Source organism: Blautia sp. JLR.GB0024 (genome assembly GCF_037000545.1).
Taxonomy (GTDB): Bacteria; Bacillota; Clostridia; order Lachnospirales; family Lachnospiraceae; genus Blautia; species Blautia celeris.
This window is the reverse complement of sequence record NZ_JBANBF010000003.1, coordinates 70001-185343: the sequence shown is the minus strand read 5'-3', so window position 1 is coordinate 185343 and position 115343 is coordinate 70001. Positions and strand designations below refer to the sequence as shown.

The 115343-nt window shown below is 48.8% G+C and carries 113 protein-coding genes and 1 riboswitch (1 of these 114 cut by a window edge); of the genes, 92 read left to right on the top strand and 21 right to left on the bottom strand.

All coding sequences use genetic code 11. The features are described 5' to 3' along the window. The 18 genes from V8Q34_RS09050 to V8Q34_RS08965 all read left to right on the top strand — a co-directional run. Positions 1–2147, top strand: partial view of a DNA gyrase/topoisomerase IV subunit A gene (locus V8Q34_RS09050; protein WP_148392316.1) — the 3' portion only. 100 nt of this gene lie to the left of the window's left edge; only the last 2147 of its 2247 coding nucleotides appear in the window; its start codon lies off the left edge, out of view; the stop codon is at positions 2145–2147. A gap of 45 nt (positions 2148–2192) precedes the next feature. Continuing rightward, positions 2193–3113, top strand: a complete 921-nt coding sequence (locus V8Q34_RS09045; RefSeq protein WP_054352795.1) for a magnesium transporter CorA family protein — start codon at positions 2193–2195, stop codon at positions 3111–3113. Between the two features lie 12 nt (positions 3114–3125). Further along, the gene (locus V8Q34_RS09040) at positions 3126–4349 is read left to right on the top strand and encodes a transglutaminase domain-containing protein (protein WP_054352796.1); all 1224 of its coding nucleotides are present in this window, start codon (positions 3126–3128) and stop codon (positions 4347–4349) included. A gap of 360 nt (positions 4350–4709) precedes the next feature. Further along, positions 4710–5174, top strand: a complete 465-nt coding sequence (gene rimP, locus V8Q34_RS09035) for a ribosome maturation factor RimP (protein ID WP_033143299.1) — start codon at positions 4710–4712, stop codon at positions 5172–5174. Between the two features lie 45 nt (positions 5175–5219). Then, on the top strand, positions 5220–6401 hold the full coding sequence (gene nusA, locus V8Q34_RS09030; RefSeq protein ID WP_033143298.1) for a transcription termination factor NusA: 1182 nt from the start codon (positions 5220–5222) through the stop codon (positions 6399–6401). An 8-nt stretch (positions 6402–6409) separates the two neighbouring features. Further along, positions 6410–6688 carry an RNase P modulator RnpM gene (rnpM, locus tag V8Q34_RS09025; protein WP_033143297.1) on the top strand — a complete coding sequence of 93 codons (279 nt, stop codon included), beginning with the start codon at positions 6410–6412 and terminating at the stop codon, positions 6686–6688. Further along, positions 6645–6989, top strand: a complete 345-nt coding sequence (locus tag V8Q34_RS09020; RefSeq protein WP_390424989.1) for a L7Ae/L30e/S12e/Gadd45 family ribosomal protein — start codon at positions 6645–6647, stop codon at positions 6987–6989. Before rnpM ends, V8Q34_RS09020 begins: the two co-directional genes overlap by 44 nt. A 15-nt stretch (positions 6990–7004) precedes the next feature. After that, positions 7005–10049 (top strand): translation initiation factor IF-2, encoded by a 3045-nt coding sequence (infB, locus tag V8Q34_RS09015; RefSeq protein WP_335835255.1) that lies wholly within the window; start codon positions 7005–7007, stop codon positions 10047–10049. A 10-nt stretch (positions 10050–10059) separates the two neighbouring features. Further along, entirely contained in the window at positions 10060–10455 is a 396-nt protein-coding gene (gene rbfA / locus V8Q34_RS09010) for a 30S ribosome-binding factor RbfA (protein WP_033143294.1), read from the top strand. Next, the gene (locus tag V8Q34_RS09005; RefSeq protein WP_033143293.1) at positions 10436–11401 is read left to right on the top strand and encodes a DHH family phosphoesterase; all 966 of its coding nucleotides are present in this window, start codon (positions 10436–10438) and stop codon (positions 11399–11401) included. Before rbfA ends, V8Q34_RS09005 begins: the two co-directional genes overlap by 20 nt. Then, positions 11394–12314, top strand: coding sequence for a tRNA pseudouridine(55) synthase TruB (gene truB, locus V8Q34_RS09000; protein ID WP_335835254.1), 921 nt, complete (start codon positions 11394–11396; stop codon positions 12312–12314). Before V8Q34_RS09005 ends, truB begins: the two co-directional genes overlap by 8 nt. Beyond that, positions 12311–13237, top strand: a complete 927-nt coding sequence (locus V8Q34_RS08995; RefSeq protein WP_335835253.1) for a bifunctional riboflavin kinase/FAD synthetase — start codon at positions 12311–12313, stop codon at positions 13235–13237. The genes truB and V8Q34_RS08995 overlap by 4 nt, the downstream gene beginning before the upstream one ends. Before the next feature lie 66 nt (positions 13238–13303). Next, positions 13304–14962, top strand: coding sequence for a Na/Pi cotransporter family protein (locus V8Q34_RS08990; protein WP_033143290.1), 1659 nt, complete (start codon positions 13304–13306; stop codon positions 14960–14962). Positions 14963–15128: 166 nt separating this feature from the next. Continuing rightward, positions 15129–15881, top strand: a complete 753-nt coding sequence (locus V8Q34_RS08985) for a C40 family peptidase (RefSeq protein ID WP_033143289.1) — start codon at positions 15129–15131, stop codon at positions 15879–15881. Between the two features lie 132 nt (positions 15882–16013). Beyond that, positions 16014–16280: a 30S ribosomal protein S15 gene (gene rpsO, locus V8Q34_RS08980; protein ID WP_033143288.1), complete on the top strand. Its 267-nt coding sequence runs from the start codon at positions 16014–16016 to the stop codon at positions 16278–16280. A gap of 153 nt (positions 16281–16433) precedes the next feature. After that, positions 16434–18530 carry a polyribonucleotide nucleotidyltransferase gene (locus V8Q34_RS08975; RefSeq protein ID WP_033143287.1) on the top strand — a complete coding sequence of 699 codons (2097 nt, stop codon included), beginning with the start codon at positions 16434–16436 and terminating at the stop codon, positions 18528–18530. 103 nt (positions 18531–18633) lie between these two features. Then, complete coding sequence (gene nrdG, locus V8Q34_RS08970; RefSeq protein WP_033143286.1) at positions 18634–19125, top strand: anaerobic ribonucleoside-triphosphate reductase activating protein; 492 nt, start codon at positions 18634–18636, stop codon at positions 19123–19125. A 25-nt stretch (positions 19126–19150) separates the two neighbouring features. Further along, complete coding sequence (locus V8Q34_RS08965) at positions 19151–19663, top strand: deoxyuridine 5'-triphosphate nucleotidohydrolase (RefSeq protein ID WP_033143311.1); 513 nt, start codon at positions 19151–19153, stop codon at positions 19661–19663. Between the two features lie 90 nt (positions 19664–19753). Here V8Q34_RS08965 and V8Q34_RS08960 read toward each other — a convergent pair whose 3' ends face one another. From V8Q34_RS08960 to V8Q34_RS08950, 3 genes are all read right to left on the bottom strand, one after another. Then, a complete protein-coding gene (locus V8Q34_RS08960) occupies positions 19754–21127 on the bottom strand; it encodes a sensor domain-containing diguanylate cyclase (protein WP_103731760.1) in 1374 nt (457 codons plus the stop codon). A gap of 243 nt (positions 21128–21370) precedes the next feature. Then, positions 21371–22135: a nucleoside phosphorylase gene (locus tag V8Q34_RS08955; RefSeq protein WP_103731761.1), complete on the bottom strand. Its 765-nt coding sequence runs from the start codon at positions 22133–22135 to the stop codon at positions 21371–21373. Further along, positions 22132–22725 (bottom strand): TetR/AcrR family transcriptional regulator, encoded by a 594-nt coding sequence (locus tag V8Q34_RS08950; RefSeq protein WP_103731762.1) that lies wholly within the window; start codon positions 22723–22725, stop codon positions 22132–22134. The genes V8Q34_RS08955 and V8Q34_RS08950 overlap by 4 nt, the downstream gene beginning before the upstream one ends. 206 nt (positions 22726–22931) lie before the next feature. On the opposite strand from V8Q34_RS08950, the gene fabV reads away from it, so the two are divergent. Then, on the top strand, positions 22932–24110 hold the full coding sequence (fabV, locus tag V8Q34_RS08945) for an enoyl-ACP reductase FabV (protein WP_033143282.1): 1179 nt from the start codon (positions 22932–22934) through the stop codon (positions 24108–24110). 486 nt (positions 24111–24596) lie between these two features. Next, a complete protein-coding gene (locus tag V8Q34_RS08940; protein WP_335835252.1) occupies positions 24597–25487 on the top strand; it encodes a hypothetical protein in 891 nt (296 codons plus the stop codon). 293 nt (positions 25488–25780) lie between these two features. On the opposite strand, the gene V8Q34_RS08935 is transcribed toward V8Q34_RS08940, so the two are convergent. Both V8Q34_RS08935 and V8Q34_RS08930 read right to left on the bottom strand, forming a co-directional pair. Continuing rightward, positions 25781–26674 (bottom strand): amidohydrolase family protein, encoded by an 894-nt coding sequence (locus V8Q34_RS08935; RefSeq protein ID WP_052099679.1) that lies wholly within the window; start codon positions 26672–26674, stop codon positions 25781–25783. Between the two features lie 43 nt (positions 26675–26717). Then, on the bottom strand, positions 26718–27113 hold the full coding sequence (locus V8Q34_RS08930) for a DUF1292 domain-containing protein (RefSeq protein WP_033143280.1): 396 nt from the start codon (positions 27111–27113) through the stop codon (positions 26718–26720). Between the two features lie 204 nt (positions 27114–27317). On the opposite strand from V8Q34_RS08930, the gene V8Q34_RS08925 reads away from it, so the two are divergent. The 7 genes from V8Q34_RS08925 to V8Q34_RS08895 all read left to right on the top strand — a co-directional run bounded on the left by V8Q34_RS08925 (position 27318) and on the right by V8Q34_RS08895 (position 35104). Next, positions 27318–28892: a ClC family H(+)/Cl(-) exchange transporter gene (locus V8Q34_RS08925; RefSeq protein ID WP_054352897.1), complete on the top strand. Its 1575-nt coding sequence runs from the start codon at positions 27318–27320 to the stop codon at positions 28890–28892. A 10-nt stretch (positions 28893–28902) separates the two neighbouring features. Next, positions 28903–30804, top strand: a complete 1902-nt coding sequence (locus tag V8Q34_RS08920; RefSeq protein ID WP_335835251.1) for a glycogen operon protein GlgX — start codon at positions 28903–28905, stop codon at positions 30802–30804. Beyond that, positions 30804–31358 carry a DUF5662 family protein gene (locus V8Q34_RS08915; protein WP_033143277.1) on the top strand — a complete coding sequence of 185 codons (555 nt, stop codon included), beginning with the start codon at positions 30804–30806 and terminating at the stop codon, positions 31356–31358. Before V8Q34_RS08920 ends, V8Q34_RS08915 begins: the two co-directional genes overlap by 1 nt. Positions 31359–31445: 87 nt before the next feature. Continuing rightward, complete coding sequence (locus V8Q34_RS08910; RefSeq protein ID WP_227211338.1) at positions 31446–32450, top strand: TMEM198/TM7SF3 family protein; 1005 nt, start codon at positions 31446–31448, stop codon at positions 32448–32450. Positions 32451–32653: 203 nt separating this feature from the next. Continuing rightward, entirely contained in the window at positions 32654–33616 is a 963-nt protein-coding gene (locus V8Q34_RS08905) for a beta-ketoacyl-ACP synthase III (RefSeq protein ID WP_335835250.1), read from the top strand. A 125-nt stretch (positions 33617–33741) separates the two neighbouring features. Beyond that, positions 33742–34221, top strand: coding sequence for an LURP-one-related/scramblase family protein (locus tag V8Q34_RS08900; RefSeq protein ID WP_033143274.1), 480 nt, complete (start codon positions 33742–33744; stop codon positions 34219–34221). A gap of 31 nt (positions 34222–34252) precedes the next feature. Next, positions 34253–35104: a class I SAM-dependent methyltransferase gene (locus V8Q34_RS08895; protein ID WP_335835249.1), complete on the top strand. Its 852-nt coding sequence runs from the start codon at positions 34253–34255 to the stop codon at positions 35102–35104. A 143-nt stretch (positions 35105–35247) separates the two neighbouring features. Here the strand turns inward: V8Q34_RS08895 and V8Q34_RS08890 are convergent, their stop codons facing one another. Together V8Q34_RS08890 and V8Q34_RS08885 are read right to left on the bottom strand one after the other, a co-directional pair. Continuing rightward, positions 35248–36747 (bottom strand): tagaturonate reductase, encoded by a 1500-nt coding sequence (locus V8Q34_RS08890; protein WP_335835248.1) that lies wholly within the window; start codon positions 36745–36747, stop codon positions 35248–35250. Positions 36748–36810: 63 nt separating this feature from the next. After that, entirely contained in the window at positions 36811–38292 is a 1482-nt protein-coding gene (locus V8Q34_RS08885) for a UxaA family hydrolase (protein ID WP_335835247.1), read from the bottom strand. Positions 38293–38570: 278 nt separating this feature from the next. Here V8Q34_RS08885 and V8Q34_RS08880 point away from each other — a divergent pair, with 278 nt between their 5' ends. The 6 genes from V8Q34_RS08880 (at position 38571) to uraA (ending at position 46358) form a co-directional block, all read left to right on the top strand. Next, the gene (locus V8Q34_RS08880; RefSeq protein WP_033143271.1) at positions 38571–39572 is read left to right on the top strand and encodes a LacI family DNA-binding transcriptional regulator; all 1002 of its coding nucleotides are present in this window, start codon (positions 38571–38573) and stop codon (positions 39570–39572) included. 76 nt (positions 39573–39648) lie between these two features. Further along, positions 39649–40671, top strand: coding sequence for a TRAP transporter substrate-binding protein (locus V8Q34_RS08875; RefSeq protein ID WP_033143270.1), 1023 nt, complete (start codon positions 39649–39651; stop codon positions 40669–40671). After that, positions 40672–41175 carry a TRAP transporter small permease gene (locus V8Q34_RS08870; RefSeq protein ID WP_148392341.1) on the top strand — a complete coding sequence of 168 codons (504 nt, stop codon included), beginning with the start codon at positions 40672–40674 and terminating at the stop codon, positions 41173–41175. It begins immediately after the preceding gene. Between the two features lie 23 nt (positions 41176–41198). Further along, on the top strand, positions 41199–42506 hold the full coding sequence (locus V8Q34_RS08865) for a TRAP transporter large permease (RefSeq protein ID WP_103732854.1): 1308 nt from the start codon (positions 41199–41201) through the stop codon (positions 42504–42506). Positions 42507–42527: 21 nt separating this feature from the next. After that, entirely contained in the window at positions 42528–43943 is a 1416-nt protein-coding gene (gene uxaC / locus V8Q34_RS08860) for a glucuronate isomerase (RefSeq protein WP_227244487.1), read from the top strand. A 1152-nt stretch (positions 43944–45095) separates the two neighbouring features. After that, the gene (uraA, locus tag V8Q34_RS08855) at positions 45096–46358 is read left to right on the top strand and encodes a uracil permease (RefSeq protein ID WP_148393772.1); all 1263 of its coding nucleotides are present in this window, start codon (positions 45096–45098) and stop codon (positions 46356–46358) included. Positions 46359–46421: 63 nt separating this feature from the next. Here uraA and V8Q34_RS08850 read toward each other — a convergent pair whose 3' ends face one another. Next, positions 46422–46880: a GNAT family N-acetyltransferase gene (locus tag V8Q34_RS08850; protein ID WP_227244492.1), complete on the bottom strand. Its 459-nt coding sequence runs from the start codon at positions 46878–46880 to the stop codon at positions 46422–46424. A 259-nt stretch (positions 46881–47139) separates the two neighbouring features. On the opposite strand from V8Q34_RS08850, the gene V8Q34_RS08845 reads away from it, so the two are divergent. After that, positions 47140–47589: a hypothetical protein gene (locus V8Q34_RS08845; RefSeq protein WP_335835246.1), complete on the top strand. Its 450-nt coding sequence runs from the start codon at positions 47140–47142 to the stop codon at positions 47587–47589. On the opposite strand, the gene V8Q34_RS08840 is transcribed toward V8Q34_RS08845, so the two are convergent. From V8Q34_RS08840 to V8Q34_RS08825, 4 genes are read right to left on the bottom strand one after another with little or no spacing between them, the layout of a single operon-like run. Further along, positions 47590–48345, bottom strand: a complete 756-nt coding sequence (locus V8Q34_RS08840; protein ID WP_244806105.1) for an ABC transporter permease — start codon at positions 48343–48345, stop codon at positions 47590–47592. Then, complete coding sequence (locus tag V8Q34_RS08835; RefSeq protein ID WP_335835245.1) at positions 48342–49310, bottom strand: ABC transporter ATP-binding protein; 969 nt, start codon at positions 49308–49310, stop codon at positions 48342–48344. The genes V8Q34_RS08840 and V8Q34_RS08835 overlap by 4 nt, the downstream gene beginning before the upstream one ends. Positions 49311–49316: 6 nt before the next feature. Then, positions 49317–49772: a GyrI-like domain-containing protein gene (locus V8Q34_RS08830; protein WP_335835244.1), complete on the bottom strand. Its 456-nt coding sequence runs from the start codon at positions 49770–49772 to the stop codon at positions 49317–49319. A 2-nt stretch (positions 49773–49774) separates the two neighbouring features. Then, the gene (locus V8Q34_RS08825) at positions 49775–50641 is read right to left on the bottom strand and encodes an AraC family transcriptional regulator (protein ID WP_335835243.1); all 867 of its coding nucleotides are present in this window, start codon (positions 50639–50641) and stop codon (positions 49775–49777) included. Between the two features lie 501 nt (positions 50642–51142). On the opposite strand from V8Q34_RS08825, the gene V8Q34_RS08820 reads away from it, so the two are divergent. The 11 genes from V8Q34_RS08820 to V8Q34_RS08770 all read left to right on the top strand — a co-directional run bounded on the left by V8Q34_RS08820 (position 51143) and on the right by V8Q34_RS08770 (position 62518). Beyond that, positions 51143–52183 carry a CapA family protein gene (locus V8Q34_RS08820; RefSeq protein WP_052099377.1) on the top strand — a complete coding sequence of 347 codons (1041 nt, stop codon included), beginning with the start codon at positions 51143–51145 and terminating at the stop codon, positions 52181–52183. A 37-nt stretch (positions 52184–52220) separates the two neighbouring features. After that, positions 52221–52907: a hypothetical protein gene (locus tag V8Q34_RS08815; protein ID WP_227211533.1), complete on the top strand. Its 687-nt coding sequence runs from the start codon at positions 52221–52223 to the stop codon at positions 52905–52907. A gap of 129 nt (positions 52908–53036) precedes the next feature. Beyond that, complete coding sequence (locus V8Q34_RS08810; RefSeq protein WP_335835242.1) at positions 53037–53711, top strand: response regulator transcription factor; 675 nt, start codon at positions 53037–53039, stop codon at positions 53709–53711. Between the two features lie 17 nt (positions 53712–53728). Then, positions 53729–55198, top strand: coding sequence for a sensor histidine kinase (locus V8Q34_RS08805; protein ID WP_335835241.1), 1470 nt, complete (start codon positions 53729–53731; stop codon positions 55196–55198). A 144-nt stretch (positions 55199–55342) separates the two neighbouring features. Next, positions 55343–56071, top strand: coding sequence for a polyphosphate polymerase domain-containing protein (locus V8Q34_RS08800; protein ID WP_335835240.1), 729 nt, complete (start codon positions 55343–55345; stop codon positions 56069–56071). Beyond that, positions 56064–56753: a DUF4956 domain-containing protein gene (locus V8Q34_RS08795; protein ID WP_103731276.1), complete on the top strand. Its 690-nt coding sequence runs from the start codon at positions 56064–56066 to the stop codon at positions 56751–56753. Before V8Q34_RS08800 ends, V8Q34_RS08795 begins: the two co-directional genes overlap by 8 nt. A 5-nt stretch (positions 56754–56758) precedes the next feature. Beyond that, positions 56759–58537 carry a carbohydrate-binding domain-containing protein gene (locus V8Q34_RS08790; RefSeq protein ID WP_335835239.1) on the top strand — a complete coding sequence of 593 codons (1779 nt, stop codon included), beginning with the start codon at positions 56759–56761 and terminating at the stop codon, positions 58535–58537. A 138-nt stretch (positions 58538–58675) separates the two neighbouring features. Beyond that, entirely contained in the window at positions 58676–59614 is a 939-nt protein-coding gene (gene cysK / locus V8Q34_RS08785) for a cysteine synthase A (protein ID WP_335835238.1), read from the top strand. Positions 59615–59642: 28 nt separating this feature from the next. Then, positions 59643–60950, top strand: a complete 1308-nt coding sequence (locus tag V8Q34_RS08780) for an O-acetylhomoserine aminocarboxypropyltransferase/cysteine synthase family protein (RefSeq protein ID WP_033140930.1) — start codon at positions 59643–59645, stop codon at positions 60948–60950. Positions 60951–61015: 65 nt separating this feature from the next. Beyond that, a complete protein-coding gene (locus V8Q34_RS08775; protein WP_033140931.1) occupies positions 61016–61450 on the top strand; it encodes an RrF2 family transcriptional regulator in 435 nt (144 codons plus the stop codon). Between the two features lie 189 nt (positions 61451–61639). Continuing rightward, entirely contained in the window at positions 61640–62518 is an 879-nt protein-coding gene (locus V8Q34_RS08770; RefSeq protein ID WP_033140932.1) for a helix-turn-helix domain-containing protein, read from the top strand. A 13-nt stretch (positions 62519–62531) separates the two neighbouring features. Here the strand turns inward: V8Q34_RS08770 and V8Q34_RS08765 are convergent, their stop codons facing one another. Together V8Q34_RS08765 and V8Q34_RS08760 are read right to left on the bottom strand one after the other, a co-directional pair. Then, positions 62532–63551, bottom strand: coding sequence for a WYL domain-containing protein (locus V8Q34_RS08765; RefSeq protein ID WP_335835237.1), 1020 nt, complete (start codon positions 63549–63551; stop codon positions 62532–62534). Positions 63552–63563: 12 nt separating this feature from the next. Then, entirely contained in the window at positions 63564–64823 is a 1260-nt protein-coding gene (locus V8Q34_RS08760) for a WYL domain-containing protein (protein WP_148393753.1), read from the bottom strand. Positions 64824–65337: 514 nt separating this feature from the next. Here V8Q34_RS08760 and V8Q34_RS08755 point away from each other — a divergent pair. The 4 genes from V8Q34_RS08755 (at position 65338) to V8Q34_RS08740 (ending at position 67710) form a co-directional block, all read left to right on the top strand. Further along, the gene (locus tag V8Q34_RS08755) at positions 65338–66432 is read left to right on the top strand and encodes a slipin family protein (RefSeq protein WP_335835236.1); all 1095 of its coding nucleotides are present in this window, start codon (positions 65338–65340) and stop codon (positions 66430–66432) included. A gap of 199 nt (positions 66433–66631) precedes the next feature. Further along, positions 66632–66988, top strand: coding sequence for a DUF2089 domain-containing protein (locus V8Q34_RS08750; RefSeq protein WP_335835235.1), 357 nt, complete (start codon positions 66632–66634; stop codon positions 66986–66988). Positions 66989–67025: 37 nt separating this feature from the next. Beyond that, positions 67026–67430: an SHOCT-like domain-containing protein gene (locus V8Q34_RS08745; protein WP_033140938.1), complete on the top strand. Its 405-nt coding sequence runs from the start codon at positions 67026–67028 to the stop codon at positions 67428–67430. Between the two features lie 16 nt (positions 67431–67446). After that, on the top strand, positions 67447–67710 hold the full coding sequence (locus V8Q34_RS08740; protein ID WP_227211518.1) for a hypothetical protein: 264 nt from the start codon (positions 67447–67449) through the stop codon (positions 67708–67710). A 41-nt stretch (positions 67711–67751) separates the two neighbouring features. On the opposite strand, the gene V8Q34_RS08735 is transcribed toward V8Q34_RS08740, so the two are convergent. Then, the gene (locus V8Q34_RS08735) at positions 67752–68348 is read right to left on the bottom strand and encodes a cytidylate kinase-like family protein (protein ID WP_033140940.1); all 597 of its coding nucleotides are present in this window, start codon (positions 68346–68348) and stop codon (positions 67752–67754) included. A gap of 678 nt (positions 68349–69026) precedes the next feature. Continuing rightward, positions 69027–69197: riboswitch (Lysine riboswitch) on the top strand. A gap of 136 nt (positions 69198–69333) precedes the next feature. Between V8Q34_RS08735 and V8Q34_RS08730 the strand changes: the two genes are divergently transcribed. Together V8Q34_RS08730 and gnpA are read left to right on the top strand one after the other, a co-directional pair. After that, positions 69334–70947 (top strand): Na+/H+ antiporter NhaC family protein, encoded by a 1614-nt coding sequence (locus V8Q34_RS08730; protein WP_118743542.1) that lies wholly within the window; start codon positions 69334–69336, stop codon positions 70945–70947. A 265-nt stretch (positions 70948–71212) separates the two neighbouring features. Beyond that, a complete protein-coding gene (gene gnpA / locus V8Q34_RS08725) occupies positions 71213–73381 on the top strand; it encodes a 1,3-beta-galactosyl-N-acetylhexosamine phosphorylase (RefSeq protein WP_033140943.1) in 2169 nt (722 codons plus the stop codon). 185 nt (positions 73382–73566) lie between these two features. Here gnpA and V8Q34_RS08720 read toward each other — a convergent pair whose 3' ends face one another. Next, positions 73567–74598 carry an ABC transporter substrate-binding protein gene (locus V8Q34_RS08720; protein WP_256129608.1) on the bottom strand — a complete coding sequence of 344 codons (1032 nt, stop codon included), beginning with the start codon at positions 74596–74598 and terminating at the stop codon, positions 73567–73569. 183 nt (positions 74599–74781) lie between these two features. On the opposite strand from V8Q34_RS08720, the gene V8Q34_RS08715 reads away from it, so the two are divergent. After that, on the top strand, positions 74782–75651 hold the full coding sequence (locus V8Q34_RS08715; protein WP_033140984.1) for a helix-turn-helix domain-containing protein: 870 nt from the start codon (positions 74782–74784) through the stop codon (positions 75649–75651). A 52-nt stretch (positions 75652–75703) separates the two neighbouring features. On the opposite strand, the gene V8Q34_RS08710 is transcribed toward V8Q34_RS08715, so the two are convergent. Next, positions 75704–76042 (bottom strand): helix-turn-helix domain-containing protein, encoded by a 339-nt coding sequence (locus V8Q34_RS08710; RefSeq protein WP_033140945.1) that lies wholly within the window; start codon positions 76040–76042, stop codon positions 75704–75706. A gap of 162 nt (positions 76043–76204) precedes the next feature. On the opposite strand from V8Q34_RS08710, the gene V8Q34_RS08705 reads away from it, so the two are divergent. After that, positions 76205–76417, top strand: a complete 213-nt coding sequence (locus V8Q34_RS08705) for a hypothetical protein (protein WP_033140946.1) — start codon at positions 76205–76207, stop codon at positions 76415–76417. Positions 76418–76492: 75 nt separating this feature from the next. Here the strand turns inward: V8Q34_RS08705 and V8Q34_RS08700 are convergent, their stop codons facing one another. Together V8Q34_RS08700 and V8Q34_RS08695 are read right to left on the bottom strand one after the other, a co-directional pair. Beyond that, complete coding sequence (locus tag V8Q34_RS08700) at positions 76493–76753, bottom strand: toxin PIN (RefSeq protein WP_227211304.1); 261 nt, start codon at positions 76751–76753, stop codon at positions 76493–76495. 101 nt (positions 76754–76854) lie between these two features. Continuing rightward, entirely contained in the window at positions 76855–77340 is a 486-nt protein-coding gene (locus V8Q34_RS08695; RefSeq protein ID WP_033140948.1) for a DUF6512 family protein, read from the bottom strand. 169 nt (positions 77341–77509) lie between these two features. Between V8Q34_RS08695 and proC the strand changes: the two genes are divergently transcribed. Together proC and V8Q34_RS08685 are read left to right on the top strand one after the other, a co-directional pair. Continuing rightward, positions 77510–78304, top strand: a complete 795-nt coding sequence (gene proC, locus V8Q34_RS08690) for a pyrroline-5-carboxylate reductase (protein ID WP_335835234.1) — start codon at positions 77510–77512, stop codon at positions 78302–78304. A gap of 126 nt (positions 78305–78430) precedes the next feature. Further along, positions 78431–78640, top strand: coding sequence for a hypothetical protein (locus V8Q34_RS08685; RefSeq protein WP_033140950.1), 210 nt, complete (start codon positions 78431–78433; stop codon positions 78638–78640). Between the two features lie 22 nt (positions 78641–78662). On the opposite strand, the gene V8Q34_RS08680 is transcribed toward V8Q34_RS08685, so the two are convergent. After that, a complete protein-coding gene (locus V8Q34_RS08680; RefSeq protein ID WP_148393958.1) occupies positions 78663–79121 on the bottom strand; it encodes a CYTH domain-containing protein in 459 nt (152 codons plus the stop codon). 156 nt (positions 79122–79277) lie between these two features. On the opposite strand from V8Q34_RS08680, the gene V8Q34_RS08675 reads away from it, so the two are divergent. The 17 genes from V8Q34_RS08675 (at position 79278) to V8Q34_RS08595 (ending at position 96255) form a co-directional block, all read left to right on the top strand. Beyond that, positions 79278–79823 (top strand): DJ-1 family glyoxalase III, encoded by a 546-nt coding sequence (locus tag V8Q34_RS08675; protein ID WP_148393730.1) that lies wholly within the window; start codon positions 79278–79280, stop codon positions 79821–79823. Positions 79824–79963: 140 nt separating this feature from the next. After that, positions 79964–81274, top strand: a complete 1311-nt coding sequence (gene tig / locus V8Q34_RS08670) for a trigger factor (RefSeq protein WP_227211302.1) — start codon at positions 79964–79966, stop codon at positions 81272–81274. A gap of 51 nt (positions 81275–81325) precedes the next feature. Beyond that, the gene (gene clpP / locus V8Q34_RS08665) at positions 81326–81907 is read left to right on the top strand and encodes an ATP-dependent Clp endopeptidase proteolytic subunit ClpP (protein WP_033140954.1); all 582 of its coding nucleotides are present in this window, start codon (positions 81326–81328) and stop codon (positions 81905–81907) included. 80 nt (positions 81908–81987) lie between these two features. Further along, positions 81988–83283, top strand: coding sequence for an ATP-dependent Clp protease ATP-binding subunit ClpX (clpX, locus tag V8Q34_RS08660; protein ID WP_033140955.1), 1296 nt, complete (start codon positions 81988–81990; stop codon positions 83281–83283). Positions 83284–83312: 29 nt separating this feature from the next. Further along, positions 83313–85628: an endopeptidase La gene (lon, locus tag V8Q34_RS08655; protein ID WP_227211301.1), complete on the top strand. Its 2316-nt coding sequence runs from the start codon at positions 83313–83315 to the stop codon at positions 85626–85628. Positions 85629–85650: 22 nt separating this feature from the next. Next, the gene (gene yihA / locus V8Q34_RS08650; protein ID WP_033140957.1) at positions 85651–86244 is read left to right on the top strand and encodes a ribosome biogenesis GTP-binding protein YihA/YsxC; all 594 of its coding nucleotides are present in this window, start codon (positions 85651–85653) and stop codon (positions 86242–86244) included. A 118-nt stretch (positions 86245–86362) separates the two neighbouring features. Further along, positions 86363–87547 (top strand): GNAT family N-acetyltransferase, encoded by a 1185-nt coding sequence (locus V8Q34_RS08645; RefSeq protein WP_335835233.1) that lies wholly within the window; start codon positions 86363–86365, stop codon positions 87545–87547. 67 nt (positions 87548–87614) lie between these two features. Beyond that, complete coding sequence (locus V8Q34_RS08640; RefSeq protein ID WP_033140959.1) at positions 87615–88460, top strand: energy-coupling factor transporter ATPase; 846 nt, start codon at positions 87615–87617, stop codon at positions 88458–88460. Further along, positions 88451–89308, top strand: coding sequence for an energy-coupling factor transporter ATPase (locus tag V8Q34_RS08635; protein ID WP_335835232.1), 858 nt, complete (start codon positions 88451–88453; stop codon positions 89306–89308). The genes V8Q34_RS08640 and V8Q34_RS08635 overlap by 10 nt, the downstream gene beginning before the upstream one ends. Next, positions 89305–90105 carry an energy-coupling factor transporter transmembrane component T family protein gene (locus V8Q34_RS08630; protein ID WP_033140961.1) on the top strand — a complete coding sequence of 267 codons (801 nt, stop codon included), beginning with the start codon at positions 89305–89307 and terminating at the stop codon, positions 90103–90105. Before V8Q34_RS08635 ends, V8Q34_RS08630 begins: the two co-directional genes overlap by 4 nt. Before the next feature lie 10 nt (positions 90106–90115). Beyond that, complete coding sequence (truA, locus tag V8Q34_RS08625) at positions 90116–90874, top strand: tRNA pseudouridine(38-40) synthase TruA (RefSeq protein WP_033140962.1); 759 nt, start codon at positions 90116–90118, stop codon at positions 90872–90874. Position 90875: 1 nt separating this feature from the next. Then, positions 90876–92357: a 4-alpha-glucanotransferase gene (gene malQ, locus V8Q34_RS08620; protein ID WP_335835231.1), complete on the top strand. Its 1482-nt coding sequence runs from the start codon at positions 90876–90878 to the stop codon at positions 92355–92357. Positions 92358–92417: 60 nt separating this feature from the next. Next, the gene (locus V8Q34_RS08615; protein ID WP_033140964.1) at positions 92418–92927 is read left to right on the top strand and encodes a flavin reductase family protein; all 510 of its coding nucleotides are present in this window, start codon (positions 92418–92420) and stop codon (positions 92925–92927) included. A 5-nt stretch (positions 92928–92932) separates the two neighbouring features. Next, positions 92933–93877 carry an AEC family transporter gene (locus V8Q34_RS08610; RefSeq protein ID WP_033140965.1) on the top strand — a complete coding sequence of 315 codons (945 nt, stop codon included), beginning with the start codon at positions 92933–92935 and terminating at the stop codon, positions 93875–93877. A 19-nt stretch (positions 93878–93896) separates the two neighbouring features. Further along, positions 93897–94118: a hypothetical protein gene (locus tag V8Q34_RS08605; protein WP_033140966.1), complete on the top strand. Its 222-nt coding sequence runs from the start codon at positions 93897–93899 to the stop codon at positions 94116–94118. A gap of 67 nt (positions 94119–94185) precedes the next feature. Continuing rightward, positions 94186–94446 carry a hypothetical protein gene (locus V8Q34_RS08600; protein ID WP_054352920.1) on the top strand — a complete coding sequence of 87 codons (261 nt, stop codon included), beginning with the start codon at positions 94186–94188 and terminating at the stop codon, positions 94444–94446. Positions 94447–94584: 138 nt separating this feature from the next. Further along, complete coding sequence (locus V8Q34_RS08595) at positions 94585–96255, top strand: sensor domain-containing diguanylate cyclase (protein WP_335835230.1); 1671 nt, start codon at positions 94585–94587, stop codon at positions 96253–96255. A 63-nt stretch (positions 96256–96318) separates the two neighbouring features. Here V8Q34_RS08595 and V8Q34_RS08590 read toward each other — a convergent pair whose 3' ends face one another. Then, positions 96319–96519, bottom strand: coding sequence for a cold-shock protein (locus V8Q34_RS08590; protein ID WP_018596689.1), 201 nt, complete (start codon positions 96517–96519; stop codon positions 96319–96321). Positions 96520–96854: 335 nt separating this feature from the next. Here V8Q34_RS08590 and V8Q34_RS08585 point away from each other — a divergent pair, with 335 nt between their 5' ends. The 20 genes from V8Q34_RS08585 (at position 96855) to V8Q34_RS08490 (ending at position 115323) form a co-directional block, all read left to right on the top strand. Further along, positions 96855–98153, top strand: coding sequence for a dihydroorotase (locus tag V8Q34_RS08585; protein ID WP_103732414.1), 1299 nt, complete (start codon positions 96855–96857; stop codon positions 98151–98153). A 27-nt stretch (positions 98154–98180) separates the two neighbouring features. Beyond that, on the top strand, positions 98181–99110 hold the full coding sequence (gene pyrF / locus V8Q34_RS08580) for an orotidine-5'-phosphate decarboxylase (protein WP_033140970.1): 930 nt from the start codon (positions 98181–98183) through the stop codon (positions 99108–99110). 10 nt (positions 99111–99120) lie between these two features. Then, a complete protein-coding gene (locus tag V8Q34_RS08575; RefSeq protein ID WP_033140971.1) occupies positions 99121–99897 on the top strand; it encodes a dihydroorotate dehydrogenase electron transfer subunit in 777 nt (258 codons plus the stop codon). Further along, complete coding sequence (locus tag V8Q34_RS08570) at positions 99897–100799, top strand: dihydroorotate dehydrogenase (protein ID WP_181014480.1); 903 nt, start codon at positions 99897–99899, stop codon at positions 100797–100799. Before V8Q34_RS08575 ends, V8Q34_RS08570 begins: the two co-directional genes overlap by 1 nt. A gap of 29 nt (positions 100800–100828) precedes the next feature. Continuing rightward, positions 100829–101506, top strand: coding sequence for an orotate phosphoribosyltransferase (gene pyrE / locus V8Q34_RS08565; protein WP_335835229.1), 678 nt, complete (start codon positions 100829–100831; stop codon positions 101504–101506). Positions 101507–101550: 44 nt separating this feature from the next. Further along, positions 101551–101703 (top strand): hypothetical protein, encoded by a 153-nt coding sequence (locus V8Q34_RS08560; RefSeq protein ID WP_033140974.1) that lies wholly within the window; start codon positions 101551–101553, stop codon positions 101701–101703. 93 nt (positions 101704–101796) lie between these two features. Beyond that, on the top strand, positions 101797–102285 hold the full coding sequence (locus V8Q34_RS08555; RefSeq protein ID WP_033140975.1) for a VanZ family protein: 489 nt from the start codon (positions 101797–101799) through the stop codon (positions 102283–102285). Further along, positions 102266–102586: a DUF6142 family protein gene (locus tag V8Q34_RS08550; RefSeq protein WP_033140976.1), complete on the top strand. Its 321-nt coding sequence runs from the start codon at positions 102266–102268 to the stop codon at positions 102584–102586. Before V8Q34_RS08555 ends, V8Q34_RS08550 begins: the two co-directional genes overlap by 20 nt. A 9-nt stretch (positions 102587–102595) precedes the next feature. After that, positions 102596–103186 (top strand): HD domain-containing protein, encoded by a 591-nt coding sequence (locus V8Q34_RS08545; RefSeq protein ID WP_335835228.1) that lies wholly within the window; start codon positions 102596–102598, stop codon positions 103184–103186. Then, positions 103179–105230 (top strand): aminopeptidase, encoded by a 2052-nt coding sequence (locus V8Q34_RS08540; protein ID WP_227211295.1) that lies wholly within the window; start codon positions 103179–103181, stop codon positions 105228–105230. The genes V8Q34_RS08545 and V8Q34_RS08540 overlap by 8 nt, the downstream gene beginning before the upstream one ends. Before the next feature lie 196 nt (positions 105231–105426). Further along, the gene (locus tag V8Q34_RS08535; protein WP_146051786.1) at positions 105427–106008 is read left to right on the top strand and encodes a hypothetical protein; all 582 of its coding nucleotides are present in this window, start codon (positions 105427–105429) and stop codon (positions 106006–106008) included. 290 nt (positions 106009–106298) lie between these two features. Beyond that, complete coding sequence (purE, locus tag V8Q34_RS08530) at positions 106299–106799, top strand: 5-(carboxyamino)imidazole ribonucleotide mutase (protein ID WP_033140980.1); 501 nt, start codon at positions 106299–106301, stop codon at positions 106797–106799. A 165-nt stretch (positions 106800–106964) separates the two neighbouring features. After that, positions 106965–107990, top strand: a complete 1026-nt coding sequence (purM, locus tag V8Q34_RS08525; protein ID WP_103732512.1) for a phosphoribosylformylglycinamidine cyclo-ligase — start codon at positions 106965–106967, stop codon at positions 107988–107990. Positions 107991–108068: 78 nt separating this feature from the next. Further along, positions 108069–108695 (top strand): phosphoribosylglycinamide formyltransferase, encoded by a 627-nt coding sequence (purN, locus tag V8Q34_RS08520; RefSeq protein ID WP_256139813.1) that lies wholly within the window; start codon positions 108069–108071, stop codon positions 108693–108695. A 20-nt stretch (positions 108696–108715) separates the two neighbouring features. After that, complete coding sequence (purD, locus tag V8Q34_RS08515; RefSeq protein WP_148393741.1) at positions 108716–109990, top strand: phosphoribosylamine--glycine ligase; 1275 nt, start codon at positions 108716–108718, stop codon at positions 109988–109990. Between the two features lie 139 nt (positions 109991–110129). Continuing rightward, positions 110130–110498, top strand: a complete 369-nt coding sequence (locus tag V8Q34_RS08510) for a GntR family transcriptional regulator (protein WP_033144213.1) — start codon at positions 110130–110132, stop codon at positions 110496–110498. A gap of 15 nt (positions 110499–110513) precedes the next feature. Next, on the top strand, positions 110514–112976 hold the full coding sequence (locus V8Q34_RS08505; RefSeq protein ID WP_103732514.1) for an ATP-dependent Clp protease ATP-binding subunit: 2463 nt from the start codon (positions 110514–110516) through the stop codon (positions 112974–112976). Between the two features lie 122 nt (positions 112977–113098). Next, on the top strand, positions 113099–113512 hold the full coding sequence (locus tag V8Q34_RS08500) for a hypothetical protein (RefSeq protein WP_033144211.1): 414 nt from the start codon (positions 113099–113101) through the stop codon (positions 113510–113512). A 118-nt stretch (positions 113513–113630) separates the two neighbouring features. Beyond that, positions 113631–115007, top strand: coding sequence for a DNA repair protein RadA (gene radA, locus V8Q34_RS08495; RefSeq protein ID WP_033144210.1), 1377 nt, complete (start codon positions 113631–113633; stop codon positions 115005–115007). A gap of 88 nt (positions 115008–115095) precedes the next feature. Further along, positions 115096–115323 (top strand): hypothetical protein, encoded by a 228-nt coding sequence (locus tag V8Q34_RS08490; protein ID WP_033144209.1) that lies wholly within the window; start codon positions 115096–115098, stop codon positions 115321–115323. The last annotated feature ends 20 nt before the right edge of the window (positions 115324–115343 follow it).

Sequence of the window (115343 nt, the reverse complement as noted above, 5' to 3'; positions counted from 1 at the left end):
TTCCGGATGTGCGGGACGGCTTAAAGCCGGTGCAGAGGAGAACCCTTTACGATATGTATGAGCTGGGGATCCGCTATGACAGGCCATACAGGAAATGTGCCCGTATCGTAGGCGATACCATGGGTAAATACCATCCCCACGGAGACAGTTCAATCTATGAATCCCTGGTGGTCATGGCCCAGGAGTTTAAAAAAGGCCAGACCCTGGTGGACGGCCACGGCAACTTCGGCTCCATAGAAGGGGACGGGGCGGCTGCCATGAGGTACACAGAGGCCCGTCTGGAGAAAATAACCCAGGAGGTATATCTGGCAGACCTTGACAAGAATGTGGTGGATTTTGTTCCCAACTTTGATGAGACGGAAAAAGAGCCTGCAGTGCTTCCCGTGAAGGTCCCGAACCTGTTGTTAAACGGAGCGGACGGCATCGCCGTAGGTATGGCGACCAGTATTCCTCCCCACAACTTAAACGAAGTCATTGACGGTGTCATCGCCTATATGAAGGATAACACCATCACCACGCAGGGGCTGATGAAATACATCAAAGGCCCTGATTTCCCCACAGGCGGAATCGTGGTCAACAAGGATGACCTTCCCGCCATCTATGAGAGCGGGAGCGGCAAGATCAAGCTCCGCGGCAAGGTGGAGGTGGAGAAGGGAAAAGCAGGAAGAACCCTTCTGGTCATCACAGAGATCCCATACACCATGATCGGCGCCAACATCGGCAAATTCCTGAACGATGTGGCAACCCTTGTGGAGACAAAAAAGACCACGGATATTGTGGATATCTCCAACCAGTCTTCAAAAGAGGGAATCCGCATTGTGCTGGAACTGAAAAAGGGCGCGGATGTGGAGAACCTGACCAACATGCTGTACAAGAAGACAAGGCTGGAGGACACTTTCGGCGTAAATATGCTTGCCGTTGCGGACGGAAGGCCTGAGATCTTAAGTCTGAAACAGGTCATTGAGTACCATGTGGATTTCCAGTTCGAGGTGGCTACCAGAAAGTATCAGACACTCCTTGCAAAAGAGCGGGAAAAACAGGAGATACAGGAAGGTCTCATAAAGGCCTGTGATGTCATAGACCTGATCATTGAGATCCTCAGGGGAAGCAAGAACAGAGAACAGGTGAAAAACTGCCTGGTCAGCGGTATCACAGAGGGGATACGCTTTAAGACAAAGACAAGCGAGCGGCAGGCAGGAAAGCTGCGGTTTACGGAAAGACAGGCGGCTGCTATTCTGGATATGCGTCTCTATAAGCTTATCGGCCTGGAAGTGGAGGCACTTATGGCAGAGCATGAGACCACGCTGAAAAATATTGCCCGCTACGAGGATATCTTAAACAACTATGACTCCATGGCAGCCGTTATCATCGACGAGCTCAGAGCCGTGAAAAAAGAATTCGGAAAGAAGCGTCTCACTGCCATTGAAAACGCAGCGGAAGCTGTGTACGAGGAAAAGAAAATAGAAGAGATGGAAGTTGTCTTTCTCATGGATCGTTTCGGGTATGCCAGGACCATCGACAAGGCAGCCTATGAGCGGAATAAGGAGACTGCGGACAGTGAGAATAAATATATTTTCTCCTGTATGAACACGGACAAGATCTGTGTGTTTACAGATTCCGGCAGAATGCATACCATCAAGGTGCTGGACCTGCCCTACGGAAAATTCAGAGATAAAGGCACACCCATTGACAATGTGAGCAACTATGACAGCTCTGCGGAGCAGATGGTATTTGTATCCAGCCTCTCCGGAATTAAAGATTCCATGCTGTTCTTTGCCACGAAGACAGGTATGCTGAAACAGGTGGCAGGAACAGAATTTGATGTGTCCAAGCGGACCATAGCAGCCACAAAGCTGGCAGAAGGCGACCAGTTGGTACTGGTACAGATCGCCGACCCCATGGAATATGTGGTGCTGCAGACAAAGAACGGCATTTTTCTGCGCTTTCTGAAGGAAGAGGTTCCGGATAAGAAGAAGACAGCCATCGGCGTGCGCGGTATCCGCCTTGCCGGGGACGATGAGGTGGAGCACGCTTACCTGCTGGAAGGCCGCACAGAGTATACCGTTACCTACAAGGAGAAGAGTGTGGCACTGAACCGGCTGAAGCTGGCAAAACGTGATACAAAAGGTACAAAGGTAAGGCTGTAGCAGGCCGGTATGGCCGCAGGGAACAGCGTCGATACGGGAGGGCCTATGAGATATCGTTTGAATAAGAAAATGTCAGGCCTCGGGGAAAAGGAAATTCTGGCTCCCGGAGACTGCCTTATTGAGATACTGACAGTGGAATCCTACAAAAGAAAATACGGGGACAGCAGTCCGGGGCGCCTGCTTTTAAGAAGCCTGGAGCACGTGCATTTCTGCAAGGCGGAGCTGCAGAAGGACTGCGTGGTGGGAACTTTTTCCGTGCCCCAGAAAGAAAAACTTCTGGAAAAACCCATCTCCTTCGGGTATTATATGGATAGGGAGAAGCTGTTGTTTGTGGACGAATCCGGATTTGTGGCCCATATAGTAAAAGAGATGGAGGAAATCCGGTTCCAGGAGCAGAGTTATGTGGCGCATTTTCTCTTTGAATTTATGGAGCGCCTGTTAGAAGATGATGTCCGTTTTCTCCAGGCGTATGAACTCAGGATGACAGACTTGGAGGACGGGCTGTTCCGTCGGGAGATCAAGGACTGTCCGGCAAGGATGCTGACTGTGCGCAGGGAGCTTCTGCGCATGAACACCTACTATGACCAGCTTGCGGACTTCTGTGAAATGCTGGAGGAAAATTATACGGGATTTCTCGGGGAGGAGGACTGCCGCCTTTTCCGAGTAATGGCAAAAAGAATAGAGCGCCTTGCGGACAACACCAGAAACCTGCGGGAATATACCCTTCAGATCCGGGAAATGTATCAGGCCAGAACTGCGGAGCGGCAGAACAAGATCATGCAGTTCCTCACCGTCGTCACCACTATTTTCATGCCCCTGACGCTGATCACCGGCTGGTATGGCATGAACTTTGTGAATATGCCGGAGCTTTACTATAAAGGCAGCTATTTTATCATTATCGGTGTGGTGCTTCTGATCGTTATCATAGAGATTTTGTATTTTAAACATAAGAATTGGTTTGACTAGGAGAAGATGCCTATGAGAAAAAGAGTATACAGCCTGCTTCTGTGCGGGACGCTCCTGGTCTCCTTTCTGTTTTCCGGCTGCGGCAGGGGGATAGAGACGGAGGCGGAGACAAAAGAAAGTGTGACCGAATCCGTACAAAAGAAGATCTATCAGGTCTTTGAGCCGGAGAAGGAGAAAATTGCGGAGGCGGATGCCCTTCAGTATATAAACGGCGAATACATACCCTATGGTTATGAGAGCCTGACAGAGGACCAGCAGAAGTTATACCGACAGCTTTTGAACGGGATTCTGGAATATAAGGATATCGTCACTGTGGATGCCTGTACGGAGGCAGATATCAACCGGGTCAACAATATGGTGTTTGTGGACCATCCGGAATTTTTCTGGCTGGACCAGCAGTCTTACACCTTTCAGGGAGACGGCAGCGCGGAGGCGGCCGGCAGTGTGGATCTGCAGCTTGTGTACAATATAGATAAGGCAGAGATAGAATCCACAAAAGCCGGCATTGAGGCGGCAGCAGACCAGTGGATCGCACAGGTACCGGCAGATGCGGATACATATGGGAAAATCAAGTATATTTACGAATTTTTGAGCCAGAATACAGCATATGACCAGTCCTGCCCAAACAACCAGAATATTCAGAGCGTCTTCTTAAACCAGGTCACGGTATGTGCCGGATTTTCCAAAGCGACCCAGTACCTTTTGGGAAAGATGGGAATTTTCTGTACGCTGGTCACCGGAAAAGCAGCGCCAAATGATGAGGAACATGCATGGAATCTGGTGAAGATAGGAGAGAATTATTACTATGTGGATACCACCTGGGCAAATCCGGGATTTTCGGAGAAACAGGAAGGGGCCGTGCAGGAGATCTCCTACACTTATCTGTGCTGTGATGCCGCCACACTCCTTGCTACACATACACCGGACGACCTTCTGCCGCTGCCGGAATGCACAGATGACAGCTATAACTATTACAAAATGAACGGCACCTGGTACTCATACTATGAGGAGAATGAATTCTACAATATACTCACTGCATCCATATCGGAAGGAAGGGAGCGGGAAGATTTCAAGTTTGCCGATCCGGACAGTTACCGGCAGGCTGTAGCCGCCATGGTGGACGGTGATCTGATCGAGCGGGCCGTGCGGGATGCCTATCCGTTCCAGGAGGGGGAAACCTATCAGTGGAACATCGGATACAGCGATGAGGACATGCTCCTCACGGTCTATTGGTAAAAAACACGTAACTATTCACAGCCCTGCAAAAAGCGCAGTTCTGTGAACAGTAACACGCTTCGCGATGCACACAAAATGCAATAAATTGCATTTTGGCGCTGGCCAACTCGGGATTTTGCTTCGCAAAACACCTCGCGGAATAGTGGTTGTGGGAGGAATAGTTATAAAAACACTTGCAACTTTACTGCTTTAGTGGTATTCTGGTATAGAACTTGATAATCACGATAACATAAGAGTGGGCCTTCGGTCCACTCTTATTATGTAGTGGGAAACTAAGTACCCATAAAGTTGCCACGAATATAAATGTTCCGTTATAACTTTATCGAATAGCGGACAGAAAATGCGGAAGAAGGTGAAAGAATGAGTCAGAGAGAAAAATACGAGCAGAAAGCAGAAGCCCTGATAACACCCATACTGGAGAGCAATGGGTTTGAGCTTGTGGATATGGAATATGTGAAGGAAGGCAGTAACTGGTATCTGCGTGCCTACATTGACAAAGAAGGCGGCATTACTGTAGATGACTGTGAGGTTGTCAGCAGAGCATTTTCTGAAAAGCTGGATGAAGAAGACTTTATCGACACTGCTTATATTATGGAAGTGAGTTCCCCGGGTCTTGGAAGACCACTGAAAAAAGAAAAGGACTACTTAAGAAACATGGGCAAAGAGCTGGAGATCAGAACTTACCGTGCCATTGACCGGGAGAAGGAATTCTACGGTATACTGAAAGCCTACGATGCGGACAGCGTGACCATTGAGAATGAAGATGGGGAGCGCACCTTTTTGAAGGCTGACATTGCACTGATCAGGCAGGCATTTGACTTTTAACAGCAGTGGATATTATATAGAAGAAATTCAGGAGGATGTAAAAAAATGAATACAGAGTTATTAGAGGCGCTGGATATTCTGGAAAAAGAGAAATCCATCAGCAAAGATACGCTTTTGGAAGCCATTGAGCAGTCCCTGATCCAGGCGTGCAAGAACCATTTCGGCAAGGCTGACAATGTGCACGTAAATATCAACCCCGAGACCTGTGATTTCGGCGTGTACGCGGAGAAGACTGTGGTGGAGGAAGTGATGGACCCGGTCATGGAGATCAGCCTGGCAAATGCCAAGATGATGAATTCCCAGTATGAGCTGGGAGATGTGGTGAATGTGGAGATCAAGTCCAAGGAGTTCGGAAGGATCGCCACCCAGAATGCCAAGAACGTAATTCTGCAGAAAATCCGTGAAGAAGAGAGAAAAGTGATCTTCAACCAGTATTACGGAAAGGAAAAAGATGTTGTGACAGGTATCGTACAGAGAAGCCTGGGCAGAAACTACAGCATCAACCTGGGCAAGGCAGATGCCATCCTGACAGAGAACGAACAGGTGAAGACAGAGGTGTTCCGCCCCACAGAGAGGATCAAACTGTATATCCTGGAGGTAAAAGATACCCCCAAGGGACCGAAGATCCTTGTGTCCAGGACACATCCGGAACTGGTGAAACGTCTTTTCGAGGCGGAGGTCACAGAGGTGAAGGACGGCACGGTGGAGATCAAGAGCATTGCCAGAGAAGCGGGCTCCCGTACGAAGATCGCTGTGTGGAGCAATGACCCGGATGTAGATCCCGTGGGTGCCTGTGTTGGTATGAACGGCGCCAGAGTCAATGCTATTGTGGAAGAGTTAAGGGGCGAGAAGATTGATATTATCAACTGGAGCGACAACCCGGCACTTCTCATTGAGAATGCGTTAAGTCCCGCAAAAGTCATCTCTGTTATGGCTGACCCGGATGAGAAGACAGCTATGGTCATTGTTCCGGATTACCAGCTCTCCCTGGCGATCGGCAAAGAGGGACAGAATGCCAGACTTGCAGCCAGGCTGACAGGATTCAAAATCGATATAAAGAGCGAGACACAGGCCAGAGAGTCCGGTGATTTCGATTTCTATGAGGAAGAGTTTGAAGAGGAAGAGTTTACAGAAGAAGGCTACGACGAGGAAGCATACGGGGAAGAGGACATAATAGAGAACTATGAAGAACCTTCCGATCTGCCGCTTCCCGGTGAAGAAGAGTAGGTGAGAGTATGGGTACGGTCAGGAAAGTCCCTATGCGGAAATGTACCGGCTGCGGTGAGATGAAGAGCAAGAAGGAAATGCTCCGTGTTCTGAAGACACCGGAGGATGAGATCATTCTGGATGCCACAGGCAGAAAGAACGGCAGAGGGGCATATCTGTGTTTTGACAAGGAATGCCTGCAGAAGGCCATCAAAAACAGAGGACTGGAGCGCTCTTTAAAGACAGCGATTCCGGTATCTGTATATGAGAGCCTGGAAAAGGAGTTTGATAAGCTTGAGCATCAGTAAAGAACTGTCCCTTCTGGGACTGGCGGCTAAAGCCGGAAGAGTGGTAAGCGGCGAGTTTGCCACGGAAAAAGCAGTGAAGGCAGGAAAAGCGCGCCTTGTCCTTGTGGCAGGCGATGCATCAGATAATTCAAAAAAAAAGTTTTCCGACATGTGTACTTACTATAAGGTGCCGCTGTATGTTGTCGGAACAAAGGAGGAGTTGGGAGGTGCCATTGGAAAGGATTACCGCGCGTCTCTGGGTGTGACGGATGATAATTTCGCAGTGGCGATGAAGAAAAAGCTGGAACAGATGGGAAAATAAAAAGGAGGGCAATATATGTCAAAACTGAGAGTGCATGAAATTGCAAGGGAATTAGATAAAACCAACAAGGAGGTCATGGATTTTTTGAAATCCAAAAATATAGATGTAAAAAGCCACATGAGCAGCCTTGAGGATGACCACGTGAGCATGATACGAGCAAACTTGAGAAAGGGAAATATGGCAGCAGCCAGCACAGATTCTGCAAAGCCGGCGGCGTCAGCAGAAGAGAAACCAAAGAAAAAGCTGATCCAGGTCTTCAGACCGCAGAACGCCAGTCATATGCCTGAGAGAAAACAAAAAACACAGAATCGTCCTGCAGAAGCAGGCAGTGTGCACAGCAGCAGCCAGCCGGGGAATAATCGTCCGGCACAGGGAGGAATGAAAACGGAAAGTACAGCAAATACTCAGAACAGGACAGATAATCGTCCGAACAGCGACAACAGAAACGGAGACCGTCCGAATCGTTACAATAACGATAACAGAAACAGTGATAACCGCCCAAGAACCAGCAGCGGAGACGGCCAGAACCGTTATAATAATGACAACAGAAACGGTGACAGCCGCCCGAGAACAAACACAGGCGACCGTCCGCGCTACAATAGCGACAACAGAAACGGTGACAGCCGCCCGAGAACAAACACAGGCGACCGTCCGCGCTATAACAGCGACAACAGAAACGGTGACAGCCGCCCGAGAACAGGCACAGGCGATCGTCCGCGCTATAACAGCGACAACAGAAACGGTGACAGCCGTCCGAGAACAGGTACAGGCGACCGTCCGCGTTACAGCAGCGACAACAGAAACGGTGACAACCGTCCGAGAACAAACACAGGTGATCGTCCGCGTTACAACAGCGACAACAGAAACGGTGACAACCGTCCGAGAACAGGTACGAGCGACCGTCCGCGCTACAGCAGCGACAACAGAAACGGTGACAACCGTCCGAGAACAGGTACAGGTGACCGTCCGCGCTACAGCAGCGACAACAGAGGCGGTGATAATCGTCCGAGAACAGGCACCGGTCCGAACCGCTTCGGTGATAACCGTCAGAGAGGTACGGATAACCGTCAGGGCGGCGGATTTAACAGAGACAAAGGCGGCAAAGCAGATGCTCCCAAACTGGAATTTGTGGAGAAGGACAGCCGCAAATTAAACCGTGAGAATAAGAAGAAGGATGTCAAGAAAGACGATTTAAAGGCAGCCGGAAAACGCCCGAACCAGGGAGGCGGAAGACGTCCGAACCAGAGACTGCCGAAAGCGCTGCAGAGACCGAGCACCCAGCCTAAGGTGGAGGAGAAGAAGGAAGTTGTAAAAGAGATCACGCTTCCGGAGAAAATGACCATCCGCGAGCTGGCTGAGAAGATGAAAATGCAGCCCTCAGTTATCGTCAAGAAGCTTTTCATGGACGGTATCATGGTCACTGTGAACCATGAGATTGATTTTGAGAAGGCACAGGAGATCGCTCTGGAGTACGATATCATCGCAGAACCGGAAGAGAAGGTAGATGTGATCGCGGAACTTCTGAAAGAGGATGAAGAAGATGCCTCCTTACTGGTTCCGAGACCTCCGGTAGTCTGCGTTATGGGCCACGTTGACCATGGTAAAACATCTCTTCTGGACTGTATCAGAAACACCCATGTGACAGACAGAGAGGCAGGCGGTATCACACAGCACATCGGTGCTTACGTGGTTACCATCAATGATCAGAAGATCACCTTCCTTGACACACCGGGCCATGAGGCGTTTACTGCCATGCGTATGCGCGGTGCCAATGCTACAGATATTGCGATCCTGGTAGTTGCCGCTGATGACGGTGTGATGCCTCAGACAGTGGAAGCGATCAACCATGCCAAGGCTGCAGGCGTTGAGATCATTGTTGCCATCAACAAGATTGATAAGCCGAGTGCCAATATTGAGAGAGTAAAACAGGAATTATCCGAGTATGAGCTGATTCCGGAAGACTGGGGCGGAAGCACCATCTTTGTACCGGTATCCGCACATTCCGGGGAGGGTATCGAGACCCTTCTGGAGATGATCCTTCTGACTGCGGAAGTTTCAGAGCTGAAAGCCAATCCGAAGAGAATGGCAAGAGGTCTCGTGATCGAGGCAGAGCTTGACAAAGGAAAAGGCCCTGTTGCCACGATCCTGGTACAGAAAGGAACCCTGCGTGTAGGTGACTTCATTGCCGCCGGCGCATGCTCCGGTAAAGTCCGTGCCATGATGGATGACAAGGGAAGAAGAGTAAAAGAGGCAGGTCCGTCCACTCCGGTAGAGATCCTGGGTCTTAGTGACGTGCCAAACGCAGGAGAGATCCTGGTTGCAACAGAAAATGACAAAGAGGCAAAACACTTTGCTGCTACCTTTGTTTCCGAAAATAAAAACCGTCTTCTGGAAGAGACAAAAGCCAAGATGTCCCTGGATGATCTGTTCACACAGATTCAGGCAGGTAATCTGAAAGAACTTCCTCTGATCGTAAAAGCCGACGTACAGGGTTCTGTGGAAGCAGTGAAACAGAGTCTTGTGAAGCTTTCAAACGAGGAGGTTGTGGTGAAAGTCATCCACGGCGGTGTGGGTGCCATCAACGAATCTGATGTTACCCTTGCAAGCGCATCCAATGCCATTATCATCGGCTTCAATGTACGCCCGGATGTTACGGCTAAGGCCATTGCAGAGCAGGAGGGTGTTGACTTAAGACTGTACCGTGTCATCTATCAGGCCATCGAGGATGTGGAAGCTGCCATGAAGGGTATGCTGGACCCGGTATTCGAGGAGAAAGTCATCGGCCATGCGGAAGTACGTCAGACATTCAAGGCATCCGGAGTGGGTACCATTGCCGGCGGCTATGTTCTGGACGGTATGTTCCAGAGAAACTGCAAGGTCCGCATCACCAGGGGCGAAGAACAGATTTACGAAGGTGTTCTGGCATCTCTGAAGCGCTTCAAAGATGATGTAAAAGAAGTAAAAGCAGGTTATGAATGCGGTCTCGTATTCGAGGACTTCAACGACGTTTTGGAAGAAGACAGGGTAGAAGCTTACATTATGGTGGAAGTGCCGAGATAGGAGAGCTTTTATGAGAAAAAACAGTATTAAAAATACACGGGTGAATGCTGAGGTTCACAAAGAACTGGCAGAGATCATCCGCAACGGTATCAAGGACCCGCGCATCCAGCCTATGACAAGCGTCACGGCAGTGGAAGTTGCGCCGGACCTTAAAACCTGCAAGGCATATATCAGTGTGCTTGGCGATGCAGAAGCGAAAAAGGACACCTTAGCAGGGCTTCGCAGTGCGGAAAGCTATATCCGCAGGCAGCTTGCCAAGACGGTGAACCTGAGAAATACGCCTGAGATCCGGTTTATTCTGGACGAATCCATTGAATATGGCGTAACCATGTCTAAGCTGATTGATGAGGTCAGCAGAAAAGACACAGCATCGGAGGTGCATGAGGATGGAGAAGATAGCGAGTGAACTGAAGGGAATCAAGAGGGCAGCCATCGCCGGACACGTTCGTCCGGACGGTGACTGTGTAGGCTCCTGCATGGGGCTTTACCTCTATCTGCGCGAAAATTATCCGGAGATTGAGACAGATGTCTATCTGGAACAGCCCAGGGATGCCTTTTCCCTGATCTCACATCTGGATGAGATCAGGACCGTGTGCGGCGGGGATGAGGTGTATGATGTGTTCTTTCTCATTGACACCAGCACGTCGGACCGCATCGGTGTGGCATCTGAAGCGTATCAGAAAGCGCGGAAACGAATCTGCATTGACCATCATGTGAGCAATAAGGGCTTTGGTGATATCAATGTGGTGAAGCCGGATGTAAGCTCCGCGTCAGAGGTGCTGTTTGGTCTTCTGGATGAGGAAAAAGTGTCAAAGCAGGCGGCAGAGGCCATCTATATGGGGATGGCCCATGACACCGGTGTGTTCAAATTTTCCTCTGCCACTCCGGAGACCATGCGCATTGCCGCAAAGCTCATGGAAAAAGGGATTGATTTTACAAGGATCATTGATGAGACCTTTTACCGGAAAAGCTATGTGCAGAACCAGATCCTGGGCAGATGCCTGATGGAGAGCATTATGCTGCTGAACGGAAAATGCATCATCGGGTGTATCAGAAAGCGCGATATGGAATTCTACGGTGTGGAACCAAAGGATTTAGACGGTATTGTTGACCAGCTCCGCATCACAAAAGGTGTGGAAGTTGCAGTCTTTTTGTATGAAGTAAAGACACAGGAATTTAAAGTGAGCATGCGCTCCAACGGTCCTGTGGATGTCAATATGGTAGCCAGCTATTTTTCAGGCGGCGGCCATGTGAAGGCAGCGGGCTGCACCATGCAGGGCTCTGTCTATGACGTGATCAACAATCTGACCGGACATATAGAAAAACAGATAAAGGAAAAATGCTGTGATTAACGGAGTTATTAACATATACAAGGAAAAGGGGTATACATCCCACGACGTTGTGGCAAAGCTTCGGGGCATTTTAAGACAAAAGAAGATTGGCCATACAGGTACGCTGGACCCGGACGCGGAGGGTGTTCTCCCGGTATGTCTGGGAAAGGCCACAAAGCTGTGTGACCTTCTGACAGATAAGCAGAAGACATATGAGGCGGTGCTGCATCTGGGGATCACCACAGATACCCAGGACATGACAGGCACTGTGCTGGAGGAAAAAGAGGTCTGTGCCGACCCTTCGGGCGTGCGCGCCTGTATCGAGAGCTTTCTCGGAGAGCAGCAGCAGATCCCTCCCATGTATTCTGCTTTAAAGGTAAACGGCAGGAAGCTTTACGAGCTTGCCCGTGAGGGAAAAGAAGTGGAGAGAAAGCCGCGCCGCGTGGTATTTTACGGGATTGATATTCTCGAGATGAATCTTCCGCTTGTGCGGTTTTCGGTTACCTGCTCCAAGGGTACTTATATCAGGACCCTGTGTCATGACATCGGTCAGAAGCTGGGCTGCGGCGGCTGTATGGAAAGTTTGCTGCGCACCCGTGTGGAGCGCTTTGACGTGAAGGATGCCCTGAAGCTTTCAGAGGTGGAGAAGGCGGCAGAAGCAGGCACGGTCCTGTCCCATGTTGTCACAATTGAGCAGATGTTTTCCCAATACGGAGAGATACAGGCACCGGCGTGTTTTGACAAAATGCTCCGCAACGGAAATGCGGTTCCCGCCAAATGCGTCATGGAGGACGGCACCAGAGTCCGCATGTACGACAGCAGCCGGCGTTTTATCGGCCTGTATGAATTTGAAGAGAAGAAAAAACAGTTTCGGCTGATTACCATGTTCTGCACCCTGGAGGATTTTGCGGAGAGCAGAAAGGAGACACCATGATATATACAACAGATGTGCCACGGCTTGGCGAGGGGGAGACAAGTGCAGTCACCCTCGGAAAATTCGACGGGCTGCACAGAGGACATCAGAAGCTTATGAACTGCATACGGGAGAAAAAAGAAGATAACTGTAAGGCGGTTATCTTTACTTTTGACGTGTCGCCTGTGGTGAGGCTTCTACATACCCCTGCAAAGGGACTTCTGACCAACGAGGAACGGGAGGAGCTGGCCTGTGAGCGGGGAATGGATATTCTGGTGGAGTGTCCTTTTACCGATACGCTCATGCACATGGAAGCAGAGGAATTTGTAAAAGAGTTCCTGGTGAACCGCATGCATGTGAGGTATCTGGCTGTGGGCCCTGATTTCAGATTCGGGCACGACAGGGCAGGTTCCCCCGAACTTTTGCGAAAAATGGGAGAAACTTACGGATTTACCGTTGACGTAGTGAAAAAATTAAAAGACGGCAGCCGGGAGATCAGCAGCACCTATGTGCGGGAAGAACTGGAAAAGGGAAATATGGAAAAGGTCAATGAGCTTCTGGGATATGTGTATTTTACCAGAGGTGAGATCGTGCACGGGCGGCAGCTTGGGCGTACCATAGGCGTCCCCACTGCCAACCTGATCCCTCCGGTCTGTAAGAAACTGCCGCCCAACGGTGTCTATATCACCCGTTCCCGCATTAGTGACAAAATATACCAGGGAATTACCAACGTAGGGTATAAGCCCACAGTTGCGGAACATTTTCTGGGTGTGGAGACATACCTTTTTGACTGTGACGAGGACTTGTACGGACAGGACGCAGAGGTGCGTTTTTACCGCTATTTGAGGCCGGAGAGAAAATTCGCCTCCCTTCAGGAATTAAAGGGACAATTGGATGTGGATGTCCAAAAAGGTCGAGATTTTTTCAAAGCGTTTGACAAATAATGATGGACAAACCTCAGATTTTCTATTATAGTTTATAACGAAATCTTTTTTACCAAGGAGATAAGAATGAACGTAGGAAACATTTTGACGCTGATAGGCGGTTTAGGGTTGTTCCTGTACGGCATGCGGGTGATGAGTGACAGCATTGAGAAGGCCGCGGGAGCAAAGATGCGTAGTTTTCTGGCTTTCTTTACAAAAAACAAGGTTGTGGGAATGCTGTTCGGTATGATTTTCTGTGCCATCATCCAGTCATCCAGTGCAACCACAGTAATGGTAGTCAGCTTTGTAAATGCAGGGCTTATGAATCTTTACCAGGCGGCAGGCGTGATCATGGGTGCCAATATCGGTACCACCATCACATCACAGCTTGTAGCTTTTAACCTTTCCCAGATTGCCCCGGTATTTTTGATGCTGGGCGTGATTATTGTCATGTTCTGCAAGAAGGAGAAGGTGAAAAAGGTCGGTGAGGTCATTTTGGGCTTTGGCGTGCTGTTCATGGGACTTTCACTCATGTCGGGAAGCATGGCGGGCCTGAAGGAATCACCATTTATCATCAGCCTGCTCTCCAATCTGAAAAATCCGTTTTTGGGTATTTTCATCGGATTTCTCATCACTGCCATTATCCAGAGCTCATCGGTAACGGTCAGCATACTGCTTTTGATGGCGCAGCAGGGTCTGCTTCCGCTGGGAATCTGCTTCTACATCATTTTGGGATGTAATATCGGTGCGTGTACTTCCGCACTGCTGGCAAGCCTCAATGGAAACAAAGATGCAAAACGCGCGGCGCTGATCCATTTTCTGTTCAACGTGATCGGTACAGTGATCATGGCGGTAATGCTTCTGCTGGGAGAGAGCTGGGTAGAGAATATGATCACCACACTTTCCGGAGGCAACATAGGACGGAGCGTGGCAAATGCCCACACCCTGTTCAAAGTTTTCCAGGTGTTGATTTTACTGCCGTTCTCCGGTGCCATTGTAAAGATGACCTATCTCTTCGTTCCCGGAAAGGACGAAGAGGCCACAGACGGCGGCTTCAAGCTGGAATACATAGGTCCCACCAATGTATTCTCACCCAGTACGGCTGTAGTGGAAGCTACAAAAGAGCTGGAGAGAATGGGTAATATGGCTATCACCAATTTAAACAGAGCGATGAATGCGCTGATCACAATGGATGAGGAGGAGATCGCAGAGGTCTACCGGGTGGAAAAACATATTGATTATATGAACCACGCCATCACGGATTATCTGATCGCCATCAACCAGAGCACGCTGCCCATTGATGATATCAAGAGCATCGGCGGCCTTTTCCATGTGGTGAACGATATTGAGAGAATCGGAGACCATGCGGAGAATGTGGCAGACGCAGCCATTGAGCGCAGGGAGAAAAATATCGAGTTCAGTCCGGCGGCCCAGAAGGAGCTGGCTGAAATGATGGACAAGGTTATAAGGATCATGACTTACTCCATGGACATGTTCTCCCATAATAGCCAGAAGCATCTCCAGGAGATCCTGGAGCTGGAGGACAGCATTGATGAGATGGAGAGACATCTCCAGGAGACCCATATACAGCGTCTTACCAGAAATGAATGTACACCCGACGCCAGCATGATCTATTCAGACCTGATTTCCGGTCTGGAGCGTGTGGCTGACCATGCAACAAACATTGCATTCTCCATTCTGGACGAAGAACCGGAAGAAGATAAGAGAATTGTAATGAAATCGTAATAAAATCGTAAAATACAGGCAATACTCTATAATACAATAAAAGATATGCTTTTATTGTCCTGAATACCAAAGAAAAAGCCTGCGGCAGAAGCGCCGCGGGCTTTTTGCGTCCGGCCCGGCAAAGTACGGCCGGAAGGAATGATGGTTTTTTGAAAAGGAGTATTTTATGCAGAATTTTATGAAAAAAATCAGTTATACACTGGCAGGTACCGGTATGCTTCTGGCAGCAGTGCCAGTCATGGCAGAACCGGCAGAGAACGTTCCCACAGAGCAGTGTTGTGCCGTGGCAGATGTGGATAGCTGTCTGAATATCAGGGAGGGGGCAGGTACGGATGCTGCCATCATCGGCAAACTCCCCAAGGACGGGCTCTGTTATGTGGAGAGCACAGAGGGAGAATGGTCTTATATCAGCTCCGGGGAGATGACAGGGTATGTGTGCAACCTGTATCTGGATATGCTGGGCACCAATGAGGCGGATTATCTGGAGATGACGGGGCTTACAGAGCCGGTGCTGGCATATCCGGTGGATGACCCGGAGCCGGTGCCTGTTATCAACCCCTCGGACGTGCGCACGTCTTTGGTCAATTATGCCCTTCAGTTTGTGGGGAATCCCTATGTCTGGGGTGGGACAAGCCTGACAAACGGCGCGGACTGCTCCGGTTTTGTGCAGACCCTTTACAATGATTTTGGCGTGGATATCCCCAGGGTGGCAGCAGACCAGGCAAACGCGGGACAGAGAATATCCGTGGAGGAAGCACTTCCCGGGGACCTGATCTTTTACTCGGAAAACGGGTATATTTATCATGTGGTCATGTACATCGGCGATGGACAGGTGGTCCATGCCAGCAGTTCCGCCACAGGTATAAAAGTGTCTGATCTGTACAGGGAACAGGCTGTCTGGGGCGTGCGTTTTTTCTGAAAATGCATCTTTACAACTACGGACTGTTATGCTATACTAAACCAGTATGAGCACAGCCCTGATTCAGGAATTGGAAACTCCGACCGTTTCTTAATCAGAGGCGATTATAAAAAGAATATGGAGGAACATACAATGATTTCTAAAGAAAAGAAACAGGCTATCATGGCAGAATATGCAAGAACACCGGGCGACACAGGTTCACCGGAAGTGCAGGTTGCAGTTTTAACAGCAAGGATTGAGGAACTGACAGAGCACTTAAAGACAAACCACAAAGATCATCACTCCAGAAGAGGTCTTCTGAAAATGGTAGGTCAGAGACGTGGTTTACTTGCTTATCTGAAGAAAACTGATATTGAGAGATACCGTACTTTGATCGAGAAGTTAGGTCTTAGAAAATAATCAGTCAAACCTAGGGGCGGAGTATTCCGCCCCATTTTATCACGGCGAAGATACTGGAACCGAGACCACTGAAAAGGGTATTTCCTTACAGGGAAATGCATTTTTCAGTTGTTTCGGACAGCGCATCGCCGAAGAATGTAAAGGAGAAATAATATGTACAAGAGTTTTACCATGGAACTTGCAGGCAGAACCCTGACGGTTGACATTGACCGTGTGGCTAAGCAGGCAAACGGCGCAGCATTCATGCATTACGGAGACACCACCGTATTATCTACGGCGACAGCTTCTGACAAACCGAGAGAGGGAATTGATTTCTTCCCGCTGAGCGTTGAGTACGAAGAGAAATTATATGCAGTCGGAAAAATTCCGGGAGGATTTAACAAGAGAGAAGGAAAGGCCAGTGAGCATGCCATCCTGACTTCACGTGTCATTGACCGTCCTATGCGTCCTCTGTTCCCAAAGGATTACAGAAATGACGTTACCCTGAACAACATGGTAATGTCCGTAGACCCTGAGTGCAACCCTGAGGTCGTTGCTATGCTGGGTTCTTCTATCGCTACCTGTATTTCCGATATTCCTTTTGATGGTCCCTGTGCGGCAACCATGATCGGAATGATCGGCGGGGAACTGATCGTGAACCCCACACTGGCACAGAAAGATATCTCAGACCTGCAGCTTACCGTTGCATCCACAAGAGAAAAAGTGATCATGATCGAAGCCGGAGCCAACGAGATTCCGGAAGACAAGATGATCGAGGCAATTTTCCTGGCTCATGAAGTGAACCGTGAGATCATTGCATTTATAGATAAGATCGTGGCAGAATGCGGAAAAGAAAAACACACGTATGAGAGCTGTGCAGTTCCGGAAGAACTGTTTGCGGCGATCAAAGAGGTGGTGACACCGGAAGCCATGGAAGAAGCTGTGTTTACAGATGACAAGCAGACAAGAGAAGGCAACATCCGCGCGATCACAGAAAAGCTGGAAGAGGCTTTTGCTGAGAACGAAGAGTGGCTGGCACTGATTCCGGATGCTGTTTACCAGTACCAGAAAAAGACAGTCCGCAAGATGATCCTCAGAGACCATAAGCGTCCGGACGGCCGTGAGATCAGACAGATTCGTCCTCTGGCAGCAGAGACAGACCTGATTCCGCGCGTTCACGGTTCCGCTATGTTCACCCGCGGACAGACGCAGATTTGTACCATCACCACTCTGGCTCCTCTTTCCGAGGCACAGAGACTGGACGGACTGGATGAGTTTGAGACAAGCAAACGCTATATGCACCACTATAATTTCCCGTCCTATTCTGTAGGTGAGACAAAACCATCCAGAGGTCCGGGACGCCGTGAGATCGGTCATGGTGCTCTTGCTGAACGTGCGCTGGTACCGGTGCTTCCAGCAACAGAGGAGTTCCCGTATGCGATCCGTACCGTATCTGAGACTTTTGAGTCCAACGGTTCCACATCACAGGCAAGTATCTGTGCATCCACCATGTCCCTGATGGCAGCAGGTGTTCCCATTAAGAAACCGGTAGCCGGTATCTCCTGCGGTCTGGTGACAGGCGACACAGATGATGATTATATTGTTCTGACAGATATCCAGGGTCTTGAAGATTTCTTCGGAGATATGGACTTTAAGGTAGCCGGTACACATGACGGCATCACAGCGATCCAGATGGATATTAAGATCCACGGACTGACAAGACCAATCATTGAGGAGGCTATTGCCAGAACAAAAGAAGCCAGAGAGTACATCCTGACAGAAGTTATGGAAAAATGTATTCCGGCTCCGAGAGACCACGTGAATGAGTACGCACCGAAGATCATCCAGATCCAGATCGATCCGGAGAAGATTGGTGACGTGGTAGGCCAGAGAGGAAAAACGATCAACGCGATCATCGACGAGACAGGCGTTAAAATTGACATTGATGATACAGGTGCAGTTTCTGTCTGCGGCACAGACCAGAAGATGATGGATAAAGCACTTCACTATGTGAAGGTCATCACCACAGACTTCGTGGAAGGCCAGATCTATTCAGGCAAGGTGGTAAGCATCAAAGACTTTGGTGCATTCCTGGAATTTGCTCCGGGCAAAGAGGGTATGGTTCACATTTCCAAAATTGCCAAAGAGAGAATCAACCGCGTAGAGGATGTCCTGACACTTGGAGACAAGGTAAAGGTAATCTGCATGGGCAAGGACAAGATGGGAAGAATCAGCTTCAGCATCAAGGACGTGCCGAAGGACGCACAGTAATTCGTAAAAATATTGAGGGGAGAGCCAGGCAGCCTGTATCCGGACTGCCGGTCCTCTCCTTTTTTCATGAGAATAGAAACGGTTACGGCAGGAGGGAAGTTTCATGAGATATCATAACATCACGAAAGATGACATGCTGAACGGGGATGGCCTGCGGGTAGTCTTATGGGTATCCGGCTGTTCCCACTGCTGCAAGGACTGCCAGAATCCCATCACCTGGGACCCGGAAAGCGGTCTTGCATTTGATGAGGCAGCGAAAGAAGAGATTTTCGAGCAATTGGGTAAAAGCTACATATCCGGAATCACATTTTCCGGCGGGGACCCGCTGTATTTTCAGAACGAGCCGGAAGTGACGGCATTTGCAAAAGAGATCAGGGAAAAATATCCGGCCAAGACTATATGGCTTTACACCGGATACCTGTGGGAAGAACTACAGGGAAAAGAGATTCTGAGATACCTGGACGTGCTGGTGGACGGCAGGTTTGTGGCGGAGAAGAAGGATATTGCCCTGAAATGGAAAGGCAGTTCCAACCAGAGGGTGATTGATGTGCAGAGATCCCTGGAAGAGGGAAATGTGGTACTGCATGCAGATTAAAATAAAAAACATACAGGAGATGACTATGAGAAGAATTGCAAAATTTCATAAAGTGAGCAGAGAACAGTTTGCAGAGGGATGGAAAGACACCTTTGGTGAGGTGACAGAAGAGGAGATCAATACCGTATACGACAGCATAAAACTCCCAAAAAGAGCAACCGCAGGAAGTGCGGGCTATGATTTTTACAGCCCCCTCTCCTTTGAGCTGAAACCCGGTGAGACGGTGAAGATCCCTACCGGCGTGCGCGCGGAGATGGATGAGGGATGGGTCCTTAAATTGTATCCGAGAAGCGGACTGGGATTTAAATATCGTCTGCAGCTAAACAATACAGTTGGTATCATAGACAGCGATTATTTTCATTCAGACAATGAGGGTCATATTTTTGTGAAAATAACAAATGATTCCAATGAGGGAAAAACCGTATGCGTGGAAGCAGGTACCGGATTTGCGCAGGGAATCTTTGTGGAATACGGGATTACCGTGGATGACGACGTGTGTGAGATTCGAAACGGAGGATTTGGTAGTACAACCAAATAAATAGACTGAGTAGTTTACTCTATACCCCCTTAAGCAGACAAGATAAAGAACCAAAATCTGTTTAAGGGGGAGTTTTTATATATTGTATTATCAGAAAAATGTGATTTGGTTTTTGCCGTTTTGCTTTGCGCGGTACAGGGCATCGTCTGCATTTTTATAGATTTCCTCAATACTCCTCTTATCGTCACAGAACGTCACGCCGATACTGCAGGTCACATTTGACGGAGCCTTATTGCACTGTTTTACGCTTTTGACCTGTTCCAGTACCTGTTCCAGCCTTGCGGTAAGTGCATCCTGTGTATGAGTACCCGGAAGGAAAACCGCGAACTCGTCGCCTCCCAGACGTCCAACAATACCATCAGCGGCAAAAATATCCTTCAAAATACCGGCAATAGCCATCAGCACCAGGTCCCCTGCCGGATGGCCTTTGGTGTCATTGATGGATTTAAAATTGTCGATGTCCAGCATGACAAAAGCAGGAGTTCCTGTACTTAAGAGAAGAGAATCTGTGACAGAACGGATAAATGCGGCCTTGTTGAGAACGCCTGTCATCTCATCCCTGTCTGCTTTTTCAATCATCTCCAGCTCTCTTCGTTTACCGGCGTCAATGTCCTTTACGTACATGATGCCTTTTTTGTCGCCGGTCACTACATCTGTGATAAGCCGTACAGTGGTGACCATCCAGAGCACAGAGCTGTCAGGACACAGAAAGCGGTATTCGCAGCTCAGTTCTTTTTTTTCGGCTTCAAAAGCAGCCTTTATACTTGCCAGCGACAGGGTTTCCAGAAAATATGCCCGGTCTTCCGAGGCCACATACTGCGGCAGTTTATCACATATAAACTGCTCATAGGGAGTCTGCGGCTCCACAAAAGCGCATAAATCACCATTTAATTGGCATTTTTCAAAGACGTCCTTGGAAAAATTGATGATGTAGAAAGCTACAGTATCAGCCAGCACAGCCTGCCGGTACTGCTCCTCAGCCAGATATGCCTCCTCACCGATTTTTTCTTTCAGGCTCTGCAGGGTTTTTTCGGCAAATTTCAAGGGATATGCCTCTACACTCTCCTCTGTTACGATGGGAGAGGAGGCATGGAGGGCACAGATTTTCCAGTCTTTTCCTCTGCGGACTAAAGTCAGTGACTGCAGGAACTGACTGATGGACACGTTATTTTCCTTTTCAGCCCTGACAATGACCTTTGCACAGAGGTTGGCAAAACCCTCCTCGTGTATCAGAACATGAATCTGTTCAAAGGACAGAGAATGCTTTGTATCGGTATTATTTTTCAGGCCGGTGGTAAAGACCTGACGAACATCCTCTTTGGAAGTGACAAATCCCTGTTCTCCGATTCCGATGCCTATCAGAGTTTCATCCAGGCAGTTCAAGATTTTGTTCAGATCCAGGGAAACAAGACCTCCATCCTCATAATCATAGAACACCTGTATTATCTTTTCTCTATCCGTCATTGCATTCCCTTTCTTTTCAGGCCGGACAGGTAAGAATCCTGTGCAGCCTGCCCGGTTTTTATCGGGTCATACATAACATTTTCTTTTATTCTAATAGTTAAGATGGCATATGTCAAATAGGAAAGGGAAAGATTTAGTACAGCAGCGGCAGGAAACGGATTGCTGCTGTACATTCATGCGGTCATCCCCATGGATGTGCCGAATTTTTTAGACGGCTGCGGCATCAGAACAGATATCCGTTCATTACATAGCCAGTCCGCATGCAAAGGCAAGGGTCATGTATGTTTCTGCGCCTGAAAGCCCCCAGTCGGTCAGGTCCCGGGGCTGCCATGTGGGATTATCCAGGCTGTCTGCTCCATAGAAGAACTGGATGAGCGGCAGATTCCGGTATGCTGCGGCTGCCAGCAGGGCGGAATACTCCATCTCCACACCGATGCACCCGGCTTCTTTCCAGGCGGCTATCTCCTGGGGCGTCTCCCGGTATATAGCATCTGTTGTCCAGATTTTGCCGCAGGCGTAGGGAAATCCGTATTTTTCCATGCAGCTTTTTAAGACTTCCGTGGAATGGCTGTCAGGCTGCAGTTCCTCTGTGGGAGGAAGGTAGTGGTAGCTGGTCCCCTCATCGCGTATGACTCCTGTTGGTATGATAAGCCTGTTTTTTACGGCCTCATCATTCAGAATGCCGCAGCATCCGAAGAAAACAAATTTTTCAGCACCCATGGCTGCTGCCTCCTCAAAGCAGCTCACACATGCAGGTGCGCCTACCGGCGACATATAAAATGCGATTTCACTGCCGCCGTAAGGGATTTTATAGATGGGTATGGCTCCATTGGCTGTATACAGATGCGAAATGACTTCCACACCTTCCAGGGCAGCAAATTTTTCAATGATTATCCGGGAGTATGTGGATACGCAGATGTTCGGAAAACCGGATACGGGGGCAACGGTATCTGTCGGGTTGATAAATGCCCGGCCGGGGCGTTCTTTTCTGTAAAAGACTGTTTTCATTTCTTTTCCCTTTCTTTTAATAACAGAGATTTGATCTGGCTGGTAATGTTCTTCGGTATGGTCTCCTCTATTTCCATGAGCCTGCTGTACATGCGGACACCCTGGTAAGAAAAAACGATCAGGTCATAGACTGCTTCCGGGCTGACCGGAGAGAACTCACCTGTCTGTATCCCGTAACGGATGAGGGCAGTCCACATCTCCTTAGAGGCCTCATACTGCTGCTGTATGGAATTGCTGCTTTTCGATACAGAAGGGCCGCTGAAAAACTCGTAGATCGCAATGCTGAGAGAATGTTCCCGGTCAAGCATTTCCGTTTCATAGCGGTCCAGCACATGGAGCAGGATTTCCCGCGCAGGGACCTTTGCTTTTATTTTCTCTTCAAATTCGTTCTGCTGGTCTGCCATCAGTGTGTGGATGAGTTCCAGAAATATCTGGCTGGTGCTGTCATAGTGGCGGTACAGGCCCCCGCGGCTGAGCCCGGTTTTCTCGCAGATATCTTTCATAGTTACATCTTTGAAACCCTTTTCCGCAAAAAGCCGGAATGCGGCTTCACAGATAAAATGTTTTGTTTTTTCACCTTTTGTTCCCATTGGATATTACCTCATTTGCGACACGTGTGTTGCTTTTATTATGCGACATCTATGTCGCTTTGTCAATAAGGAAACAGAATATAATTACCGGGTTGCATTTCATGTGTATTTATGATAATATACTTTGGTAATCAAACTATTAGAAGATAAAAGTAAGTAGAAAGAAATTTCAGCTTTCAGATAATAAAAAGTCGGAGGATAGGATAATGATCGTTGAACCTAAGGTAAGAGAATTTATCTGTACAACAGCACATCCGGAAGGATGCCGGGAAAATGTGAAAAGGCAGATTGCATATGTGAAGGAAAAGGGCCAGGTATGCGGACCGAAAAAGGTACTGGTAATCGGTGCTTCCACAGGATATGGACTGGCAAGCAGAATTACGGCGGCTTTTGCATGTCAGGCAGCCACCATTGGAATCATGTTTGAAAAGCCGTCCAATGGCAAACGGACAGCAACGCCGGGCTGGTACAACACGGCAGCCTTTGAGGAGCTTGCACAGGAGGAAGGACTCTATGCAAAATCCATCAATGGAGACGCCTTCTCAGCGGAAGTAAAACAGCAGGCAATTGACATGATCCGGGCGGACCTGGGACAGGTTGACATGGTGATCTACAGCTTGGCGGCACCGAGAAGGACGACTGCGGACAACAAAACATGGTCCTCCACTCTGAAGACGACAACAGGTGCTTTCACGGAGAAGAGCCTGGATCTGAGAAACAATACAATTGTGACCAAGACAGTAGAGCCTGCAAATGAGGAGGAGCTGGAGGGAACCATCAAAGTTATGGGCGGTGAGGACTGGATGGACTGGATGGATGCCCTGACAGATGCCGGCGTGCTGGCTGACCATGCTGTGACAGTGGCGTACTCCTACATCGGACCGGAACTTACTTATCCCATCTATACAGAGGGAACCATCGGACAGGCCAAAAAGCATCTGACAGAGACAGCAGGCAGGATACACGAGAAACATCCGGGTATTCAGGCATATATTTCTGTGAACAAAGCCCTTGTGACACAGGCCAGTGCAGCTATTCCTATCGTGCCTCTTTATTTTGCCATTCTGTATAAGGTGATGAAGGAACAGGGCACACATGAGGGATGTATTGAACAGATTTCACGCCTGTTCCATGACAAACTTTTTGCTGCGGAGATTCCCACAGACCCACAGGGCCGCATCCGCATGGATGACTGGGAGCTGGCACCTCAGGTACAGGGTGCTGTCATGGACTGCTGGAAAGAAGTGAATACGGAGAATGTGGAGAAACTTTCTGATATCGAAGGATACTGGGAAGACTTCTACCATATGTTCGGTTTCCATTTGGACAATGTGGATTACAGCAGAGATGTGGAGATACAGGTGGAAATTCCGAGCTTGGTATAGGCTGGGCGTTCCCTTGGCACCCGGCAGCACGTTTCGTGCTGCACAGATATGGAGCAAGCTGCTCCATATCGCGCTGGCTGCCGCGGGAGTTACATGCCTATGGCCTGAAAAGGCCTTGTGGAAAATAACACTTGCTTTTTTCCGGATAATTTCATATACTTTATAACTAACAGCACCTGCAGTATGCAGCTCATGGACAACTCCTTTTCTATGGTGATTCAGCATTTGGGGACAGTGGTACTCTCTGTAAAGAGGATCCGCTTTGACCTGTTTTTTATTTCCTTATCTTATAAAAAAGTCTTATATGTCCTATTCAGGACGAAATTTCCCAAAATATAAAAAAATCATGGTAAAACCATTGCCTGCAAAATGATAATTTGCTATAGTATAAAAAAGAGATGCAGTCTGTCTGTGTATATTTACAAATGCAGTGAATGCAGTGCTATATAAGCGGATGTTTTTTCAGAGTGCCTGTAAGGAGGTACAGTGAAAAAATCCAGGCCCCCTGCTGTGCGTGAGAAGTTCCCGGCACATTCAGAACATGAGGACAAGGCCATGAAGACCGCCGTGTCCTTCTTCGCCAGGGAACTGCTGCCCATGGCGGGTGTGAAACAGAAGGTCAGAAGGATAGCTCCTACAGAGAGTATCCATCTGGAACTGAAAAAATTTTATGAGGATTTAAACCTCATTATGGAGGATGATACCTGCGGTCATCTGGAGTTTCAGAGCAGGGATGGGGGAATCGAGGATATGAGACGGTTCCGGCTATATGAGAGTATTATCAGCTATCAGTATGGGATTGACGTTGTGACCTATGTTATATACAGCGGCAGTGTAAAACATCCTGTTACCAGCATGAAATGCGGTAAAAATACTTACAAAGTGGTTCCTGTGATGCTGTCTGACAGAGACGGAGACAAACTTCTGAAAAAGCTGGAGAAGAAACAGGGAGAGGGCAGGAAACTCTCAAGAAAAGATCTGGCAAAGCTTTCCCTGCTTCCATTACTGGGAGGCGAGACATCCCAGAAAGACAGGATGGAACGGGCCTTTCGCCTAACGGTCAGCCAGGAGGTCACGCAGGAGGTTAAGAAGACAGAATCTATTTTGTACACACTGGCGGAAAAATTTCTGGAAAAAGAGGAATTGGAAGAAATTAAGGAGGTGTTGAGTATGACGTGGCTGTACAGTATGCTGACGGAAGATGCAGAAAGGGAAGGAGAACGAAAAGGTGAGAAAAGAGGTGAAAAAAGAGGTGAAAGGCGAGGAAAACAGATGGGACTGGAAAAAGCGGCGGTCAGTTTTCTTGATGTTCTGCCCCCGGAGGTAATAGCAGAAAAGCTGGATATCCCACTGGAGAGGATCAAAGAACTGAAATAGAAATCCATGCTGCGAATACCTGCCGCCACTACTCTTTTGCACGGTCAGCGCAGTAAATGCGCAGACCTGACTGAACAGTTACCAAAAACAACATAAAAAAGCCAGCCGGATTCTTCATGCGCTTTGCCGCAGTTATTTTTATCCAACTGCGCAAATTTCATGAAGTCCCGGCTGGCTATACCATATCCCTGCTTCCGTACAATGAAAGCCTCATTTCTTTAAAAATCAGATTTATGCAAGGAACCCACAGGATTCATCACATCATTAACCTATCCTATCATTGACCATCCGCATCATTCCAGAAAACGAATCAGATTACCGCCCATCACATCATGCCACTCTTCCTCCGTAAGCCCGGCGTTTGACCGGATATCCTCCACAAACATGGAAAAATCCATCTCCCTGCATTTGGAGGGATAGAGCAGCAGCGGAAAATCACTTCCAAACAGCAGCCTTTTACTGCCGATCATGGAGATGACGGAGCGAAAACTGCGGATGTGGTACAGCAGGGGATTGGCGGCTGTGTCATAGCAGACATTTTGGAATTTGCCCTGATATTTTGGGTTCATTTCATAGAAGGGAAGTCCGCCGCCCATGTGGGCCAGAATGAGCTTCAAATCAGGATATTTCTTCACCAGTCCGGGTATAGGGGCCAGACTGGTAAAGTCCCTGCCCGGATAGGCATGTCCCACCGGTTCCCCGCAGTGGATGCATACAGCAAGACCATAGTGCTGTGCGCATTCCAGAACATCTATAAAATCAGAATCCTCAAAATCATATCCATTTCCCCCGGGGCCAAGTTCGCCTATGCCGGTAAAGCCCAGCTTGGCACACCGTTCAATTTCGGCGATGGCTTTTTCCCGGAATTTGGGATTAATGGAAAGAAAGCCTTTCAGCCTCTTGGGATGGCGTTTCATCATATCAGCCATATAATCATTGTGCAGGGTCATGAGTCCCTCATCATTCCAATACCATCCCTGCATGACAAGGCCGTAAATACCGGCTTTGTCTGCGCATTCCAGAGCTTCCTCGGCGTTGGCCCAGGCCTCCTCGGTCCCCTTGCCGTTTTCCGGCTTCTTTGTGAGAAGGGCAAACCAGTTGTCCCTGGCAGCGTATTTCTCCCAGTTCTCATAGACCTCAGGGGGAAAGAGATGGACATGGCTGTCCCAGATCTTAAAATCATGCATGGCAGATCCTCCCCATGAAAAATATTTAATTACAGAACCCTGATCATTTTTCTTCCATATCCTGCTCGCTTGGAAGATTGGCGATAAATTCATGGAAGCTCTCAGCAGCAGCCATGTATTCATCCTCCCGCTCGATATTGGTCACCACAGGGTTGCCTTCCTCGTCCTCCGCATAGCGGAACAGATAAGTCTCCCCGGATGTACTTTTGCCATCCTTGTCAAGGGGAACAAGAGCAATGAACTCACCGAAGTCCTCCACCGGGAAAGTGGTGAGAACGGCACACTCCAGGACTGTGTTATCCTCCAGAGTCAGTTTGATGGTTGGGTTCGGAACCCTGGGAATAGAACCTTTGCCGGCGCTGGAGCAGTTGGAGCTGCAGGTAGCGCAGTCGCTGGGGTCGCAGCCGCCGATATTTGCTGTGAATGTTTCTTCACTCATATGTGTTACCTCTCTTCTTTTCTATCAGTATTCAAAATACGGCCAAGAACCGCATTTTGACTGCTTTCATACTATCAGATTAGGGAAAAGATTGCAACAGTTACGAATTGGCGATTGCAATTTTATGGGGTCACACGTATAATGAGAGTAGTCTTCAGAAGAAGACCAGTGTAACAGTAAGGTACCAAAGAGGGAGGAATCATTGTGAAGCGGGACACTTCCTATGTGATCAAGAGAGCAGAGCATTTTAAGTCCATTCTGACAGCAGAGGGATTCCTGGTGGGAATCGTAGCCGGACTTGTGGTCCTTTTATACCGGGTACTTCTGGAGTACGCGGGCAGGGGCATGAACGTTGTCCTTGCATATGGAAGAAAATATCCACTGGCTGCGGGAGGCTGGTTTGTTGTTTTATTCATTCTCGCCTGTGTTGTAGGGCGTCTTGTAAAATATGAGTCATTTATCTCCGGGAGCGGTATTCCCCAGGTGGAAGGAGAGATGGCAGGTAAATTAAATCAGGTCTGGTGGAGAGTGCTGCCTGCAAAATTTCTGGGCGGCTTTTTGTCACTCTTTGCGGGGCTGTCTCTGGGAAGAGAGGGTCCGTCCATCCAGATTGGGGCCATGGCAGGAAAGGCAGTATCAAAGGTACTGGACAGGAGCAAGACAGAAGAAAAATTCCTGCTCACCTGTGGCGCAAGTGCCGGACTTTCGGCTGCGTTCCATGCACCTCTGGCAGGTGTGATGTTTTCACTGGAGGAGATCCACAAGAACTTTTCTGTATCCGTGCTGGTGTCTGTCATGACAGCGTCCATCACGGCAGATTACATATCCTCCAGATTTTTGGGATTCCGTTCTGTATTTCAGTTTGAGATAACAGGCTCTATTCCGGCAAAGTATTACGGACATATTATTGTGCTGGGGATCATTTTGGGACTGATGGGCGCCTTTTATAATAAGCTGACCTTGTTTGTGCAGTCCCTGTTTGGGAAAATCCGGGGGAAGAGGGCTGAGACGACCAGGCTTCTTATTCCCTTTCTGCTGGCCGGGGCGCTGGGCCTTATCATGCCTGAAATCCTGGGCAGCGGGCATAATATTATTGATATTATCACAGAGGGCAATGTGATGCTGAAGACCATCCTTCTGCTTTTTGTGATGAAGCTTTTATTTTCTGTCATTTCCTTTGGTTCCGGCGCGCCGGGAGGGATTTTCTTTCCGCTGCTGGTACTGGGGGCTTTGATCGGCGGGGCATACGGAACCTTTGCCGTGCAGTTTCTGGGACTTGATGCCCATTATCTGAACAATCTGATCATGTTGGCCATGGCCGGGTATTTTACTGCGATCGTGCGGGCACCCATTACAGGTATTATCCTGATCTTTGAGATGACAGGCAGTGTCAGCCAGATGCTGTCCCTGTCCCTGGTGTCCATCGTGGCCTTTCTGGTGGCAACTGCGGTGAAATCGCAGCCTATTTATGAGAGCCTTCTGGAAAATCTGCTGAGAAAGCGGGGCGAGCCGGTGCCGGAGAAAACAGGTGAGAAGATTTTACAGGAATTTGTGGTCCGCCATAACTGTGAGCTGCAGAATAAAATGGTGCAGCAGATCGAATGGCCGAAAAACTGCCTTCTGGTGGCAGTGCAGAGAAACGGTGCAGAGCTGATTCCAAAGGGGCGCACCATATTGATGGCAAGTGATACCATTATCACCATGACAGATGAACAGGACGCGCCGGGAGTACATGACAGGATGGAGGCACTGTGTTCGGAACAAGAGAGATTGAAATGAGGTGAACAGCTTGACGAAGAGAATGGACGAGGCATCAAAGGAGATACAAGCTTTGCCAGTATATCCGGGCAAACCGGGAGTCATAAGGATGGAAAAGGGATATCAGTTTACTGTTTCTGTCCCGGATGGGGATGAGGCATTTCTTCTTCTGTACCATGCAGGGGAGAAAAAGCCGGTAAAGGAAATCCCTTTGTCAGAAGAAAAGAAGACGGGGAATTTGGTTTCTGTCTGCGTGACAGGCATTTCCCCTGACAGGTATGAGTATAATTACCGTATCGGAAATGAAGTGATACAGGATCCCTACGCGGTCTATCTTTCCGGTGCAGAAAAATTCGGACAGCCGCAGACAGAAGATACGGACATCATCCGGTGCGGATTCCGGAATGAAAAATACAGATGGCAGGATGATTCCTTTCAGCCCTGTTCCCTGTCGGATTCTATTATCTATAAGCTGCAGGTACGGGAATATACCATGCAGAAAAATTCCGGGGTCCGTTTAAAAGGAACCTTTAAAGGGCTGGAGCAGAAGATCGCATATCTGAAAGATATGGGTGTCACGGCAGTGCTTTTGATGCCGGCCTATGATTACAGGGAGATTGAGAGGAAGCGCAGCGCCGGAAGGCGGCCGGAACCTGCCTATGCTTATAAGGAAAGTGTGCCCGGTAAGATAAACTGCTGGGGGTATACAGGCGAGGCCTGCTATTTCGCTCCAAAGGCATCCTTCTGTGCCACAGACCGTCCGGTGCGGGAATTTTCACATCTGGTGGATACTTTGCACCAGGCAGGGATGGAGTGTCTGATGGAATTCTATTTTGACGGTTCTGTAAGTCCTTCGGTTATGCTGGATATTCTGCGTTACTGGAAGCTTAAGTACCATGTGGATGGATTTCATCTGATGGGGAGCGGCATCTGCCAGGAAGTCCTGGTAAGGGATGCGCTGCTTTCCAGAACAAAGCTCTTCTTTCACGATGTGGACGGCGGATATCTCTATCAGGGAAAAATACCGGCATTTAAAAATGTGGCGGAGTACAACGAAGGGTTTCTCTACTGTATGCGCCATCTGTTGAAAAGCGATGAGAACATGCTGGAGGATTTCATTTACCGGAACCGGAGAAATCCCAAAGAGACGGGAATCATCAATTACCTGGCGGACCAGGACGGCTTTACCATGATGGATATGGTGTCCTATGATGAGAAACACAATGAGGACAACGGTGAGGACAACAGGGACGGCATGGAGTACAACTGCAGCTGGAACTGTGGGGCAGAAGGTCCCACCAGGAAAAGAACAGTGCGGGAACTGCGGCTGCAGCAGCTTAAAAATGCGTTTTTGCTGCTTCTGCTGAGCCAGGGCACGCCTCTGATCTTTCAGGGGGATGAGTTCGGCAATTCCCAGAAGGGCAACAATAATGCCTGGTGCCAGGACAATGACATCGGATGGGTGGACTGGAGTGCGTTCAAATCCAACCGGGCACTCTATGAATTTGTTAAAGAAGCCATTGCCTTCAGAAAAAAATACTACATTCTGCATATGCAGGAAGAGTTAAAAGGAGTGGACTACAGGGCACTTGGCTATCCGGATCTGTCTTACCACGGAGCGCAGGCCTGGTATGCGCCCTGTGAGAGAAATCTGCGGCATCTGGGAATGATGTACTGCGGAGATTATGGGAAGCAGGAAAAAGAGTTTTTATTTGTAGCATATAACCTGCACTGGATGCCTCATGAATTTGCACTGCCCAATCTGCCGAAAGGGTCTGTATGGAAATTCGTGGCCAGCACCAGCAGGCAGGAAGGAAAGGTTTTTACAGAAGAAGAGGTAAAGACGGCAAAGCAGAAGGGGAAGGGTAAAAAAGCTGTGGAGGTGCCGTCGAGAACTATAGCAATCTTAATCGGAAAGCAGGAAACAGCGTAATGCATATATGGGCACATTTCAAGACAATTACCAGCCATAAGCTGCTGGTCATGCGCTACTGTTTTAAAATAGGTCTGTACCGGCAGGGGCTGCTGCATGACCTGTCAAAATATTCCTGGACGGAATTTTCCGTTGGATGCAGGTATTATCAGGGAAACAGAAGTCCCAACAATGCGGAGCGGGAAGACACCGGGCTGTCCACATCCTGGATTCACCACTATGGAAGGAATAAGCATCATTTTGAGCACTGGGTGGACTACGGTGTGGACTGTGACACAGTCATTCAGGGTGTTCCCATGCCCAGGAAATACATTGCGGAGATGGTCATGGACCGGATCAGCGCTTCCAGGGTCTATAATCCGGGGACTTATACGGATCAGGCGCCTCTGGCCTATTTTCTGAAGAGCAGAGACAGACTTTGGTTTGTGCATGAGAAGACCAATGAGGACCTGGAATTTCTGCTGCGCATGCTGGCGGAAAAAGGGGAAAAGGAAACCCTCAGGTATATCAAAAAAGTATATTTGAAAACCACTTTCAGGGGAGAGAGTGTGTGATGCTGCAGTTCCCTTTCTGTAAAGGGCAGAGAAGGGACTGCAGGTGAAGAACAGTTACATAAACAGATAAGGGGTAAGGTGATCAAAATGAATCCGGCAGATATTTTAAACATTGTGACTTCCCAGTACGGGAATGTTGTGGAAAAGTATACGACGGGAATTATGCTGGCAGGGCTTATATTTGCACTGCTGAACTGTTTTATGGGCTATAAGCTCAGGAAAGTCTGGGGCAGTATCCTCGGGCTTGTGATCGGTGCCGCAGCGGGCGGTATTGCAGGGTATTATTTTCTGCACGAGGCAAAATATGTGGTGATCGCGGGACTTGCCGGAGCGGTGGTGCTGGGTGCGCTTGCATGGGTATTTTATAAACTTGGAATTTTTGTGCTGTGCGCAGGCCTTGTATATGCGCTGGCAAACTCTTTTTTCAGTGCGCCTACGGACACGGGCAGGATCATCTGCATTGCCATAGGAATTTTTGCAGCCACCATGGCTATCGGATATGAGGAGTATGTGATCATCGGCATCACGGGTATCTGCGGCGGTCTTGGCGCCATCAGGATTCTGTTTTCCATGACAGGCAAAGACGGCGGCGCGGGTACATGGCTGCTGGGTCTGATCCTGGCTTTTCTCGGAATCGCGGTGCAGGCAGCGCCTCTTCTTCGAAACAGGGAGAAAAAGCAGAGCAGCAAAGGCAGCAGCCGGGAACCGCTTTTCAACCGGAAGAAACGGAAGTTCAGCCTTCCCACGCTGCCGGGCAGGAAAAAGAAGACCAGGAAGAAAACGGTATATAAGACCACAGAGAAGAGCAGAAATAATACGGCCCAGAGCCGGACATCTTCCGGAACAGGAAGAAGCGGGGGCGGCAGCCGCAGCCAGACGCCGCGCAGCCAGACACCGCGCAGGCCGGCAGAGGAGCCGGGAGAGAAGACAAGAGAGATCCCCGATATGGCAAAGCTGCGGGAACAGGACTATAACCGCAGACCGGAGCCGGATAATGCCCCATACCGGGGTGTGGGAACGGGAATTGACCTGGATGATCTGAGCCGGGAGCTTTCCCAGGAAATACAGAAAATTTATAAAGAGGATGAATAGATACCGGGAGGCCGTTTGTGTAGTTGACAAACGGTCTCTTTCTTAGTATACTTTGAAAGAAAAGATTTGATAATCAAACTATTTGAAAGTTTAAATGAATTCCCGGATGTGATTCTGTGAAGTAATGATTCAGCAGGTCTGCGCATTTACTGCGCTGAACAGTTATCCGGTGAAAATATGATGGAATAAGAGGTAGGAAGAATATGGTAGCGAGGATAGTCGGAACAGGCAGTGCAGTTCCCGAAAATATTGTGACAAATGATGATCTGTCCAGGATCGTGGATACAAATGATGAGTGGATTTCCACACGGACCGGAATCCGGGAGAGAAGGATTGCAAAAGAGGAAAATACAACCATTCTGGCATGCCGCGCCGCCAAAAAGGCTTTGGAGAATGCGGAAATGGATGCCGCGGATGTGGAGCTGATCCTAGTGGCTACCTGTACACCGGATTCATTTTTCCCGAATACTGCCTGCCGGGTACAGAAGGAAATCGGTGCCTGGAACGCCGTTGGATTCGATTTAAGTGCAGCGTGTTCGGGGTTTGTATTTGCCTTAAGCACGGTTCAGGCGTATATAAAAAGCGGAGTTTACAAAAATGCGCTGATCATCGGAGCGGAAACTCTGTCAAAGCTCCTCAACTGGGAAGACAGAGGTACATGTGTGCTGTTTGGGGACGGGGCAGGGGCCGTCGTGGTAAAGGCTCATGAGACAGGATTCATGGATATGGTCCAGTGGTCAGACGGCAGAGGGGACAGTGTTCTTACCTGTGGTGCTCGCCAGATGAAGAACGTTCTGGTACCCGGTGCCCAGGAGGCGGATTATGTTGCCATGGAAGGACAGCCTGTTTTCAAATTTGCCGTAAAAAAGGTGCCGGAGTGTATTACACAGGTACTGGAAAAGACCGGGACAGAGAAAGAGGAGATCAGGTATTATGTTCTGCACCAGGCCAACAGCAGAATCATCCAGTCAGTTGCCAAAAGACTAAAGGAGGCGGAGGAAAAATTTCCCATAAATCTGGAACGTCACGGCAATACATCCGCCGCCAGTATTCCCATTTTGCTGGATGAGATGAACCGTGAAGGAAGGCTGCAAAAGGGGGACAAGATCATCCTGTCAGGATTCGGAGCTGGTCTGACCTGGGGAGCCGCGCTGCTTGAATGGTAAGCACTGTCCCGCGAAGCGTGCTGCCGGGCAAGCAGTGAGAGTAACGATTTCTGTTCCATAAAGTACAGGTATTGTGGTAAGATATAAGCATACAGGCAAAGGAAAAGGAAAACGGAGGAGGATTTATGAAATTACTGATAAAACAGAGGGTATTTTCCTGGACAGACACCTATGATGTGTACGATGAATACGGTAACCCGAAGTATTTTGTCAAAGGAGAGTTTCTGTCTATTGGCCATAAGATACACATTTACCGTCACGATACCGGTGAGGAAGTAGGCATGGTGAGAGAAAAACTGATGACTGTCATGCCTCGGTTTGAGCTGATTGCAGGGGGCAGGGCTCTGGGGAGTATCCAAAAACGCTTTGCATTGTTTAAGCCCAAATATGAGATCGACTATAATGACTGGAGAGTGGAAGGCGATTTTCTGGAATGGGATTACGATGTCTATCAGGAATGCTGCCCGATCATGCATATCAGGAAAGAGCCCTTTCACTGGGGGGACACGTATGTGATCGACTATGCCTGCCAGGACGATGAGCTGATCGGCCTGCTGACGGTGATCGCCATTGACGCGGCAAACTGCAGTGATGGAAACCGGTAAACACGGCAGAAACAGGACAGGGAGAAAACATTTGGAAAATAACAGCAGCAGGAAACTGATTGAGTATATAAAACAAAAACCGCAGATATATGAAGCCAGCTCCTCCGCTTTCTGGGATGATGAGAATATTTCCGGATATATGCTGGAGGCGCACTTGGACCCGGATGCGGAAGGCGCAACCAGGAAGCATGAATTTATACAAAGATCCGCGGACTGGATTGCAGAGCGCTGCGGGGGAGGAGCGGGAAAGAAGCTTCTGGACCTGGGATGCGGACCGGGACTCTATGCAGAGCTGTTTGATGACAGGGGATTTCAGGTGACAGGTCTTGATTTTTCCAGACGGTCCGTCCAATACGCCAGAGAACACGCTGCCGGGACAAAGAGGGACATCCGGTATGAATATAAGAATTATCTGGATATGGATGAGGAGAATGCATTTGATGTCATAACTTTGATCTATTGTGATTTCGGTGTACTGCCTCCAAAGGACAGGAGGATTCTGCTGGGGAAAATAAAAAAGGCACTGAAACAGGATGGAATCCTTATTCTTGACGGATTTACCCGTGCTCTGCCTTTTGAAGAACTGGAGACGGTTCAGTATCAGGATAAGGGATTCTGGTCAGCCGGACCTCATGTGGTCATTCAGCGCAATTACAGATATCCCGAGACAGATAACACTCTGGAGCAGTATCTGGTGATTACAGAGGAGGACTGCCACTGTTATAATCTTTGGAACCAGCGGTACACCAGGGAAACCTTAAAAAAGGAAATAGAGCGTGCAGGGCTGTGCTGCACGGAATTTTATGATAATGTGGCAGGAAAGGCGTTTACAGGCCGGGATACGACAATCTGTGCTGTCGCAGAGAAACAGGCGGAGGGATAAGCGGCGGACATGTATTTTATGCGGCGGTGTCCTCCGGATTCAGAATACAGCGGGTGAGAAATGCGGAACAAAATAAAAGTGCCTCATATGGAAAACCGGAAATTTACAGGCTTCCATATGGGGCACTTTTATTTTTTAAAGAATCAGCAGACGGATTTCATCATTTCATATGCGCCGTCGCGCTGGATCTTGTTCAGCATATCTGTGACAGCGGCTTCAAATCCGGGCATAGAGCACAGATCCATATCCCAAAGTGCTTCATTGCCACAGACCGCGTGCACGTATTCCTCTGTGGTATCATCCTTATGTGCTGCAAAAAAGGAGAGAACATTTCTGTCGTCCGACACAGTATAAGCACCACCGTCCGGACGTACGGCAGCAAGACCCGCGTCTGTCAGTTCCTTCCCCCGGTAAAACGCCAGATAGAAGGCAAAGGAGGCTGTGAGACAGAGCGGCAGTTTTCCTGTCCTGTCCATATACGCCTTCAGGGACGGCAGGACCCTGGCTTTCCATTTGGAGGTGGAATTCAGGCAGATGGACAGCAGTGCATGGTCGATAAACGGGTTTTTAAAACGCTCTGTGACGGCGGAGGCGAAACTCTCCAGCTCCTCTTTGGGAAGAGACAGGGTGGGGATGATCTCCTCATGGACTGCTTTATTCATAAAGCCGCAGACTACATCATCCTCCATACAGTCCCGCACGATATCGAACCCGGCCAGATATGCCCCCATGACCATGGAGGTATGAGCGCCGTTTAAGATTCGGACCTTGCGCTCCTTGTATGGTTTGTGGTCATCTGTGATGAGGACCGGAAGCCCGGCCTTCTCAAAAGGAAGTTCCTGTTTTAAAGCAGCAGGTCCCTCAATGACCCAGAAGGCAAAGACTTCACCGGTATCCATGGCGGCGTCCAGATAGCCGTTTTCCTCATTCAGCGCATCCTCTTCCCCTTTGGGAAAGCCGGTGACAATGCGGTCCACAAGCGTGGAGCAGAACATGTTCTCCTCCTCCAGCCATGTAAGGAAGCCTTCCTCCAGATCCCACTGTGCGGCATACGAAAGCACACATTTTTTCAGCTCTTTTCCGTTTTCCGCAATAAGCTCACAGGGAAGAATAACGAATCCCTTTCCTTTTTCGCTGCCGAAGATTTCATAACGGCGGTAGAGAAACTGGGTCAGCTTGCCCGGAAAGCTGGAGGCCGGTCTGTCCTGAAACCTGCAGGCAGGGTCGTATACGATTCCGGCCTCGGTGGTGTTGCAGGTGATAAAGCGCAGATTAGGATTTTCGGCGCAGGCCATGACCGCGTCGTAATCTTCATAGGCATTCAGGCAGCGGCTGACACAGGAGATGACACGCTTGTCACTGACCTTTTTTCCGTTTTCAAAGCCGCGCAGATATAAGGTGTAAAGCCCTTCCTGGGTGTTCAGGTCATCAGCCAGGCTGTGGCCGGGGCGTTTTGGCCGGGGCTGGACAAGAACTGCCTTGCCGTTGAAACCTGTCTTTTCATTCAACATATCAATAAAATGGTCTGTAAAGGCCCGCATAAAATTTCCTTCCCCAAATTGGAGGACACGTTCGGGAGCCTCCCGGAGAAGATAGCCTTTGTAATTCTGTTCTTTTAATATCTGATAACTGAGTTTTTCCATGATTTTTATTCCCCTGTTGTTATATTTACATTACCATCCACAGGCGCTGTCACGCGAAATGTGTTAAAGCGTAACACCCTGTTTGAAAATAGCCATGTCATGAAAACCGGCTTTCTCTGCTTTGACTTTCTCACCGGAAGCGACCTGCAGCACATACTCAAAAAGCTGACTGCTCAGCTCCTCTAAGGGCACACCCTCTGTCATGGGACCGCAGTTGAAGTCAATCCAGTTTTTTTTCTTCTCATAGAGGGCAGTATTGCTGGAGATTTTCACGGTGGGCACAGGGGAGGCGAAAGGGGTGCCTCTTCCTGTGGTGAACAGGACAATATGGGCGCCTGATGCAGCCAGGGCTGTGGAGGCCACCAGATCATTGCCCGGGGCGCTGAGCAGGTTCAGACCCTTTTCCTTTACCGGTTCCCCGTAGGCGAGAACACCTTTTACAGGCGCGCTGCCTGATTTTTGTGTGCATCCCATGGATTTGTCTTCCAGCGTGGAGATCCCTCCCTTTTTATTGCCGGGGGACGGGTTTTCATAGATGGTCTGGTTGTGGCTTTTGAAATAATTTTTAAAGTCATTGATCAGTTCAACGGTCCTGTCAAACAGCGCTTCATTGGCGCAGCGATTCATAAGCAGTGTCTCCGCGCCGAACATTTCCGGTACCTCGGTGAGAATCGTAGTGCCTCCTTTGGAGATGAGCAGGTCTGAGAAAACGCCCACGGTCGGGTTGGCTGTGATGCCGGACAGACCGTCGCTGCCGCCGCACTTCATGCCGATGACAAGTTCCCTGCAGCTTATGGGCTCTCTTGAAAAACTGCCTGCATACTCTGCAAGTTCCCGGATGACGGCAAGCCCGTCGCGGATCTCATCCTCAGATTCCTGCGCCACCAGGAAACGAACTCTTTTGGGATCGTAGGAACCGATATATCGCTTCAGTTCCTCTATATTGCTGTTCTCACACCCCAGGCCCAATACAAGGACGCCCCCTGCATTGGGGTGGTTGATCAAGTCTGCCAGTATCCTGCGTGTGTGTTCCTGATCCTCCCCCATCTGGGAACATCCGTAGGGATGAGGAAAGGCTGCGATGTCATCAATGGTGCCGGTCTTATAGATCTGTGCCTGTTTTTCAATGGCTTCTGCCACGTTGTTGACGCAGCCGACGGTTGGAATGATCCAGATTTCATTGCGGACACCGGCCTGGCCATTGCTTCTTCTGTACCCGTGAAAGAAGCGCTCCTCAGTGGGGGCAAGCTCTGCCGCATCCTTATGATAAGTATAGGTAAGAAGATCTCCCAGGCCTGTTTTCATATTATGGGTATGAATCCAGGAGCCTTGGGCGATGTCCTCCCTGGCCTGTCCGATGGGAGAGCCGTACTTTATAACTGCCTCCCCTGCCCGGATGTCCTTCAGGGCAAACTTGTGACCCTGGGGGATATCTTCTGATAACAGGATTTCCTTATGATCCAAATGGACAGAGGTGCCTGCTGCAAGCGGAGCAAGCGCTACGGCAACACTGTCATCCGGATGAATCTTCAGATAAGTCTGCATGGGAATATTCATCCTCCTTTATAAAATGCGATTCCATATAATAGCTAAGTATGAAATGTAAGGGCTTACACTAAATCTACAACTTGGTGGGGAGTTCGTCAACATGAATTTTAAAAATTGGACAAAAAACAAGAATTTTATTAATATTTCACAAAAATAAAAGAGAAAACTTGTGAAAAATATCGCGGCAAAAAGAATTGCTTTTTTGTTTTCCTGTCTGTATAATGAAAAATAAAGTGTAAGGGCTTACACTTCCACAGCGAAAGGAACGTGGGATTATGAACATATACGATATCGCGAAGCTTGCAGGGGTTTCCATTGCCACCGTATCACGAGTGGTCAATGACAGCCCAAAGGTGAGTGAAAAGACAAAAGAAAAGGTACGGGCAGTCATGGCAGCAAATGACTATATACCCAATGTATTTGCCAGGGGCATGAGCCTGAACTCCATGAAGACAGTGGGAATCATCTGTCCAAGTGTTTCAGACCATTATATGGCATCTGCTGTGGCATATCTGGAGAAGAACCTGAGAAATTACGGTTATGACTGCATTTTATACTGCAGCGGATATGAGCAGGAGGATAAGGAGATCTCTGTGCAGATGATTCTGCAGAAACGCATTGACGCGCTGCTTTTAGTGGGCTCCTGCTACGCGGGGGACAAGGAGTACGGGGAAGACATTACTTATATTAAGAAGGCTTCCGAAGAGATCCCCGTGTTTATTATGAACGGTTTCATTGACGGGGAGAATATCTACTGTATGCTCACAGATGATTACCAGTCCGTGTTTGATGCCGTTTCCGCTATGATCGCCTCAGGCAGAAAGCAGATCCTGTTTCTCAGTGATTCTTATTCATACAGTGCCATGCATAAGCTGCAGGGGTATGAGGATGCCCTGAAGGCTGCAGGCATTCCGGTGTTCGGGGAGCGCAAGGTCTACATCAAAAATGAGATCCATCTGGTGCGGGACATTCTGCTGGCCAGAAGAGATCTGGTGTTTGACGGCGTCATTGCCACAGATGACGGTCTGGCAGTGGGCGCAGTAAAATACGCCAAGGCAAAGAAGCTGTCCGTACCGCAGGATATCAGTATTATAGGTTACAATAATTCAGAACTTTCCATTGGATGTGAGCCGGAGCTGACATCCATAGACGGCAGGGGTGACTTGCTGTGCAAGATGACAATTGACTCCCTGATGGAGGTCTTAAAAGGAGAAAGCGTGGAGCACAGAAAATATGTGCGGTGCCGTCTGGAGAAACGGTGCACCACAGATTTTTGATAAAAAGCCCATCGCCAAAGGCGGTTTTAAAATTTCCGCAGAAACGTAGCGGAAAAAGAGTGAAAGGAAAAGAATCATGAGAGGATTAAAGAAAGCCTTTATACTTGCTTTATGTGTCACTGCAGTTCTGGGACTTGGCGGCTGTTCTTCCATTAAAAGTGAGAAGAGAATCGTTCGGATTTCCCATGCCCAGTCTGAGACACATCCGGAGCATCTGGGACTTTTAAAATTTAAGGAATATGTGGAGGAGAATCTGGGAGACAAATATGAGGTTCAGATTTTTCCAAATGAGATACTGGGTTCCGCGCAGAAGGCCATAGAGCTGACGCAGACAGGCGCCATTGACTTTGTTGTGGCGGGCACAGCCAACCTGGAGACTTTTGCAGATATATATGAGGTGTTCAGCATGCCGTATCTGTTTACTTCCGAGGAAGCCTATCATGAGGTGATGGGCGATACGGACTATATGAATCAGGTCTATGCGTCCACGGACGAGGCAGGTTTCCGGGTACTGACCTGGTACAATGCGGGAACCAGAAGCTTTTACGCAAAAAAACCGATTCATACACCGGAGGATCTAAAGGGCCTGAAAATCCGTGTACAGCAGAGTCCGGCCAGTGTAAACATGGTAAAAGCTTTCGGCGCGGCTGCCTCCCCTATGAGTTTCGGCGAGGTTTACACCGCCATACAGCAGGGTGTCATTGACGGTGCGGAGAACAATGAGCTTGCCCTTACCAATAACAAACACGGGGAAGTGGCAAAATACTACTCTTACAACAAGCACCAGATGGTGCCGGATATGCTGATCGGAAACCTGAAATTTTTAAACGGACTGAGCAGTGAAGAGCGTGAAGTATTTGAACAGGCTGCCCTTCTGTCCACAGAGGTGGAGATGGAAGAGTGGGACAAGCAGGTGGAAGAGGCAAAAGATATTGCGCAGAACCAGATGGGTGTGGAGTTCATTGACGTGGATGTGCAGGCATTTAAGGACAAGGTGTCCAATGTGCAGCAGGATATGCTGGATGATAACCCGGACATTCAGGAATTGTATGACCATATCCAGAAAATCAATGAGAAATACGCAAAGGAGGAAGAGTAAATGAAAGCCTTACACTCAATCCGAAAAGTTATCAATACGATTTTAAGCTCTGCCTGTGCTGTTATTTTTGCGTTTATGGTATGCATCGGAACCTATCAAATCGTGATCCGTTACTTCTTCAACAGTCCCAGCACCGTTTCCGAGGAGCTTCTGACCTACAGCTTTACCTGGATGGCGCTGCTTGCCTCCGCTTATGTGTTTGGTAAAAGAGACCATATGCGTATGGGATTTTTAGCAGATAAGATCACAGGGACAAAAAGAAAAGTCCTGGAGATCGTGATCGAAATCCTGATCATGCTCCTGGCCGGAAGTGTTATGATTTACGGCGGGGCTACGATCATGAACCTTACCATGACCCAGAAGACGGCTTCCCTGGGAATACCCATGGGTATCATCTACACGGTCGTACCGCTTTCCGGCGTGCTCATTGTGCTGTACTCCATTTTCAATATTGTGGATCTGTGCAGCGGATATGAGCAGGAGCACCGGGAAGTGAAAGAATAATCTGAGGAAAAGGAGTTTCGATTATGAATACAGCATTAGTTTCAGGATTGATCATATTGGTTCTGCTGGTCATCATGCTGCTGGCAGGTGTGCCCATTGCAGTAGCGCTGGGAATCTCTTCCGTATGCGCCATTCTGCCGGTTATGGATACAAGTGTTGCGGTTCTCACCGGCGCACAGAGGATTTTCTCCGGTATTTCCGTGTTCAGCCTTCTTGCCATACCGTTTTTTATTCTGGCCGGGAATATCATGAACAAGGGCGGCATCGCGGTCCGTCTGATCAATCTGGCAAAGCTCATCACAGGACGTGCTCCCGGTGCGCTGGCCCAGACAAATGTCATTGCAAACATGCTTTTCGGAGCCATCTCCGGTTCCGGTACAGCGGCAGCCTCCGCCATGGGATCCATCATCGGGCCGATTGAGAAGGACGAGGGATATGACCCTAACTTCTCCGCGGCTGCCAATATTGCCACTGCCCCAACCGGGCTTTTGATTCCTCCAAGCAACGTTATGATCACCTTCTCCCTGGTCAGCGGCGGGACTTCTGTGGCAGCGCTCTTTATGGCGGGCTACATACCCGGTATTTTGTGGGGACTGGCGTGTATGCTGGTAATCTATTTCATTGCAAAGAAAAAAGGATACCGGGCAAAAACAAAATTTACATTTAAAGAAGCCATGAAAATTGTTTTACAGGCTCTGCCGTGCCTGCTGCTCATCATTATTGTGATCGGCGGTATCATCGGCGGTATCTTCACAGCCACAGAGGGGTCTGTGGTGGCGGTTGTGTACAGTCTTGTGCTATCCCTGTTCTTTTACCGCTCCATCAGCTTGAAGGACCTGCCCAAGATTTTCAAGGAAAGCGCTGAGATGACAGGTATTATTATTTTCCTGATCGGTGTTTCCAGTATTATGTCATGGGTTATGGCATTTACCAATATCCCCACAGCCGTTTCCAATGGTCTGCTGGCTATCAGCAGCAACAAGATCGTTATCTTCCTGCTGATCAATGTGATTCTGCTGATTGTGGGAACTTTCATGGATATGACACCTGCCTGCCTGATCTTCACACCGATCTTCCTTCCGGTGTGTACGGCGCTTGGCATGAATCCTATCCATTTTGGTATCATGCTGATCTTCAACCTCTGTATCGGAACCATCACACCGCCTGTGGGCACCACACTGTTTGTGGGCGTCAAGGTGGGAAAGGTGAAGATAGAGACGGTGTTCAGACAGCTTTTGATCTATTTTGCAGCGATCTTCGTTGTACTTATGCTGGTAACTTATATCCCGCAGCTCAGTCTCTGGCTGCCAAGTCTGATGGGATATGTGTAAAATAAAAGGAGGTAATGTTTTATGAAACAGTTTATGGACAAAGATTTTCTATTGAGCACCCCCACCGCACAGGAATTATATCATGACTTTGCGGCAAAGGTGCCGGTTCTTGACTACCACTGCCACATCAATCCGCAGGAGATCGCAGAGGATAGAAAGTTTGAGAACATCACACAGGTATGGCTGGGCGGAGACCATTACAAATGGCGCCAGATGCGTTCCAATGGTGTGGAGGAGCGTTATATCACCGGAGACGCACCGGACAGAGAAAAATTCCAGAAATGGGCGGAGACACTGGAGAAAGCCATCGGCAATCCTCTGTTTCACTGGAGTCATCTGGAGCTGCAGCGGTATTTCGGATATACAGGTGTGTTAAACGGTGACACGGCAGAGGAAGTATGGAATTTGTGTAACGCAAAGCTTCAGGAGCCTTCCATGAGCGCAAGAAATCTGATCATCCAGTCAAATGTTACATTGATCTGTACCACGGACGATCCGGCAGATGACCTGAAATGGCATAAAATGCTGGCAGAGGATAAGAGTTTCCCGGTACAGGTGCTTCCCGCCTGGAGACCAGATAAGGCCATGAATCTGGAAAAACCGGATTACGGTCAGTATCTGGAGACACTGGCAGAGGCGGCTAATATGGATATCCAGTCTTTTGAGGACTTGAAAGCAGCGCTGAAGTCCAGAATGGCATTTTTCAATGAGATGGGCTGCCGGGCGTCAGATCATGGGCTGGAGTATGTCATGTATGTTCCGGCTTCTGATGAGGAGGTTGAGGCTGTCTTCCAGAAGCGGTTGAATGAGGAGACGGTTACCAGGGAGGAAGAGCTGAAGTTTAAGACAGCGTTCATGCTTTTTGTTGCCGGGGAATATGCGAAGATGGGCTGGGCTATGCAGCTCCACTATGGATGTAAGCGTGATAATAATACGGATATGTTTGAAAAACTGGGGCCGGATACAGGGTATGACTGTATCAATAATTATGCGCCGTCAGGTCAGATCGCAGATTATTTAAATGCGCTGAATGCAGAGGGAAATCTTCCGAAAACGGTGATTTACAGTTTGAATCCCAATGATGATGAGGCGATTGGAACGATCATCGGGTGTTTCCAGAATTCAGATGCTGTGGGAAAGATTCAGCAGGGGTCTGCATGGTGGTTCAATGACCATAAGACAGGGATGACAAAGCAGATGACATCTCTTGCAAACTTAGGTCTGCTGGGGAACTTTATCGGAATGCTGACGGATTCCAGAAGTTTTCTTTCATATCCGAGGCATGAGTATTTTAGAAGGATACTTTGTGAGATGATCGGTAATTGGGTGGAAAATGGAGAGTATCCTAAGGATATGAAGATGCTGGAGAGGATTGTGAAGGGGATTTCTTATAATAATGCGGTGCGTTATTTTGGGTTTGCACTGGAAATGAAATAGAGATAGGGGAAAAGAGTCTGTGTGGAAGTTGCATGCGGGCTCTTTTTTTTGTGGCAAAGGGGACGGGATGAGGCGGTGTGCAGCCGGGGACGGCGGGCGGGGGTCTGTTTGTGTCCGCTCGACGTTCCAGGACTGTGAACTAACCTCCAACTGCAACTAAGACGCTCGCCAGAGGGCTCGCGCCTAAGTTTCCGTAGGAGGTGGATTTCACAGACCCTTCCACTTAACCTCGCTGACACAAACAGACCCCCGCCCGCCGTCCCCGGCTGCACACCGCCTCATCCTTGGTTTTCTCAGGGCAGAGTTATGGATTAGATATCATTTGGGTAATAATGAGGTCTGTCAGTTTGAAAATTTTGGATTTACGTATGGATTCTAAAGATTTTTCTTGAATTATATGTAAAAATAGGTGAGTTAGCGGTGAAAATTTCTTGGATTACATACGAAAGGTAAGAGGGGATTTCAAATTATCCGTAAAGAGAGGAAAAACCATGACGAAACATCTTGAAATTACCTACAAAAGTCAAATGCTACTTTCAAATTATCTGTAAAGAGAGGAAAAACCATGACGAAACACCTTAAAATTACCTACAAAAGTCAAATGCTGCTTTCAAATTATCTGTAAAGAGAGGAAAAACCACGGCGAAACACCTTAAAATTACCTACAAAAGCCAAATGCTGCTTTCAAATTATCCGTAAAGAGAGGAAAAACCACGGCGAAACATCTTAAAATTACCTACAAAAGCCAAATGCTACTTTCAAATTATCCGTAAAGAGAGGAAAAACCACGGCGAGGCATCTAAAACTGCCAACGAAAGCTAAATATCTTTTTCCAATTATCTGTAAAGCAGGAAAAATCTGTGTTCATCCTTTGTGACTAACTGTAAAATAAAGAAAATCTGCAGTCATAATATATGCCGGTTCTGTATATCACCAGGTGTTTTCATTCTGCAGACATGAAAAAGCAAGGCAGCCAGCCATGGTATGAAGCAGAATGTACCATATCGGTACTGCGTAAATCATATTACTTGGCACGGAATGTTCTGGGGACAGGGGAGGATGAAAGAAAGGAAAAACGGCGATTTTTGTATGGAAGATTGTAGCTTATTGTGTTAAAATAAACCGAAAAGGAATTTAGAGAGGAGAAATATTGTGGAAAATCGAAGAATTATCCAGGTGGAAGAGAAAGTTCCGCCAAAGCTTCTGATACCGCTCAGTATTCAGCATATGTTTGCCATGTTCGGGGCGTCTGTGTTGGTTCCGTTTTTGTTTGGAATCAATCCGGCGGTGGTTCTGTTTATGAACGGTGTGGGGACGCTGTTGTTTATACTGATCACTAAAGGGAAGGCGCCGGCCTATCTGGGGTCCAGTTTTGCTTTTATTGCGCCGGCCAGTATTGTGATCAGTAAGTTTGGATATGCCTATGCGCTTGGCGGGTTCGTGGCAGTGGGATTTTTGGGGTGCATCCTGTCTTTCATTATTTATAAGTTTGGGTCGGATTGGATCGATGTTGTGCTTCCTCCGGCAGCTATGGGGCCGGTTGTGGCGCTTATCGGTCTGGAGCTTTCTTCTACGGCGGCCAGTAATGCGGGGATGCTGGATGAGGTGGTCAATCCGAAGAATGCCATTGTGTTTTTGGTGACGCTCGGTGTCGCTGTGATCGGGTCTGTGGTTTTTCGGAAATTTTTGTCCGTGATTCCTATTCTGATCGCTATTCTGGCAGGATATGCGGCAGCACTTCTCTGCGGGATCGTGGATTTTACGGAGGTGGCGAATGCCTCAATTTTTGCACTGCCGAATTTCTCTGCGCCGAAATTTAATCTGCAGGCAATCCTGATCATTCTGCCGGTTATTCTGGTCATCGCCTCAGAGCATATTGGACATCAGATCGTAACAGGGAAGATTGTAGGAAGGGACCTGATCAAGGATCCGGGTCTGCACCGTTCTCTTTTTGCGGATAATTTTTCTACTATGATCTCCGGGTTTATCGGTTCTGTGCCGACTACCACTTACGGAGAGAATATTGGGGTTATGGCTGTGACAAGGGTTTACAGTGTGTATGTGATCGGCGGGGCAGCGGTGCTTTCAATCATCTGCTCTTTTGTAGGTAAACTGTCAGCCCTTATCAGTACCATTCCGGGACCGGTCATCGGGGGAATCTCCTTCCTTCTGTATGGTATGATCGGTACTTCCGGTATCCGTATTCTGGTGGACGGACGCGTGGATTACGGACGTTCCAGGAACCTGGCACTGACCTCGGTTATTTTTGTGACCGGGTTGTCGGGAATTTCGGTGAAATTTGGACAGATTGAATTGAAGGGTATGGTTTTGGCCTGTGTAGTGGGTATGCTTTTAAGCCTGCTGTTTTATGTACTGGACAGATTTAAACTGACCAATGATCTGGAAGAAGAGTAAGAGAAGAGGTGAAAGAAGGGGGCTGTCGGAAAGCAGTCCCCTTTTTTCGTCCGCCAAAGAAAATCAGGGTTGTATGCTGCGTTCAAAGAAAGAGATAGCAATACCTCCGTACATATATTCTTTTGTTATTTTGAAATTGAATTTTTTATAAAAATAGTGATTCTGTGTTTTATCGGAAGGTGTCTCCAACGCCCAGTGTCTGGCGTTGGGGTATTTTTTATCAAGAAAACGCATGGCTGTCTGTCCAATGCCTTTGTTGGCGTATTTGGGTATGACACAGAGAGCGCCAAGATAGTAGGACTCATCCCCTTCCGGCCTGACAGAGACTGCGCCAACAATGGCGCCATCAGCGATTATCTTATAAACATCACGTTTTTGTAAGTTATCCAGAATGTCATTTTCTGTTTTGTTATATCCCGGGCATTCCCCGTACTTTAAATAGTCGCTGTAAAAACTCATATTATAAACTTCGGCAAGCCTTTTAGCGTCGCTGCGGCATGCTTTTTCTATTTTAATTATCATGGGATAACTCCTTTTGGCTGTAATGGATTATGGATTGATTACTCTATTTTAAACATTTGGTACATAAGTGTCAATTATTTTGAAGCAGCAGGGCAGCAATCAGAAGACAGGTGGCAATTACGGCCGCATTTATCCTGACAGGTGCAGCATGAAAATGGATGTAAGAACAGGAATATACGGCCTTGACTCTCACATAATGTCATCGTTTATACTTATTAAAAAGAGAAACTGAAGTAAAAAGAGGAGGGACATGTTTACAATGTGCAAAGAATGTTATATTAACAACAGCCGAATCACACCGTTGCTGAATCCCGTGGACTGCCTGAGTCATCATACCCAATATATCTGCGGAACATGCGGGCGCTGTATTTGTATAGAACGGGATTTGAGAAGAGGGCTGCAGAGATGGAATTTTCCCTTTCAGTCTCTGGAACAGGCAAAGCTTTATCTGCGCACAGCGGATGTGGCCATGAAAAAGTCTTGCGGCATCTATGAGATAAAGAGCAGCCGGGGAAGAATTTCGTATAAAATTTTCCCCGGTGAAGAAGAACTGCAGAGTTACCTGAAAAAGAACAGAAACAAAATATGTGAAGCCATGTCACCTGTCTTTTCCGTGAAAGAATACCGGGAGTACCCATTTACCCGAGTGCGAAGGCTGACGCATGAAGAAATAGAGAGGTACATGCAGGAGAAAAATAGGCAGAAATGATCACAGATCTGTTTCCCTGTTCAGTCTGACGGCAGCAAAGCAAAATCCCAGTCCGCCCATGAGCAGAAGCAGACATATGGTGAAGACTAACTCACGGCCTGACACCGCTTTGCCCAGCAAAATGGAGCGGATGCTGTTGATCACATGGGTAAAGGGATTGCCGCTTACCAGGATTTTCAGTATACCGGTGATTCTATCCACAGGAAACAGCGCAGAGCTTAAAAAGAACACGGGCAGCACAATGGCGTTCATCACAGACTCGTACACCATTTCATTGGGAAGGATCAGGCTGATGCCGTAACAGATTCCGGACATAAAAAAGGCAGTCAGAAAGATCAGAAGCAGAATGATGCAGAAGCCTGATATACCGGTACGGAATCTCACGGAAAAGAAAAGGCTGATGAGCCCCATAAGGCCGACTTCCAAAAAAGTGCAGAGAACACCTTCCAATATCTGCCCCAGTATGACGGAGGTTCTTTGGACCGGAGCGATGAGAATCCGGTAGAAGCTTCCCTCTGCCTTCAGCATATAATTCATGATTCCGCTGCTGCTGCACACAGAGAAGGAGACCAGCACCATGAGGCCGGGCAGGATAAATGCCGTGTAATTTCCTATCTCTGTGCCCTGCAAGGTCTGTCCTGCCACGGCGCTGTATAATACCAGCCAGAGAACTGGCTGCGTCAGGGTGATGATAATGGTGAGCTTGTTGTGAAAGCGCCATTTTATATTTTTCCATAAGATCGTAAAGACTGTCATATGCATGCCTCCTGTTTGCTGTCCTCTGTGAGTTTCAGAAAAATATCATCCAGGGACGGCTGTTTTATCTCAATGCCCAGAAAGGGAATCTGATTCTTTAACAGAAACACATTGGCAGTTTCCATATCGCGGCGGATATCTTCCGTAAAGAGCAGACAGCAGTTGTCCTGTATTCTGATTCTGTCCGGCAGAAAGAGACCGGACATCCGTTTTACAGAATCCCCGGCGGCAGATTTGGAAGAAAAGGTGATCCGGATCATATCCTGTCTGATATACTGCCTCAGGGCAAAGGGGGTTCCCTGGGCCACTTCTTTTCCCTCCTTCATGATACAGACCGTATCACTCAGACTGTCAGCCTCCTCCAGATAATGTGTTGTGAGAAAGACAGTGGTGCCGAATTCTTCCCGGATCTTCTCCATCATCTTCCACATAGCCATGCGGGACTGGATATCCATGCCCACAGTAGGTTCATCCAGAAACAGGATTTCCGGTTCCGACATAAGGTTCAGAGCAATGTCCAGCCGCCTTTTTATGCCGCCTGAATAGGAGGAGACGGGATATTTCAGATATTGTGTCAGGTCAAATGCATCAATCAGCATGTCCATGCGTTTTTTTGCCGCGGCTTTCGGAATTCGGTATAGACGGCTCTGAAACATCATATTTTCTCTGAGAGACAAATGCATATCAATAGAGGTCTGCTGGGAGACACAGGCAATTTTTGCCCGTATGCGGTCCGCGTCACGGTTAAGGTCCAGGCCCAGAACAGATACCTTTCCGGAACCGGGTTTCAAAAAGGTGGTCAAAATTCGTATGAGTGTTGACTTGCCGGCGCCGTTCTGCCCAAGAAGGGTAAAGATCTCGCCCCTTTTTACTGTCAGGCTGAGGCCGGACAGGGCCTGCACGCCGTTTTTATATTGCTTGTACACCTGTTCGGCACAGATGGCGTAAGGTGATGTCTGCTGCATGGCCTATCAATCCTCCTCAATGGGAAACTGGATTTCCGTAATGTATTTATCCGGGTTTCCTTTTATGATCATGCCCGGTCCTTTGAGGAAAATCTCCCGGAAGGGAGGTCTTAGAACCAGGTGGTGCTCTGCGGCAAAGTGATCGATTGCGGCATATGCCTGAAAAAGTGTATCATAGGAACCGGTATGTGTGACGCAGAGCGCTCGTATGCGGGGGAAAACTTTCACATTTACACTGCTGCCGGCCGGTGTTTCCTGCGTGGGGACACACAGTTCCATACTCCCCATTTTCGTTTCCGGGTCCATGCTGAGATAGGAGAAGAAGGGAGACCCATTTGTCTTTCCGCGTACGGATTGAAACACTTTGGGGAACATGCGGTTTGCTTTTGCGGCGTCTCCCCGATATTTCATGTATGCAGCCCGTATGGGCTCGATTTCTCTGATTTCTACTTTGTGATCCATGATCATTCCTCCTTATTCTTTGTGATTGCGATCCATACCTGAAAATGTCCGTTCTCCGGCTGTTTTTCATATATGGGATAGATTTCCACATCCGGCAGACAGGCGTACTCGTAACCGGAGAATGGAAGCCATTCTGTCATAAAGCGGCGGAAAATGCTCTGCACCTGTTCTTTCAGGCTGCCGTCACTTTCAAACACCACCCATGTGGCAGCGGGGATTGTGTAGTCCAGCATATCTTCCGGCACCGGCTCTTCTGTCTGGGCAGCAATATAATAGAAGATATTCTGTGGGTCCCGGTAAGTGCTGACGCCCAGTATATTCCGTGGTTCCCGGTCAGCAAGGGCGCAGATTTCCCGGAATTTCGGGCCTTCCATGGTTTGTTTCCAGAAGGCGGGAATGCGTTCCATGTTTTTTTCCATGTTTTCTGTCAGGGGTATGCGGATACCTGCAATGCGCATAGGACCCTTCTGTTCAATCCGGTAGGCCATGGGCGTTTCTCCTGTCACGGTCACGGAAAACGTGACGGCAGGATAGGCATGTAACACACATCCCTCATTTCTGGCAGCGGTGGGAGGAATGCCATGGACACTTTGAAAGGCGCGGTTAAAGGAAGTTGGGGAAGTATAGCCGTATTTTAAGGCGATATCCAGAACCTTATGGTCTGTGCGCTGCAGTTCAAAGGCAGCCTGGGTCATTCTTCTCTTCCTGATATAGTCAGACAGGGGAATACCTGCCACATAGGAAAACATTCGCTGAAAATAATAGGTGGAGCAGCAGGCAATCTCCGCTGCTTTGTCATAGGAAATTTCCTTGTCCAGATTTTCCTCAATATATGCGATGGCACTGCTCAGTTTTTTTAACCATTCCATTTTTCTGCCTCCTTGCTTACAGCATAGCTTATGAAAAAAGTATAATCCTCTCTTTTTATGTCCTGTTTTGTAAAGGGATATACAGGAGTTTGGGATGACAGCAGAAAACGTTTGTGCATATACGATTTACGTTGGTGCTGTTATCGCGCAAAACCTATTATAGTCTGATAATATAGAACCGGAACCTATGGTGCAGCAGAATGTTACACATCTATAACGCGTTTTGTCATAGATTACATCCGGAATCAGGCTTAAACAGTGGATTGAAAGAGGAAATTTTACATAGTTGCTACGGGACATGTTAAGAATTTATTTTTTATTGTACATAGAAACGCAAAAATAGTCACAAACTTTGTCAGTTCATTAAAAAAATAGTCATGAGTTTGTTCTATTAAAGTCGTGTAAACGTAAAACAAGATTGCTTATATTAGTAACATCTTTTCTATATAATACCAAACATGGACAGCAAATCCAGTTTTTTGCTGCAAAAGAGGGATTATTATGGATAAAAAGATAAGAAGGAACCGAATCAGGCGGGCACGCAAGGTCAGACGCATGAAGAAAATGCTGACATCAGGAGTTCTTCTGCTGGCAGCCCTGCTTTTTCTCTCCCTGGTGTTTGTACCAAAGGTATCTGCAGAGAGGGAATTAAAGGCCAGATCAGCCCGGGAGGCGGAGCTGGAAGCCAAGATGACAAAGGTGACAATAGGAGCGATCGGTACCTGTATCTTTGGCGATGAGCGGGGAACAGGTATAAAAGGCAGTTTCCTGGAGACATACGAGAAGAAAGAAAACCCTGCCTATTTTTTTCAGAATGTGAAAACAGAGCTTGAAAAGGCGGATGTAAATGTCACGAATTTTATCGGTGATATGTCAGAGGAAACGGCGGCAGGCAGGAAGCATCCTATCAAAGGACAGAAAGAATACGCGGAAATCCTCAAAGAAGGTTCCATCGATCTGGTGAACCTGGCAAATGACAGAACAAAGGACTATGGACAGGACGGATATTATGACACGGCTATCGCGTTAAATGAAGCGGGAGTCGGAGCTTTCGGACATGACCGTGTCTCTTTCAAAAATATAAACGGGATCCAAATTGGCTTCATCGGCATTGATGTGCTTGACAGATCCATGGATATGCAGGCACTGCTGGTTAAAAATATACGGCTTGCTGAGGGTGCAGGCGCACACATGATCGTCGTGTGCATGAACTGGGGCAAAGAAGGGGCCCAAAAGCCCGGCAAAAGTCAGGAGGAGTGGGCACACAGAGCCGTTGAAGCGGGGGCAGATCTGGTGCTGGGGTATCACCCATCCCATGTACAGCAGGTAGAGAGATATGAGGGGAGTTATATCATATACAGCCTGGGAGTATTTTGTAATGGGGCAGATAAGAACCCTGAGGTTTGGGACAGCGTGATATACCGCCAGACATTCGGGTTTTTGGATGGAAAGCTTGTGAAGGCCTGGGAACCGGAACAGATTCCATGCAGGATATCATCCGATTCCGGAGAAAATAATTTTCAGCCGGAGTTGGATGTATAAACCCACCCCTGAAAGAAATAAACAAAGGAGAAAAATAATGAGAACAGGAAAAATTATGGTTTTGGCGGCAGCGGCAATCTTATCGGCAAGTCTTCTGGCAGGTTGCGGCAGCAGCAATGAGGACAAAGATACAAAGACAAAGACAGAAGACACAGCAAAGAAGGATAAGACTGCAGAAAATGACAAGAACAAAAAGAAAGAAGAAGCAAAGGTCATAGAACCAAAAAAGAAGACAGAAGACGTAAAGGTATCGGACAAAAGTGATAATTCCGGCAGCCAGGAAACTGCCGGTGGAGAGGAGAACAGCAATCAGGATAAGACAGCCGGCCAGGAGCAGACAGACAGCCAGGAGCAGTCAGAGGAGAGTAATGAATCCGGCACCCAGGAGAATACAGACGAAAGCAGTGAAAATCAGGATGCGTACACAGATGAAGAAGGACATTACGATCCTTCAGGCGGCAGAGAGACATACGAAACTGCAGGATATGTGCTTGATGTGAATGGCAATACCATGCGGATTGATGAAGAGAACATAGGCGGACGTACTTATGGAGGTGAAGGAGAAGACAGAGCAGTCGAATATAATATAGGCATGGCGATTGTGGATTGTCCTGTTATTATAAAATCGGGCCTCAGCGTGGAAGTGGAGTATTATGTGGAAGATGGCGTGAATTATGCAGTACATATTTACAGTGACGGCGATGAGAAGGAACCCATTGGATAAAAAAATATATAGTTCCCGGAGCTGCAGAAGATCATCTGCGGCCCGGGGACTTTTTTAGCTTCTTTTAAGGTTTTTATGATAAGATAAAGGATAACAAACAATCTTATCACAAAAACAGGAGGGGAAAACATGCGTTTACTGCTTGCAGAGGATGAAAAGGAACTGGCGAATGCGCTGGCAGCGGTGCTGAAACACAACAAGTATTCTATAGATGTGGTTTACAACGGGGCAGATGCCTATGACTGGGCCCAGGCGGCTGAGTATGACGGTATTATCCTGGATATCATGATGCCGAAGATGAGCGGGCTTGAAGTGCTTGAAGCGCTCAGAAAGCAGGGAAGTACCGTACCGATCCTGCTTCTCACCGCAAAAGGAGAGATTGAAGACCGTGTGACAGGCCTTGACATGGGAGCAGATGATTACCTGCCAAAGCCCTTTGCCATGAAAGAATTGCTTGCCAGAATCAGAGCCATGACCAGAAGAAAATCAGAATTTTCCGCAAATATACTGGATTTTGAAGATCTGACCCTAAACAGGGAGAATTTCGAGCTGGCTTATAAAAGCCAGTCTCTCCGCCTTGGAAATAAGGAATTCCAGATGATGGAAATGCTCATGAGAAATTCCGGCCAGTTCATCTCAGCAGAACAGTTTATGGAAAAGATATGGGGCTTTGAGGCGGAGGCAGAGGTGAGTGTGGTGTGGGTCTATCTCTCCTATCTGAGAAAAAAGCTGCAGAATCTGGAGGCGCCCATAGAAATCAGGGCAGCCAGGGGAATCGGCTATAAGCTGGAGAAAAAAGTCTGAGCCGGAAAGGTATGCATATGATTAAAAAACTGCAGAGAAAATTTGTCATGATCACCATGATCTCCCTGCTGGCTGTTCTGCTGCTGGTGGTAGGGGGAATCAATGGCTTGAATATTTATCAGATCACGGGGAAATCCGATATTCTTCTGGAAATGCTGGCTGAAAATGGAGGGAGTTTTCCGAAACAATGGGATAAGGGCAGCCATCCGCCCGGGATGACGGAGGAGACAGTGCCAAAGGACGCGGAGGAGACAGTGCCGAAGGACGCGGAGGAGACAATGCCGAAGGACGCGGAGGAGACAGTGCCAAAGGACCCCGAGGGGCAGACCGGGGAAGGACGGAAGCAGGAAGATGCCTTTGCGGAACCGCAGGATAAGGGGATACGCGGAAGAGGCGGTCTGTTTGGCTATCGGATGTCAGAGGAGACACCATTTGAGACACGATATTTTTCCGTAACAATTCCGGCAGCAAAAGCGGGGTCTGAAAATGCCGCAGATGTCTCACAGATGCAGATAGATCTGACCCATGTGGCAGCAGTCACAGAGGAGGAGGCTGCTTCGTTTGCCGGTGAGGTGCTTAAGAAGGGCAGGGAAAAGGGCTACTGCGGACAGTATAAATACCAGAAGACCGTTAAGGAGGACGGGCAGACCCTATTAGTGTTTGTGGACTGCGGCAATGATCTGCAGTCCATCCGGAATTTTGCCGTTATCTCTCTGATTGTGGCTTTTTTCTGTCTGGTGCTGGTATTGTTTTTGGTAAGCGTACTGTCCGGGCGGGCGATCCGGCCTGTGATCGAGAGCATGGAGAAGCAGAGGCAGTTTATCACAGACGCGGGGCATGAGATCAAGACACCCATTGCCATAATCCTGGCCAACGCGGAGGTGATTGAAATGTGTGAGGGGGAGAGCGAGTGGACCAGAAGTATCCGAAACCAGGTGGAGCGCCTGGGAGAGCTGGTCAGGAACCTGCTCACACTCTCCAGACTGGATGAGATGCAGGACAGGCTTCAGACTGCAGATTTCTCCTGTTCCGAGACTGTGAGGGAGTCTGTGGATGCTTTTGCTCCCATGGCGCAGGCAAAAGGTCTGAAGATGGAAAAAAACATACCGGAAGGCCTTCATATGAACGGATGCGAAGCCAATATCCGCCAGCTTGTCACCATCCTTATGGACAATGCAGTCAAATACAGCCCGGAAGAGGGCAGTGTAAGGGTATCTCTGGAGAAAAAAGAGCGGTATCTGGAGCTTTCCGTCTGCAACGACTGCCAGGAGATTCCGGAGGGGGATCTGAACAGGCTGTTTGACCGTTTTTACCGGGCCGACAGTTCCCGGTCCCGGGAGACAGGAGGCTATGGAATCGGTCTGTCCGTGGCCCAGGCCATTGTTAAGGCCCATAAAGGAAAGATTACAGCCAGGGCAGAAGACAGAGGCATCTGTTTTACGGCAAAGCTTCCGGTGAATGAAAAAAAGAATATGACCCTGAAATAGCGGATACTGTGCAGAAGCAGTACACGTGATACAGGGAAGGCAGACAGCAGAAATAAAATTTGCTGTCTGTCTTTTTAAGTTCATTTAAGGTTTGGGCGTTATACTGAGGTGGTAAGAAAGAACAGAATATCAAGGAGGAACATGATGGGCAGTAATCAGATGACATTTGAACGCTACGAGAAGAAATACCTGCTGGACGAAATCCAGTATAAAGAGTTTATAAAAAGGACCGGGGGAAGGATTGTCCCGGACGAATACGGGACAACCACCATATGCAATATCTATTTTGACACACCGGACGCCCGGCTTATCCGCGCATCTCTTGAAAAGCCGGTCTATAAAGAAAAGCTGCGGCTCCGCAGTTACGGGACACCCGGAAAGGATGGGCCTGTATTTCTGGAACTGAAGAAAAAATATAAGGGAATTGTATACAAACACCGGGAGAGTATGGTGCTGTCCGAGGCGGAGGGGTATCTTCTGCGCCATGAGGCGCCCGGAGTGGAGACACAGGTGCTGCGGGAGATTGACTGGTTTTTAAAGTATTACAGAGACATCAGGCCAGCCATGTACATAGCCTATGACAGGATCGCGGCTTATGATACGCAAAAGCCGGAACTGAGAGTGACCTTTGACTGGAATATCCGCTTCCGGAATCAGGAACTGGATCTGAAAAAGGGAACCTGGGGACAGCAGATCCTGGAGGAGGGGCAGCAGCTTATGGAAATTAAGATTCCCGGTGCCATGCCGGTATGGCTCTGCGAACTTCTGGACCAGCTTTGCATTTACCCTGTATCCTTCTCAAAATACGGCAAAGCCTACCGGATGCAGCAGGCAGAGGAAAGAAAAGACGAAGGAGGAAAATACTGTGCTTAATTCATGGTTTCAGTCCATTCTTGTAAATGAAACAACCGCCGCGTTTTCCCTTGGCACATTTCTGGCATGTACAGCAGCTTCTCTGGTGCTGGGAATCGTGATCGCGGTAATCTATATGTACCGCAATACCTATACAAAAGGGTTTGTGGTGACCCTGGCGCTGATGCCGGCCATTGTACAGATGGTGATCATGCTGGTCAACGGCAATCTGGGCACCGGCGTGGCGGTGATGGGCGCCTTTTCCCTGGTCAGGTTCAGGTCTGTGCCGGGAACGGCCAGGGAGATCAGCAGTATTTTCCTGGCTATGGCAGTGGGACTTGCCACCGGAATGGGGTATATCGGTATTGCGGCACTTTTTGTAGTGGTGATCGGCGCGGCAGATACCATATTTACAGTCAGCCGTTTTGGAGAGAAGCAGACCCGGGAACGGGCGCTGCGCATTACCATTCCGGAGTCACTGGATTATACAGAGGTATTTGAGGAAATATTCGAGCAATATCTGAAACGCTGGGAGTTGGTCCAGGTGAAGACCACCAACATGGGCAGCCTGTTTCGCCTGGATTATCAGGTTGTGCTGAAAAATCGGAAAGAGGAGAAAAAAATGATCGATGACCTGCGCTGCCGAAACGGGAACCTGGAAATTTTATGCAGCAGGACTGCAATTGTAAGAGAGGAGCTGTAAAACAGATGGATAATAAGAAAATGGCAGCAGTGCTTCTGGGTATTTTTCTGGCGGCAGGCACCCTTGAAGGATGCGGCAGCGGACAGGCAGCCGGTGAAAATACGGCTGAGACATCATCCGAAAGCAGCGGCAGAGGCGGCATGATGGCGGGGACCGGCAGTACAGAGGGTGTGGACCAGAACCTGGAACTGACGGAATCGGAGGTGGATACGGAATTTACGGATCGGGATAAAGAGGGGATTTATGACGCGGAGGAGGCGGTTATGATAACCCTTGACGGGGATTCCATCCGGGCAGAGAGCGGCAGCGCGGAGATTACGGAAAGTACACTGACAATAACCGGGGAGGGCGTTTACCATATTACGGGAACGCTCAGCAGCGGACAGATCGTGGTGGATGCCGGGGACAGTGACAAGGTACAGATCGTCCTTGACAATGCGGCGGTCCACTGTGAGACAAGCGCTGCCATCTATGTGAAAAATGCGGATAAGGTGTTTCTCACGCTGGCAGAAAACAGCGAAAACAGTCTGAGCGGGGGCAGTACCTATACCCAGACAGATGATAACACGGTGGACGGGGTGATTTTTTCAAAGGATGACCTTACCGTCAACGGAAGCGGTGCCCTGGATGTGACAGCCGCTTACAAACACGGCATTGTCTCCAAGAATGATCTGGTCATTACGGGAGGTGAGATCACGGTCAGCGCAGTGGAGCACTGCATGACAGGAAAGGACTGTATTAAGATACTGGACGGAACCTTTCATCTGACTGCCCAGGGCAAAGGGATGAAGTCAGAGAATACGGAGGAATCCGAAAAGGGGAACATCTACGTGGCAGGCGGCACCTTTGTCATTGACACAGAGGATGATGCCCTTCGCACCGGAGGCAGTATTGTTCTGGACGGAGGCAGCTTTACTGTGGATGCAGGAGACGATGCCTTTCATGCGGACCTGGATATGGTTGTAAATGATGGGGCAATTGCCGTAAATGCCTGCTATGAAGGGCTGGAAGGCCGCAGAGTTGTGGTAAACGGCGGTGAAATCAGTCTGACAGCCAGCGATGACGCGGTAAACGCGGCAAAGGCTAAGACAGAAGAGGAGGAGGCGGATGTACCCGGAGGAAGAGGAGACGGCAGTATGGAGAATGACACGGAAGCCTACATCAAGATCACAGGGGGAACTCTGGAAGTGGACGCAGAGGGTGACGGCCTTGACTCCAACGGCAGCATCTTCCTGTCAGGCGGAACGGTGTATGTGAACGGGCCGGTGTCTGACGGGGATGGTGCCCTTGATTATAACGGAGGTGCGGATATCACAGGAGGTACCATCATCGCTGTGGGAAGCTCCGGCATGGCCCAGGGATTCAGCGATTCCTCCGCCCAGTGTTCCATCCTGCACAATCTCACCAATACCCAGGAAGCACAGACTGCTGTGACACTGCAGGACGAAGACGGAAAGGAGCTGCTTAGTTTTACACCAAAGAAAAAGTATTCCTCTGTGCTGGTGAGCTGTCCGGAAATGCAGGAGGGAGAAACATATACCCTCACAGCGGGAAGTGAAAGCAGTGCGCTCACCCTGGAATCTGTGGTCACCTCCAATGGCTCGGCGGGAGGCATGGGAAGAATGGGCGGCGACATGAAAGGAGATATGCAGAAAGGCCGGAAACCCGGAGATAGCAGCCAGGAAATGCCGGAAGGAATGGAACCGCCGGACGGGGAAGTGCCGGAAGGAATGGAGCCGCCGGATGGAGAGATGCCAGAAGGAGAGGCCCCACAAGCCCTTTAAGGCTGACAGCACATACAGCAAAATCCCATATTGCATCCGAAAAAAATCGGGCAATATGGGATTTTTTTCTTGACATTAGAATCAAACACAGTTATAATTCCTATTAATTCGATAGGAAATATATGAAAGGAGAAGATGATGAGCAGAAATCATATTTATAGAAGTGCATCAGAACTGGTAGGCAGCACTCCCCTCATGGAGATGCGGAACATGGAAAGGGAGGAGGGGCTGCAGGCAGTAGTTCTCGCAAAGCTGGAGTATCTGAATCCCGCCGGCAGTGTAAAGGACAGAATTGCCAAAAACATGCTGGATACCGCGGAAGCGGCAGGGCTTATAGGCCCGGACACGGTTCTCATAGAACCTACCTCCGGCAATACAGGCATAGGTCTTGCCTCTATGGCAGCAGTCAGAGGTTACCGCCTCATACTCACAATGCCCGAGACCATGAGCGTGGAGCGCAGAAACATTCTGAAAGCATACGGTGCAGAGCTGGTACTGACAGAGGGCAGCAAGGGGATGAACGGAGCCATTGCCAAAGCGGAGGCGCTCAGCCGGGAAATTCCGGGCAGCTTCATTCCGGGGCAGTTTGAAAATACCGCCAATCCGGAAATGCACAGAAAGACAACAGGCCCGGAAATCTGGAAGGATACAGAGGGCAGAGTGGATGTCTTTGTGGCAGGGGTAGGTACAGGCGGAACTATCACGGGAACGGGAGAGTATTTAAAATCCCAAAATCCCAATGTGAAGATTGTGGCGGTTGAACCCACTGATTCCGCGGTTCTCTCAGGAGGCAGACCGGGCCCGCATAAGATTCAGGGCATAGGCGCAGGCTTCATTCCGGCTGTGCTGAACACAGACATATATGATGAGATCATGCAGGTGGAAAATGACGCAGCCATTGAGACTGCAAAAAAGATCGCGAAAAAAGAGGGCATACTGGTGGGAATCTCCTCCGGTGCAGCCATGTACGCAGCCATGGAACTGGCTAAAAGAAAAGAGTACACGGGAAAAACCATTGTAGTGCTTCTGCCGGACAGCGGAGACAGGTATTATTCCACACAATTATTCCAGAACTAAAATATCAGAAAAGGCGAGGGTGACAAGTATGAAGAAAACAGAGAGAAAAGACAGGAACTTTAAATTCGAGACGTTACAGCTGCATGTGGGCCAGGAGGCTCCGGACCCGGCGACAGGTGCAAGGGCAGTACCCATCTACGCTTCCTCCTCCTATGTATTTGATGACTGCGCACATGCGGCGGCACGTTTTGATCTGTCAAATGCAGGCAATATTTACGGCAGGCTGACCAATCCCACCCAGGATATCTTTGAACAGAGGATCGCGGCGCTGGAGGGCGGTGCTGCGGCACTTGCCGTTGCCTCGGGTGCAGCCGCCATCGCCTATACATTCCAGAACCTGGCAAAACAGGGCGACCACATAGTCTCCGCAAAAAACATTTACGGCGGCTCCTATAATCTGCTGGAGCATACACTGCCGGACTATGGAATTGAAACTACATTTGTGGATATATTTAATAAGGAAGAAGTGGAGGGCGCAATCCGGGAGAATACAAAGGCTGTTTTTATTGAGACTCTCGGAAATCCACGCTCTGAGGTGGTAGATGTGGAAGCTATAGCGAAGATTGCCCACGCTCATAAAATCCCTCTGGTCGTAGACAACACATTTGCCACACCTTTCCTGGTGCAGCCCATCGCGTTCGGCGCTGATATCGTGGTGCATTCCGCTACAAAATTCATCGGCGGCCACGGCACGGCTCTCGGCGGCGTGATCGTGGACAGCGGCAGATTTGACTGGGAGGCATCCGGGAAATTTCCCTCTCTTGTGGAGCCCAACCCCAGCTATCACGGGGTCAGCTTTACGAAAGCGGTGGGTCCGGCAGCCTTTGTCACGAAGATCAGAGCCATTCTATTGCGGGATACAGGAGCCACCCTGTCACCCTTCCATGCCTTTTTATTCCTTCAGGGATTGGAAACCCTGTCCCTGCGGGTAGAACGCCATGTACAGAATGCGCTGAAAGTGGTAGAATATTTGCAGAAGCATCCGCTGGTGGAGGAGGTTCATCACCCATCTGTCAGCACGGATCCCGAACAGCAGAGGCTGTATAAAAAGTATTTCCCCAACGGGGGTGGTTCTATATTCACATTTGAGGTGAAGGGAGATGCCGGAAAAACCAAAGCGTTTATCGACAATCTGGAACTTTTCTCTCTGCTTGCAAATGTGGCTGATGTGAAGTCACTTGTCATCCATCCGGCTTCCACCACCCATGCCCAGCTCACCGAAACAGAACTTGCAGAGCAGGGAATCCGCCCCAACACGGTCCGCCTGTCCATAGGGACGGAGAATATTGATGACATCCTTCAGGATCTGGAAGAGGCGTTTAACGCAGTTTCCTGACGGATCCGGGAGGGCACAGGGGACAGTATCTGCCTTCGGACAGTAAGAAAAATCTGGAGGTAACCATGAAAATATCAACAAAAGGACGTTACGCACTGCGTATGATGCTGGACATAGCCATACACGATGAGGGCGGCCCGGTGAGGGTAAAAGAAATAGCATCAAGGCAGGAAATCTCCACAAAATATCTGGAGCAGATCGTGTCCATCCTGGCCAGGGCCGGCTATGTGAAAAGCATCCGGGGTCCCCAGGGCGGCTACCGTCTTGTGAAAAAGCCGGAGGAATATACCGTGGGTTCTATTCTCCGCCTGACAGAAGGCAGCCTGGCCCCTGTGGAGTGTCTGGAAGGAGATACGAACCAGTGCCCCAGGGCAGAAGCCTGCCCCACCCTGGTCCTATGGCAGGAGCTTGACAATGCCATCAAAAGTGTAGTGGACAAATACACCCTGGCGGATCTGGTGGAATGGCAGAAACAATGTTCCCTGAATTACGTGATTTAAAAGATACCATGAGACAACCAAAACCCGCAGCTGCCTGCAGACGTCCTGACAATCTGGCCGGCAGTGCAGGCAGGCGGCAATGTAAATGCGGGAATCCTCACACAGGATTCCCTTTTATATTTGGCAAAAATAGTCGAGAACAGTCCGGGGAAAATCTGATAGGATGGCAGTAGACAGGAGGTGACAGAAATGACAGAGCAGATACTTGCTGTTCAGCGCATGCAGGATTACATTGAACAGCATTTGAGTGAAAATATTACGCTGGCAAAGCTTTCGGAAGTATCTCTTTACTCCCCGTGGTATTCCTACCGGCTGTTTAAGGAGCACACCAATCTCACCCCGGCAGATTACATCCGCCGTCTGCGTCTGTCCAGATCCGCCCTGCGCCTGCGGGATGAGAAATGCAGGATCCTGGATGTGGCGCTGGACATGGGGTTTGGAAGTGTGGATGGTTATCAGCGGGCTTTTTTCCGGGAATTCGGCTGCAATCCCAGAGAGTACGCGGCAAGCCCCGGGCCACTGCTTCTGTTCATCCCCTATGGTGTAAAATACAGAAATCTGCGGAAGGAGCCAGAGGAAATGGAAAACGTAAAAAGTGTGTTTGTTCAGATGACGGAGAGACCGTCCAGAAAAGTTATTATAAAAAGAGGTGTGGACGCGGAGGAGTATTTTCAGTATTGCAGTGAAGTGGGATGCGATGTCTGGGGAATCCTCTCCAGCATAAAATCCATAAGCGGCGAGCCGGTATGCCTCTGGCTTCCGGATTCCCTCCGCACGCCGGGCACATCCAAATATGTGCAGGGCGTGGAGGTGGCGGCAGACTATCAGGAACCGGTGCCGGAGGGCTTTGCGTGTATTGAACTTCCCGCGGCAAAATACCTGATGTTTCGCGGGGAACCCTTTGCGGAGGAAAATTACTGCCAGGCGATCACAGAAGTGCAGCAGGCGATCGAAAAATATGATCCCGCTGTCATCGGCTGCTGCTGGGATACGGAGAATCCGCGCATACAGTTGGAACCTGTGGGCCGCAGAGGGTATATTGAGCTGCTGCCGGTGAAGGAAATCTAGAGCACCGACACGTTCATTCCGGCAGATTTCGGGAAGCATGTGTTTGGCTGTTCAGCATTTCATACTGGCGCCTCACTCTCTGCTTCACCTGGGAGAGAAAAGAGGCGGGACCAAGCACCTTTATGACAGGCCCGAAGGACAGCACATCTATGAGCAGTTCCGTCTCATCGGCCAGGTCATAATAAATGCTGCAGTAATAGACATCACGCTCCTCATCATATTCCGTGTGCTTTTCATAGTTGGTAAAATGAAGCATACAGCGCTCCAGAGAATTTCGTTCTTTGCTGATTTCCAGAAGAACGGGTTCTCTGGATTTTTGTATGGGAGAAAAGCGCAGCGCCAGAGCCTTTTTGGGTACTTTAACGGATGTGAGGCTGCAGCCGGCTATTTTGTTCATGTTTAATGTTGTATTGAGGGAAAAGCGTCCCCCTGTCTTTTTCAGACAGCAGAGGCGGAATTTATCATCTTTTTCCGAGTATTGAAGCTGATAGGGCGCAGCTTCAAACCGGGAGACCGCGCCCTGTCTGCCGCAGTAAGAGATCCGCAGGACCAGACCCTGTTCCAAAGCTTCCAAAACTGTGCGGAAATGCTTTTGGTAGGTTTTCAAGCTGTAAGTATCCCCGTCCAGACAGCGGTCAAAATAGTGGAAATCCGCCTGTCCAAAAAGCGGCTCCACGTCCCGCAGGGAATGTGCTGCTTCTTTTTGCTCCTCCGGGGTGAGAAAACAGGATATTCTTCTGTCAGCGAGAAGGGCTTTCAGCCAGGAGCGCTGCAAAAGGGTAAGGGGAAGCCTGCCGGGAACGGTTTTCGGGGCAAAGGTTTTTCCATCCTCGGTGCGCAGCAGGTCCCATTCTCTGTTTAACAGCTTCGGGACAATGGTGAGGGCGCTCTCCCCGTATCCGTAGGCAGCAGCGATCGTCTCCATATCCTTTCTGGTGATAGGATGGCTTTTGGCCTCCTCCAGAATCTTTTGGACAACTCTGTAATAACAACTGTAAACTTTATCAAAGATATCAAAACGTATTTCACCCATTATAAACTCCTGTCATACTTCGCTTTCTTTGGGAGCGCAGTACATTTCATACATGCGCGCCCAGTCATCGGTGACTTTGCGGACGGAGGCGGGGGCGCTGCCCCGGATGTCCAGCACCCTGCCGGTAAAGGTCTTTACCCATGACAGCATCTCATTGGTATCATAAAAATATCCGCTGTACAGATATCTGTTTCTTCCGATTTTCTTAATCTGGCCGCCCCGCCCTTCCCTGGACAGCCGGTCCAGCACATAAGACTCTTTTGGCTCATGGATATACAATTCCATATGGAGCTCCTCCATGCGGCTGCGGCCTCCGAAAGAGACGCCGAAACAGCGGGGCATGTTTTTCTCCAGTTTTTTCTGCAGGTCCCTATATTGCGGAAAAGGCTCCAGAAGCTTTATATCTGTCAGGCTGTCAAGGCGGACATTTTGAAAACGGTGCCTTGCTGTGAGATACAGGCACAGGTAACGTCGTCCGGTGCGTGTACTTACAAATATTTTCAGGGGAACGCCCCAAAAAGTGACGGAGGATCCATTTCGGTGGCTGTTGTTTTGAAAGGACACAGCTCTTTTTTCATGCATGGCAAGGAGCAGGTCCAGAAGGACTTCATCCTCCAGCGTATGTACGAGAAACTGGTGCTTATACTGGAAAAAGCAGTTTCGTTTTTCTTCCCTGTCAAGCAGAGTGCTTCCCACAATACCGAAAGGGGATACGCCCTGGTAAAAAGCAGCGGCCCGGATCATATGATTCCAAAGTCCTTTGTGGGAAGGGGACTCCATGGGCAGCGGCGGGGCGATAAAATAGCGCAGCTCCCTGCCTTCCTTCCGGGATGTGAAGATACCCAGTCTTTCATATTCTTTCAGCTTCAGACGGACGGTCTGGCTGTCAAAGACAACCTGAAAGACAAGGGAAATCTGTTCCGCGGCTTCACTGCTGGTAAGTCCATTTGGGCTGTCCTTTATAAGAGCAGGCAGGAAAAAGTGCAGCATAATATCATTGTCTGTAAAGCTTTTGGACTTCCAGGCAGCGTACAGGGGATTTTCCGGTATGGTTTTGCTGTCCACATTGATATATATTTTCTTGCCCTTGGCGGTATATTCCGATCTGGTGTAACCGGTCAGAAAACTTTCTATGCGCCTTCTCTCGTTGTCATACGTGCGGGCGCTTTTTCCTTTATAATCCCCGCGGACCTTAAAACCATACACGAAAAACTGCCGCATATAGTCCCGGATTCTCTCAAAATTCTTTATAAGCTCCTGATATTCCGACATGGCACACCTCCTGTGTATCTCTCTATTCTACTATCTGCAGTCTGCAAAATCAACTTCGCATCTTTTTTTAAATGATTCTTCCAGAAATTCCCGGTATGATAACGGTGTATCAGAGATACAAAAACTTCCTGCTTTCCATCAGCACAAGGTTTTCCGAAAAAAGGAGCCTTTGCGGTGCCGCCGCCGTAGCGGAAGAGGTATGCCGGATACCGGGAAGAACTGATTTGCCGCGGGTTCGACTCCCGCCATGATGACACATGTAGCTAAGCTGGTATAGCAATCACACGAAAAAACCATGAAATGAGAAAAGAAAAAGTCCCGGCTTTGGCCGTCCGCGGCAGTCCAAAAGCGGCCTGAACTTTTCCGGATACCGTTTTTCGGAACCTGCAGCCAGACGCAGGGGTCTTGTGCGGCCTGCCTGTACGGGAAGAAAAACTGAAGGAAGAGTCCGCTGCCATAGGATGAAGCGGGACATTTTCTTTTCGGAATCCAAAAAAGAAAAGAGGCAGAAGAGATGAAATATTTGATCAAAGAACAGCAATGCGGATATCTGATGAAAAATGGAAAGTTTATAAAACTGCTCACAGCGGGAAAATACCGCTATCCGAGGGCTTTGGGATATGAGGTACTGACTGTGGACATGACAGGGGAAGTAGATTGCTGCGGCATTCCCTGTGAGGTCTTGATGCAGCATGAAGCATTTTCAAGCCGCGTGGTGAAAATACAGCTTCCGGACACCAGCATAGCCCTTCACTTTGTGAACCAGGCATATCAGGATGTGGTGGTGAGACCGGAAACTTACTACTGGAATGTTTTCCAGGAGAACACTTTTCGGATCCTTGATATCACCAATCCCTACATGCAGGAAAGCCTGCCGAGAATGTACATAGACCTGCTTCCGGTAAAATATTACAGGAAGATAGTGATAAGAGATGGGGAGGCCGGACTTCTCTACTTTGACAACCGGTTTGAAAGGAAGCTGGATCAGGGCACATACTTTTTCTGGAATTACGGAAAAGAAGTGACCTGCAGGGTATACAATCTCAAGATCCAGCAGTTGGAAATCAGCGGTCAGGAAATCCTCACGGCAGACAAGGTGTCCGTGCGCCTGAATGTAACAGTCAATTACCGGATCACAGACCCGGAACGGCTGGTGAATCGGATGGATGAGGTGGGAAAGCTTCTGTATACATTTGCCCAGCTTACCATAAGAGATTACATAGGACATTTCCGGCTCGATGAACTGCTGGCTCAGAAGGAAGAAATCGGGGAGTTTATCTTCAGAAAGCTTCAGGAGGCGCAGGAGCAGTATTGCGTGGAAGTGCTGAGTGCGGGAATCAAGGATATCATTCTTCCCGGTGAGATACGCGACATTATGAATACGGTTCTGGTGGCGGAGAAGAAGGCCCAGGCCAATGTCATCATGAGAAGAGAGGAAGTGGCATCCACCAGAAGCCTTTTGAACACAGCACGGCTGATGGAGGAGAATACGACACTGTATAAGTTAAAGGAGATGGAGTATCTGGAGAAAATATGCGACAAGGTGGGAAATATCACCCTGGGCGGCGGGCGGAGCGTTCTGGAACAACTGGCGGAGCTGGTACATTAAAGTACCGGCTCCGTTTTTTTGTATAAGACAGAATGCAAAAAGAGGAGTCGAAGTTGATATTATGAAAGAGTCAGTTTGAAGAAATTAATATATTGAATATAGATATTAAAATAATTAAGTATATAATTAAAAATATCAATATCTATATTGACATATACGAAAAAGAGGTTTATGATATAAAACATAAGGAGGAAAACAAATGTATAAAGTAATCAGCCAATGTCCTGTCTGCGGCGGCCGGCTCAAGGTGATCAAATTAAAATGTGACAAATGTGATACGGTCATCGAAAATGATTTCCGCCTGAACAAATTTGATTACCTGTCCGAGCAGGAACTTTTCTTCATTGAGACCTTCATCCGCTGCCGCGGCAACATCAAAGAAGTGGAAAAAGAACTGAAAATCTCTTACCCCACCGTCCGTTCCCGTCTGGATGAGGTCATAGAGAAACTGGGCTACAAACCGGCGCCGGCGCCTGACAACAAAAAGAAGGAAATCCTGGACGCCCTGGAGCGGGGAGAAGTCACACCGGAGGAAGCTCTGGAACAAATGAAATAAAAATTGAAATAAAATGAGAGAATAAAAGGAGAACGTTATGGAAGAACAGTTGAGAATCTTAAAAATGCTGGAAGAAGGAAAAATTACGGCAGAACAGGCGTCAGAATTTCTCACGGCCCTGACACCGCAGAAGGAGACGGAAGCCGCGTCCTATGAAGTGGCAGAGACGGAGCGGGTCAATCTGGAGTATGACAAGCGCATGGTGCGTATTGTAGTGGACAGCAGTGAAGGGGATAAAGTGAACGTGCAGCTCCCGGTAACAGCCATCCGCCAGATCTTAAAAGTGACAGGAAAGCTTCCTGCTGTCAGTGAGAGCCTGCAGGGGATCGAGCTTACGGAGATTCTGGATACCGTTGTGGACTGCTTAGATGCTGAGGCCATCGGCGATATCGTGAACGTGGAATCGAAAAACGGTGATATCGTAAAGGTTTACGTGGGATAAGCAAAGGGGAGAGAAGATGAGGATCATTATACGCTCTAAGGATGTACGCCTTTTTATACCGGTACCGTTAAGGTTTGGTGGAATCGCCATAGCCTGCATCCCGGAGCGTACAATCCGGGAAATGCAGAGTGCGCTGCCTGCTCTCTGCGGAAAAGAGGTGGACAAGAAATTCCTCCGCCGGGCGTACCGGGAATGCTATCATGCACTGCGGCAGTTCAAGGGCCTGGAAATCGTAAATGTCACAAGTAAGGACGGAACCTATGTTTCTGTCAGGCTGTGAAAAAAGGGACATCCTGGGATGTCCCTCAAAGCATTTCCTGTTTACATATCCCTGTAGACAGCTTCCAGCATATCCAGAATGTGTTTCTCGGAGAACTTGCTGCTGTCAATACAGAGGTCATAGTGGGTCATATCCAGCCACTTTGCGTCTGTAAAATATTCGTAGTAAGAACGTCTCCTTTTATCCATTTTCTTTACCAGGGAGCGGGCGCTGCGCTCCTCCCTGCCTATCCGTTCCATGATATTTTTTACCCTGCGCTCAAAGGGGGCGAAAATGAAAACGCTTTTGCATCTGCCCTCCAGGATCTGGTCCGCACAGCGTCCCGCGATGATACAGTCTCCTTTTTCTGCCAGGTCATGGATGATTTTAGATTGGGATTCAAAAAGCACGTCGTTCATCGGCTGAAAGTGGTACTGCGGTTCCATCTGCATAGCGTCTTTGATGGGCAGATGCCATTGGTTTGCTTTCTTCTCATCCACTTTTTTCAGTTCTTCCAGGGGAATATCATTTTCCTGGCTTGCCAGGGTAATGAGTTCTTTGTCGTAAAACGGAATATCGAGCCTCTCAGCCAGCGCTTTTCCGATAAGCCGTCCATTGCTTCCGTACATCCGGTTGATCGTTATAATACGGTTCGCCATATCCATCCCTCCTATATGAAACTTTGATGCTGTCGGGTGTCATTAATCCTTTATTCTTACAGTTATTATAACATGTTTTCTGAAAGCATTCTATATATATGGGAAATTAATCGCAATAGTTCAGAATCCGTCAGCCCGGCAGAGGCAGCCGGTGTGATATGGAGCAGAATGCAACATATCTGTGTATCACGAAGCGTTTTGCTGGGCACGCAGTGATTTGATTTACATATAGATTCCAAGAGCTTTTTATGAATTATCTGTAGAAAGAGGAGAATCAGCAAGCAAATTCCATAAGATTACATACGAAAGCTCCAGATTTTTTCAGTATTATCTGTAAAACAAGAGGATAACATGATGGGGCCTGTTAAAATTACATAATAAAATGAAAGGTCCTTTTTAAATTATATGTAAAGCGGGAAGAAACCGTAGTCAGACTCCTTAAAATTACATACAAAACCCCAAATATTCCTTTAAATTATCTGTAAAGCAGGGAAAAGCTGCGGCTATTATATGTGTCTGTCTCGTGGGAGTCAGACGTAAAGGATCACCATTGGGAGTGAACCGTACCAATCCGGGGGAATGAGGAAGAAAAATGTCAAAAAATACTTGGATTTCTGAGAGAATAATGTTATGATAAAAAAGATATAAAAACGGTTTCTGACGAAGTGTCAGGAACGGCAGAATGATAGAGGTGCAGGTTTCAAGAGTATTTCCGCGAAAAAGGGCCGGGCGGCCGCCGGAGAGAAAGGGGAAACTGCCGAAGGGATGGATACCCGCCCGGGTGTCTGTTTCTGGGACGCCGCATAAGATGCGTCGTACTGTCACTGGAAGTGGAGCGCTATCATCTTGGACAGGAAAAGAGATTTTACTGCCATGAACGCGTTCCCGTAAGGGATTGCCGTTCATGGCTTTTTGTTATCCTAAATAATGGAAAGCACTGCAGTACAGGGCAGAAACCGGGAAAAGAAAGAGAGGATGTTTTCTAATGCGAAACAAGAGAAGAAGATGGGCCATGTGGGTGTCCGCGGCGCTTGTGGTGCTGCTGTGCGCAGTCACGGTATTTGCCGGGGAAGGCGAGACAGAGTATGTGCCGAAGATGTACGCCACCTTCTGGGCTTTGGTGCCGCCCATTGTGGCAATTGCGCTGGCACTGATCACCAAGGAGGTATACAGTTCCCTGTTTATCGGTATTTTAGTGGGTGCTGTATTTTACTCCAACTTTTCCTTTGAGGGAACTGTGACACAGATTTTCCAGGGAGGCATTATCAGCGTGCTTTCCGACAGTTACAATGTGGGTATCCTGGTATTCCTTGTGATACTGGGCGTTATGGTATGTCTCATGAACAACGCGGGAGGTTCTGCGGCCTTCGGACGCTGGGCAGGCGAACATATCAAAAGCCGTGTGGGCGCGCAGCTTGCCACAATCCTGCTGGGTGTGCTGATCTTTATTGATGACTATTTTAACTGCCTTACCGTGGGCAGCGTTATGCGTCCGGTCACGGACAAGCAGCAGGTTTCCAGGGCAAAGCTGGCTTACCTCATTGACGCCACAGCCGCTCCGGTCTGCATCATCGCTCCTATTTCCTCATGGGCGGCTGCAGTCAGCGGATTTGTGGAGGGAGAGGATGGTCTTTCCCTTTTTGTGCGGGCTATTCCCTATAACTTCTACGCCCTTCTTACCATTGTCATGATGGTGGGAATGGTACTGATGAAAGTGGAATTCGGCTCCATGGCAGTGCATGAGAAAAATGCAAAGAACGGTGATTTGTATACCACACCGGGCCGCCCTTATGCCAGCGCGGAGACAGAGAAGGAAAACACGAGAGGAAAAGTCATGGACCTTGTCATTCCTATCTTATGTCTTGTAATATGCTGTGTGATCGGTATGATCTATACGGGCGGTTTCTTTGAGGGAGCCGGCTTTGTGGAGGCATTTTCACAGAGCGATGCATCTGTAGGCCTTGCGCTGGGCAGTTTCTTCGGTCTGGTGATCACGGTGATTCTTTACATTGCGCGCCGGGTGCTCTCCTTCAGGGAGTGTATGGCATGTATCCCGGATGGTTTTAAAGCCATGGTTCCTGCTATCCTGATTCTGACCTTTGCGTGGACACTGAAAGCCATGACAGACAGCTTAGGTGCGGCAGAGTATGTGGGGAATCTGGTGCAGTCCAGTGCCAACGGGTTTATGAACCTGCTTCCGGCCATCATCTTTTTAGTCGGATGCGGTCTGGCGTTTGCCACAGGAACCTCCTGGGGAACCTTTGGTATCCTGATCCCCATCGTGGTTTCCGTGTTCGCCAATTCCAATCCGCAGCTTATGATCATTTCCATTTCCGCCTGTATGGCAGGTGCTGTGTGCGGTGACCACTGTTCTCCCATATCCGACACCACCATCATGGCGTCCGCCGGAGCCCAGTGTGACCATGTGAACCATGTTTCCACACAGCTTCCCTACGCCATAACAGCGGCAGCAGTCAGCTTTGTATCCTACATCATTGCGGGATTTGTACAGACAGCATGGATTGCCCTTCCCATTGCGATCCTTCTCATGCTGATCGTATTGGTTGTAATAAAAGCCATAAACAGGCCGATCTCCTAAAGAGCAGGCAGAGACGAACAGACGTACAGGATTTTAATATCCGTACGTCTGTTTTTTTAGAAAAATGCTGTATTTACCCCATCTTTATTGTTTGAATGAAACATAAAAAAGCAATATATATAATATTATGAGCAAGAAGGCGATAGACTTATGACGAAATTTTGCGTATGCTATAGATAGTGAAACGAGAGTTCCCGGAGCGCGCGGCAGTGTTCTTGCGGGGAGGAAAAAGTTGAAATTTTTTACCGGATGAAAGGAGATTCTTATGAGTGAAAAAGCAGAAATGAAGGGGCGTGTTACGATTCCCACAGATGTGGATGTGGTTCCGGAGACACTGGAGCTTGTAAAGCGGTGGGGCGCAGATGCCATCCGTGACTGTGACGGAACAGATTATCCGGCCCAGCTTCGGGATGTGGATGCAAAGGTTTACTCTACTTATTACACCACCAGGAAAGACAACACATGGGCAAAAGCCAACCCGGATGAGATTCAGCAGATGTACATCATGACACCTTTCTACAACGCGGCAGGAAATGAGCTCAGCATCCATCTGATGAATCATCTGTATCCGGATATGCTGAAAGTCAATTCCAGAGATGATATCACCCGCTGGTGGGAAGTGATTGACCGTACCACCGGTGAAGTGGTTCCGCCTGCACAGTGGGAGTACAGTGAGGAGACAGGGGACGTGACCATCCATGAGACAATCGCATTCCATGATTACACTGTGAGTTTTCTTGCCTATATCATGTGGGACCCGGTACATATGTATAACGCGGTGACCAATGACTGGAAGGACGTGGAAAAGCAGATCACCTTTGACGTACGTCAGCCGAAAACCCATAAATTTTCCATGGAGAGGCTGCGCAGATATATTGAGGACAATCCTCACATTGATGTGATTCGCTACACCACCTTTTTCCATCAGTTCACCCTGATCTTTGATGAGCTGGCAAGGGAAAAATATGTGGACTGGTACGGTTATTCCGCGTCTGTAAGCCCATATATCCTGGAGCAGTTTGAGGCTGAGGCAGGCTATAAGTTCCGCCCGGAATACATCATTGACCAGGGCTATATGAACAATACATACCGCATTCCGTCAAAAGAATTCCGGGATTTCCAGAGATTCCAGAGGCGTGAGGTTGCCAAGCTTGCAAAAGAAATGGTGGATATCACACACGAGTGCGGCAAGGAAGCCATGATGTTTTTGGGCGACCACTGGATTGGTACCGAACCGTTTATGGAGGAGTTCAAATCCATCGGCCTGGATGCGGTAGTGGGAAGTGTGGGAAATGGTTCTACTCTGCGTCTGATCAGCGATATTGAGGGCGTAAACTATACAGAGGGACGTTTTCTTCCCTACTTCTTCCCGGATACCTTCCACGAGGGCGGCGACCCGGTGAAGGAGGCAAAGGTAAACTGGGTGACAGCCAGAAGAGCTATCCTTAGAAAGCCCATCGACCGGATCGGTTACGGCGGATACCTGAAGCTGGCTATGCAGTTCCCGGATTTCATCGACTATGTGGAGAGCGTCTGCCAGGAGTTCAGGACCCTGTACAACAACATAAAGGGAACCACACCTTACTGTGTAAAACGTGTGGCTGTACTGAACAGCTGGGGCAAAATGCGCGCCTGGGGCAACCATATGGTACACCATGCGATCTATTACAAACAGAATTATTCCTATGCAGGCATCATCGAGGCATTGAGCGGTGCCCCCTTTGATGTGAAATTTATCAGCTTTGATGATATCAGGGAGAATCCGGATATCCTGAAAGATATTGATGTCATTCTCAATGTGGGAGGCGCCTACACGGCATATTCCGGCGGGGAGAACTGGGCTGATGAGAAGATCCTTACAGCCGTAAAACGTTTTGTATACGAAGGCGGCGGATTCATCGGCGTGGGTGAACCTACAGCCTGCCAGCGGGAGGGACGTTACTTCCAGCTCTCCGGTGTCATGGGAGTGGAGAAAGAAAACGGATTCACCCTCAATGTGGACAAATACAACTGGGAAGAGCATGAGCACTTTATCACAGAGGACTGCAGAGGGGAAGTGGACTTCGGTGAGGGACAGAAGAGCATCTTCGCACTCCCGGAAACCACCATCATCAGGCAGGTGGATAAGGAAGTACAGCTTGCGGCCAATGATTTCGGAGAGGGCAGAAGTGTGTATATCAGCGGACTGCCTTACAGCTTTGAGAACAGCAGGCTTCTCTACAGGGCGATCCTCTGGTCATCCCACGATGAGGAGAATCTGCACAGATGGTTCTCTGAGAACTACAATGTGGAAGTACATGCCTATGTGAAGAACGGAAAATACTGTGTAGTCAACAATACCTATGAACCGCAGGATACTGTGGTATATAAAGGGGACGGAAGCAGCTTTGCGCTGCATCTGGATGCCAATGAGATCATCTGGTACGAGATCTGATGAAAAGATAACGCGAAAAAGCGGCTGGGCTGTCAGTGAAGATGCTGACAGCACAGCCGCTTTTTACAGCAAGAAGTTCAAAGGATTTATATCACCTTTTACATGTATCAGATATAAAATGTGATATAATGATATAATATCAGATTAAAAACGATATTGCAAGATGTTACGGGAAATTATCGGAATTACTTTGCAGCCGTCTCGGCATAATCCGTGATGACCAGATCCGAATAGGCGACTCTGGCTTTCAATTCCCCGGCGCTGTCCAGAATATCCTGAAGAAGTTCAAAGCTATCCTTTTCAAAGATCAGGTTATCCTTCCAGGTATCCTGGTCCTTGTAACGTTTTACAATGGTGGTGATGGTATCCAGGTCATTTTCCTTGAACTGGGGTTTGATGATCTTGGCGATTTCTTCCGCGGTGTGGGTATTCACATAGTCCATACCTTTTTGCAGGGCATTGACGAATCCCTGTACGATCTCCGGGTTCTTCTCCATAAAGCTTTTTTTGGCACTGTAAGCCGTATAGGGGACATAACCGGAATCCACGCCGCAGGAGGCTACCACATAACCGGCTCCTTCTTTTTCCAGGGCAGTGGCGCTTGGTTCAAATTCCACAGTGAAGTCACCCTGTCCTCCGGAAAAAGCGGCAGCAGTGGAGCCGAAATCAATACTCTGGTCAATGTTCATATCCTTCTGTGGGTCAAGACCGTTCTGTTTCAGGATATATTCAAATACCATTTCCGGCATGCCGCCGGCGCGCCCGCCCAGAATATCCTTACCCTTTAAATCACTCCACTTGAAATCCGGCATCTCTTTTCTGGCTACCAGGAAATTTCCGGCACGCTGTGTAAGCTGTGCAAAGTTGACGACTGCGTCATTGGCACCTTCCTGGTAGGCATACACGGATGCCTCCGCGCCCATAAAGCCGATGTCTGCGTCACCGGAGAGGACAGCAGTCATGGTTTTGTCAGCGCCGAAACCTGTCACGCACTCTAACCGGATACCTTCCTTTGTAAAGTATCCCTCCTCAATGGCCACATACTGCGGCGCATAGAAGATGGAATGGGCAACTTCATTCAGTTTCACATCCACCAGTTCTTTTTCCGTGCCGGAATCTTTGGAATCTTTCCCACTCTTTGCTGACTTCTGGCAGCCTGTAAGACACATGGAAGCGCAGAGTGTGACTGCGAGTAAAACGGATAAAATCTTTTTCATAGTTCCCTCCTGTTATTTGGTGCAATAAAATATTCCCAAAGGCCGCAGGGTGCTCCGGGACATATAATAAGGTATGAAAAAGGCTTGCCAGAAGTTCCGGGACCGGTGTTAAAAAACAGGCTTGTTCCCAAAGCAGAAAAATTTTATAATGGAGTTACAAAGAGAAAACGGGAGGAACCCTATATGAGCAACCAGCGATATTCCATGGAGCCGCCTCCTCTGTCACTGCCTGTTCAGCTTTTGTATGTGACCTGCGCCAGGTCTGACAAGGACTGGCACAGTATGGAGCATTCCCATTATTTTGCAGAGCTTTTCTTCATCACAAAGGGGGAGGGGAGCTTTATCATAGACAATAAGAGAGTCCCTGTGCGGGAAAATGATCTGGTTTTAGTAAACCCGGGTGTCTCCCACACGGAACTGGGAAATAAAAAAAGCCCCTGGGAATACATTGCCCTGGGCATAGAGGGGCTGCAGTTCCATTCCGGGGAGGAGAGCGGACCCTATGACTACAGTGTCCATTACCTGGGACAGCGCCACAGGCAGATTTCAGACTGCCTGGCGCAGATGGTTGCGGAGGCGCGTCTGGAAGAACCGGACAGCGGGGTGATCTGCCAGAAGCTTCTGGAGCTGCTCCTTCTGTATATTACCAGGCATACCCGCCAGAACCTTCTGGCAGCGCCGCCCAAGAAAGCCACCAGAGAATGCCGTTTTGTGGAGCAGTATATCAATGAACACTACTTTGAGGAGATCACCCTGGAATCCCTGAGCCTTCTGGCCCATATCAATAAATACTATCTGGTCCATGCGTTTAAGGCCTATAAGGGAATCTCTCCCATCAGCTATCTGACACAGAAACGGCTGTCAGAGGCCATGCATCTTCTGGAGACCACCAACTATCCGGTCACGAAAATATCAGGTATGGTCGGATACTCCTCCCAGTCTTACTTTTCCCAGGCATTCCGGAGAATGACTTCCATGTCGCCGAATCAGTACAGAAAGAGAAATGAAAAAAAGATGCTGGAAAGCAAACAGGAAACCGGCCGGCAGAATTAAAAAAGCCGTGGGCTGCAGCGTATCTTACTGCAGCCCACGGCTTTTCTGCGTCTTATTTTTGCAGACGTTTTGTCAATGTCCACAAGAGCTGGAGATCATCACGGTCCAGTTCCTGCATATCCTGGTACAGATTCTTGAATTGTTCAGGACAGACAATGCTCTCGTCAAAAAATTCTTTTGGTGTAACATTCAGATAATCACAGATATAGAAAAATACCGTCATGGAGGGAAGTCCTTTTTTATTTTCCAATCCGTTGATGTATCCCGGGTTCTGTCCAATGGAAAGACTCATGTCTCTTGCAGAGACCTTCTTCGCTGACCGAAGCTGCGTAAGACGGTCATAAAACAATTCTTCGTAGCTGTTTTCTTCAAAAGTATTCTCGCTGTACATATTTTTCACCACCTAATATATAACATTGTACATGATACTATGCCCCAAAATGTCGTTTTTAATGCGTAATCTGTCTTGAAATATCGTATTGTATCTGATATTATAAAAAGAAATATTAGATTCATTAAGATATTATTAAATTTACAGGGAGCGGGAGTGAAGATGACAAGAAATGAAAGAATACATGGACTGGGATACTGCAGGTCGTGCCTGAATGAGACATACGGACTGAAGCTGAAGCGGGAGGATGTGCTGGTATATGATTTTATGGGACAGTGTATGAAATGCGGAAAAACCCGCCATATTGTGCATAGAGTTAAGAAATATAAGACCTGGAAGCTCATAGGTTCCCGTAAACTGGGAAAAGAGTGCTGAACAGCAAAAAAAGAGGGGACCGCACGCATGACAGCATCACGCGTGCGGTCCCCTCTTTCGGATCAGGGCCAGGGCTTAGAGCCTGGGAGTTTTCATTTCCCTGTTTTTCAGATATTCTTTTACGCCCTCCACATCACTGTAGGCAAAGTGGCGCAGTTCCTTTTCTGTCATCTGTCCCAGCTCTTCTAAGTCCGAGCTGCCGGTGACCGGACAGATGGGAAGAAGTTCCTCGGCGGTCAGGCCGAATTCCTCCATCTGCTGTGGAGATATGTACTGTGTCACTTCTATTTTATTGCAGGATTTGCAGTGGTACACAGAAAATACTTCATTGCTCATATCTTTTTCTCCTTTGTCAGAATAACAATATCATAATACAAGACAGGGAAAAAGTACAGGGGAGTTTTTACGGTACGGGAAAGTTCTCTGTGCCGTACCTTTTATTTTATCATAAAGAAGACGGAGACAGCCGTAAAGACAGCCAGTAAAAGATAGAGGACAGCATAAAGGATGCGGCACAGGGAATCCGATAGCTTCGTTTTTCTGAGGGCATAGGCCAGCAGATAGGTGGTCAGGACGCTGAGAATAAATACCGTGATATCAGCCCACAGGTAATTCTTTTTTGTGAACAGCGTATACCCGTAAAAGAGCGCGGGCATGGCGGCCAGCCCGGCATACAGACCTGCCAGGTTTTTGCAGAACAGGTCAGGACAGCGGTAGGAGAGCAGGCGCCGTTCTGTAAGCATAAAGAGAAGTGCAGGGAAGAACAGCAGTTTGAGATGTTCCCACACACTCTCGTTTACCGGGCTGAACAGTCCGACCAGGAAAAAATCACCGGACCATCCGTAAAAAAAGTGGGACAGGGAACCAAGGATCATGGTGAACAGGATACCGATCACGGTAAAAACTTTAAAAGATTGCTGCATAGGGAGACCTCCGGGGATTAACATGCATTATGTTTAAAATTATGCTGGGAATTGAAAAAATATATGTATGACACTTGAAAAAATAGAGGCAACGGAGGATAATGGGGAGGAAAAGTAAATACAAGGTAATGGTTCCGGCTGAGCTGTTACGAAACGAGGAGGATTACAGATGAAACTTGGATTTATCGGATGCGGCAATATGGCTTCTGCTATTATCGGCGGCATTTTGGAAAAAAAGATCGTAGACAGGGAAGATATCACAGCGTCCACAAAGTCAGAGGAATCTGCTGCAAAGATAAAAGAAAAACTGGGCATCGCCTGCAGTACGGACAACAGGGAGACAGCGAAGCATTCCGACATGGTGTTCCTGGCAGTAAAGCCGCAGTTTCTGGAGGACGTGATCGCGGAGATAAAAGATGTGCTTGGCAGTGACCAGGTGATCATCTCCATCGCTGCCGGCAAGACCATGAGCTGGCTGGAGGAACGCATAGGCGGGGGCAGGAAGATCATCCGCACCATGCCAAATACACCGGCTCTGGTAGGCGAAGGAATCACAGGTGTCTGCAGGAATGCACTGGTGGAAGAAAAAGAGCTGGAGGAGGCCCTGGTGCTGCTCCGCTCTTTCGGAAGGGCAGAGGTAGTGACAGAACCCATGCTGGATGTGGTGGGAGCTGTCAGCGGAAGTTCCCCGGCCTTTGTTTTCATGTTCATTGAGGCCATGGCTGACGGCGCTGTTGCTGAGGGCATGCCGAGGAAAAAAGCCTATGAATTTGCGGCACAGGCCGTTCTGGGCAGTGCAAAAATGGTCCTTGAGACAGGGATGCATCCGGGCGAGCTCAAGGATATGGTGTGCTCACCGGCAGGTACCACTATTGAAGGGGTGGGCATTCTGGAGCAAAAGGGCATGCGCAGTGCTGTGATGGACTGCATCCGCGCCTGTGTAAAGAAGACCAGAGAACTGTAGAAACGGGCAATGTCTTGACGGGAATTAGCAATATTTCTCATTGCAATAAATGCGAACTGCTGGTAGAATATAAGAAAAGGCAAAAAGCACCTGTGTGCTGCTTGGCCGAGACAGAAGGGGTTGCTTATGGACCATATTTTTGAAATCAGTGTATGGCTGCTGGACAGTGGCAATGCGTTTCTGCGTTTTTTGGGAAAACTGCTTTACAAGATTCCCAGGGCATATACTAAGAGTCTGGAGAAAACAAGAAAAGGGGAAGAGGCACTGGAGGAAGAGATTGAGAAACGCCGGGAAGATACCTGGCACAGAATCATGAAGAGCCTCGGTGAGGAGTGAATCAAAAGCGGACAGGCCGGCATCACTGCGGCCTGTCCGTTCCTGTTGAGAGGGTGCTGTTATGGTATTGTGATGAGTATGTGACATCTTCCCCAAACCAGTCCGGTGGTGTGAAGGAATTGGCTGACTCCACGTCCGGGAATTCCACCTCTGCCAGAAAAAGACCCTCATAAGGCGCCTGAAAGACATCCAGCTCAATGGTGAGTTCTCCCTCAAGGGGCAGCAGATATCTGATCTTGGACAGAACGATGCCGTCCGCCTTTTCCTTCAGATGATAATAGGACGTCTCGTTCAACGGCAGGTTATACTCCTCCCGAACCATATGGCCCTCTCCCTTATAGGTGAGGATATAGGTGTCGTCCTGTCTGCGTATGCGGACAACCGGGTTGGTGTTCAGATACGCCTGCTCGATCACATGACAGGGATAGTTCTTCAAATCAGCGGGCAGCTCTTTAATAAGAAATTTTCTTTCGATTTCCATTTCTGTAAGGACCTCCTTTTTCTATATAAACAGGTATATCATATTTTTTATAAAAAAGAAACGGAAGTTTTAGAATTAACATGTAATCCTATGGTATAATAAACGGGTAGGCAGGATTTTATACATGTTTTGAATTTATAATAGGGAGGTACTCATATGGCAAAAGTTTGTGTATTTACGGCAGATGGTTTTGAGGAAGTGGAAGGTCTGACTGTGGTGGACCTTTTAAGGAGAGCCGGCGAGGAAGTGCTCATGGTATCCATCTCCGACAATCTGAGTGTGACCGGTTCCCATGGAATTGAGATAAAAGCAGATGTATTCTTTGAGGATGTGGACTACAGCACAGTGGACCTGCTGGTGCTGCCCGGAGGCATGCCGGGAACCAAACATCTGGGAGCGCATCAGGGGCTTGCGGACCTGCTGAAAGAATTTGCCGCATCAGACCGGAAAGTGGCGGCAATCTGCGCAGCACCCAGTGTCCTGGGCGGTCTCGGGATTTTAAGGGAGAAGAAGGCGGCCTGCTATCCGGGATTTGAGGAGAAGCTGGAAGGCGCGCTGGTCTTTACCGATTCGGTGGTAAAAGACGGAAATATCACCACCAGCAGAGGCCTGGGAACAGCTATCCCCTTTGCGCTGGAGCTGATTTCACAGCTTGAGGGAGAAGTGAAGGCCCGCCAGATCAAAAAATCCATTGTTTCATAAAAAAATGCTGGTATTTTTAAATTCCTTGTGCTATACTGTGATAATGACTGTAAGTATGATAAAGTGTCCGTTTTGGGCAGGAATGCATGAATACTCAAAATGCATGAATACATATAGAATTCAAGGAGGAATCATTTAAAATGAGCGTACAGGTAGAAAACTTAGAGAAGAACATGGCGAAGCTTACTATTGAGGCTTCCGCTGAAGATTTTGAAAAAGCAGTACAGGCTGCTTACCAGAAAAACAAAAATAAAATCACTATCCCGGGATTCCGTAAAGGAAAAGCTCCGCGTGTAATGATTGAAAAAATGTATGGAGCAGGTATCTTCTATGAAGATGCAGCAAATGCCCTGATCCAGTCTGAGTACCCTAAAGCAGCAGATGAGTGCGGTCTGGAGATCGTTTCCCAGCCGGAGATCGATGTGGTACAGATCGAAAAAGGCAAACCGTTTATCTTCACAGCAGAAGTAGCTGTAAAACCGGAAGTGACTCTGGGTGATTACAAAGGAGTAGAGGTTGAGGTTACAAAAGCGGAAGTGACAGAAGAAGAAATCGCAGGCGAGCTGAAGAAAGAGCAGGAGAACAACTCCAGAACCATCGACGTGGACGACAGAGCAGTGGAAAACGGCGATATGATTACGCTTGACTTCGAGGGATTCGTAGACGGAGAGGCATTTGAAGGCGGAAAAGGCACAGATTATCCTCTGACCATTGGTTCCAACTCCTTCATCCCCGGATTTGAAGAGCAGCTGGTAGGCGCTGTGATCGGCGAGGAAAAAGATGTCAATGTGACATTCCCGGAAGATTACCATGCAAATGACCTGGCCGGAAAAGCAGCAGTATTCAAATGCAATGTAAAAGCCATCAAAGTGAAAGAACTTCCTGAACTGGATGACGAATTTGCAAAAGATGTCTCTGAGTTTGATACTCTGGAAGAATACAAGAAAGACATTGCGCAGAAGCTGAAAGAGCGCAAAGAAGACGTTGCAAAACGTGAAAAAGAAGATAAAGTAGTTGACGCGATCATTGAAAACGCACAGATGGATATTCCGGAAGCAATGATCCAGAACCAGATCCGCCAGTTAGTGGATGACTTCGTAAGAAGACTGCAGTCCCAGGGCTTATCCATTGACCAGTATTATCAGTTCACAGGTCTTGACAATGTCAAGATCCAGGAGCAGATGAGACCACAGGCCCTGAAGAGAATCCAGAGCCGTCTGGTACTGGAGAAGGTTGCAGAGGTTGAGAACATCCAGGTTACTGATGAAAAAGTAGATGAAGAAATCGCAAAAATGGCTGAAATGTACAAGATGGAAGCCGACAAATTAAAAGAATTAATGGGCGACTACGAGAAAGAGCAGATGAAGAAAGACATCGCTGTTCAGGAAGCTGTTACCTTAGTAGCTGACGCTGCAAAAGTGACAGAGGTAGTGGAGAAGACAGAGGAATAACGAACAGAAAGTTCGTTTCTTACGCCCGCGTGACAGAATAGGAGGAGTTTCATGAGTTTAGTACCATACGTCATCGAACAGAACAGCAGAGGAGAGAGGAGTTATGACATCTACTCCAGGCTGTTAAAAGATAGAATCATATTTCTGGGAGAAGAAGTGAATGACACAACAGCAAGCCTGACTGTGGCACAGCTTCTGTTCCTGGAATCAGAGGACCCGGGAAAGGACATTCATCTGTATATCAACAGTCCGGGCGGTTCTGTGACAGCAGGATGGGCTATTTATGATACCATGCATTACATTAAATGTGATGTGTCCACAATCTGCATTGGTATGGCTGCGAGCATGGGTGCATTCCTGCTGGCAGGCGGTACAAAAGGAAAGAGATTCGCGCTTCCAAACGCGGAGATCATGATTCACCAGCCGTCCGGCGGCGCGAAGGGACAGGCTACGGAAATTCAGATTGTTGCCGACATGATTTTGAAGACCAAGAAGAAACTGAATGAGACTCTGGCCGCCAACACAGGTCAGCCTTTTGAAGTCATTGCCAGAGATACGGAAAGAGATTATTATATGTCCGCAGAAGAGGCAAAGGCTTATGGTCTGATTGACAGTGTGATCGAGCACAGGTAAGAACGAATGATAAGACTCCTGCGGTGTTAGCTGCGGGGGTCTTTCGGCATTAATACGGAAATCAAGAAAGGAATAGAAGAATGGCGATAAAAGGAAACGAGCCAAAAATCCGCTGCTCTTTCTGCGGAAAGACAGAAGAACAGGTACGGAAACTGATTGCAGGCCCCAGCGGTACTTACATCTGTGATGAATGCGTGGAAATCTGTGCGGAGATCATAGATGAGGACAGTACAGGGTACACGGAAGATGGCGGCGGGGAGATCAATCTGCTGAAACCACAGGAGATCAAGACATTTTTGGATGATTATGTGATCGGGCAGGATGAGGCGAAAAAGGTGCTGTCTGTAGCCGTTTACAATCACTATAAGCGCGTTATGGCGGGAAAAGATTCCGACATTGAACTTCAGAAGAGTAATATCCTTATGCTGGGACCCACCGGTTCCGGTAAGACACTGCTGGCACAGACACTTGCCAGACTTTTGAATGTACCTTTTGCCATTGCAGACGCCACAACCCTCACGGAGGCCGGATATGTAGGCGAGGATGTGGAGAATATTCTGCTGAAGATCATTCAGGCGGCTGATTATGATATTGACCGTGCGCAGTACGGCATTATTTACATTGATGAGATCGACAAGATAACAAGAAAGTCGGAGAATGCGTCCATCACAAGAGATGTATCCGGTGAGGGTGTCCAGCAGGCGCTTCTTAAGATCCTGGAGGGCACAGTTGCCAGCGTTCCGCCTCAGGGAGGAAGAAAGCATCCGCACCAGGAATTTCTGCAGATCGATACCACCAATATTCTCTTTATCTGCGGCGGTGCGTTTGAGGGACTCAATAAGATCATTGAAAACAGAAAAGATACAAAAGCCATTGGTTTCAATGCTGTTGTGACAGATAAAAAAGACAGAAATGTGGGAGAGATCCTGAAAGAGGTAATGCCTCAGGACCTGGTAAAATTCGGCATGATACCCGAATTTGTGGGCCGTGTTCCTGTAGTGGTATCCCTGGATGCCCTGGATGAGGAGGCACTGGTGAAGATTCTGAAGGAGCCAAGAAACTCTCTGATCAGACAGTACAAGAGACTTTTTGAGCTTGACGGCGTGGATCTGGACTTTGACGATGATGCCCTGGTGGCCATTGCCAAGAAGTCCATGGACAGAAAGACAGGAGCCAGGGGACTGCGCGCCATTATGGAAAATACCATGATGGACCTTATGTATACAGCGCCCTCTGATGAGACCATACGCTCCTGCAAGATAACAAAAGATTTGGTAGAAGGTAAGGGCCAGGCCTTAATTGAACATGGGGAAATGCAGCCGCCCACAAGGAGAAACAAGGGCGGACGCAAGAGGGGGACACCAGAAACTGCATAATTATGCATAACGATTAAGGAGGCGCGGGAATGAGTGACATAATCTATAATCTGCCAGCCATCGCCCTTAGAGGTACAACGATCCTTCCTGACATGATCGTCCACTTTGACGTGAGCAGGGAAAAATCCATCCAGGCCATTGAGAAGGCCATGATGCAGGACCAGAGGGTGCTTCTGATCACTCAGAAAGACCCTGCAGTGGAGGACCCGGGACAGGAGGATTTATATAAAATAGGAACCGTTGCGGAGATCAAGCAGCTTGTAAAGCTGCCGAAGAATATTGTCCGTGTCCTGGTAGAGGGAATGGAGCGGGCAGAGCTGATCCGTTTTACGGAAAGTGAATACTATCTGAACGCCGAGGCAGCCACATTCGATGAGGAGGAGCTGAGGCAGGTGGATGAGAGTGTGGAGGAAGCCATGCTCCGGGGGATTAAGGAGATCTTTGTAAAATACTGCAGTGTAAATCCCAAGATGAGCAAAGAACTGGCAGGACAGATCCTGGAGCTTGACGATGTGAGCAAAGTCATTGACCAGATATCCATCCATCTCCCCATGAAGTATGAGGACAGGCAGAGTGTTCTGGAAGCGGTATCCCTGGAGGCGCGCTATGAGGAGCTGGGCATTATTCTCACCAATGAGATAGAAGTCCTGGAAATCAGCGCGGAGCTGCAGAGCAAAGTAAAAGAACGGGTGGATAAAAACCAGAGGGAATACATCTTAAGGGAACAGCTCAAACTGATACGGGAAGAGCTGGGGGAAGATGATACCCGCTCCGAGGCGGACCAGTTCCGCGAGGATGTAAAAAAACTGAAGGCTTCCCGGGAAATAAAAGAGAAGATATTAAAAGAGGTGGAGCGTTTTAAAAACACTGCCGGCAGCCAGGCAGAGTCCAGTGTAATGCGCAGTTATATCGAGACGCTTCTCTCCCTGCCCTGGGACAAGCTGACCAGGGACAATAAAAACTTGAAGGAGGCCAACAAGGTTCTGGAAACAGATCACTACGGCCTGCACAAGGTGAAAGAGCGCATCATGGAATTTCTGGCGGTGCGCACACTCACTAAAAAAGGCGAGAGCCCCATTCTCTGTCTGGTCGGCCCTCCCGGAACAGGAAAGACATCCATTGCCAAATCCGTGGCACGGGCGCTTCACAAGGAGTATGTCCGCATCTGTCTGGGCGGTGTCCGGGATGAGGCGGAGATCCGCGGCCACAGAAGAACTTATATCGGCGCCATGCCCGGCAGAATTGCCAATGGACTGATACAGGCAGGTGTCAAGAATCCCCTGATGCTTTTGGATGAGATTGACAAAGTGAGCAGTGACTATAAAGGTGACACCTCCTCCGCACTTCTGGAAGTGCTGGATTCTGAGCAGAACAACAAGTTCAGGGACCACTATGTGGAGATTCCCCTGGATCTGTCTGAGGTACTGTTCATTGCCACGGCCAACGACCTGCAGACCATACCAAGGCCCCTTCTGGACCGTATGGAGATCATTGAGGTGAGCAGCTATACGGAAAATGAAAAATGGCACATCGGCAGGGAACATCTGGTTCCCAAGCAGATGAAGATCCATGGACTGAAAGAGGGACAGCTCATCCTGGATGATGAGGCTCTGCGGGAAATGATCACCGGCTACACAAAGGAAGCCGGAGTCAGGGAGCTGGAGCGGAAGATCGGTGAGATCTGCCGGAAGACGGCGCGAAAGATCCTGGAGGATAAGCAGGAATCCGTGACGGTGAATCCGGAGAATCTGGAGGAGTTCTTAGGCAGGGCGAAATACACCTACCAGAAAAAGAACAGCTTTGATGAGATCGGAATCGTTCGCGGGCTGGCCTGGACCAGTGTGGGAGGTGATACCCTGCAGATCGAGGTAAACCTCATGCCCGGAAAAGGCGAGTTCATGCTGACAGGGCAGCTCGGAGATGTGATGAAAGAGTCGGCCCAGACCGGTGTAAGCTACATCCGTTCCATTGCTGATAAGTATAATATAAAACCTGAATTTTTCCAGGAACACGATTTACATATCCACATTCCTGAAGGTGCTGTTCCGAAGGACGGCCCCTCTGCGGGAATTACCATGGCCACAGCCATGCTCTCCGCGGTGACGGGAACTCCGGTGAAGGCCAATCTTGCCATGACCGGTGAGATTACCCTCCGGGGCAGGGTCCTGCCCATCGGCGGCCTGAAGGAAAAACTTCTGGCAGCCAAGAGCGCAGGCATTGAGACCGTACTGGTCCCGGCGGAGAACAGACCGGATATTGAAGAAATGGAACAAGAGATCACAGACGGCCTTTTAATCCTATTCGTCAGCACAATGGAAGAGGTGCTGGCGCAGGCTTTTGTCTGAAACCATATTCGGAGGATGAAAGATGGTAATTAAGAATGTATCACTGGATATTGTCTGCGGTGTCACCAGCACGCTTCCAAAAACGGAGCTGCCGCACATCGCATTTGCGGGGAAATCCAACGTGGGGAAATCATCCCTGATCAATGCGCTTATGAACAGGAAATCCCTGGCAAGGACCAGCGCATCCCCCGGAAAGACACAGACTATAAATTTTTATAATGTGAACGATGCGCTGTACTTGGTGGACCTGCCGGGTTACGGATATGCAAAGGTGGCCCAGGCAGTAAAGGAACAATGGGGAAAGCTGATCGAGAGATATCTGCAGAATACCAAAGAGTTACGAGCAGTGTTTCTTCTCATTGATATCCGCCATGACCCATCTGCAAATGATAAAACCATGTATGACTGGATTGTGCACAACGGATATGAGCCGATTATCATAGCAACAAAAGTGGACAAATTAAAGAGAAGCCAGGTGCCCAAGCATGTGAAAGCCCTGAAAGAAGGGCTTGCGCTGCGTCCGGGTACTGCCGTGATCCCTTTTTCTGCCGAGACAAAACAGGGCAGGGAGGAGATCTGGGAGCTGGCGGAAAGTTTGCTGTTTGAGCCGGCGTAGAACCGTGTAGAGATACGAGGGAGTGTCGCTTTGACAGCGGCACTCCCTGTTTTTCGTTACAGCGCTTTGCCGCAGAGATTCTGAATACAGGGTAAAGTTCCGTTAAAAGGGAGATAGTATGTTAAAAGGAATTATTTTCGATATGGACGGCGTGCTTATAAACAGTGAGCCGGTCCACTACAGAGTCTGGAAACAGACGCTTGCAGCGCGGGGGATTGAACTGGATTACGAAATTTACAAACCATGTATCGGTTCCACCAATGGTTTTTTAATGGATATACTGCACGACAACTACGGGATTTCCAGGGATGACGAGGAACTGGTAAAGACCATGAAACAGATAAAGGAACAGGTCATAAAAGAGGAAGGATTCCCCATGATCGAGGGGGTACCCCAGCTTCTGAAGCGCTTAAAAGACGGTGGATACTGCCTGGCGATCGCGTCCTCCTCTCCCCTTTCCTACATCCGGCAGGTGGTGACAACCCTGGGAATCGACAGCTATTTTGATATTCTGGTGAGCGGGGAGCAGGTGAAGAACCCAAAACCGGCGCCGGATGTATTTCTGGAGACGGCAAAGCAGATGGGGCTGGATCCGGAGGAGTGTCTCATACTGGAGGATTCCGCCAACGGATGCAGGGCTGCAAAGGCAGCGGGCATCGTCTGTGTTGCCTACTTCAATCCTGATTCCGGAAAACAGGATCTCAGTTCTGCAGATATGGTCATAGAGGGATATGAAGAGATTGACACAGCTTTTTTGGAGAAAGTGTACTGTCATGGCAGACATCTTCCCGCAGTGGTCTGTGAGACAGAAAGACTGCGCATCCGGGAAATGTCTGAGCAGGATATCCCCAAAATGATGGAGATCACAAGCCAGGGCACACCCGACACTGCGGAGGGCGTGGAAAAAAGCCTGGAGGAGGAGCTGGAGGCATTTCCTTCATACCGCAAGTACATGTACGAAATGTGTGATATGGGATACTGGGTTCTGGAGGAGAAGGAGAGCGGCACCATCGTGGGCCGCGCCGGTGTAGAGCCGAAGATCTGGAACCACAACAGCTCTGTGGTAGAGCTGGGATATCTGATCGATGAAAAACACAGAAGAAAAGGTTTTGCCTATGAAGCCTGCCGCGGCATCCTGGAGGAGGCAAAGAAAAGAGGGGCTGTGTATCTGTACTGCAGAATACGCAGTGCCAATCTGGCTTCCAAAAAGCTGGCGCGCAAGCTGGGCTTTTCCAAGATTGATTACCGTCTGGAGGATGACTGCGAGGATATGGAGGTTTACAGATATACCTGCAGTGACTAGCTGCGGGCAGGAGTAACGATTCAGTTGACTGGATAGTTACAATCAGGTACAATGGAAAGGATATAAAATGGGAATTGTAAAAGCCATTAAACTGGTGCATGACTATTATAAATACGATGAAAGCGGCCATGTGGAGGGCACGTACAGAGCCCTTGACAATGTGGAGCTGGATATCGAGGCAGGACAGTTTATTGCTGTCCTGGGACACAACGGCTCCGGAAAATCCACGCTGGCGAAGCATATCAATGCCCTTTTGTTTCCTACGGAGGGTGCGCTGTGGCTGGACGGCATGAACACCACGGAGGAGGAGGATATCTGGAAGATCCGCCAGAAGGCAGGAATGGTCTTCCAAAATCCCGACAATCAGATCATCGGTACCGTGGTGGAGGAGGACGTGGGCTTCGGCCCTGAAAATATGGGAATCCCCACGGATGATATCTGGCAGAGAGTGAATGAAAGTCTGGAGGCAGTGGGTATGACTGCCTACCGCCACCATTCACCAAATAAGCTGTCAGGCGGACAGAAGCAGAGGGTTGCCATAGCAGGTGTCATGGCCATGCATCCCAAATGCATTATTCTGGACGAACCCACAGCCATGCTGGACCCAAACGGCAGAAAAGAAGTGCTCCGGGCAGTAAAGGAGCTCAATGAAAAGGAAGGCATCACAGTGGTTCTGATCACGCATTATATGGAGGAAGTGGTGAACGCGGACAAGGTGTTCGTCATGGACCAGGGAAAAGTAGTGATGCAGGGAACACCCAGAGAAGTTTTTTCCAGGGTGGAGGAGCTGAAATCCTACCGCCTGGATGTGCCCCAGGTCACACTACTGGCCTATGAGCTGAAGCAGGCAGGGGTGAAGATACCTGCGGGAATTCTGACGACAGAGGAATTGGTGAACGCATTATGTCAATAAAATTAGAGCACATCACATACACATACAGTCCGGGAACAGTCTATGAGATGCACGCCTTAAAGGATGTGGATATGGAGATTCCGGACGGCCAGTTCATGGGCATCATCGGACACACGGGAAGTGGAAAATCCACACTGATACAGCATTTCAACGGCCTTATGAAACCCACATCAGGCAAAGTCCTCTACAACGGCCAGGATATATGGGCGGAAAAATATGACAGGCAGAAACTGAGAAGCAAAGTGGGACTGGTGTTCCAGTATCCGGAGCATCAGCTTTTTGAAGCAGAGGTTCTTGAGGATGTCTGCTTCGGGCCGAAGAATCTGGGGCTTTCCAAAGAGGAAGCCGAGGAGAGGGCTGTCAGGGCGCTGACCCAGGCAGGGCTTTCCGAAAAGTTTTATAAAAGCTCCCCCTTTGAGCTGTCGGGAGGGCAGAAGCGGCGGGCAGCCATTGCGGGTGTGCTGGCCATGGAGCCGGAGGTGCTGATCCTGGATGAACCCACGGCAGGCCTGGACCCCCAGGGGCGGGATGAGATACTGGACCAGATCGCATCCCTGCACAGTCTGCGGGGAATTACTGTGATCCTGGTATCCCACAGTATGGAGGACATTGCCAAATACGTGGAGCGCATGATCGTAATGAATAAAGGGGAAAAGGCATTTGACGGTGTGCCGAGAGAAGTCTTTTCCCACTATAAGGAGCTGGAGGCCATGGGGCTTGCGGCGCCTCAGATCACTTACATCATGCACGCTTTGGGGGAACGCGGACTGCATGTGGATACCTCAGCCACCACGGTGGAGGAGGCAAAGACAAGTATATTACAGGCACTGGAGAGATTGGACAAATGATAAGAGATATAACCATCGGACAATATTACCCTGCGGATTCCATTCTCCACAGGCTGGACCCCCGCGTGAAGTTTGTGGGAACCATCATGTTTCTGGTGTCACTTTTTGTGGCAAATTCCTTCTGGGGTTATCTGCTGGCAACGTTTTTTCTGGCAGCGGTCATCATCATGTCAAAGGTTCCCGTTAAGTTTATGCTGAAAGGGCTGAAACCGCTGTTCTTAATTCTGCTGATCACTGTTGCCTTTAATCTGTTTTTAATACCGGGCAAGGTGCTGTGGCAGTTCTGGATCTTCAAGATCACACAGGAAGGTATCCTGCAGGCCGTGAAGATCGGTATCCGGCTGATCTATCTGGTCATCGGTTCCTCAGTCATGACACTGACCACTACGCCGAACCAGCTCACAGACGGTCTGGAGAGACTTATGAGGCCGCTGAATAAGATCAGGGTGCCGGTACATGATATCGCCATGATGATGTCCATTGCCCTCAGATTCATTCCCATCCTTATGGAGGAGACAGATAAGATCATGAAGGCACAGATCGCCAGAGGCGCTGATTTTGAGAACGGCAATCTGATTCAGAAGGCTAAGAACCTGCTGCCGCTCCTGGTTCCCCTTTTCATCTCCGCGTTCAGAAGGGCAGATGATCTGGCTATGGCCATGGAGGCACGCTGTTATCACGGCGGTGAGAACAGGACATCTATGAAGCCTCTCAAATACCACAGCAGGGACACCTCAGCTTACCTGTGCATCTTTTTGTACCTGGCTGCGGACATCGCGATCCGCGTGCTGGTCTAGGAGGCGCCGTATGAAACGTGTAATGCTGGAAGTGGCCTATGACGGCACAAATTACTGCGGCTGGCAGGTACAGCCAAACGGGATCACCGTACAGGAGGTGCTGAACCGCCATCTGGCGGAGCTGTTAAAGGAGCCTGTGGAGACCATAGGCGCCAGCAGAACCGACGCAGGCGTCCATGCCCTGGGCAATGTGGCTGTGTTCGACACCAACGCCAGAATGCCGGGGGAGAAGATTTCCTACGCCCTGAACCAGCGGCTTCCTGAAGATATCCGGATCCAGCGGTCAAGGGAGGTCAGCAGGGATTTTCATCCCAGGTACCGGGTCAGTGAGAAGACATATGAATACCGGATACTGAACAGAAGATTTCCGGTGCCAACAGAGCGCTTTTACTCCCATTTTACTTATATCCCCATGGATATTGAGAAGATGAGACAGGCAGGGGCGTACCTGCTGGGCGAACATGATTTTAAAAGTTTCTGCGGTGCGGGAGCGCAGGTGAAGACAACCGTCAGGACCATCCACAGCTTTTCGGTGGAACGTGAGAATGACCTGATCACCATACGCATCACGGGCAGCGGATTTTTGTATAATATGGTGCGGATTCTGGCCGGCACGCTGATGGAGATCGGCGGTGGAGCCTATCCGCCGGAAAAGATGCAGGATATACTGGCTGCCAGAGACAGGAAGGCAGCCGGCCCCACCGCCCCGGCGCGGGGGCTGACCCTGATAAAAATTGACTATAAAAACGGCAAGGAAGAGGAATTGTGATATGAGAAGAAGTGGAATGCTGCTGCCAATAGCCAGTCTGCCGTCTCCATACGGCATTGGAGCATTTTCTAAGGAGGCATATGAGTTTATTGATCTTTTAAGAGATACGGGTCAGAAACTCTGGCAGATACTGCCGCTGGGACCTACCAGCTACGGGGATTCCCCCTATCAATCCTTTTCCACCTTTGCAGGCAATCCCTATTTCATCGATCTGAACGTCCTGATCGGGAAAGGATGGCTGACAAAGGAAGAGTGCGACGCCTGTGACTGGGGAGATCATCCCTCCTATATTGATTACGGAAAAATATATGAGAGCCGTTTTCCTCTTCTTCGGAAGGCCTTTGAAAGGAGCAAAATCCTGTCTGACGGGAATTTTCTTACCTTCTGTGTGGAGAACAACCACTGGCTGGATGACTATGCCCTGTATATGGCTGTGAAAAACAAATTCGGCGGCAAAAGCTGGATCGAGTGGGACGAGGAAGTGCGTCTGAGAGAGCCGGTTGCCCTGAAGAGATATCAGGACGAGCTGCGGGAGGACATTATCTTTTACCAGTATCTGCAGTTCGAGTTTTTTGAGCAGTGGAAGAATGTAAAAAACTATGCCCATGAAAAAGGGATTCAGATCGTTGGGGACATTCCCATCTATGTGGCCTTTGACAGTGCGGATACCTGGGCGAATCCGGAGCTGTTCCAGTTGGATGAGAACAATCTGCCGGTGGCTGTGGCAGGCTGTCCGCCGGACGGGTTCTCTGCCACAGGTCAGCTCTGGGGCAATCCCCTGTACCGCTGGGATTACCACAAGAGAATGCACTACGGCTGGTGGATGCGCAGGATTGCCCACTGTTTCAAGCTTTTTGACATTGTGCGGATTGACCATTTCAGGGGATTTGATGAGTATTATTCCATTCCCTACGGAGATGAGACCGCACAGAACGGCCACTGGGAAAAGGGACCGGGCATGGACCTGTTCCATACCATGAAAGAGGAGCTTGGGGAGCGGAACATCATTGCTGAGGATCTGGGATTTCTCACGGAGACCGTTTACAAGCTTCTGCGGGACAGCGGGTATCCGGGCATGAAGGTGCTGCAGTTTGCCTTTGACACCAGTGAGAACAGCGACTATCTCACCTACAAGTATGACAGAAACTGTGTGGTCTACACAGGAACCCATGACAATGACACCACTGTGGGCTGGTATGAGCACATGACTGACTGGGACAGGGATGTGGCCCTTAGATATATGAACAGCTTCCATACACCGAAAGAGGAGCAGCACTGGGATCTGATCAGCCTTGCCATGCGCAGTGTGGCTGATACCTGCATCATACCCGTGCAGGATTATCTGGGGCTCGGCAGCGAGGCCAGGATCAATACGCCATCCACATTAGGGGACAACTGGAAGTGGAGAATGAGCAAAAATGCATTTTCGGATGAATTAAAAGGCAGGATCTGGCATATGACAAAATTATACGGCAGATTATAGTGTCCGTTCAGACGTCTGAACGGCTGCTGAATACAGGCCGGGAGAAAGGAAGGAATTATTATGGCATTTAAAGAGGTAAAAGCAGAGGAATTACAGTTCAATCCATTTACAAAGATAGGAAAAGAGTGGATGCTGATCACAGCAGGCACAGAGGAAAAATATAATACCATGACTGCAAGCTGGGGCGGCGTTGGTGTGATCTGGGGCAAAGATGTGGTGACAGCCTATATCCGTCCCCAGCGCTACACAAAGGAATTTGTGGACGCAAATGACACCTTTACCATCTCCTTCTTCCCTGAAGGGTACAAAAAAGCATTAAGCTTATGCGGCAGCGTGTCAGGCCGTGACAGAGACAAGATCAGTGAGGCCGGACTTACTGCCTGCTTTGTGGACGGCGCCCCCGCGTTTGAGGAGGCCAGCCTGGTGTTTGTCTGCAAAAAGATGTATCACGGAGACCTCTTCCCGGAAAACTTTGATGCTCCGGAGAATGATGAAAAATGGTACCCTGAGAAAGATTATCACACCATGTACATCGGTGAGATCCTGAAGGTACTGGTGAAGGAAGGCTGAGCTCATTGGAGAATCTTATATTCAGCCTGAATGCCACACTGCCCATTTTCCTCACCATGCTTCTGGGCCTTCTGTTCAGGTATCTGGGGCTGATGAATGCTGACTTTGTGGCAAAGCTCAACCGTTTTGTCTTCGTGGCAGCCATACCGGCCCTGGTGTTCCAGGATATATCCTCTGTGGATGTGCGGAAAAGCTGGGACGGCGGTTTTGTTCTGTTCTGCTTTCTCGCCACGCTGGTGAGTATCACCGTGATCGCCCTCCTTGCCAGGCTGCTGGTGGAGGAGGAGATCCGCGGGGAGTTTGTGCAGGCTTCTTACCGAAGCAGTGCAGCGATCCTGGGGATTGCCTTTATACAGAATATCTACGGCAGTTCCGGTATGGCCCCCCTTATGATCGTGGGGACAGTTCCCCTCTACAACGCGGCAGCGGTGGTGATCCTCTCCCTTATGAAGCCCGGGAGAAAAAAGCTTGACCGAAAACTGCTGCTGAAAACAGCAAAGGGCATTGTCACCAATCCCATCATACTGGGAATCCTGGCAGGGATTCTCTGGTCTGTCCTTAGGATTCCGCAGCCGGAGATCATGCAGAAGACAGTGAAGAATGTGGCAGTTCTGGCAACCCCTCTCGGTCTTATGGCTATGGGTGCATCCTTTGAGGGAAAGAAAGCACTGGCAAAGCTGCGCCCCTCCGTGCTGGCAAGTCTGATCAAACTGGTGGTGCTGGCTGCTGTATTCCTTCCCCTGGCTGTCCGGCTGGGCTATACGAAGGAGCGGCTGATCGCCATACTGGTCATGCTGGGGTCAGCTACAACGGTGAGTTGTTTTGTCATGGCAAAAAATATGGGCCATGAGGGAGTACTGACTTCCAGTACGGTAATGCTGACTACATTTTTTTCCGCATTTACACTGACCGGCTGGCTGTTCTTATTAAAAACCCTGGGACTGGTATAAGAGAAAGGATCGTGGTTCTGTGTTTGGCAGGAAAAAGAAAAAAGAGGTCATTCCCTTTGACCGCACAGCCGTGAAGCCTGTGCTCAAATCCAGCATCTGCACCGGAGAGCAGGTGGCAGGATTCAAGGATCTGAAGACAGGAAAATTCCAGGAAGTGTGCCTGATCAAAAGCAGGGCAGACCTTCAGGAATTTATGGAGCAGTACGGAATCAGGGAAGAAGAAGTCTCAAAAGAGTGGTAAAATAAAGAAAGATATGCTATAATTAAAAATCAAGGAATATTCATAACTTTACATAAGGAGAAGCATCATGAGTCAGGAAAAAGTCGATAAGTATAAAAATTATAAAAATAACCGCGACAAGATCCAGAAAAAAGAAGCACGTGAACTTTTGCTTGAGAAGATCATTGTTTCTGCGGTTTGTCTGCTGATCGTTGGATGGATTGGCTATTCTGCCTACGGTCTTGCTACAAAAGACGACGCAGAGGGAGAGGCCACAACTACAGAAATGAACGTGACAGCCATGACAGATTATCTCCAGGAGCTTACTGCAGGAGAGACAGCCGAATAGGCATACAGGGAAGGCAGAATGGGAAATGCTAAGATGCATTTCCTTTTTTCTTGTTAAGCGGGAAGGCACGGACAGCGAAAGGCGCGCAGCGCGCGGAGGATACTTCACAGCAGTATGTTTTAAATGGAGGAATTGCGGTTGAGAGAAAAGAGGATCGGGAAGATCCGGCACTGGATTTTATTTTTTACAGTTGTGATCATGGCTGTGCTGGGCGTGTTTACGGCATTGCAGGCAGAACCGGAACCCCGGAATGTGCGGGAGAAAGGCAGCAGCGTTAATCAGTGGGATACCGGCTGGCACTATCAGGCGGATGACGGCACAGAGAAGACGTGTGAGGTCCCATCCCAAATAAAGATCCGGGGAGGGAAGATCATTCTTAGGCAGACCATCCCTGAATTTTCCGAGGAGGAAAAATATCTGGGATTTCTGAACCATTACCAGCAGGTTGAAATATACGTTGACGGTGTGTCAAGATACCGGTATACGGAACAGCAGACAGGGACATTTCACGGTATGCTGGGAAACAACTTTTGTATGACAAGGCTTGGCAGGGAAGATGCCGGAAAAGAGATAACCGTCATATTCAGCGGCTTTTATAGAGAAGAGCTGGTTCAGGTTCCCGTGATCTGTCTGGACAGCAGGGAAAGCATGCTTTTGGATATCCGAGTGCGGGAATGTCCCAGGATCATATTCTGTGTGGTGCTCCTGGTGCTGAGCGCGGGTATGTTTCTCCTCTGGCTTCTTTTGAGAGTCAGGGAGGCTGTGCATGTATCCAGCGTGTTTTATGCCTGGATCTTTATCCTGGTATCAGCAGTCTGGATCCTTACAGATTCCAAATTCATGGTATTCTTATCGCCATGGCCCAGACTGATCTGCCTGATATCCTTTTATGCGTTTTATATGATCCCCATCCCCATGCTTTCCTTTATCAGAGAAGTCTGCCAGAGGAGATCAGCCATGCTGGACTGGATGAAGACAATACTGGCCGGCAATGTACTGGTGCAGAGTCTTGTGTACCTGATGGGCGGACGTAAACTGATGCAGATGCTTCCGATTACCCATATCCTCTATGTGGCTGCCATGATCTGTTCTGTGATTTATATGGTAAAAGAGCTGAGAAGCAGTAAGGCCCAGTACGCCAGGATTTTCCTTGGCGGTGTCTTTTTCCTCATAGTCATGGCAGTGGTATCCCTGGTCTCCTTTTATACCGGGGTGGGCAGCAGGTATGCCATGTATTATCAGCTTGGACTTTTGGGCTTTGTGTGCGCACTGCTCAGGATGACGGTACGTCAGGTAAATGAAATCCTGGAGGATAGGACCGGGGACAGGATTCTTGAGGAGCTGGCCTATATGGATATTATGACAAAGCTTGGAAACCGCTCCGCATATGAGATGCGCCTGCAGGAACTGCAGGAGACGATGACCCGGGGACAGGAACTGTCAGCGGTCATGGTAGATTTAAACGGCCTTAAGAAAGTAAATGACACTTTTGGACACAGAGCCGGGGATGAGATGATCAAGGGATGTGCCCGGTGTCTGAGGGAGGCATTCTGTGGATTTGGCGAGATTTACAGAATCGGCGGCGATGAGTTCCTGATATTTTTAAAGCGTCTGCAGAGCATCCGGTCATGGGAGAAGAATCTGGAGGAAGCCCAGGAGAAGTATAATCAGGAACACGAGGTGAAGATTTCCATAGCGGCAGGGATTGCCACAGGCAGAAAAACGGGGGAATCAGATGAGTGGCTTCATGAACTGATCGGCCGGGCGGACAGGAATATGTATGAGAATAAGAAAAGCAGCAGGAAATAGAATAAAAAACGGCTGGGCAGAAGATTCTGCCCAGCCGCATTTTTCGTACAGTTTATCCGGAAATTATAATTTTTCTACGTTAGCTGCCTGCATTCCACGAGCGCCTTCAGTTAAATCATAAGATACAGCCTGTCCTTCTTCCAGGGATTTAAAACCATCTCCATTGATAGCGGAGAAGTGTACGAATACATCCTGTCCGTCTTCACCTGTGATGAATCCGTAGCCTTTTTCTGCATTAAACCATTTTACAGTTCCCTTGTTCATAGTGTTACCTCCATAAAATAAAAAATAAAAATTAGGATTGGATAAAGAAAACAGGAAGCACGCTTCGTGGAAAGTTCCCATTATTTATGAAAAATAAGCGGTCTTTAGAGAGGGTATTATAAATAAGAAATAATACAATCTCTAAAAACCGCTTAACATCACGATAACCGGAAGCTTATTAAATGCACTTTCAATTATTTATATCCAATATTCCTTTAACAAATTCAGTATATTCGCAAATCGAAAAAAAGTCAAGTAAAAATGTATAATTGACGAAAGAAATTGTGTATGTTACTATTAAAATCAAAAGATGTAAAGTCCCGGAGGAAGAATTTATGAATATTTTAATCAGGAACGGACGTATCATCGATCCGGCAACAAAGACAGACGAAATCAGCGACCTCTATATAGAGGGCGGCAAAGTGAAAAAGACAGGCAAGGGCCTTAAGCCAAAGGATAAGACAGATAAAGTCATCGACGCTTCAGGCTGCTATGTAATGCCCGGGCTCATTGACCTGCATGTGCATCTGCGGGACCCGGGGCTGACTTATAAAGAAGATATTGTGTCAGGCTCCAAGGCAGCAGCCAGAGGCGGATTCACCACAATTCTTGCCATGCCCAATACCAAGCCGGTCATCGACAGCGCGGACCGTGTGAAATACGTTCAGAATAAAGCAAAAGAATTGTCTCCTATCCATGTAATGCAGATCGGTGCCATTACAAAAGGACAGTCCGGTGAGGAACTGGCGGATATTGAGGAGATGATCGAGCAGGGCGTACCTGCCATCAGCGAGGACGGCAAATCCGTCATGAATGCCAGATTATATAAAAATGCCATGGGAATCGCGGCAAAATACGATATTCCCGTATTTGCCCACTGTGAAGACCGGAATATTGTGGGCAAGGGCTGCGTCAATGAGGACGAGCATTCCAGAGAGATGGGACTGCCGGGAATCAGCAACGCAGTGGAGGACATCATTGCGGCAAGGGACATTATCCTGGCAAAAGAGACAGGAGCCAAGCTTCATCTGTGCCACTGCTCCACCAAGGAGAGTGTCCGCATGGTAGAACTGGCGAAAAAAGAGGGGATCAAGGTGACAGGCGAAGTATGCCCCCACCACTTCACACTGACTTCTGACGATGTGGACCCCAATGACGCCAACTATAAGATGAATCCGCCTCTGCGCACAAAAGAGGACAGGGACGCACTGATCCGCGGCCTGAAGGATGATATTATGGATGTCATCAGTACAGATCATGCGCCTCACAGCCGTGAGGAGAAGACCATGCCCATCACCAGAGCGCCCTTCGGCATTGTGGGGCTGGAGACATCCGTTGCCCTCACCATCACGGAGCTGGTGGACAAGGGGATTCTGACACCCATGCAGATGGCGGAAAAAATGAGCTATAATCCTGCTAAGATCATCGGTCTTGACAGAGGCTCTCTGGAAGAGGGAAAAGCCGCTGATGTGACCATCATCGACCCGGATGCAGAATATGTTATTGATTCCATGACTTTCCTTTCAAAAGGAAAGAACACGCCATTCAACGGCCGCAGGGTAAAAGGTCTGGTAAAAGCCACGATCTGCGACGGTAAGATTGCCTATATCCAGGACGGCATGATCAGACAATAAAATAATTTCACTCACGGAGGAAAAATCATGATTAATAAACTTACAGAGAAGATCAGGAAGACCCACGCACCTATCGTGGTGGGTCTGGACCCTATGCTCAATTATATTCCGAAACACATCCAGGATGCTGCATTCAAAGAGTGCGGCGAGACCCTGGAAGGGGCGGCAGAAGCTGTCTGGCAGTTCAATAAAGCAATTGTGGACGCCACCCATGACCTGATTCCGGCAGTAAAACCGCAGATCGCCATGTATGAGCAGTTTGGTATCCCGGGTCTTATGGCTTTTAAGAAGACAGTGGATTACTGTAAAGAAAAGGACCTGGTTGTCATCGGTGATATCAAGCGCGGTGATATCGGTTCCACATCTGCCGCTTACGCAGCCGGCCACATCGGCAGGGTTCAGGTGGGCAGCAAGGAGTACGCCGGATTTGATGAGGATTTTGTGACTGTGAATCCGTATCTGGGATCAGACGGTGTGAACCCGTTTATTGATGTGTGTAAAAAGGAGAAAAAAGGTCTTTTCATCCTTGTAAAGACCTCCAATCCGTCCAGCGGGGAGTTCCAGGACCAGTTAGTAAACGGAAGACCGCTCTATGAACTGGTGGGAGAAAAAGTTGCCGAGTGGGGTCAGGAATGCATGGGCGATTCATACAGCTATATCGGTGCCGTGGTAGGTGCCACTTATCCCGAGATGGGTAAGATCCTTCGCCGGATCATGCCGAAAGCCTACATCTTGGTTCCGGGATACGGTGCCCAGGGCGGACAGGGAAAAGACCTGGTGCATTTCTTTAATGAAGACGGCCTGGGAGCCATTGTAAATTCCTCCCGCGGTATTATTGCTGCCTACAAGCAGGAAAAATACGCCGAAATCGGCGAAGCGAATTTCGCGGATGCATCCCGCAGAGCAGTGGAAGATATGATCGCAGACATTGACGGCGCTCTTAAGGCTGTAAAATAAGGAGAGGACCATGGCAAAAGCAAAGATAACAAGTACAGTGATCCGGCAGGAGAAGCTGGCTGAGGGTGTGTACAGCATGTGGCTGGCAGCAGGAGAGATTGCGGCAGTCGCCAAACCGGGACAGTTTATCTCTGTCTACAGCAGGGACCAGAGCAGAATGCTGCCCCGCCCCATCAGCCTGTGTGAGATAGACAGAGAAGCGGGAAGCCTGCGGATCGTATACAGAACAGTTGGCAAAGGAACAGAGGAATTTTCAAAAGCCTGTGCAGGTGACACTCTGGATATACTGGGACCTCTGGGCAATGGGTTCCCGATGGAGGAGATCAGGGGAAAACGCGTGCTCATGATGGGCGGCGGCATCGGCGTGCCCCCTATGCTGCAGACTGCCAAAGAGGCGGATGCGGATGTGACCATCATATCCGGTTACCGAAGCGCAGACCTCTTCCTCGTAAAAGAGCTGGAGGCAGCGGGAAGGCTTTTTATCACAACAGAGGATGGAAGTGTTGGTACGAAAGGCAATGTTATGGATGCCATCCGTGAGAACCATATAGAGCCGGAAGTCATCCTTGCCTGCGGCCCGACCCCCATGCTGCGGGCTGTGAAGGCCTATGCAGAGGAAAAGAAAATAACATGCTATATCTCCCTGGAGGAGAAGATGGCATGCGGAATCGGTGCCTGTCTGGCCTGTGTCTGTCAGTCAAAGGAAGTGGACGGACACTCCCATGTGCATAACAAGAGAATCTGCAAGGACGGCCCGGTATTTTTGAGCACGGAGGTAGAGCTTTGATGAATACAAAAGTGAATCTGGCAGGTGTGGAACTGAAGAATCCTGTTATGACAGCCTCAGGAACCTTTGGCTCCGGGGCAGAATACAGCGAATTTGTGGATTTGAGCTGCCTTGGTGCTGTTGTCACAAAGGGTGTGGCAAGTGTACCCTGGCCGGGTAATCCCACACCGCGTATCGCGGAGACTTCCTGCGGCATGTTGAACGCCATCGGCCTGCAGAATCCCGGTATTGACGTGTTCTGCGAGAGAGACATCCCTTTCCTGAAAAAATATGATACAAAGATCATTGTCAATGTATGCGGAAAGAGTACAGAGGAATACTGTGAAGTAGTGGAGCGTCTGGCCGGGGAAGATGTGGATATGCTGGAGATCAATATCTCCTGCCCTAACGTGAAGGAAGGCGGCATTGCATTCGGACAGGATCCCAAAGCAGTGGAAGCCATCACCAGGGAAGTAAAGAAGCATGCAAAACAGCCGGTTATCATGAAACTCAGCCCAAATGTGACAGATATTACAGAGATGGCAAAGGCCGCTGAGGCAGGCGGCGCGGATGTGCTTTCCCTGATCAACACACTGACCGGCATGAAGATAGATATCAACAAGAGAACATTTGCACTGGCAAACAAGACAGGCGGTATGTCAGGTCCCTGTTTAAAACCTGTGGCTGTCCGCATGGTCTACCAGACAGCACGTGCGGTGAAACTGCCCATCATAGGCATGGGCGGCATCTGCAGTGCTGAGGATGCTCTGGAATTTATCCTGGCCGGCGCCACAGCCGTGTCCATAGGAACAGCTAATTTCACCAACCCCTATGCAACAGTGGAGACAGTCCGGGGGATTGAAGATTATATGAAGAAAAATAAAATTCAGGATATTCAATCCCTGATTGGTGTGGTAGAATAAACGGGAAGAGAAAACTAGGAGGAAATTCGATGGAAGCGTACAAACAGGAATTTATTGAATTTATGGTGGACTGCCAGGTGCTGAAATTCGGAGACTTCGTCACAAAGAGCGGACGGAACACCCCGTTTTTCGTAAACACCGGATTTTATAGAACAGGAGCACAGCTTCGCAAGCTGGGAGAATATTATGCCAGAGCCATTGCGGACAAGTTCGGATTTGACTTTGACGTATTGTTCGGACCTGCCTACAAGGGAATACCGCTGACAGTAGCAGCAACCATGGCGATCAGTGAGTTTTACGGAAAAGATATCCGCTACTGCTCCAACAGGAAAGAAGTAAAGGACCATGGGGATAAGGGAATCCTTCTGGGAAGCCCTATTGAGGACGGCGATAAGGTGGTCATCATCGAGGACGTGACAACAGCAGGCACCTCCATCGCAGAGACACTACCCATTATCAGGGCGCAGGGCAATGTAAGCCCCATCGGCCTTGTGGTATCTGTGGACCGCATGGAGCGGGGACAGGGCGAGAAGAGCGCACTTAAAGATATTGAAGAGAAGTACGGACTTGCCACAACAGCCATTGTAACCATGGAGGAGGTTGTGGAGCATCTGTACAACAAAGAGTACAAAGGAAAAGTTATCATTGATGATAAGATGAAAGCAGCCATTGATGCATATTATGAGAAATATGGCGCAAACGAGTAAACGATAATCATCTGACTTTGTCGGGACGGAAGGAAGTGTGCTGGATGAACGAAAAGATTTATAAGACTATGTCACGTGCCGGAGTCACCTCTCTGGTACTGGGAATTGTCGCTGCAGTTACAGGAATTGTCAGCGGTATTATGCTTATTATCAACGGAACAAAACTTTTAAGAAAAAGAAGTGAGATCACATTCTAGCCGGACAGAACAACACAAAAATAGGGAAGAGGGCGTTTTAGGCGGCCCTCTTCTTCATACATAGGAGAGACTATGCAATAGGAGTTTAGAACATTGAAAAATAAAACAAAAAGGAAAATCAAAGCGGCAGGAACCGTGTTGTTCCTGATTTATATACTTGCGCTTATTTATTTCCTGTTTTTCGCGGAGCGGTTCAGCGGGGTGGAGTTTGCCCAGAGGGAATACCACTACAACCTGACGCCCTTACAGGAAATCAGAAGATTCTGGATTTACAAAGAGCAGCTTGGAGTCTTAGCAGTGGTATCCAATCTGTTTGGAAATGTAATAGGTTTTGTTCCTTTTGGCCTGATTCTTCCCATCATTTGCAGAAATGCAAGGGGATTCTTTTTTATCACTTTTTCCGGTTTTGCATTGAGCCTTTGCGTGGAAACCATACAGCTTATCACGAAGCTGGGATGTTTTGATGTGGACGATATGATTTTGAATACAACTGGCGCGGCACTTGGATATATTCTTTTTGCCGTGAGCCATTATATATATAGAAAAAACAGGAGGAGACAGCATGGCAAAAAAACGCTATAAATATTCATTTACAAAAAAAAGACATACCAGAGGCGGAGTGGAATCCTCTATTCTGGCGCTGATGTCCGGCCTGCTGTTTTTTGGAGCAGCAATCTGTTCCCTGGTCATGAGTGGACAGGGCGGCATGTATCTGGGAGCTATGGGAATCCTGGCTCTTGGCTTGTCTGTATACGGGTTTATTCTGGGGCTGAAAAGCTTTTCGGAACAGAACCGTGCATTTCTTTACAGCAAGATCGGTTCCGTGGCCAACGGCGTGCTGATGGTCATCTGGATTGCGCTTTTTTTGGTAGGAATCTCATAAGGAGGAAATATGGACGATAGATTAAAAAAACAAATGGAATTTATGCTGGAGGTTGACAAGAGTAAATTTGTCCGCCGCCAGACTTACCTGTCAGACGGAATCCGCAGGGAGAATGACGCAGAGCACTCCTGGCATCTGGCGCTGATGGCAGCACTTCTGTCAGAGCACGCCAATGAGAAGATTGATATTGCCAGGACCATGCTCATGGTTCTCATACACGATATTGTAGAGATTGACGCAGGGGATACCTATGCCTATGACGATGCCGGCCATCTGGATAAGCGGGAGCGTGAGGTGAAGGCGGCAAAACGCATTTTCGGGCTGCTGCCGGAAGACCAGGCGGAGAAGATGATGGATCTGTGGGAGGAGTTCGAGGCTTCCGAGACACCGGAGGCAAAATTCGCCCACTCCCTTGACTGTGTGCAGCCTCTGATGCTCAATGACGCCACAGACGGCAAGTCCTGGAAAGAGCATGAGATCAAGAAATCACAGGTCATGAAAAGGAATGCGGGAACCGCACAGGGCTCTGCGCTGCTGATGGAGTATGTGAACGGCATTCTTGACAAAAATGTGGAAAAAGGAAATCTGAGAGATGAGTAGGGATACATTTTTGGAGGAACGTTTTGAACTGGTGAAGGGAAGAATCCGGGAAATGCAGCAGGAGATGGATGTGCCGGAGAGATTTTGCGGCTTTTTTCATGAGATGACATCCTACCTGAATTATGTGCTCACCCTTCATGAGAAGATCAGGGAAGGATGGCTGGAACATGCTGCCCTTTCAGAACTTCAGAAGAACAATGAGGAGCTTTACGGCAGGATACTGCCCGGAGCTTATGAGACGTCCTACGCGAATCCGGCCTATGCGGTGCGTATGCTCCAGGAGGAGTACGGAAGGCTTCTTTCCTTTCTGGCAGCAGAGGTGCGGGGGATCGTTGTCTATGCCTATGAGGACCGCCTCTTTGATATGACGGTGCTCATGGAGCTTTATGTGCAGATCTACAATTTGCTGGAGGAGCCGACAGTGCCTGCGCAGGAGATAAGAGATACCCTGTACTGGTATGTGAGTGATTACAGTGAGGAGATGGTTGGGAGAAGAATCCGGGAAGCGGTGGACCCTTCTCTTGATTTTGCTGTGCGCATTGTCTGTGACAGTGACCTTACAGATTCCAGATATTTGTATAAGTACGGGGAGTATGTGACAGAGAATGAAATCGCCATGGCAGAATATCTGAACCGTTTTTCTGAGGAGGAGACAGAGGCCATGGCCCGTACCTTTACAGAAGGTTACAGGATCGGGTTTATCAACGGGAGAAAAGACATTTCCAAAAAGAACAGTGTGAATATCCGTTATCAGCTTGGCTTTGAGCGCATGGTAAGAGCGGCTGTCCGCCAGTTTGAGGACATGGGATTAAAGCCTGTGATTTACCGGAGCGCCGTCCATGCGGTGAATAAAAAGCAGCACCACAGGATTGGCTATTACGGGGCAATTCCAAATAAACAGTATGATTATGACCACAAGGATGACGCGGCGCTGTTTTTGAACCAGGAGTTTGTACAGCGTAAGCTCCGTGTTATGCAGGTGGCTTATGAGCAGGTAAAAGACCTTGCCAATACCCACGGAGGCCCGGCTGTTATAGAGACCTTCGGGGAAACACCTTTTACTCCCGTGAGTAAAAAGGAGGCCTTTTCCCTGTCATCCCACCAGCAGAAACTGCAGGTGGTCTATGACAATGAGGCGGGACAGATCGTGAACCGCTATATCAAGGGGGAAGAGCGCAGCTTTACCATCATTGCCTATCCGGTCTGTGAGATAGGTGAGAAATTCGGGGATATTTTCCGGGAAACCGTGCGCCTGAACACCCTTGACTATCGTCTGTATCAGGGAATCCAGCAGAAGCTTATTGATGCCCTGGATGAAGGGTGCGAGGTCAGGATCAAGGGCAGGGGCGGCAACCGGACGGATATGACGGTGCGCCTCCATGACCTTACAGATCCGGAAAAACAGACGAATTTTGAAAACTGTTTGGCAGATGTGAACATCCCTGTGGGGGAAGTCTTCACAAGCCCGGTTCTTCATGGAACGAACGGTGTGCTGCACGTGTCAGGCGTGTATCTGGACGGCTTGTATTACAGGAATCTGGAGATAACTTTCCGGGATGGGAAAGTTTCAGATTATATCTGCGCCAATTTTGAGACAGAGGAGGAGAACAGGGATTATATTAAGGAAAATATCCTGTTCCACCACGATATGCTGCCCTTGGGGGAATTTGCCATCGGCACTAACACCACGGCCTATGTGATGGCTAAGAAATACCGGATTGAGGACATTCTGCCTATTCTCATTGCGGAGAAGATGGGACCGCACTTTGCAGTGGGTGATACTTGCTACAGCTGGTCTGAGGATACCGCAGTGTATAATCCCGACGGGAAAGAGATCATTGCCAGGGACAATGAAGTGTCTGTTTTAAGAAGGATCGATGCGGGCAAAGCCTACTTCGGATGCCATACGGATATTACCATTCCTTATGAGGAGCTGGGAGAGATCACAGCGGTGAAAAGGGACGGCAGCCGGATACCGATCATAAAAGACAGCCGTTTTGTACTGCCGGGGACTGAGGAACTGAACCGGGTGCTGGATGAGTGATGTTTCTTTTTCATACGCCGGGCCGCAGATGTCGGACCCGGCCCTCCTTTTGTAAAAAAACATGTATTTCTGTACGATTATGTCAAAAATCACGACGATTATGTACATTTTGCTTTCTGCTTTTGTTTGTGCAGTATAATGAGGAAGAAGATGTTGTGAGACAAATATTTACATGGGAAAAAGGGGAGTAATATTTATGAAGAAACGTATAGCGGCAATTGTGCTTGCAGGGCTGCTCGCAGTATCCGTACTTGGGGCAGGATGTGGAAAAAACGAAGCGGAGGATAAAGATACACAAAAAAAGACAGAGGCTGGGGTGGATGGGACAGAGAAAACGAAGGACAGAAAAGAGCAGACGGTGGTAAAGCCAGTGAAAAAGCCGGATACTTCCGGGGACGGGGAGCAAGAAGATGCATCGCCGAAGAAGGAAGAGGGGACAGATGCCCAATCCGGCGCGGGAATATCCGGGCAGCAGGAATACAATACCGGGGAGGAAGCGTCTGGACAGGTAGAAAATGTTGACAGTGAGGATAACACTGCCGGCACTGATGATACGGATGATAGTACAGAAGAACCCGGAGGCCCGCAGACCGTGACCGGTATCATTCAGGATATCAGTGGTTCCACCCTGGGAATTATGGAAGCGGACGGCGGTGTCTACGGATTTGACACAGGCATACTCTCCGGTTTTGATGATTCTTACCAGATTGGGGATACGGTTACCGTTACATACGAGGGAGATACCATGAACCCCGACAGCGCAGAGATTTCACACTGACAGGACAGAGAAAGACTTGTACTTTTGGCTGCAGCCTGTACATTTTTGGGAAGCCGGAGAAAAACGGCTTCCTTTTTATGTGAAAATCCGCCTTTTTCCCCTATAAGCTGCCATCAAAAATGAGATATGAGGTTGACAATATTTAGAACTCTATGTAAAATTGTTCTGTAAAGATGAAAGTAAGCGTTGTGGTCCGCAAATCTTCGGGGCACAGCTTGTTATCACGGGACTGCTTCTGGCATTCCCGTAATCCAGCAACAACAAAATTCAAAAATAAAGGAGATAAAGTCATGGCAAAAGTTGGAATTGTTATGGGAAGTGACTCCGATATGCCTGTTATGAAAAAAGCAGCAGACATGTTGGAAAAATTTGGAATCGAGTATGAGATGAAGATCATTTCAGCTCACAGAGAACCGGATGTGTTCTTTGAGTACGCAAAGACAGCGGAGGAGAAAGATTTCAAAGTCATCATTGCAGGTGCAGGAATGGCAGCTCACCTTCCAGGCATGTGTGCAGCGATTTTCCCCATGCCGGTTATCGGTATCCCCATGCACACCACATCTTTAGGAGGAAGAGACTCCCTGTATTCCATCGTACAGATGCCGTCCGGAATTCCGGTTGCAACAGTTGCAATCAACGGAGGAGCCAATGCCGGTATTCTGGCAGCCAAGATTTTAGCAACTTCCGACCCGGAACTGCTGCAGAAGTTAAAAGACTATAAAGAAGAGCTGAAAGACCAGGTCGTTGCAAAAGATGCAAGACTGCAGGAAGTTGGATATAAAGAATATTAGTAACTGTTTAGTCAGGTCTGCGCATTTACTGCGCTGACCGTGCAAAAGAGTAGTGGCGGCAGGTATTCGCCCCATCGCGAAGCGATTTTTAATGGGCGAATACCCGTAACGATTCAGCGGGCTGAATAGTTACGAATATTAATACAGAACCTTTGGAGGATGAATATGGATTACAAGAATGCCGGTGTAGATATTGAAGCAGGCTACAAATCAGTAGAGTTGATGAAGGAACACATTAAAAAGACCATGAGACCGGAAGTGCTCACCAATATCGGTGGATTTTCCGGTGCCTTTTCCATGGATGCATTTAAGAACATGGAGAAACCGACTCTGGTATCAGGAACAGACGGTGTGGGTACCAAGCTGAAACTGGCTTTCATAATGGATAAGCATGACACAGTGGGAATTGACTGTGTGGCTATGTGCGTAAATGATATCGCGTGCGCAGGCGGAGAACCGCTGTTTTTCCTGGATTATATTGCCTGCGGCAAGAACTACCCGGAAAAGATCGCTGAGATCGTCAAAGGTGTGGCGGCAGGCTGTGAGCAGTCAAATGCAGCCCTCATCGGCGGTGAGACAGCAGAGATGCCCGGATTCTATCCGGAAGATGAATATGACCTGGCAGGATTTGCTGTGGGCGTTGTAGATGAAAAAGACCTGATCACAGGCAAGGAGTTAAAAGACGGCGATGTACTTGTGGGCATGGCGTCCTCCGGTGTGCACAGCAATGGATTTTCCCTTGTGAGAAAAGTGTTCGACATGACAAAAGAGTCTCTGGACACTTACTATGACGAGCTGGGCAAAACCCTGGGTGAGGCACTGATCGCACCGACTAAGATCTATGTTAAGGCATTGAGAAGCGTAAAGGAAGCCGGCGTCCGCATCAAGGGCTGCAGCCATATCACAGGCGGCGGATTCTATGAGAACGTGCCCAGAATGCTGAAAGACGGCGTATGCGCAGTGATCGAAAAGGACAGCTACCCAATCCCTCCGATCTTCACTTTGATGGCGAAAAAAGGTGAGATTGACGAGAAAATGATGTACAACACCTACAACATGGGTATCGGTATGGTGATGGCTGTGGACGCGGCAGATGTGGAGAAGACCATGGAAGCTGTGAAGGCAGCAGGCGAGACGCCCTATGTCATCGGACGCATCGAGGCAGGAGACAAAGACGTTAAATTAGTGTAGTATGATAAGTTCCCGCAGATTCCTGCATAGACAGGCAGTCTGCGGGCTTTCAACTCATGGAGAAAGGCTGGTAAGACAATGCTGAGACTGGCAGTTCTGGTATCCGGCGGCGGTACAAACCTGCAGGCCATAATAGATGCCATTGACAAGAAAACAATTACGAATGCGGAGATTTCCGTGGTTATCAGCAACAATCCCGGCGCCTATGCGCTGGAGCGCGCCAAAACACATGGAATTGACGCGCTGTGCGTATCCCCGAAAAACTATGAGAACAGAGCAGCCTTCAATCAGGCGCTTCTTGAGACCCTGCAGTCCTACAAGCCGGATCTGGTCGTTCTTGCAGGCTGCCTTGTGGTGATCCCCGAGATCATGGTAAAAGCTTTTCCGAATAAGATCATCAACATCCATCCTGCACTGATTCCTGCTTTTTGCGGAACCGGCTATTACGGGCTCAAAGTCCATGAAGCTGTCTTAAAAAGAGGTGCGAAAGTGACGGGTGCCACGGTACATTTTGTGGACGAGGGTACAGACACAGGCCCGATCATTCTGCAGAAAGCAGTGGAAGTAAACGAAGGGGATACCCCGGAAATCCTGCAGAGAAGAGTCATGGAGGAGGCAGAGTGGGTCATTATGCCAAAAGCCATTGATCTGATCGCAAACGGCAGGATAATTGTGGAAGACGGTATTGTGAAAACAAAAGAGTGAACGGAAGGAAGAGGCGCAATATGAAAGTATTAATTATCGGAAGCGGCGGAAGAGAGCATGCCATTGCATGGAAAGTGGCACAGAGCCCCAAAGTGGACAAGATTTACTGTGCACCGGGCAATGCGGGAATTGCGGAGTATGCCCAGTGTGTAGATATAAAAGCCATGGAATTTGAAAAGCTGGCTGCATTTGCTAAGGAAAACGCTATTGACCTTACAGTTGTGGGAATGGATGACCCGCTGGTAGGCGGTGTTGTAGATGTATTTGAGAGAGAGGGTCTGCGTGTATTCGGCCCGAGAAAAAATGCCGCCATTCTGGAAGGCTCCAAGGCATTTTCAAAAGACCTGATGAAAAAATACAATATCCCCACAGCGGGCTATGAGAATTTTGAGGATGCAGAGGAGGCCTTAAAGTATCTGCGTGAAAAGGCTGAGTTCCCCATTGTTCTGAAGGCGGACGGCCTTGCGCTTGGAAAAGGCGTGCTGATCTGCAACACCCTGGAGGAGGCAGAGGAAGGCGTCAAAACCATTATGCTGGATAAAAAATTCGGCTCCGCAGGCAACACACTGGTTGTGGAGGAGTTCATGACTGGCCGTGAAGTGTCTGTGCTCTCCTTTGTGGATGGCAAGACGATCAAGACTATGACTTCCGCTCAGGACCACAAGCGCGCAAAAGACGGAGACCAGGGCCTGAATACAGGCGGCATGGGAACCTTCTCCCCAAGTCCTTTCTATACAAAGGAAGTGGATGATTTCTGTGAAAAATACATCTATCAGGCCACTGTGGACGCAATGGCTTCTGAGGGAAGAGAGTTCAAGGGAATTATTTTCTTCGGACTCATGCTCACAGAGAAGGGGCCAAAAGTTCTGGAATACAATGCGCGTTTTGGAGATCCGGAAGCACAGGTTGTCATTCCGAGACTGAAAAATGACATTGTGGAAGTGTTCGAGGCATGTGTGGACGGCAGGCTGGATGAGATCGACCTGCAGTTTGAGGATAATGCAGCAGTCTGCGTGGTTCTGGCTTCTGACGGATATCCGGTATCTTATGAGAAGGGATATCCCATCAAGGGGCTGGATACCTTCAAAGACAAGGACGGTTACTATGTGTTCCACGCCGGAACTGCCTTCAAAGACGGTGAGATCGTTACAAACGGAGGCCGTGTGCTGGGAGTGACCGCAAAGGGAGCAAATCTGAAGGAAGCCCGTGCCAATGCGTACAAGGCAGTTCAGTGGATCGATTTTGACAACAAATACATGCGCAGTGACATCGGCAAAGCAATCGACGAGGCATAAAAGGAAAGCAATTGATACAAAGGAAAAGGAAACGCCGCATACGCCGGGCGTTTCCTTTTTTTGCCCATCCACTTGAACAACGTCTTTATTTGTGCTATCCTATATATAACAAATTCCAAAAGAGAAAGCAGGTGGAAGGATGTTGATAGAGATCGATTTCAACAGTGAGGAAGCAATCTACGTTCAGCTGTGTAATCAGATTATTTTGGGAATTGCCACCTCCAAGCTTCAGGAGGGTGAAAATCTTCCTTCTGTCAGACAACTGGCTGACACCATAGGCATTAACATGCATACGGTAAATAAAGCCTACTCGGTTTTAAAGCAGGAGGGGTTTGTCACGATCGACAGGAGAAGAGGCGCTGTCATTTCCATAGATGCGGATAAGATACGTGCCCTGGAGGAGATGAAGGAAGAACTGAGGGTTCTTTTGGCAAAAGGAAGCTGCCGGAATATTTCCAGGGCAGAGGTCCATGAGCTGATAGATGAAATCTATGAAGAATATGAGTAAAATAAGGAGACTTGCATGAAAGAACGTTATTCAAAGCAGGCAGTAAATGCGCTGAAAGCCGCTGAGAAAACTGCCGAGGGACGCAGCCACAACTATGTGGGCACCGAGCACCTGCTTGCAGGACTGCTGAAGGAGACGGCGGGAACAGCCGGACTTGTCCTTGCGGAAGCCGGCGTGGAGGAGATGAAGCTGCTGGCGCTGATCGATAAACTGATCGCCCCCCAGGGGGATGTGGCACTTGAAAATCCACAGGGATATACACCGAGGGCACAGAAGGTGCTTGATAACGCCAGAGAGGAAGCCGGCAATTTCGGCGGCGGCGTCATAGGCACGGAGCATATTCTGATCGCCATGCTGAAGGAATATGACTGTGTGGGGACCAGACTTCTCCACACACTGGGAATCAATATACAGCAGCTCTATCTGGATGTGCTGAAGGCCATGGGCAAGGATAAAATGATTCCAAAGGAGGATCTGCAGAGCGGCAATCTGATGAAGGCATCCACCGGAAGCCAGACACCCACCCTGGACCAATACAGCCGCGATCTTACCAAAATGGCTGCAGACGGGAAACTGGACCCTGTCATCGGCAGGGAAAAGGAAATTTCAAGGATCATCCAGATCCTGAGCCGGAGAAGCAAGAACAACCCCTGCCTGATCGGTGAGCCCGGCGTGGGCAAGACTGCCATCACAGAGGGACTTGCACAGCGGATCGTGTGGGGACTTGTGCCTGAGAACATGCTGGATAAGCGTGTGGTAGTGCTGGATTTGTCCGGTATGGTGGCAGGCAGCAAATACAGAGGAGAATTTGAAGAGAGAATCAAAAAAGTAGTACAGGAAGTCATGAACAATAAGGGAATCCTTCTGTTCATCGACGAGCTGCACACTATTATCGGCGCAGGCGGCGCGGAGGGGGCACTGGATGCGTCCAATATTTTGAAACCATCCCTTTCCAGAGGAGAGATTCAGCTCATCGGCGCCACGACCATAGATGAATACAGAAAATATATTGAAAAGGACGCTGCACTGGAGCGGAGATTCCAGCCGGTCATGGTGGAGGAGCCATCCAAGGAGGAGGCCGTGGAAATCTTAAAAGGCCTTGCGCCTTATTATGAAAAGCATCATGGGGCAGTCATTGAGGAGTCAGCCATAGAGGCAGCCGTGACCATGAGCATTCGGTATATCAATGACAGGTTCCTTCCGGATAAGGCCATAGACCTGCTTGACGAGGCGGCATCCAAGGTTCAGCTTGCCGGTTATAAGACGCCGGAGGGTATTGTGCAGACAGAGAACCATCTCCGCCACATCTACGCAGCCAAGGAGGAGGCCGTGAAAGCCCAGGATTTTGATTTGGCGAAGGAACTCCAGGCGGAGCAGGAAAAAGCCGAGGAAGAGCTGAATAAGGCCCGTGAGCGGTATGAAAAGCAGTGCAGGAATAAGAAGCTGGTGGTAAAGGAAGAGGACATCGCCGAGGTGGTGTCGGACTGGACAAAGATACCGGTCAAAAAGCTGGCGGAAGGTGAGTCAAAACGCCTTGCCCGTCTGGAGCATATCCTTCACAGGCGTGTCATCGGCCAGGATGAAGCAGTATCCGCAGTGGCAAAAGCGGTGAAGAGAGGACGCGTGGGACTCAAAGACCCCAAGCGCCCCATTGGTTCTTTTCTGCTGCTGGGCCCCACCGGCGTAGGAAAGACAGAGCTTTCAAAAGCGCTGGCAGAGGCGGTATTCGGAAGCGAGCAGTCCATGATCCGTGTGGATATGTCCGAGTATATGGAGAAGCACAGCGTCTCCAAGCTGATCGGTTCACCGCCGGGATATGTGGGCTATGAGGAGGGTGGCCAGTTCAGTGAGAAGGTCCGCAGGAATCCTTACAGCGTCATCCTTTTCGATGAAATCGAGAAGGCACATCCGGATGTGTTCAATATTCTGCTCCAGGTGCTGGACGACGGCCATATTACAGATGCCCAGGGAAGGAAAGTGGATTTCAAGGAGACCATCATCATCATGACCTCCAACGCAGGTGCCCAGGCCATCGTAGCGCCGAAAAAGCTGGGATTCGGAGCCGTGGAAGATGAAAAGCAGGATTACAGAAGGATGAAGGAAGGGGTAATGGAAGAGGTAAAACGCATGTTCAAGCCTGAATTCCTGAACCGTATCGATGAGATCATCGTCTTCCACACCCTCAACAAAGAAGAGATCAAGAAGATCGTGGGAATCCTCATGAAGGATCTGATCAAACGCTGCAGGGACCAGATGAACATCACCTTAAAGGTGCGGGACAGCGTAAAAGAGCTCATCGCGAAAGAAGGTTTTGATCCAAAGTACGGCGCAAGACCGCTGAAACGGGCTATCCAGAACAAGATTGAGGATGTCATGGCAGAGGAGATCCTGGAAGGGAAGATTAAAGAGGGCGATGAGGTGACTCTGGGCATTTCTAAACAGGGAATAAAATTTGTGGTAAATCCGTCGAATGACTAGAAAAAGATTACGAATTATGGTAACATGCATATAAGGTTTCCATTGAGAAATATAACCAAAGACACCGGAAGGCACGAGGGTATCAAGGCCCCGGTGAAAGACATAAGTGGGAGGACATTGAGATGTCAGTAGTAAAAGAGTTAATACGAACAGAGGAAAACGGTAAAATCAGCTTTGGAAATTATGAATTGGCAGCAAAATCCAAACTTTCCGACTTTGAGCATGACGGAGATATGTATAAAGTAAAGACATATAATGAAATTACAAAGCTGGAGCGCAACGGCATGTTCGTGTATGAATCTGTTCCGGGAACTGCAGTTCTGGATCTTGATGTAGTGGAGGATGGCATGAGCTTTCTGGTAGAGGGCCCCAAAGATGCGCAGATCACCGTGGAACTGGAAGAAGATACAGAGTATGCAATTACCATAGATGGAGTAAATGCAGGTCAGATGAAGACAAATCTGGGCGGCAAGCTGTCCTTCAGCGTTGAGCTTGAGCAGTCCGAGCAGGTATCTGTAAGTATCAGGAAACTGTAAAAAGGATTTTGTCCGAACGGGCAGCAGTTTAAAAATCAGCGGGTCGGAGTGTGGTGCTCCGGCCCTTTTTCAATTTTACGCGAAAATTTGACGGAAGGAAAACAGAAAGGATTAAGATATGGCAAAGGCTAAGAAAACCGTTTTTTTCTGCCAGAACTGCGGATATGAATCTGCGAAATGGATGGGGCAGTGCCCGGGATGCCGGGAGTGGAATTCCTTTGTGGAGGAGACTGTTTCACAGGGGGCGAAAAAAAGCTCCGGGCAGGCAACAGCAGGCAGTCCGGGAGGACGGGCAGGCAAGCCGGTGAAGCTTTCCGAGATTGACATCCGTGAGGACAACCGGGTAAAGACCGGAATGGATGAATTAGACCGGGTTCTGGGCGGCGGCGTGGTCCAGGGCTCCATGGTTCTGGTGGGCGGAGATCCGGGTATCGGAAAATCAACCCTTCTTCTGCAGGTGTGCAAGCTTCTTTCAGATCTGGGGCATAAGATTCTCTACATATCAGGGGAGGAATCCCTGCAGCAGATTAAAATGCGGGCACGGCGTATCGGGGAATTTAATGAGAACCTGCGCCTTCTCTGTGAGACGAACCTGGAGACCATCAGTACGACCATAGAAAATGAGAAGCCTGAGGCAGTAATCATTGACTCTATCCAAACCATGTATAATGAGGAGGTATCATCCGCGCCGGGCAGTGTCTCACAGGTCCGGGAATCCACAGGCATACTTATGAAGATCGCAAAGGGCAGCGGTATCTCCGTATTTATTGTAGGTCATGTGACGAAGGACGGAAGTGTTGCCGGTCCCCGAGTTCTGGAACACATGGTGGATACCGTGCTCTATTTTGAAGGGGACAGGCATGCCTCTTACCGGATTTTGAGAAGTGTAAAGAACCGTTTCGGCTCCACCAATGAAATCGGTGTGTTTGAGATGCAGGAGCGCGGCCTGGTGGAGGTGAAAAACCCCTCCCAGGTTATGCTGAACGGGCGCCCCACAGATGCCTCCGGGACAGTAGTAGTGTGCTCTTTGGAGGGAACACGTCCAATCCTGATAGAAATCCAGGCGCTGGTGACAAAGACAAACTTTGGCCTTCCCAGAAGGACTTCCGTAGGCATAGACTATAACCGTGTCAACCTGCTGATGGCAGTCCTGGAGAAGCGCGCAGGTCTGGCGCTTGGAAACTGCGATGCATACGTCAATCTGGCAGGTGGCATGAAACTGGGGGAACCGGCCATTGATCTGGGAATCGTGGTAGCCATCATATCCAGCTATAAGAACAGGACTGTGGACCCGGATACCCTGATCTTCGGTGAGGTGGGCCTGTCCGGTGAAGTGCGGGGAGTCAGTCAGGCACAACAGAGGGTGAAGGAAGCGGAAAAAATGGGATTTACCACCTGCATTATGCCAAAGGCAAATCTGGAAGGGCTGCAGGGAGAGTTTCAGATTCGTCTGATCGGAGTGGGGAATCTGAAAGATGTGATGGGATATATATAAGATATGAGCTGTGCATCCTTGTATCCATCTCTGGGAAGAGATGGATACAAGCGTCGGTCTCTGTATAGGAGAATGAAAGGGTGAAAATGTGGAGCCTGCCAGTACAAGAAAGAGATATAGAAAACGCGGCTTTGAAAAGGCGATGCTGACAGCAGTATGGATTCGGTGCAGAGAAAATGTTGTTAATTGTACATATGTGGAGCTATATGGTGACTGGAGGGAGAAGTTTATGCTTCGGCATGGTTCAGAACATATGAAAAAATGGGGATTTGGGTTAAGGATGAGGAGGATAATATATAAAATTATCAAAAAATGAAATTTATTGTTGACACCAGT

Excerpts from the sequence above, each read along its gene's own strand:
- V8Q34_RS08805 (WP_335835241.1), top strand. The coding sequence starts at position 53,729 with ATGATTAAAAAACTGCAGAGAAAATTTGTCATGATCACCATGATCTCC.
- gnpA (WP_033140943.1), top strand. The coding sequence starts at position 71,213 with ATGAGTGAAAAAGCAGAAATGAAGGGGCGTGTTACGATTCCCACAGAT.
- V8Q34_RS08645 (WP_335835233.1), top strand. The coding sequence starts at position 86,363 with ATGTTAAAAGGAATTATTTTCGATATGGACGGCGTGCTTATAAACAGT.
- V8Q34_RS08985 (WP_033143289.1), top strand. The coding sequence starts at position 15,129 with ATGCAGAATTTTATGAAAAAAATCAGTTATACACTGGCAGGTACCGGT.
- V8Q34_RS08720 (WP_256129608.1), bottom strand. The coding sequence starts at position 74,598 with ATGAAAAAGATTTTATCCGTTTTACTCGCAGTCACACTCTGCGCTTCC.
- V8Q34_RS09045 (WP_054352795.1), top strand. The coding sequence starts at position 2,193 with ATGAGATATCGTTTGAATAAGAAAATGTCAGGCCTCGGGGAAAAGGAA.
- V8Q34_RS08915 (WP_033143277.1), top strand. The coding sequence starts at position 30,804 with ATGCATATATGGGCACATTTCAAGACAATTACCAGCCATAAGCTGCTG.
- V8Q34_RS08700 (WP_227211304.1), bottom strand. The coding sequence starts at position 76,753 with ATGAGCAATGAAGTATTTTCTGTGTACCACTGCAAATCCTGCAATAAA.
- lon (WP_227211301.1), top strand. The coding sequence starts at position 83,313 with ATGAGTGACATAATCTATAATCTGCCAGCCATCGCCCTTAGAGGTACA.
- radA (WP_033144210.1), top strand. The coding sequence starts at position 113,631 with ATGGCAAAGGCTAAGAAAACCGTTTTTTTCTGCCAGAACTGCGGATAT.
- nrdG (WP_033143286.1), top strand. The coding sequence starts at position 18,634 with ATGAGATATCATAACATCACGAAAGATGACATGCTGAACGGGGATGGC.
- uxaC (WP_227244487.1), top strand. The coding sequence starts at position 42,528 with ATGAAACAGTTTATGGACAAAGATTTTCTATTGAGCACCCCCACCGCA.
- V8Q34_RS08535 (WP_146051786.1), top strand. The coding sequence starts at position 105,427 with ATGAAGAAACGTATAGCGGCAATTGTGCTTGCAGGGCTGCTCGCAGTA.
- V8Q34_RS08640 (WP_033140959.1), top strand. The coding sequence starts at position 87,615 with ATGGGAATTGTAAAAGCCATTAAACTGGTGCATGACTATTATAAATAC.
- proC (WP_335835234.1), top strand. The coding sequence starts at position 77,510 with ATGAAACTTGGATTTATCGGATGCGGCAATATGGCTTCTGCTATTATC.
- V8Q34_RS09020 (WP_390424989.1), top strand. The coding sequence starts at position 6,645 with ATGAGAGCCTGGAAAAGGAGTTTGATAAGCTTGAGCATCAGTAAAGAA.
- V8Q34_RS08960 (WP_103731760.1), bottom strand. The coding sequence starts at position 21,127 with ATGACGGATAGAGAAAAGATAATACAGGTGTTCTATGATTATGAGGAT.
- V8Q34_RS08780 (WP_033140930.1), top strand. The coding sequence starts at position 59,643 with ATGAAGAAAACAGAGAGAAAAGACAGGAACTTTAAATTCGAGACGTTA.
- fabV (WP_033143282.1), top strand. The coding sequence starts at position 22,932 with ATGATCGTTGAACCTAAGGTAAGAGAATTTATCTGTACAACAGCACAT.
- V8Q34_RS08755 (WP_335835236.1), top strand. The coding sequence starts at position 65,338 with ATGAAATATTTGATCAAAGAACAGCAATGCGGATATCTGATGAAAAAT.
- rbfA (WP_033143294.1), top strand. The coding sequence starts at position 10,060 with ATGAGAAAAAACAGTATTAAAAATACACGGGTGAATGCTGAGGTTCAC.
- V8Q34_RS08810 (WP_335835242.1), top strand. The coding sequence starts at position 53,037 with ATGCGTTTACTGCTTGCAGAGGATGAAAAGGAACTGGCGAATGCGCTG.
- V8Q34_RS08930 (WP_033143280.1), bottom strand. The coding sequence starts at position 27,113 with ATGAGTGAAGAAACATTCACAGCAAATATCGGCGGCTGCGACCCCAGC.
- V8Q34_RS08845 (WP_335835246.1), top strand. The coding sequence starts at position 47,140 with ATGTGCAAAGAATGTTATATTAACAACAGCCGAATCACACCGTTGCTG.
- yihA (WP_033140957.1), top strand. The coding sequence starts at position 85,651 with ATGGTAATTAAGAATGTATCACTGGATATTGTCTGCGGTGTCACCAGC.
- V8Q34_RS08820 (WP_052099377.1), top strand. The coding sequence starts at position 51,143 with ATGGATAAAAAGATAAGAAGGAACCGAATCAGGCGGGCACGCAAGGTC.
- pyrF (WP_033140970.1), top strand. The coding sequence starts at position 98,181 with ATGATTAATAAACTTACAGAGAAGATCAGGAAGACCCACGCACCTATC.
- purN (WP_256139813.1), top strand. The coding sequence starts at position 108,069 with ATGCTGAGACTGGCAGTTCTGGTATCCGGCGGCGGTACAAACCTGCAG.
- V8Q34_RS08540 (WP_227211295.1), top strand. The coding sequence starts at position 103,179 with ATGAGTAGGGATACATTTTTGGAGGAACGTTTTGAACTGGTGAAGGGA.
- V8Q34_RS08840 (WP_244806105.1), bottom strand. The coding sequence starts at position 48,345 with ATGACAGTCTTTACGATCTTATGGAAAAATATAAAATGGCGCTTTCAC.
- V8Q34_RS09005 (WP_033143293.1), top strand. The coding sequence starts at position 10,436 with ATGGAGAAGATAGCGAGTGAACTGAAGGGAATCAAGAGGGCAGCCATC.
- V8Q34_RS08870 (WP_148392341.1), top strand. The coding sequence starts at position 40,672 with ATGAAAGCCTTACACTCAATCCGAAAAGTTATCAATACGATTTTAAGC.
- V8Q34_RS08635 (WP_335835232.1), top strand. The coding sequence starts at position 88,451 with ATGTCAATAAAATTAGAGCACATCACATACACATACAGTCCGGGAACA.
- V8Q34_RS08730 (WP_118743542.1), top strand. The coding sequence starts at position 69,334 with ATGCGAAACAAGAGAAGAAGATGGGCCATGTGGGTGTCCGCGGCGCTT.
- V8Q34_RS08990 (WP_033143290.1), top strand. The coding sequence starts at position 13,304 with ATGAACGTAGGAAACATTTTGACGCTGATAGGCGGTTTAGGGTTGTTC.
- V8Q34_RS08630 (WP_033140961.1), top strand. The coding sequence starts at position 89,305 with ATGATAAGAGATATAACCATCGGACAATATTACCCTGCGGATTCCATT.
- V8Q34_RS08885 (WP_335835247.1), bottom strand. The coding sequence starts at position 38,292 with ATGCAGACTTATCTGAAGATTCATCCGGATGACAGTGTTGCCGTAGCG.
- V8Q34_RS08770 (WP_033140932.1), top strand. The coding sequence starts at position 61,640 with ATGACAGAGCAGATACTTGCTGTTCAGCGCATGCAGGATTACATTGAA.
- V8Q34_RS08995 (WP_335835253.1), top strand. The coding sequence starts at position 12,311 with ATGATATATACAACAGATGTGCCACGGCTTGGCGAGGGGGAGACAAGT.
- V8Q34_RS09040 (WP_054352796.1), top strand. The coding sequence starts at position 3,126 with ATGAGAAAAAGAGTATACAGCCTGCTTCTGTGCGGGACGCTCCTGGTC.
- rimP (WP_033143299.1), top strand. The coding sequence starts at position 4,710 with ATGAGTCAGAGAGAAAAATACGAGCAGAAAGCAGAAGCCCTGATAACA.
- V8Q34_RS08955 (WP_103731761.1), bottom strand. The coding sequence starts at position 22,135 with ATGAAAACAGTCTTTTACAGAAAAGAACGCCCCGGCCGGGCATTTATC.
- V8Q34_RS08740 (WP_227211518.1), top strand. The coding sequence starts at position 67,447 with ATGAGGATCATTATACGCTCTAAGGATGTACGCCTTTTTATACCGGTA.
- V8Q34_RS08830 (WP_335835244.1), bottom strand. The coding sequence starts at position 49,772 with ATGGATCACAAAGTAGAAATCAGAGAAATCGAGCCCATACGGGCTGCA.
- V8Q34_RS08745 (WP_033140938.1), top strand. The coding sequence starts at position 67,026 with ATGGAAGAACAGTTGAGAATCTTAAAAATGCTGGAAGAAGGAAAAATT.
- V8Q34_RS08760 (WP_148393753.1), bottom strand. The coding sequence starts at position 64,823 with ATGTCGGAATATCAGGAGCTTATAAAGAATTTTGAGAGAATCCGGGAC.
- V8Q34_RS08500 (WP_033144211.1), top strand. The coding sequence starts at position 113,099 with ATGTCAGTAGTAAAAGAGTTAATACGAACAGAGGAAAACGGTAAAATC.
- rnpM (WP_033143297.1), top strand. The coding sequence starts at position 6,410 with ATGGGTACGGTCAGGAAAGTCCCTATGCGGAAATGTACCGGCTGCGGT.
- cysK (WP_335835238.1), top strand. The coding sequence starts at position 58,676 with ATGAGCAGAAATCATATTTATAGAAGTGCATCAGAACTGGTAGGCAGC.
- V8Q34_RS08675 (WP_148393730.1), top strand. The coding sequence starts at position 79,278 with ATGGCAAAAGTTTGTGTATTTACGGCAGATGGTTTTGAGGAAGTGGAA.
- V8Q34_RS08935 (WP_052099679.1), bottom strand. The coding sequence starts at position 26,674 with ATGCATGATTTTAAGATCTGGGACAGCCATGTCCATCTCTTTCCCCCT.
- V8Q34_RS08600 (WP_054352920.1), top strand. The coding sequence starts at position 94,186 with ATGAGTCAGGAAAAAGTCGATAAGTATAAAAATTATAAAAATAACCGC.
- V8Q34_RS08825 (WP_335835243.1), bottom strand. The coding sequence starts at position 50,641 with ATGGAATGGTTAAAAAAACTGAGCAGTGCCATCGCATATATTGAGGAA.
- V8Q34_RS08850 (WP_227244492.1), bottom strand. The coding sequence starts at position 46,880 with ATGATAATTAAAATAGAAAAAGCATGCCGCAGCGACGCTAAAAGGCTT.
- V8Q34_RS08695 (WP_033140948.1), bottom strand. The coding sequence starts at position 77,340 with ATGCAGCAATCTTTTAAAGTTTTTACCGTGATCGGTATCCTGTTCACC.
- tig (WP_227211302.1), top strand. The coding sequence starts at position 79,964 with ATGAGCGTACAGGTAGAAAACTTAGAGAAGAACATGGCGAAGCTTACT.
- V8Q34_RS08560 (WP_033140974.1), top strand. The coding sequence starts at position 101,551 with ATGAACGAAAAGATTTATAAGACTATGTCACGTGCCGGAGTCACCTCT.
- V8Q34_RS08735 (WP_033140940.1), bottom strand. The coding sequence starts at position 68,348 with ATGGCGAACCGTATTATAACGATCAACCGGATGTACGGAAGCAATGGA.
- V8Q34_RS08965 (WP_033143311.1), top strand. The coding sequence starts at position 19,151 with ATGAGAAGAATTGCAAAATTTCATAAAGTGAGCAGAGAACAGTTTGCA.
- clpX (WP_033140955.1), top strand. The coding sequence starts at position 81,988 with ATGGCGATAAAAGGAAACGAGCCAAAAATCCGCTGCTCTTTCTGCGGA.
- V8Q34_RS08910 (WP_227211338.1), top strand. The coding sequence starts at position 31,446 with ATGAATCCGGCAGATATTTTAAACATTGTGACTTCCCAGTACGGGAAT.
- V8Q34_RS08875 (WP_033143270.1), top strand. The coding sequence starts at position 39,649 with ATGAGAGGATTAAAGAAAGCCTTTATACTTGCTTTATGTGTCACTGCA.
- V8Q34_RS08775 (WP_033140931.1), top strand. The coding sequence starts at position 61,016 with ATGAAAATATCAACAAAAGGACGTTACGCACTGCGTATGATGCTGGAC.
- V8Q34_RS08890 (WP_335835248.1), bottom strand. The coding sequence starts at position 36,747 with ATGGAAAAACTCAGTTATCAGATATTAAAAGAACAGAATTACAAAGGC.
- V8Q34_RS08585 (WP_103732414.1), top strand. The coding sequence starts at position 96,855 with ATGAATATTTTAATCAGGAACGGACGTATCATCGATCCGGCAACAAAG.
- malQ (WP_335835231.1), top strand. The coding sequence starts at position 90,876 with ATGAGAAGAAGTGGAATGCTGCTGCCAATAGCCAGTCTGCCGTCTCCA.
- V8Q34_RS08705 (WP_033140946.1), top strand. The coding sequence starts at position 76,205 with ATGACAAGAAATGAAAGAATACATGGACTGGGATACTGCAGGTCGTGC.
- clpP (WP_033140954.1), top strand. The coding sequence starts at position 81,326 with ATGAGTTTAGTACCATACGTCATCGAACAGAACAGCAGAGGAGAGAGG.
- V8Q34_RS08790 (WP_335835239.1), top strand. The coding sequence starts at position 56,759 with ATGGATAATAAGAAAATGGCAGCAGTGCTTCTGGGTATTTTTCTGGCG.
- V8Q34_RS08800 (WP_335835240.1), top strand. The coding sequence starts at position 55,343 with ATGGGCAGTAATCAGATGACATTTGAACGCTACGAGAAGAAATACCTG.
- purE (WP_033140980.1), top strand. The coding sequence starts at position 106,299 with ATGGCAAAAGTTGGAATTGTTATGGGAAGTGACTCCGATATGCCTGTT.
- purM (WP_103732512.1), top strand. The coding sequence starts at position 106,965 with ATGGATTACAAGAATGCCGGTGTAGATATTGAAGCAGGCTACAAATCA.
- V8Q34_RS08750 (WP_335835235.1), top strand. The coding sequence starts at position 66,632 with ATGTATAAAGTAATCAGCCAATGTCCTGTCTGCGGCGGCCGGCTCAAG.
- V8Q34_RS08710 (WP_033140945.1), bottom strand. The coding sequence starts at position 76,042 with ATGTACAGCGAGAATACTTTTGAAGAAAACAGCTACGAAGAATTGTTT.
- V8Q34_RS08685 (WP_033140950.1), top strand. The coding sequence starts at position 78,431 with ATGGACCATATTTTTGAAATCAGTGTATGGCTGCTGGACAGTGGCAAT.
- V8Q34_RS08975 (WP_033143287.1), top strand. The coding sequence starts at position 16,434 with ATGTACAAGAGTTTTACCATGGAACTTGCAGGCAGAACCCTGACGGTT.
- V8Q34_RS08510 (WP_033144213.1), top strand. The coding sequence starts at position 110,130 with ATGTTGATAGAGATCGATTTCAACAGTGAGGAAGCAATCTACGTTCAG.
- V8Q34_RS08865 (WP_103732854.1), top strand. The coding sequence starts at position 41,199 with ATGAATACAGCATTAGTTTCAGGATTGATCATATTGGTTCTGCTGGTC.
- V8Q34_RS08900 (WP_033143274.1), top strand. The coding sequence starts at position 33,742 with ATGAAATTACTGATAAAACAGAGGGTATTTTCCTGGACAGACACCTAT.
- V8Q34_RS08590 (WP_018596689.1), bottom strand. The coding sequence starts at position 96,519 with ATGAACAAGGGAACTGTAAAATGGTTTAATGCAGAAAAAGGCTACGGA.
- truA (WP_033140962.1), top strand. The coding sequence starts at position 90,116 with ATGAAACGTGTAATGCTGGAAGTGGCCTATGACGGCACAAATTACTGC.
- V8Q34_RS08950 (WP_103731762.1), bottom strand. The coding sequence starts at position 22,725 with ATGGGAACAAAAGGTGAAAAAACAAAACATTTTATCTGTGAAGCCGCA.
- V8Q34_RS08545 (WP_335835228.1), top strand. The coding sequence starts at position 102,596 with ATGGACGATAGATTAAAAAAACAAATGGAATTTATGCTGGAGGTTGAC.
- V8Q34_RS08550 (WP_033140976.1), top strand. The coding sequence starts at position 102,266 with ATGGCAAAAAAACGCTATAAATATTCATTTACAAAAAAAAGACATACC.
- rpsO (WP_033143288.1), top strand. The coding sequence starts at position 16,014 with ATGATTTCTAAAGAAAAGAAACAGGCTATCATGGCAGAATATGCAAGA.
- V8Q34_RS08575 (WP_033140971.1), top strand. The coding sequence starts at position 99,121 with ATGGCAAAAGCAAAGATAACAAGTACAGTGATCCGGCAGGAGAAGCTG.
- V8Q34_RS08815 (WP_227211533.1), top strand. The coding sequence starts at position 52,221 with ATGAGAACAGGAAAAATTATGGTTTTGGCGGCAGCGGCAATCTTATCG.
- V8Q34_RS08615 (WP_033140964.1), top strand. The coding sequence starts at position 92,418 with ATGGCATTTAAAGAGGTAAAAGCAGAGGAATTACAGTTCAATCCATTT.
- V8Q34_RS08905 (WP_335835250.1), top strand. The coding sequence starts at position 32,654 with ATGGTAGCGAGGATAGTCGGAACAGGCAGTGCAGTTCCCGAAAATATT.
- nusA (WP_033143298.1), top strand. The coding sequence starts at position 5,220 with ATGAATACAGAGTTATTAGAGGCGCTGGATATTCTGGAAAAAGAGAAA.
- V8Q34_RS08835 (WP_335835245.1), bottom strand. The coding sequence starts at position 49,310 with ATGCAGCAGACATCACCTTACGCCATCTGTGCCGAACAGGTGTACAAG.
- V8Q34_RS08765 (WP_335835237.1), bottom strand. The coding sequence starts at position 63,551 with ATGGGTGAAATACGTTTTGATATCTTTGATAAAGTTTACAGTTGTTAT.
- V8Q34_RS08715 (WP_033140984.1), top strand. The coding sequence starts at position 74,782 with ATGAGCAACCAGCGATATTCCATGGAGCCGCCTCCTCTGTCACTGCCT.
- V8Q34_RS08880 (WP_033143271.1), top strand. The coding sequence starts at position 38,571 with ATGAACATATACGATATCGCGAAGCTTGCAGGGGTTTCCATTGCCACC.
- infB (WP_335835255.1), top strand. The coding sequence starts at position 7,005 with ATGTCAAAACTGAGAGTGCATGAAATTGCAAGGGAATTAGATAAAACC.
- V8Q34_RS08570 (WP_181014480.1), top strand. The coding sequence starts at position 99,897 with ATGAATACAAAAGTGAATCTGGCAGGTGTGGAACTGAAGAATCCTGTT.
- V8Q34_RS08680 (WP_148393958.1), bottom strand. The coding sequence starts at position 79,121 with ATGGAAATCGAAAGAAAATTTCTTATTAAAGAGCTGCCCGCTGATTTG.
- pyrE (WP_335835229.1), top strand. The coding sequence starts at position 100,829 with ATGGAAGCGTACAAACAGGAATTTATTGAATTTATGGTGGACTGCCAG.
- purD (WP_148393741.1), top strand. The coding sequence starts at position 108,716 with ATGAAAGTATTAATTATCGGAAGCGGCGGAAGAGAGCATGCCATTGCA.
- V8Q34_RS08505 (WP_103732514.1), top strand. The coding sequence starts at position 110,514 with ATGAAAGAACGTTATTCAAAGCAGGCAGTAAATGCGCTGAAAGCCGCT.